The sequence below is a fragment of the Methylobacterium sp. 1A genome (assembly GCF_058072805.1).
In genome coordinates, this window is record NZ_JBYQVE010000001.1 from 4054373 (window position 1) to 4144668 (window position 90296).

The following is a 90296-nucleotide window of genomic DNA, read 5'->3' on the forward strand; positions in this document are numbered from 1 at the left end:
CTTGAAGGCCTGCTGCCTCGGCGAAATCGAGGCAAACCGCTTCGGCCCTGGGATTGTCGAACCTGTCGTCCCACGCGGAAAACTTGGCTATCCATTCTTTTTCTGAAATCCGAACACGCGCCTTTGGTCGAGCTCCCCCAATATCCGAACTGTGGATGAGTAGCTGCGCGAGTTGGCGCGCTGACACTTCGCCTTCCTCGTATTTCTCTGCTGCCATGAGCGCATCTTCGAGATCGTCCTCGCCTTGAGCGCGCTCAAGCGCTGGGTCCATCCTAGGTGTCCACCTCTCGGGAGCCTCTGGCGTTGAGCCGAAGGCCAGATCGCCAGTCCGCGACAGGCCGCCCAGAGCCAGAAATTCCGGCATGCCGAGTTCCAGTTCTGGAAATACCTGTGTCAGGATTCCTTTGCCCCAGCCGTCGGGGCCTGCATCGTGAAAGGCCAGATGGACCTCTCCCAAGGACGCAGGCCGCCACTTGTTTCCGAGCGGCAGGCCAATGGGGTCAATCGGCCTGCGTCCTTCCGAAGCTAGATAGTCGGAGCTATAGGCAAAACGACCGATCCGCCGTGAGGAGCCACCTTCGAAGACCAAGAGGCCGATGGGCACATAGCCGCTCGGCCCTGACCGGAACACGTGCATTTCCTCAATGCGGTTGTACTTAGAGGTTCGCCACATACCCGCTCACAATGATCCCGCGGCGATCCAGCATGGCATCCGCTGTGTCTCTGATGTGAGCACACAGGCAAATGTCGCCACGTTGATCTGTGCGGATCGGCGAGATCAGCGCACCGAGCAAGAATCTGCTGGCGACAACCGGCCACTTGGCGATCAGGCGATCATGCGATGTGAAGCGCTCACCCGCAACAAGGAAAAGGGTGCCAGGCTTCCGTTAACGATCGCGACAGGAAGGACTTCCTCAAGATCATATTGCCGCATCTGCGGCCTTCTCAAAGGTGCCGATCCACGCCAAGTTCGTCCCTGGCAGACCACACGCACACGCCGCGCCGCTCTTTAGCAGGGAGCGGCCGGCACCGGTGTTAGCAGCACCGAGCGCCGGCCTGACCACGATCCGTATCCCAAGGAGATACAGACTATGGCTGCGACCTTCACTACCGGCGTTATCACGCCGACGAAACTGGCCCGACGCATGAATTCCGGGCAGTCCCAACCCCCCGTCCCGGCAACCCGCCTGATCGCCTGAAGGTCCGCTGGCACGCGATACGCCGTGCCTCAGCGTCTCCTCGCTATCCCGCAATCCTGACGCCCTCGTCACCGCAGGCCTGAGGCTGCGAAAAACGAGCCCGTTCGTCGCCCTGCCATTCGGTGTGGGCACGCGGGTCGGCGTCGCCTGGACGGAAACCATCCATGACCATCGTCGTCCCCCACCCGGCCGCCCAGCGCGGCGGCCGACAGCGGTTATCTGCACGAGGGCAGCCGAGCTCCGCGCCGACCAGCCGTATCACCGTCCCGCTCGGGAGCGCCGCGGCCCTCGGCTGCGGCCACGTCCAGCCCGCGATCCCGCAGATCTGCGCACCCGAACTGATGGCCGCAGCCCAGGCCGCGCTCGACGGCGCGTTCCGGGCGACCTTCGTGCCCGATCCCCTGCTCGGACCAGGCTTGTCGCAACTCGGATCCGTGCTGGCCTCCATGGTCAAGAGGCACGGGTCCCTCATCGAGGCGGCCATCACTGACGTCCTGGAGCGAAGCGGGCGCTACATTGTGCTGCGCAACGTCGCGATGCCGATCACCGTGCCGACCCAGGAACTCGTCCGCGCCAGCAGCGTCGCTCAGCTCAACCAGACCTCAATCGAACTCGCGGGCGCCGTCGCGCAGTCGGTATTCCTCGACCTGATCGTCGTCGACCGGAAAGAGAGCCGAGCCATCATCGCCGAGGTCAAGAGAGGCTCCGGCAAAAATGAGGCTAGGAAAATACACCAAGTCGAATGGGTGCTGCGGTGTGCGCAGGTTCAGGGCCGCTCGTTTCTGGCCTCACTCGGCTATGAGGTCGCGCAAATCCGCGCGGTGCTGATCGACGTCTATGGACGGGCCGGGTACGGCGATGACCTTACGGTGAGCGGACCGGCCATAGATCAGCTGTTCGCGACCCCGGTCTTGGCAGCGCTCGAGACTGTGACGGCGGCGCTTCAAGCCCGATTGCGCGCGGCTGTGCCGGACCTTCTGACGATGGCGTTGGCGAGCCTCGCCGTTCCTGAGAACGTCAAACACCCGCACTCGCCCGGGCCGCTCGCACCCTGACCGCACCACGTTGGCATCAGGTCGCGGCCGCGACCTGATGCGTCCATCCCGCTCTCCATCAATCCCGCACCGCGCGCCTGCGCGCCGTCGCGCTCTCCAGGTTTGTCTGAATGACACTCGCTCGTGACCCTGATGCCCATCTCTCCGGCACAACTGACGCGGCCAAACTCTCGCTGCCGCTGTCCTGGTGGCGCGTCCTCGCCCCTGAGGCGCTCGATATGGCGGCGCAGTGCCGCCTGTCCGCTGCCCTGAATGCCGCGCAGCCCCTGCCGTCCCCCAACTGGTCCGCTGCTTGCTGGGGCGATTCGGCGGCTGCGATCCATATCGCCCTCAACGTCCTCGCCGAGGCCATCGCCTTTCCTGGGCGCCTCGATCCGGCGATGTCGGCGATCTGCCTCTGTGCCGTACGAGGTGACGGCTTCTGCATCGACCTGCTCGTGCACGTGCTCGGGCGGCGCGCTCGACGCCGGGCTGATCTCAAGGTGCTCTGCCTCGCCCATGCTTGGTGCTCCGTTCCGCGCCGCGGTTCCGACCGCGTCGGCGTCGCCCGCTGAGAGGGAGGAAGCCGATGGCATTCTCTTCGACCCCGCCTGCTCTGCAGATTGACTCCGAGGCGGCACGTCGCCTGCTCGAACCGATGCTTCCGCGCCGCCTGCGCTCCTGCCTCGCTCAGGATCTGCGCGTGGCTTCTGCTTGCTCTGAGCTCGCCCTCGAGATCACCACCCTCGTCCCGGATGCCGAGGCGCTCGTCTCCGCCTGGATCGGGGCGGCCTCTTCGGAAGGCGGCTTGTGGCGTGACCGTCGATGGATAGCCCGACGATCCGCTCTGATCCGGTTCCTCGACGTTTGGGCCGTGGAGCACGATCAGCCTGTGGCACGGGCGTTGGCCGATGTCGCGACGCTGCTTTCTTGCGCTGGCGATGATCGCAGAGCTGCGGCGCGCTTGGCCCAGCCCCTCTGGCTGGAACGCGAAGCTGTTCTCGACCTCAGGAAAGGGCTCGTGGCCCTAGCCGAGACGCAGACGCGCCTCACGATCGGACGCGTCGCCGAACAGGGCGCCGAGTCCGACGTTGCCGGGGCGACCGATTTCGCTGTCGCCCTGCAGGCGGCTTGGCACGACGCACTCACGGATGCGCTTCTGACACTCTCCGAAAAGACGAGCAGCGCAATTACTGCGGCTGCCGCCCTGGCCTGTGGCGCCGATGACGCCTTCGCCGGCGACGTGGCACTCGTCCACGCGCTCGTACCCGTTGGGGAGGTCTTGACACGGCCGGTGGCAGACAGCGCGGCGACGCGTGAGCGGCGCAGGTGGAAGAAGATCGAGGCTCAATTTGCCCAAAACGAGGCGCGCCGGCGCGAGAAGGCGGCAACCGTCGAGACGACGGCGCAGATGCCGGACGCCGATGTCCCACACGCGGAAGTGCCCAAGGGGCACGTTCTCGTCGTTACAGCGATCCAAGAGACGGGGAGTGACCGCGGCAAGTCCATCGCCCGCGGCTACGAGCACGTCATCGGCAAGGCGCTCCCGCTGGTCGCAGTGCCGGACCTCGCAGCCGTGCGCGCTCGGCTCGTCTTCGAATTCCCGTATGCGTCGGCTATGATCGACAGGCTTCTGGCCGATCTGATCGGACGTGAGCACGCTACGTTCCGGCCGACCCTGCTGATCGGCCCGCCGGGTGCCGGCAAGAGTCGCATAGTCGCGAGGATCGCCCATCATCTCGGTTTGGGGCTGTGGCGGGTCGATGCAACGCGAGATGCGGGCGCGTCATTGGGGGGCCTTGATCGGCGTTGGGCAACGTCGGAGCCAGCGCATCCGATCATGGCGGTGGCTCGATCTGGCACCGCCAATCCGCTGATGCTGATCGACGAGTTGGAGAAGGCCGCAACGCGCGCAGATCACGGTAGGCTCTGGGATGCCTTGCTTCCGATGCTCGAACCGGAGACCGCCCGGGCCTACCAAGATCCTTGTTTTCAGACGGAGACCGACATCAGCCGTGTCTCGTGGCTGGGCACGGCCAACGAGGTGGGCAACCTGCCCGCTCCGTTGCTCGATCGCCTGCGCGTGCTGGAGATGCCGGCACCGCGCCACGCTGATCTGGAGGCGTTGCTCGGACCGATCGTGACCAGGATTGCGGAGGATCGCGGGCTCAATCCCGCCTTCGTTGCGCCACTGGACGGAGAGGCGATAACATTACTTCGACGGTCGTGGCGTGGCGGCTCCGTGAGGCGGCTGATGCGATTAGTTGAAGCTTTCGTGACTGCGCGCGAAGCTCGCGCCGTTCGACAATAGCTAGACGGGACTCAATGGACACACCCTAACGCGTGGCCAGCGTACCGGAGCTCTCGTGCGAGCGGGAGATCTCGGCACGCGGCTGGGGTTGTGTGAGCTGGATAGGGATGGCGAGCATCAGCGCTCTCTACCGGAGAAGTGGCGGCGCAGACCTGCGAATCCCCATGCATTAGTTATGATCGTCCAGCACGTCGCATCCCGACGAAGATTCGTAGAGTAAAATCTAAAATCCTCCTTAGTTGCGTGGCTCAAACTTAGAGCGCGGGGGCGAGATCCGATTCGATGAGGTCGAGTCAGGGCGATCTGCGGCAAGCTTGTGCCAAATTCAGCATTGTGAAAATTATGAAGATTGCACGATCGTATATTCAATGAATTAAAATTTTGAAAAGTGATGCCATGAATGTGAGCTGCCGGCATGATTTGATTGTAAGATCCGGCCATGTTCAAGTGTCTATCTATTATAGTCAGTCAAGTCTACTGTGCGACAGCAGAGAAGTATTATTGGCGACTCGGCCGAGCGCCCCTGGGGCGGTGCGATGAGCGGATCTGCAGAATTTACAATCCCTTAACCATAAAGGAGGCATGTGACCTGTGAGAAATTTATCTTCGAACTCGTGACCGTGGCCGGCATGTGCGCACAGGATGCTGATATCTCGGGTGCGGTCAGGCTGAAGATTGCCGTGTCGGACCGTGTCGTAGTCGTCAGTGAGGCCGATCTGGTCGAAGCTGTGGCGTCGTTTTCGCTCAGGTCTTTCTCAGACTCGTCACGACTGAGCCGCGTGACCGGTGACGTTATCATTTGTTCACCGAAGGGCCGGAGCCAGTCCATCCTGCCAGTGGAGGAGCGATGGTATGATGCTATCGATCTGCCGCAGCCGAAAAAAGGCATTTCAAATCAGGCCACCTTCGTTGTTCAGCAGATTAATGGAATTTCACTTAGTCGGAACGATTGTATTGATAAAATTTATTTTGTCAATATTCCGGCTATTAACGAGTTTCGTGATATTTTCGATGCCGATTCAGTCGGTGCCGGTCATCATCATGATGACATAGCTGCGTTTGCGTATAAATTTAGCAATCGGAGTAGCGTCGTATATCAAAAATACTTGAATCAAGCAAATTCTGAGAATACAAACTCTGGAAAATTTGTATGCTGACAGTCACGCGAACGCCGCTGCGTATTAGCTTGTTCGGTGGCGGTACCGATTATCCAGAGTACTTCGAGCGCGCGCCCGGCGCCGTAGTCGGCGCGGCGATTGATAAATACATCATCATCGCGGCTCTCGATTTGATTGGCTGCCAAGATTACAACTATAGGTTAAGCTATTCTCGAGTTGAGCATTGCAATAATATTTCTGAAATCGAACATCCGGTCGTTCGAGAAGTGCTTAAGCATTTCGACGTGACTCGCAGGCTTGATATGAGCATTATCTCCGATTTGCCTGCGGCGGGCAGCGGATTGGGCTCTTCTTCGGCTTTCACAGTTGGCTTCCTGCGTACGATCTACGCGATATTGAATCAAAAGCCTACGAAGATCGAGTTGTCGAAGAAGGCCATCGAAGTCGAACGCGAAATTTTGCGCGAGAATGTTGGCGTCCAGGATCAGCTCCACGCGGCCTTCGGGGGGATCAACCGTTTCGATTTCAGCGGCTCCGCGATTCGGATCTCGCCCGTTCAGATGAGCTCTGCTGCCATACAGCAACTCAATGCGTCGATGGTGTTGGTCCATACAGGCATCGCGCGGCGCGCAACGACAACGGTCGCCGCGCAGATCGCGGTGACCCGCGCGCGCGCGATCGACAAGGAACTGTCCGAACTCTACCGCCTCGTCGAGGAATGTGTCTCGCTGCTCGAAGCGGGGACGAGCGGCTGGCTCGCGCAACTCGGAGAGATGCTCTCCGCCTCGTGGCGCATCAAGCGGACCCTGTCGCATGAGGTCTCGAACGCGGTGCTCGACGATCTGTTCGAAGCGATTATCGCATCGGGGGCTTACGGGGCGAAGCTGTGCGGCGCGGGCGGGGGCGGCTTCTTCCTCGCTCTAATCGATCCCGATCGGCTTCCGGCCCTGATCGAGCGGGTCGCGCCTCTGTCCGTCGTTCCAATCGGCATCGACGTCGACGGGTCCACCCTGATCTATCGGCAGACACGCTGAGCGGCGTCCTCACAGGCCCCAGCCCGGCCGCTGACCCATCGCGATGAGAGGCAACGATGCGAATTCTGATCACCGGCGGCGCGGGCTATATCGGGACGATCCTGGTGCCGATGCTGCTGGAGCGCGGGCACCACGTGACGGTGCTCGACACGTTCAAGTCCGGCGCCCCGGACCTGTTCTCGGCCTGCCAGTACGACACGTTCGAGCCGATCAAGGGTGATGCGCGCGACACGCGCATCCTGGACGAGCTGATCCCGAAGCACGACGTGCTCATCCCTCTCGCCGCCCTGGTCGGCGCTCCCCTGTGCAAGGAGGACGCGATCGGCGCCACGACGCTCAACCGCGACGCCGTGATGGCTCTAGTCGAGCGCGCGGGCGGCGACCAGAGGATCGTCTACCCGACGACCAACTCGGGCTACGGCGTCGGCGAGGCCGGCAAGTACTGCACCGAGGACTCGCCCCTGCGGCCGATCTCGCTCTACGGCACGACCAAGGTCGAGGCCGAGAAGGCCGTGCTCGACAGCGGCCGCGGCGTCAGCCTGCGGCTCGCGACGGTGTTCGGCATGGCGCCGCGCATGCGGCTCGACCTCCTCGTCAACGACTTCACGCATCGGGCCGTGACCGACCGGGCGCTCCTGGTGTTCGAGGGCCACTTCAAGCGCAACTACATCCACATCCGCGACGTCGCCAAAGGCTTCATCCACGCGATGGACAATTACGACCGGATGCGCGGCGAGGCGTACAATCTCGGCCTGTCGAGCGCCAACCTGTCGAAGCTGGAACTCTGCGAGCGCATCAAGGCGCACGTTCCGAACTTCGTCTACGTCGAGGCCCCGATCGGCGAGGATCCCGACAAGCGCGACTACATCGTGTCGAACGAGAAGCTGGAGGCGACCGGCTGGTTCCCCGATTTCGATCTCGACCGGGGCATCAAGGAACTGATCAAGGGCTTCCGGATGATCCGCAACTCGCGGTTCGCCAACGTCTGATCCGGGTGGCCGGAGCCTAGCAGCGAACGCCCCGCCAGTCGGCCCGAGAGATCGGCCGGTGCGGGAACGGATCGGGGTGATCATGAGCGCGATCGTCGATTTTCTCACGCAGACCCGCGACACCTTCCAGACCGCTCTCGACGATTCCCGCTTCCACGCGACCCTCGCCGAGATCGCCGATCTCGTGACCGCATCCCTGCGCGGCGGCGGCAAGCTCCTGACGATCGGCAACGGCGGCAGTGCCGCCGACGCGCAGCACATCGCGGGCGAGTTCGTCTCGCGGCTTAACTACGACCGGCCGCCGGCCGCGGCCCTGGCGCTGACCACCGACACCTCGGTGATTACCGCGATCGGCAACGATTACGGCTACGAGCACGTGTTCGAGCGGCAAGTGCTGGCCCTCGGGCGCCCGGGCGATGTCCTGCTCGCCCTCTCCACATCGGGGCGGTCGCCGAGCGTGCTGAAGGCGATGGACGCGGCCCGCGGCTTAGGCCTGCGGGTCGTCGCCTTCACGGGTGCGACGGGCGGGGCGATGCCCGAGTGGGCGGATGTCTGCCTGCACGCGCCGACGGACGCCACGCCCCTGATCCAGCAGATCCACATCACCGCCGCGCACATCGTCTGCGGCCTCGTTGAAGAAAGCCTGTTCCCGCGCGGGACGGCAGCGTGAGGGACGGCCTGTGACCGAGCCAGAGCGGAAGGGCGGAGGCTCTGTCCGGCAAGCCATGATCCTGTGCGGCGGCTTCGGCACGCGCCTGGGCGCGCTGACCTCGGCGATGCCCAAGCCGCTGCTGCCCGTGGGCAAGGAGCCGTTCCTGGACGTACTGCTGTTCGAGCTCGGCCGCCACGGCTTCACCGACATCGTGCTGCTGGCCTCCTTCCACAGCGAGAAGATCCGTGCCTATGCCGCCGACAATCCGGTCGCGCGACGCTTCGGCATGACGCTGCGGGTCTCGGTCGAGCCGGAGCAGGCCGGGACCGGGGGCGCCGTCGTGCATGCCCTTCCCGAGGCCGACGAGACCTTTCTCCTGCTGAACGGCGACTCGTGGTTCGATGTGAACCTGCTGTCCCTGCCCGCGATGGCGGCCCGTCATCCCGAAGCGGCGATGGTCCTGTCGCTCCGTCGGGTGCCGGACGCCGCGCGCTACGGCGTCGCGCTCCTCGACGGCGTCCGGATCACCGCCTTCCTCGAGCGGCCGCCTGAGCCAGGCCCCGGTCTCGTCAACGCCGGCGTCTACCTGGTGCGCCGCGATGCGCTGACCGGCCTGCCGCCGGCCTGCTCGCTGGAACGGGACGTCCTGCCCGCGCTGGTCGCCGAGGGCCGCGTGGTCGGCGAGGCCCACGACGGCTACTTCCTCGATATCGGCGTGCCCGAGAGCTACGCCCGGGCCCAGGAAGAGATCCCGGCCCGTCGGAGAAGACCGGCTACCTTCCTCGATCGCGACGGCGTTCTCAATCACGACCATGGGTATGTCGGTTCCGTGGACCGGTTCCAGTGGATGGCGGGCGCGCGCGACGCCGTCCGCGCGCTGAATGATGCCGGCTACTTCGTGTTCGTCGTCACGAACCAAGCGGGGGTCGCCCGCGGCTTCTACACCGAGGCTGACGTCGCCCGTCTGACCGCCTGGATGCGGGACGACCTGCGCGAGGCCGGCGCGCATATCGATGATCTACGCTACTGCCCCTATCATCCGGACGGGACGGTCGAGGCCTACAGGGCGGTCCACGGATGGCGGAAGCCCGAGCCCGGCATGATCCTCGATCTGATGGTCCATTGGGACATCGACCGCGCGCGCAGCTTCCTGGTCGGCGATCAGGAAACAGATCTCGCCGCCGGCCGTGCGGCGGGGCTCGCCGTGCACCACTTCAGGTCGGACGACCTGCTCGCCTTCCTGCGAGAGGTCGCACTGACGGGGTAGGAAGGGGCCCAGGAGGTGTGGGCCCTCGCCGGGGCGCGCTTCGCCGTCCGGTACTCTCAGTCGTGCGACTGGATCGAGAGTTCCGCTTCCGCGGCCTCGCGCATGGCGCGATCCCAGTCGAGCTTGCGCTTGGGCGGAGTCTCGCGCTCTGCGTCCGGAGCTTTCCGATCTCGCGGAGCGACGATCTTGATGTCGTACTCGGGCACGCTTCGATCCGCTCTTTAACCGACGATTAATCGTATTGGCGCAACGCGCGGGTCTTGTCAGCGGTTCGATCGCTCGATCCACAATCCGGTGACGGCCCTCATCCGGTGCTGGACAGGCCGATCAGGAGCATGGCGGCGTGCACGGCTCCGACGATGGCGCCCGATTGGGCGAGCTGTAAGGCCTCGGCCCGCGGTACGCGCACCACGGCGATGTCCTCGGCGGGATCCGGACGCGCCGGCTCGGCCGCGGTCACGCGCGCGCGGACGAGATGCATGCGGTTGGCGTAGCGGGCCGGATCTGCGTTCAGAGTGACCACGCGCTCGGCATCGGCGAAGATGTAGCCGGTTTCCTCGCGCATCTCGCGCTCGGCGGCCGCGAGGATATCGGGGTCGGCGGGGTCGATGGCCCCGCCCGGAAGCTCCAGGCTCGGGCCGCCATAGGCGTGACGGTACTGGCGTACGAGGATGACGTGATCGGCCAGGTCGATGCCCAGCACGAGGGCGATGTCCGCGGTCTCGAGCACGTAATAGGGATCGACGATGTGACCCGACGGCGTCATGCAGTCGTCGGCACGGAGCCCGAGCCAGCGATCCTTCATGACGTGGTGGGATTTGCGGACTGTCCAACTCGGTGTCGAGATCATTGTTCTCTGCGGGACCGGGGTTTGTGCTTTTGGATATCTGCCGCAGTCATTGTGGAACTTACCCACTGGAGGACATGCGCGATGGCAAAACAGTCTCACCTTTCGGCTCTGACTTCGATCGAGGTGCGACCGCGCGTTGCGCTGCCATGGCTCAGCCGATAAGCCTCGCGGGGTCGTAGAGCTTCGCGCCGCGGATGTCACAGGTCGTAGGATGACGGGAACGAAACTCGCCATGGCATGCCGCGTCTGCGACGGACGCGATGTCGAGCTGTTCCTCGACCTGACTGATCAGCCGCATTGCAACCGCCTGATCCCGCCGGAGCTCGCCGACCGGCGCGAGCCGCATTTCCCCCTGCGCGCCGGCTTCTGCCACGACTGCACGCTCGTCCAGATCGATCACACGATCCCGAAGGAGAGCATGTTCAGCGACTACCCCTACGTCTCGGGCACGACGAAGACGCTCGTGGAGCATTTCCGCCAGACGGCGGCCCGGCTCGTGGAGCGGTACGGCCTCGGGCCGCAGGATCTCGTCGTCGACATCGGCAGCAACGACGGCACGTGGCTGCGGCAGTACGAGCCCTTCGGCCTGCGCCGCTGCGGCGTCGAGCCCGCCTCCAACGTCGTGGAACTGGCCCGCGCCGCCGGCGTGCCGACGCTGAACCGCTTCTTCAATGAAGAGACTGCCGAGATCGTCCGCGCGCAGGACGGGCCGGCGAGCCTGATCACCGCCGCCGGCGTCTTCTTCCACCTGGAGGAACTGCACAGCGTCGTGAAAGGCATCGTCACGCTGCTCAAGCCGGACGGCGTCTTCGTCGTGCAGGCGATCTACCTGGGCGGCATGATCGAGAACACTGCCTTCGATCAGATCTACCACGAGCACCTGTGCTACTACACGCTCCGCTCTCTGGAGCAGCTGTTCGCGCGCCACGGCCTGGAGGTCTTCGACGTCAGCGTAGTGCCGGTCCACGGCGGCTCCCTCGAGGCGCATGTCGGCTTCCCCGGCGCCCACCCGGTCAGCGACGCGGTCAAGCGCATGCGCGCCGACGAGGAGGCCCGCGGCTACGGCAAGTTCGAGACCTATGTCGGCTTCGCCGAGAACGTCCGGCGCCTGCAGGCGGCGCTGCTCGATCTGCTGGAGCGCATGCACGCCGAGGGGAAGACGGTCCACGCCTACGGTGCCCCGGCCAAGGGCGCGACGCTGCTCAACGCCTTCGGCATCGGCCCGCGTCTGGTCCAGTACGCGGCCGAGAAGAATCCGCTGAAGTTTGGCCGCCTGATCCCCGGCGCTCGCATCCCAATCGTCGAGGAGGGCAGCGTGCCCGCGCCCGACGCCTATCTGGTGCTCGCCTGGAACTTCATCGACGAGTTCCTGGCGCGCGAGCGCCGCTACCTCGAGAACGGCGGCGCCTTCATCGTTCCGGTACCGGAACTCAAGGTGATCACCGCCGCCGATCTGCCGAAGGCTGTCTGAGCGTGGCTGCCGTCTTCCGATCCTCCTTGCCCGAGACCGTCGTCGTCGTCGGTGCGACCGGGTTCGTCGGCCGCAACCTCGTCGCGCATCTCGCCGACCGCGTGCCGCGGATGATCGCGGTCAGCCCCTCCGGCCGCGCGGTGCCGGGGGCGCATGAGGCCGCGCGCTTCGATGCCCTGGAGGCGCTGTCGGTCCCCGCCGACGCGATCGTCGTCAACGTCGCCGCGCAGCGCTACGACGCCGGCAAGTTCGAGACGGCGCAGAGCGACCTGCTGACCGGGAATGCCGAGATCGCCAACCGCCTCTACCGGTTCTGCCTGACGAAGGGCATCCGCGAAGTGCGCGCGGCCTCGAGCGTCGCGGTCTACCCGGCAGCCCTCGATCCCCTCGACGACGTGCAGGCTGTCGACCTCAACGCGCCGCCCAACCGGAACGAGGCCTTCTACGCGTGGTCGAAGCGCTGGTCGGAGGTGATCGCCGACCTCTACGCCGAGCGCTACGGGATCCACACGATCAGCTTCCGCCTGAGCAACCCCTACGGGCCCCACGACTCGACGGATCCGCGCAAGGCGCACGTCCTGCCGGCCTTCGTGATGCGCGCGCTCGCACCGGGGGAGCGCTTCGAGATCAAGGGCAACCCGCTGGTCGAGCGCGATTTCATCTACGTCGGCGACGTCGTCGACGTGTTCGCCCGCTCCCTGGAGATGCGGGAGACGAGCGACGCGCTCAACCTCTGCCGCGGCGAGACCACGACCCTGCTCGACCTCGCCCGCACCATCCTGGAGGTGGCGGGCGAGAAGCGGCCGGTGCACGCCCCCGACACGGCGACCCACGGCGTGCTCGCCCGCCGCTCGACCAACCAGCGGCTGCGCGAGCGATTCGAGATGTCGACCTTTACGGGACTCGCGGACGGGCTGCGGCCGACGATCGCGTGGTATCGCGAGGCCTATCGCGGGGGGGCTCAGCATGCCGGGGCCTGAGCGCGACGTCGTCATAGGGGCGGACGGCTTCCTCGGGCGCAACCTCGTCCCGCGGCTCCGGGCCGAGGGCCGCGAGGTCGTCGAGATCGGTCGGGCGGCGGGCGACCTCTCCGACTGGGCGAACGTCGAGCGGGCGCTGCGCGCTGCGCCCCCGGCCGGCCGGATCTTCCACGTGGTGACCCGCCAGCGCACCGGCGCGGTGCAGTACGACATCCAGGGCGAGCTCCTGGCGATCAACGCCCGGGTCCACCTGAACGTCCTTGAGGCGTGGCGTCTGTTCCAGCCGCAGGCCAAGCTCGTCTCCACGGGCTCGTCCTGCACCTATCCGGAATCGGCGGAGCCGCTTCCCGAGGCGCGGTTCGGGCAGGGACCCACGCACCCGTCGGTGATCGGCTACGGGCTCGCCAAGCAGGTCCTGGCGACGGGCTCGGCGGCCTACGCGCACCAGTACGGCCTGAGCTTCCTGCACTGCGTGCTGGCGACCCTGTACGGGCCGCACGACAACAAGGCCTCCGACCGCAGCCACTTCGTCGGCGCCCTGCTGGACCGGGCCGTGCGGGAGAAGGCGGCGGGCGCTTCGCAGTTCGAGGTCTGGGGCAACCCGCAGACCGTCCGCGAGGTGCTGTACGTCGACGACCAGATCGACGCTATCCTGGCGGCCGATCAGGCGTTCAACAACGAGATCCTCAACTGCGCCGCCAACACACCCCTCACCGTAGAGGCGGTGGCGCGGGCGGCCCTGGCCGCCCTCGCCTGGTCCGTCCCCCTGGTGAGCCCGCCCGGCTCGTTCCAGGGCGCGGCCTACAAGATGCTCGACTCAACGCGGTTCCTCGACCGGACCGGTTGGCGGCCGCGCATCGATCTCGAAGCGGGCCTGCGCAGGCTCGTCGCGGCGGAGTACGCCGAGCACTGACAAGCCTCATTCGGGACCGGACTTGCTGGCTGGAGCAAGTCCACTTCGCCGCGCGGTCGAGCTATGTGCCGATGGGCGGGAGTGCCCTCAACAACGAGGCGAATTTGGCAGTTTGATCCTCAGGCTCCGGCCGGTGATCGCGTAGGCTTCCTCGAAGCTACATCCCACCATAAGGCAACACGAGGGAGCGGTTCCGGATGTCGCTTGAGATTGGTGCCCGCCCGAGCGCTCCGTAGCAAGCGCACCGACACTCGGTGCAGCCATCGCTCTTGCGACGTTCGTTGCTAGCCTTCCGAGACCTGCAGGCAAGCGAGCACAGCCATGACGGTAGCGGCTTCGGTACGAGTTTGGTCGGCCAATGTCCGACGGGACCGGGAGATACGGCGCGCCGCCCGCTTTGTGGCCTGGGCCCTAGCGGATCGCCCCGAGTTTGGCCGAGCGGGTTGCCGGGCGACGGATGCGGAAATCGCCGCCGAACTGGGGGTGGCGGAGAACTCCGTCAAGAACGCGATATTACAACTGCGGTCGCGCGGTCACATCGATTGGACGTGGCGGACGAGCCCCGGACAGGACATTCGAACCCTTTGTCCGATCCTCGCCACGGACCAGCTATCGACACCGCATGTCACTATGGACCCAGCACCGAGTGTCGGTGCGGACACCGATCCGGAACATACCTCATGCGAGTCGCTGAATTGCGAACTCGAGGAGGTCGCAATGACGGCGCCAGCGACAGTCGAGATCGTCCAAGAAATTCGAATTCATGGCCCGAGCCTCACCAAAGAGCGGCTGTCGATACCGCATGCCGCTATAGACCTCGCACCGAGTGTCGGTGCGGACACCGATCCGGAACCTGCCTCATGCGAGCCGCTGAATGGCGAACTCGAGGGGGGCGCAATAACGGCGCCAGCGGCCGGCAAGGTCGGCCAAGACATTCGAACCCTTGATCCAACCCTATCCGAAATGCGGCTATCGCAACCGCATGCCGCTATAGGCCTAGCACCGAGTGTCGGTGCGGATTCCGATCTGAAACCCTTCTCATGCGAGGCTCCAAATCGCGAACTTGAGGATATTGCAGTGACGGAGCCAGCGACCATCAAGGTCGCCGGACGGCGTAAACGCTCGCGGGACGGTAACCGGCGTTCCGAGGCGTCTGTGCCCTTCTCAGAGTGGACGCGTGGCCGGCAACGTACCCGTGTCCAACGCCTGATCGACCGCTTGCCAAACTATGGGTGGTATGCCCGATGCAGTGAGAGCGGCTGCGAGGCGCGCGCGGCTTTCATCTGCGCGGACAAGGGCCGCACGTTCTGCCGCCCACATCGTCGATACGCGTTCGAGGCGGTGGCGCTTGCCGCCTTCGGACTCGGACCAGAGGACTGGGCGGGTAGGCCTGAGTGCGATGGCGATTTTCGTGGTTGGTGAGCAGTCTGTGAATGCGGCCGGCGGAGAAGGCCCTCGGCGCATGTAACAGGGGTGGTCAGTGGTGGATCCAGCCAATCGAGACCGGACACGAGCGCCGGCGACCGTCAAAGCCTATGTGAAGCGAGGTACCCTTCTCCTGGAAATGGCGACCAGAGAGACTGGGATCGATCCGCTCACGCCGATCCAGTTCGCCGAGTGGTTCCTGGGAGAAAAGGATCGCTGGTCCCGGTCCACGATCCGGACTTATCGAGCCTCAATCCGGGAATGCCTCGTCTACCTCGGCATATTGAAGCCGACCAGATCGAAGCACATAGACACAGCTCTCGATCTCCTGGCTAAGGTGGTGGACCCCGAAACCGGCCGTCTCGCCGCCCCAGGGGCCATCAAGACCCCTCAGCGCACAAGCGCGGGCAAGCGGAAGTCCCTGACCACGACCGAATTCAACGCGGTTGATGCGGCCCTCGTAGGCCTACGCCACCGGTACGCGTTCCTCGCGCGGCCCTACCTCTCCTACACGTCGCTTCTCGGGCTGCGTCCAAGTGAATGGCCAACGGCTCAAATCATTGGCACCAGCTTGGTCGTCCAAAACGGCAAAAATTCCAATGGCCGCGCGAACGGATCGACTCGGGCGATCGAGCTGGACGCGTATCCCGAGGGCTTCATCCAAGGGCTCAGCGAGTTCATCGCAGCGTTGGCACGGGCCACGGCCGATGGTGAATGGCGCCGGGTGCATGCCGGGATCCGCAGAGCTCTCCGGGCTGCCTGCATAGCGACGGGGATCCCCGGTTTGATCAGGAGGCCTGTCACTCCCTATACCTGTCGGCACGTCGCGGCGGCACGCCTGAAGGCTGCTAAGACCCGAACCGAGGTCGCGGCACTGCTCGGCCACGCGACCGACGAGACAGCCTTTCAACATTATGCGCCTCGTTCCGCAGCAAGGGGCTGGAAGCCGATCCACACCCGAGCTCCAGAGGGAGCGGAAGATCTGATACGCTTACGCTACGTGTCATTCACCGATCGAGCGAGCCTCGTCCAGAATGCAAAAAGGGACCTCCCTCCGCCAACCCCGGTCCCGTAGTGACTCGATGCAGGCTCGCCAGCAGTGGCACGAACCCAACGTAAGCCGTTGTCGAGCGACATGGCAAACTGGGGTTCTTCCGCGCTTCTGACGCAGGTGGGGCGTGCCCTGATCGGGAACGCCCCGTTTTCGATCCTGCCGGCTAACGCCTACGCGCCTATCGGCCAAGCCATCGGGCGCGGGAAGGTGGAGCGCGGGGATCTGGCGGCCGGCGTGTCGTCGATCCAGGCGCAGCGAGGCGATCGAGGTTGATAAGAGCGGTCGTAACCAAGTGCTGTAGTCACATCTGAGCCGTGCCGAATTGGCCAAGGCGAGATGGCGACTTCCGCGCAGCCACATCGCCCGCATCCCGCGCGACACGTGCCCTCGAATCCGACTCGCCTTCTCCGGTCGGCAGTGCGGCAGCTGGCTGACCCTCGCGCGCCCGTGCCGCCATGTGCCCCCTGTTCCTCTCACGAGTACGGTGTCCACAGGCGGCGCTCAGAGCGCGTGCAGCGCCACTGCAGGATGCGGGCATTGTGGTCCTCATCGCCAACCGAGTGTGCACCACCGTAGGTCCGAAGTTGCAGTCGGATCGCCGGATCCGACTGCTGTGGCCGGCCGGGTAGACAGCGACTTGGCGATACCGATCGAGCTGGAAAGCTTCGAGCGCGAATGCTCCCTCTATGCACGCCTCCAATGGGTTGTTCCCCGGCATCGGCCCGATGAGGGTGCCACCGTGATAAGCCATGGTCGACGCGAGGCCCCAGCGTCGATGGAGGCGGCGTCGACGGGATAGTGCGCTTGGAGCAGGTCCTCCGCCGCGAGCGCGACGTGACGCGGGCCGGGCACCGCGTGTTTCGGGACCGGGCCGGGATCGCTTTGTGGGCGATCACCGGCGGCCGCCGTCGTGGTACCGCTCCGTGATGTGGGCCTCGTGATCGATTCAGGGCATGCACTTCTTCGCGTTATGGACGTCTAGGTCGTAGGGCGAGGCGACCATCGTGCGGGCGGCCGGATTGCCGTCGGTCTCGGCGTGCCACCGGACCCCATCGTCTGCGTACAGTGCGTAATCGTCACGTTCGTTGAGGCGGAAGTTCTGCAACCAGAACTGGTGCAGGCACGTGACGACCGGCACCTGCGCACTCGACGCGCCGCACATCGATCTTGAAGCGGGCCTGCGCAGGCTCGTCGCGGCGGGGTACGCCCATCGGTAGCAGGCCGCGTGGGCCATTGGGCATGTCGCGCGAAGCCCGTCCGTTGGCCTTCCCCGAGCGGTCGCGCCAACAGCCGAAGGTCGTCAGCGCGCCTTGTAGAGAGCCCAGGCTTCTTGCGTTGTTCGGGCGTCGCTCCGAGGCTTCGTGAGGATTCAGGCGTTTGCCCGCATCGCGGTCGCGGCGGAGGCCAGTCCCCATCTGACGAGGTCCTGCGCCTCATGCGCCGTCTTGGCCTCCGCATAGCAGCGCAGCTCGGGCGCATTGCCCGAAGCCCGGAAATGGATCGTGCGCCCGCCGTTCAGTTCGATCCGGATCCCGTCCTGCTGATCGATAGACGCGGATGACCCAATCGGGTCGAGGAAGGCGGCCCGGAAGTCCGGATCCCGGAGGCGCTTGAGGAAGGCAGCGCTGGTCTCGGACGGGGTGTTGGGCAGCCGATCGCTGGCCATCTCTCCCGCATCCAGGGAGGCCACGAGGTCAGCGAGGGAAGTGCCGGCGGCGCGCACCGCTGCCAAGGTGGCCAGGATCGGCAGCATCGCGTCGCGCGTCGGAAGGGCGGCCAATGTCCTGCCGTGGAGCGTGACATCCGATCCGAGCAGGAATCCACCGTTTGCCTCGAAGCCGGCGACGATCCGCGCCCCGGCAGACGTCGCCTCCTCCATCCCGGCGATGACGAAAGGCGAGCCCACCTTCGTACGAACAACTTTCCGGAAGCCGCCGGAATGCTCGAGCGCCGAGCCGGCCGTGACCGGCACCACCACCGTGTCGGCACCCAGAAAGCGGGCGGTGATGAGCCCGAGCACGTCGCCCCGCAGGATCCGACCCGCGCTGTCGGCCACCAGCGGCCTGTCGGCGTCGCCGTCCGTGGTCACGAGCGCGTCGAAGGAGCCCGGTTCCATGACGTCGCGGATGAAGGCGATGTCCTCCGGGCGGTGGGCCTCGGTATCGATCGGCACGAAGACGTGCGACCGGCCGATCGGGGTCACCTGCGCGCCAAAGCCGGTGAGCAGGTCGGCCATCAGGTCGCGGGCCACCGAACTTTGCTGATACACCGCGATCCGCAGGCCTTGCAGGATGTCCGGCGCGAAGGCGGCAGCGTAGCGCTGCTGATAGCGCGCGATCGCGTCGAGTTCAGGCGCAGCGGGCGTCGAAGCTTGGCCCTGGCCGGACGCGCCCTCCCCCAAAGCGATCAGGATAGCGGCCTCGTCAGTCTTGGTGATCTCGCCCTCGGGCCGGTAGAATTTCAAGCCGTTGCGATCCTCAGGGATATGGCTGCCCGTCACCATGACCGCGTAGGCACCGCGCCGCATCGCTTCAAGGGCCAGGGCCGGGGTCGGCAGCGGGCCGCAATCGATCGCCGTGAAGCCGGCACCTGCCGCGGCGTCCGCCACCGTAGCGGCGATGCCGGGGCTGCTGTCACGCAGATCTCGCCCGATGACGACCGTGCGGCGGCCTTCGCGCGGGGCGACGGATCGGAAGAACGCGCTGGCATAGGCGTAGCTCGGGCCGCCGACGAGGTCGGTTACGAGACCGCGCAGGCCGCTCGTCCCGAATTTCAGACTGCTCACGGTACCTCCTTCGTCGCCGCACGGGCGCTCGCGCACAGGATCGATGCCTCAAACCGTACGCAGGCTCAATGCTTGGCGTTGAGCAGCGCGCTCGGGCGGGTGGACTATGGGCTGCGCTGGATTTCGACTGGTGTACTAGCGCGGCTGACCGGCGCGTCGTGCTGGCGTGCGGCGCATTCTAGGAGCACCCATTTGCACCGAGTCAATCATTACGGCGTCAGGAGGCCGGCAACTGCTGCTCCAGATGCGCGCGAAGGATCGAGTAATGTCGGACGACTTCGTCGAGCCTTTCGGCGTTCTTCTTTCTGATCGCCTCTGAGCCGAGGGGCTCGCAGTAGGTCGCGGCGTAATGGGCGGCGTGCGACTTGAGTTTGACAGCGACGAAGTCGAGATCGGCCGACCACACGGCTTCCGCGCGAACCTGCTGAAGGCGTCTGGCGATCGCGAACCAGTTGAGATCGAGGGCGATGCCGCTGCCCATTTCCTTGAAGAGATCGAACATCGAATCCAGAATGGCGATTGCGGACCGCGCCGACATAGCGAACCTTCCCCGTCAGGATCGTGCTGTCACGAGATCTGGGCGCACGTACCAGTCGTCGAACAGGGACAGCTGACGGAAGCGTCGTCGGTAACCGTGGCCGCTCAGCAGCGCGGCGATCTTCTCCCGGCTGCCGGAGAAATTATGCTCGACGCTGATCAGCGCGATGTCGTGACGGGTGAAATCGAAGCTCTGCAGCACGTCGAGCTCGCCGCCTTCCACATCGATGCTCATGTAGTCGATGCGCCGCGGCGCCCGGGCCTCCGAGAGAAACCGTTCCAGCGAGATGGTCGCCACCGGGTATTGCCGGCGCTCCTGGCGGAACTGGGCATGAAAATCGTCGTCGGCAAAATCCTCCATGCCGGAGAGCTCGCCGATGTCGACTTCGTTGAACAGAACCTCAATTCCGTCGGTCTTGTAGACGCACTTATCGGAGATGTAGCAGCTGCGATTGCGATGCAGCGCCTCGTGCCAAGCCCGAGCTGGCTCCGCCAGGGCTCCCTGCCAAGCGTAGGTCTTTTCCAGCAGGAGCGTGTTGCTCAGGCTGACGCCATCGCACGCACCGAATTCCACGAAGTAGCCGTTTCGCTTCTCTTGGAGCTCGTACAGCACCCACAGGTCCTGCATCAGCTGCGCATTTGAGTACGGGACCATCCGCGTGGCAAAGGACAAGAAGTCGAGATCCGAGCTGAGAATGTGCGGATGCGTATCCAGATTATCTCGTAGGTTGACCAGAGCATTGAACACCGTCAGGAGTTCGATATCCATAATATGGGCCCCGTCCGGCGGATTTAACTGATTGGCAATACGGTGAGCCTAGGCCATCACGCATTCAGCGCCGAGTGCGAGCGGGAATTGGTGTTCTTGATAACTCGGCTTGAGCCTTCGAACAGAACGGCGTGTTGGAGCGAGTCGGGTTCTTTATTTGGGATGGCTTTGGCTGCTTGGCGAACGGCGGATTGGAAGCGCCTTCGGCGGAAGCCAAACGGCCGGAGGCTTCCCAGAAGAGCGTCAAACAGCGTGTCCATGGCTTTCGATCGCGCCTGTGCCTGATCGCGATCACGCAGAGCGGCATCGCGCTCAGCCTTGAGAACAGCCAGTTCGATTTGCTGCTGTTGGATCAGTCGGATGTATTTGATGCCGACGTCGGGAATAGATTTTTTCGTCATGCGAGGCTTTGGATTGGCGCGAGATAGTTTGGGTATGCCACTGACTGAAAAGGCGGAGCATTTGCTGCAATTCTTCTGGCCCTTGCCGCATCGTAGTCGCTGTCGACAGCGATAATTAGACAATCAAAAGGGCATTCCACCGTAGCATGTGCCCGCTTGAGAGGACTGCGTTCTGATCTCCAACTTTATTGGCGACGTTGGTTGCGAGTCACGTGCAGCCCTCTGATAGCTTCCAGTTACATCTGTAGCTTGCTGACAATGTGCTTAACTAAGAGGAGTCCGATACTGATTGAAGTTAGGCCGAACATAATAACATATAAATAATCGACTTGTATGCCTGCGTAGGGATAATAGGCTGATCGCACCCACTCTCCAAGCTGCATGGCAGGATTGAATTTCATCCAATAATATACTTTATCTGGCAGATAGCTTGGCAAGAACATTACACCGCTGGAAACATACAGGATGATACTGAACAGTGCGTAGCCGATCATCCAGCCTGGAAAAAAGCCGATGATTGCTACATTAATTGTCCCAATGCCGATACCGAGTATGATCGCAGCTAGGTAGCCGCACAAGGCTGTGAATGGTTCTGCCGGGATTGGATTGACGCCAATGGCCACTAAAACAGACGTAACGACCAGCAAGGCAAGAAATCCGGTCACAATCTCTACCAAAATTCTGGAAAATATAAGGTCGAATAATTTAACTTGCGGATAATATGTAAGTGGCCTATTCATGATAACTGATTTCATCACTTCACGAGAAATGTATTGAAAGACTAGAACTGGAACCGCGCCCGTGGCAAAAAATAATGCTCTAGCGTCGCCAAGCGGTGCGGCAACTTTCTGAAAAGTATAAATTCCGATCAAGCAGAAGATGTGAACGCAAGGCCACAGCACGACAACCCCGTAGCCCCAGAGCGAAGCTCCGAAGCGCGTGCGCATGTCCCGCAGCATCAAGGCGTGCAGGACGTGCAGATAGGACTCGATCGGGCTCTTCTGCCCCTGGACCGGCGGGAGGGCGGGCATCGACGTGACCTCTGGTTGTCGAGCCTACTTTGACGAGAAAAGGGGCTAAAGTACGTTGACCGCTGCACCCCGGTCGGATGAGTGGCGGGTCGCGAGATCATAGTAGCCGCCCATCAAGTCGCCGTAGGTGGCGGCCCGGATCGGCACGGTGAGCCGGCCGGCGACCGAGACGTCGATGGCGAGCAGGCGGTCGTTGAAGGCGGCCGGATCGGTGGCCAGCGCGGCGGGGAACAGGTGCCCGTTCGGGTAGACGCGCAGCCGTTCGGCCGGTGCGCCGAGGTCGAAGGCCGCCACCGGCAGGCCGGTGCGCAGCGCCAGGGTCAGCGCGTACGCGTAGGTCTCGGGCCAGATCGACGGCAGCAGCACCAGATCGGCCGAGACCTGGGTGACGAGATCGAGGGTCTCGTCGTCCTCCCAGTGGCTGCCGGGGTCGGCGATTTGGAGGGCCGCCCGGGCGACCCGGTCGAGGGTCGGATCGTCCGTGGAGTAGCGCCCCGTCTCGGTGACGCCGGCGCGCGCGAGGCCGCCCGTCAGGTCCGGGTCCGAGTAGCCCACGATCGCGAAGTGCAGCGGGAGATCCCGCTCGCGCGCGTCGGTGGCCAGGGCCTGCAGGAACAGGGCGCCTTCGGGGAGGCTGATGCCGCCGAGCACGGCGACGCGGCGGACGCGGCCGGGCCGCTGGAGGCTAGTGTCACGCACCGACCGCTCCGGCTCGACGTGCGGCCGCACCGTGACGGCGAGGTCCGGGTACACCGTGCGGATCCGGGCCGCCGTGTCGGAGGACGGCGCGAACACCCGCGCAGCGCCGGCCAGGAACGCCCCGAACACCGCCCGCCGCTCGCCCGGGTCCGGCTCCTCGAACCCGTCCGCGTCCACCGCCAGGCACGACCGGCACTCCGCCACCGGCGCCAGGCCGCAGTAGCGCCCGTCCGGCTGCACCAGGTGGTTGCGGTGGCACACCGGCGAGTAGTCGTGCAGCGTCCACGCGTAGGGACGCCCCGACCCCGCCACCACCGCCATCAGCGCCCGCGCCGCGCCCCAGCGCAAGCCCGCCAGCGAGTGCACGTGGATCAGGACCGGCGCCAACTGCCCGACGAAGTCGGCGAGCTCGGCCGCGTCGCGCGGCAGGTACAGGCTGTCGAGGTTGGGCAGGTACAGGAACTCGGGGCCGCGATACGAGACGTGGACCTCGAGGTTGCGGGTCCGGTCGATCTGCAGCAGCACCACGCTCAGGCCCTCGGCCCGGGCCTGCGCGACCATGTCGTCGATGTGCCGCTGGATGCCCCCGCCCCAGCTGTGCGTCACGTAGAGCAGCGCCCGGCCGGCGAAGTGCCGGGCCAGCCGCGCCCGGTCGAGCCGCGCCCGCCCGCGCCGGCCGGGATCGGCCTGGACGAACTGGCCGACGCGCGCCGGGTAGTCGGGGTGCTTGGCGAGCAGCGCCGCCTGGCCCTGGTCGTACTCGCCGCCCGCGTCGAGCCCGAACGAGATCTGGCCGGCATGGTGGACGAACACGTCCTCGGCGAGCAGGTTGACGAAGCCGGCCTTGGTGGCGCGCAGGCACCAGTCGTTCTCCTCGCCGTAGCCCTTGCCGAAGGCCTCGGCGTCGAGGTCGCCGACGGCGTCGAGGGCGGCGGCGGTCATGTACATGCAGAAGCCGACGCCGGTGGGCACGGGCACGGCGCGGCCGCGATTGACCTGCGCGGCCACGCGGTCGAGGTCGGGCCGGGCGATCTCGAGCGGCATGGTGTTGTTGGCGTTGAAGCGCGGGTAGGAGCAGATCGTGGCGTTGTTGGACAGCGGCGTGACGCTGCCCACGGGAAGCCCCGCGCCCATCCCTGCCCCGGCCTCTACTCCTGCGCCTGCCTCCCCGCCGGACCCGGCCTGAGGGTCTGCCTGCGGTTCGGCGTGGGCGACGAGGCGGTCGAGCCAGTCGCCGAAGACTTCAGCGTCGGAGTTGAGCAGGACGACGGCGCGGCCCTGGCGCAGGCCGAGGGCGCGGTTGACCGAGCGGACGAAGCCGAGATTGCGCTCGTTCTCGACGAGGTGGAACAGGCCGCGGCCGGCGAGCGCGGCGAGCTCCGCGGTGAGCTGCGGGTCGGGGGAGCGGTCGTTGACGGCGAGCAGGGTGAAGGGGGTGGCCTGGGGCGCCGACAGGCAGGCGTGGAGGGCGCGCAGGGTCTCGCCGCGGCCCTTGTAGACGGGGACGATGACGACGACGCGGGCCTGCGCGATGGGCAGGGCCCGGGGCAGGCGGTCCCATTCGTCGGCCGCCGGAGCCTCCATGGGCGGGTAGGTGCCGAGATCCTCGGGGCAGCCCATCAGCCCGGCGGCCCGGCCGGTGCGCACGTAGTGCAGGAACGGCGCCTCCCCCGGGCCCAGGAGATGCCCGTAGGCCCGGCGGTAGAAGCGGGTCGAGAAGGCCTTGCTCGGGTCGCGGTCCTCCTCCTGCCCGTGGGACAGGAAGTGGATCGCCGGGCCGTTCTCGAAGCCGCGCGTGTCGGGGTAGCGCTTGACGTACCAGGGCGCGTCGAAGAGCGGCTCGATCAGGCGGGCCTGCTCGAACAGCTCCGCGTCCTCCTCGGCCGGCGGCGCGCCGTAGCGCGGATCGAAGGCCTCACCCGCGAGGTCGCCGCCGCGCAGCAGGACCCGGGCGAGGTGGTGGACGAAGGGCGCGATACCCGTCGCTTCCGCGGAGGGATGGTGCGCGCGGTAGGCCCAGCCGTTGAAATCGGGCCTGGGATTGCGGCCCTTGCGCCAGCCGGTGTCGCAGTAGTCGCGCACCGCGTCCTCCGCCTCCGACAGCCCGTAGCGCGCCCGGTAGAAGCCGTGGTCGAAATGCCCCGCCACCAGACGCACCTGCAGGTCCAGGAACGCGTCCCGGTCGAGGATCTCCTGCCCGATCGCCCCGAGCCAGCCCGTGTCCTCGACCGGCGCCCGCGCCGGCCGCAGCCCGCAGACCCGCAGCAGCGCCGCCAGCGTCGAGCGCCCCGGGCCGGGATCGCGCAGCTCCCGCCAGCCCGCCTCGGCAAAGTGCAGGAACGGCTCGCGCCCGCCCACGTCCGGATAGGTCGCCCGGTACCAGTCCGCGTCCACCGCCGGCAGGTTCAGCCGGTGCGGCCCCGCGAACGGCTCGGCCCCTGTCAGCCGGGTCTCGGCGACGTAGCGGAAGAACGGGTCGTCCGCGACCGCCCGGCTGCCGGCCCGCGCCTGCACGTAGCCGGCCGGGTCGAAGTCCGGCCGCGGGCCGATCCGCGCCCGCCAGCCCTCCGCCACGTAGTGGCGCAGCAACTCCGCGTCCGAGGCATCGGCCAGCGCCTCGGCCTGCGGTCCGGGCAGGCGCTGCCGGTAATGGGCGGCGTCGAAGTAGGGGGCGAGCGTCTCGACCCGCAGCGCGAGCGCGGCCTCCGGGTCGGGGCGGGCCGGTCCGCCGTGGAGGACGTAGTGGACCAGCGGGTTCCGGGTGGCGAAGGTGATCCCGCGGCTGAGGCAGTAGGCCAGGGTGTCGAAGTGCGGCGCCGGCTCGCGGCCCTCGCGCCAGCCGGAGGCCATGTAGTGGTCGACCGGGTCGACGCCGGCGGCGGCGAGGTCGGGGTTGCCGGCGAGATAGAAGGCGCCGTCGACGAGGCGGCGGGCGAGGCGGTGGGCCTCGGCCGTGTCGGGCTTCGGCAGGGCGGCCGCCTCCCCCGCCCCGCCGGCCCCGCCACGCCCGGCGCGGCGGCGCGCCAGGGCGTGCAGGAGCGGGTTGATGCCGGCGCGGGCGAGGTGGGGATGGGCGGCGAGGTAGGCGGCGGAGTCGAAGTCGGGGCGCGGGTCGCGGCCCGCGCGCCAGCCGTGGACGAGGTAGTCGCGCACCGGGTCGGCCGCGATCCCGTACCAGCTCGCGTAGAACGCCGTGTCAAAGTGCGGGGCCAGGACGGCGATCTGCGCGTCCGCGGTGATGAGATCGTGCGCCGCCGGCAGGCCGCGGCGGGCCGCTAGCCGGATCAGCGGGTTGCCGCTCGCGCGGACCGGGCCGGAGCGCGCCCAGCGATGGTACAGGCCGCGGATCCGCTTCAACGCGCGGCGCCCGCTCTGTCGCGCGACGGCCGCCGACCGCCGTCGGAGGGCGTGTCGGAATCGGCGCTGGGTTCGAGGCCTGGAGCTCGGGTGAGCATGTGTTCGCGCGGGCTGGATCGAAGGCATCTCGGCGCGCCGGGCAGGGTGCCGCGCCGACGGCCCATCGCCCTAACGGAACGCGCGCGCGGGGTAAACAACCGCACGCTCTGCCCCACGTCTCGCGCGACCCGCCGGCGCGGTCAGATCAGGTCGGACCGCCACGTCACGTTCTCCCGCACGATCCGCGCGGGGTTGCCGGCGGCCACGCAATGGGGCGGCACCGTCCCGGTGACGACGGCGTGCGCGCCGACGATCGCGTTGTCGCCGATGACCGTGCCCTTGAGGAGCGTGGCCTGATTGGCGATCCAGACGTGATTGCCGAGCCGGACGGGCTTGGCCGGGTTCAGCCGCGCGCCGGTGTCTCGGGTGACGATGGAGTGGAAGTCGCTCGTCGTCATCCACACGCCCGACGCGATCGAGCAGTCCGTACCGATCTCGATCGCCTTTCCCTCGACGGGGTTGAGATGGACGAGCCCGGTGAAGCCGGTCCGGTCGCCGATGCGCAGCACCGAGCCGGGGCCAATATAGATGTTGGCCATCGACAGCCGCACGTCCTCGCCGACATCAAACCGGCAGTTCGACTCGATGACGATGTGCATGTCCTTGTCGGACACGCAGCCCCTGCCTATGCGGATGTAGTTGTTGTCGCCGTTGACGTAGATTTTTCCCGCTTGGCTGTGCTGATCCCGCGAATCAATGTCGATGACATTATTCTCCCCTTTGTCGAAGATATTCAAAGACATAATTCGCTCTGCGGGATCTATGAACGCCCCTGGGTGCGGCGCGGCCGGCGTCCCGAAGCGGACGGCCGCACATCGAACCCGCGGAAGGAAGCTCGCCTTCTGACATGACGATTACGGTATCGGCGTGCCGAGATCGGGATCCGTCGACATTCGTCGGTCGCGCCGACGCCCCCGAGCCGGCAGCGGCGTTTCAGAAAGGTCTCTAAGCCATCGGGCGCCGTCCTCACAACTCGCGCGGCGGATCGGGCGCCCGTGGCCGGGCCACGGGGGCGGCTCTGCGCGGCTCTGCGCGGCTGTTGACGCCGGAAGGCGCCTGTGACGTATGCCGTCCACCAGAGAAATCATGGGATGAGGCCATCCGGTGGCTGAGGACAACACCCTAACGAAGGCCCTGGTGGACGTTCGGGCGCGCAGGGCCGCGCTGCAGAGCGATTACGATCGGATCGCGGCCGAGCTGACCAAGCTCCGGGCGGCGGAGGCGGCGCTGACCTCCATCGTCGAGGGGATCCCGCTGGAGGCCTCCGGTCTCCACGCGCCCGAGGGACCGCGGGCCGCCGCGGCCGACCGCGCCGCGCCCGCCTCCGGCGGACGGCGGGGCGCCCGCGGTCCCCGGGCCAACTCGGCCAAGGGGCGGCTGAAGGCGCTGCTCGGCTCGGCCGGCCCGCAGGGCCTGTCGCACGCCGAGATCGCGGAGCGGCTGCCCGACGTCGCGCCCAACACCCTCAACACCTATCTCAGCATGCTGGTGACCGGCGGCGAGGCGATCCGGAACGGCGACTTTTTCACCGCCGCCGCGGCGCCCGACGGGGCCGAGGACGGGGACGCCGAGGCCGATCCGGAGGCGGACGAAGAGGTCCGGCACGAAGCCGCCCCGGAGTGATTTCGGCGCCCGGTTCGGTCTGGGCCGTCCGATACGGTCCCGTGCCCGCCACGCCTCCGGGTCAGGCGGCCGCCGACATCCGCCGGATGATCGACAGCATCAGCGCGCTCGGCGCGGCGGCCGGCACGGGGAAGATCGTGGCGGTCTGGTCGGTCTTCACCCGGGGCAGCCGCTCGATCACCGTCCGCAGGTTCGGGAGCGTCCGCGCCAGGGTCGCGGCCAGCGTCTCGCCCGCGATCTTGGCCATGACGTATTCCAGGGTGTCGCGGGGCGCCTCGTCGATGGCGCTGGTCGACGGGTAGAAGGCCGCCACGGCGTCGCCGCGCTCCAGGCAGAACTGGCTCAGCTCGTAGAAGGCGGTGTTGTAGACGCGCATCATCTCGTCGAGGCAGGCGGGCTCGAACGGCGCGCGCTTCTGGCGGAAGATGCGGGGCGTCGCGAAGTGGTAGAGCTGCGACGGGCGCATCGCCAGCGCCGCGAGCTGCGCGGCGGCCGGCTCGGCGGCGTCGTAGCGCAGAACTTGGCAGCGGCCGCCGGCGTCGCGGATCTCCCGGGCGATCGCCTCCGCCTCGTCGGCGCCGGACGCGTAGGTGATGCAGACCGCCCCGCCACCGGCGGCGATCAGCTTGGCGGTCGCGGCGCCGAGCCCCCGCGACCCGCCGACGATCAGCGCCGATACCGCCGCGAAGGCGCCCGGCTCCACCAGCGCGGCGAGGTCCCGCAGGCTCTCCTGCTCCACCGGCCGCGGGCGGACGAAGCCTTCGACCCGGGCGACGAGGCCGGGGCCGACGACGTCCAGCGTCACGGATTGCAGCATCGGCTGGTATCGCTTCACCGCGTAGCCGAGGCGCGAGCCGGTGCCTCCCTCTGTGACGGTCACGTCGATCTTCGAGAGGATTGAGTGGAGGCCGGGCACGAACATACCGACGAGCGTCGAGAGGCCGCCCAAGGTGGAGACCCGGCCCGAACCGAGGGCGCGAGCGAGGCGCGGCGCCAGCGCGGCGATCGCCGCCGGGTCTGTCAGCGCGAAGGCACCGGTGAGCCCCGTCAGGGCCGCCGGATCGCGGGCGACCGGCTCGGCGGGGATCGCGACGGGCGCGACCTCGACCGCCTGACCAGGTGCCCGCTCGGCAGCGAAGGTCGCCTGGATCGTCAGGGTGCGGACGCCGTCCACCGCCACGGACAGGCGCAGCTGCCGCGCGTCCGCCTCGTGGACCGTCAGGACGGTGCGGTCCCCGACCAGCACGAACCGCTCGAACCGCATCTGCAGGGTCGCGAGCCGGTCCAGGGGATGGGCGTCGGCGCAGGCGTCGAGGGCCCAGAGGGCGGCGTGGACGCCGTGGACGGCGCGCTCGCCGGCCAGCGTCCGCCGGGCCATCCGCGCGTCCATGTGCATCGGGTTCACGTCGCCGGTCGCCCGTGCGAAGGCGGCCTGATGGGCCTCGGTCCAGGTCCGCGTCGTCGCGGCGGCGTCGTCCGAACCGGATCCGTTCATCGCGCAGCTCCTCCTCGGCCGGTCCCCGTCCCGACCGGACTGACCGGCCGCCGGATGCCCGGCCCCTTGCTTTATGACAACCGATCTCGCAAGAGGGCGGCGCTCGCACGCACGGAAAGGGGCCGGTCGATCGCCGGAGGGCAGGCATCCGCAGGGTGTCGCAGGGACCGGTATCGAGGATGATCACGGCTCGCGCCCTGTCGATCGGTTTCGTCGGAAACGTCGTTACTAACCCGTTCGGGAAGGTGGCGGGCCGCCTCGCGGATCTCGCCATGGTCTCATGCGAGCATCTCCCCATCGGACAGATCGAGCAGGTGCTGGCGGGTCCCGCCGCCGCCGACGTCCTGATCGTGCATCTCGACCACCGCTGGTTCTTCGACGTCGCCCCGGACGAGGCGGCCGTCGCCCGCGCGCGCGGCCTCGCCGACTTGGTCTCGGCGCGTCTCGCCCGCGCGCCGGGGACGATCATCCTCAACACCGTGCCGTTCGTGCCGGTCTCGTCCGTCGAGAGCGACCTCCACGACCAGCTTCAGGCGCTGGCGCGGGTGAACGCGGTGCTGTTCGACCTCGCCCGGGCGCAGGAGCGGGTCAGCGTCGTCGACGCCGCCGGCGCCCTGGCGCTGCTCGGATTCGCCAACGCCTTCCGCGAGCGCAACCGGTACATGTACCAGATGCCCTACGCCCCGGCCGCCGTGGACGCGCTGAGCGAGCGCTACGCCGACGCCGTCGCGGCGCGGCTGCGGGCGCGGCGCAAGGTGGTGGTGGTCGACGCCGACAACACCCTCTGGGGTGGCGTCGTCGGCGAGGACGGCGTCGAGAACCTGGAGGTCGACAGCGACTATCCAGGGATCGTCCACACCCAGCTCCAGCGCCAGCTCCTGCGCCTGAAGGGCCTCGGGATCCTGGTCTGCGCGGTGACGAAGAACAACGAGGAGGATTTCCGCGCGGTCTTCGCCCAGCGCGCGATGCCGCTCCGCCTCGACGATTTCGTGGCCTACCGCAGCAACTGGACGGAGAAGAGCGAGAACATCCGCGACCTCGCCGCGGCCCTGAACCTCGGCCTCGACAGCTTCGTCTTCCTCGACGACAACCCGTTCGAGATTGAGGAAGTCCGCGCCCGGCTGCCCGGGGTCGAGTGCCACCTGTTCGACCGGACGCGCCCCGAGCAGGCGCTCACCCTGCTCGACGGGATCGCGTCGCTGCGCGCCCGGAACGTCACCGCCGAGGACCTGGCCAAGACCGAGCAGTACCGCGGCGAGGCCCAGCGCCAGGAGCTGCAGCGCTCCGCCGCCTCGATGGACGAGTACCTCGCCTCCCTCGAGATCCGGGTGCACGTCGCCCGCAACAACCCCGGCTCCCTGCGGCGGGTCACGCAGCTGATCAACAAGACCAACCAGTTCAACCTGACGACCCGGCGCTACACCGAGGACGAGGTCGCCACCGCCATGCGGGAGGGTGGCGTCTACGCGGCCCGGGTGGTCGACCGGTTCGGCGACATGGGCATCGTCGGGGTCGCCATCGTCCGGGGCGGCGAGCTCGAGACGTTCCTGATGAGCTGCCGGGCCCTCGGACGCCGCATCGAGGCCCAAATTCTGCGCCACGTCTGCCAGCAGGAGGGCGATCGGGACCTGAAGGCCCGGTATCGCCCGAGCGCGAAGAACCGGATGGTCGAGAGCTTCCTCGACGACAACGGCTTCGAACCCTTGAGCGCTGGCCCCGAGGGCAAGACGTACCGACTGACACGAGGACCCGATGACACCCCCTACATCCACATCGTCGCGGAGTGACCGCGGCGCCGTCGAGGCGGCTGCCCGCGCGACCTTCGCGCGGCTCGTCGAGACCTGGGGGCGCCCGGACCTGGAGAATCCCGGGCCCGAGGACGACGTCTACGAGCGGCTTGATTCCTTTGCGGTGGTCGAGCTCCTCCTCGAGACAGAATCCGAGATCGAGCGGACGGTAGGCCGCTACGTGCCGCTCGCCAACGAGAGCATCCTCGACAGCACGAAGTCGCCGCTCCGCCGCTTCCAGGGCTGGATCGACTACGTCGCCGAGACGGTCGAGCATGGCTGACCTGCGGTTCTCGCGCGCGACCCTGGCGGGGCTCGTCACCACGGTCGGCGCGCGCGTCCAGGCCTTCGACGACGAGGCGGCCGGCCTCGGGCTCGCTCCCGAGGAGGCCGAGCGCCTCAAGCGGGCCATGGGCTTCGCGACCCGGCACGTCGTCGCCGATCCCGCCACCACGACGGCGGATCTCTGCCTGCACTCGGCGCGCCACCTCCTGCGCGGCCTCGACCTGCAGCCCGACGCCGTCGACGGGCTGATCCTGGTCACCCAGACGCCGGATTACAGCTCCCCGTCGACCGCGATCGGGATGCAGCACCGCCTCGGCATGCGGACCGACACCCTCTGCTTCGACATCCGCCTCGGCTGCAGCGGCTTCGTCTACGGGTTGTCGGTCGCCTACAGCCTGGTCGAATCCGGCCTCCAGCGCGTCCTCCTCTGCGTCGGCGACGTCGCGAGCCGCATGGTCGCGACCGGGGACCGGTCGATCACGCCGATCATGGGTGACGCCGGCGCCGCGGTGCTGATCGAGCGGCGCGAGAGCGAGAGCTTCTTCCAACTCCACAGCGATGGCTCGGGCGAGAAGGCCCTGTTCATCCCGCACAGCGGCCTCCGGGCCGACGCCGAGGATGCGGGCAAGCTCGGCACCATGCACATGGACGGGGCGCAGGTCTTCAACTTCACCCTCAAGCGCGTCCCGCCGCTAATCGAGGGCATCCTGGCCTTCTCGGACACGCGCGCCGAGGACGTCGACTTCCTGGTCCTGCACCAGCCGAACAAGTACATCCTCAAGAACCTCCAGCGCCGCCTGGGGCTCGACGACAGCAAGCTCCCGACCGGCACCCAGTCGATCTACGGCAACCAGAACTCGGCCTCGATCCCCGGCACGATCTCGGGCTTCCTCGCGGAAGCCTATGCGGGCCGGCGGGTGCGCTCGCTGCTCGCCGGCTTCGGGGTCGGGCTGAGCTGGGGAGCCTGCACGATCACCACCGACCGGATCTTCGCGCCCCCGGTCCTGACCTACGAGGAGACCACCCGATGACCGAGGGCGCATTCCTGGACGAACTCGGCACGATCCTCGACCAGCCGGGGCCGCTCGCCCGCGGGCAGAGCCTCGGGGAGATCGAGACCTTCGACTCGCTCGGCATCCTCAACATCATGGCGCTCTACGACACGCTGGGCCTTGAGGTGGATCCGCAGCGGATCGCCGGGGCGGCAACCACCGACGACCTGATCGCGCTGGCCGGCGCGAAGCTGCAGGCCTGAGCGCGATGTCGGAGCCGATGTCGGATCTGGGTGGGCACGTCCTCGTCGTCGGGGCCAGCAGCGGCATCGGCCGCGCCGTCGCCGAGCGCCTCCGCGCGGGCGGGGCCCGGATCACCGCCCTCGCCCGGCGGGCGGACCGGCTGGCCGAGCTGGAGGCTCTCGGCTGCGCCGCCGTCGCGGCCGACGTCACCGACCTTCCGGCGATCGGCGGAGTGCTGCCGGCGGCCGTGGCCGAGCGGGGGCTCCTGACCGGGCTCGTGTACTGCGCGGGCGTCCAGGTCATCAAGCCGATGCGCAGCCTCGGCGTGGAGGAGGTCGAGCGCCTCTACCGCACCAACCTCGTCGCGCCGACCCTGTTCGCCGCCGCCTTCGGCAGCGCCCGCGTCTCGACCCGGGACGCGGTGTTCTGCGCGGTCTCGTCCGTCGCGGCGCAGCGGCCCGAGCCGGCGATCGTGCCATACGCCGCCTCCAAGGCGGGCCTAGACGCCCTGATCAAGGGGATGGCACGGGAACTTGCTCCCCGACGCGCCGTCGCTGTCGCCCCCGGATGGCTCGACACAGAGATGACTCAGGCCCATGCCCGACTGTATGGCGCAGACTTTAAAGAAGCGCTGGAGAGACGCAGCCCCGCGGGCGCAGCGACGATCGAATCCGTTGTCGATGCTATTGAGTTCCTGATGTCGCCGCAGGCCCGGCACATCACCGGTGCGATCTTGCGCGTCGATGGTGGAGCCGTCCTGTGAGCCGTCCGGTGCAGCGGCTCGCGCTGATTGGCGGCGGCGGCTTCTCTAAGGAAATAGCCGAGGTGGCCCAGCTGTGCGGCTATACGGTTGAGGCGACCTATTCGAGCCAGCCGACTGCACAGGTTGGAACCTACCGCGGCTATCTCGATGAGTTGCTGGCCGATCGCGCCGAGTTCGAAGGGGTGGCCCTCGCCGTTGGGGGGGTAAGCCGCGCCGCTATCAAGGCGCGTGGCGAGATCATCATGTGGCTCGACCGCCACGCTTTACCCTGCCCGCCCCTAGTCTCGCCGCACGCGATCGTTAGCCAGGGCGTCGCGCTGGGCGCAGGCGCATTCGTAGCGCATGGCGTGATCGTCAATGTCGATGCGCGGTTGGGTCGTTTCAGCGTCGTGAATACCGGCGCCATCATTGGTCATGACGCGGAGATCGGTGACAATACGACGATCTCGCCGGCTGCCTTCATTGGCGGACGCTGCACGGTCGGTGCCGACGGTCTAGTTGGTCCGCTCGCGAAGGTGTTGCAGGGCCTTAAGATCGGCGAGCGTACGACGATTGGTATGGGCTGCACTGTGCTGCGTCCGGTGCCCGATGATGCGGCAGTTTGGCCCAGGCCCGATAATCCCGTCGTTGCATCGAACCGTAGTTGAATCGACCCGAAATTACCTGGATCAAATGACAACACGGAGTCTCAGCGAGGCGGTTGAACGGGCTACACTTGGCGTATAGTCGCGGAATGTGGTGTGACGGATCGAGCCTGAAGCGTTTGGGCTCTTTGGTCCAGACCTGAAGGACATGCTCGTAGGGCGTGAGGCCGCGCAGGGTCTTCAGCCGTCGATCGTGGTTTTAGGCGTCGACGATTGGCGATCCGACGCCATCTTCACGCTGGTCCCGGTCGGGGCGACAAGCCCTCGATCCCGACCCTTTGGCGGTCTTCGTCCGGGATCAGGTGAGCCAGACTGCCCGGTTCATGTTGTACGTGAGGTTGGCCAAGCCGATCTTCATCTGGGCTCTCGACAAGCCGATCGTGCGCACCACGAGCCCCATCAGCCCCTTCTGCTGAGCGAAGACGTGCTCGACGGCGGCGGGGACCTTCGACTTCACGCCGTTGGCCCGGGCGACGTTCCTCGCCATCGGCTTGCCCGGCGGCTTCTTGCGATGGATGCGGGAGCGGAAGCCGTTGCCCGCCAAGTGTGCCTCGTTGGCCTTCGAGCGGTAGGCCGTATTGGCCCACACATCGCTGGCGTATTGGTCTTCGAGAGAAGACCTGGCAGCTGCGCCCCGTCGTGGCGGACCGCGTCGGTGGCGGTCCAGGTTCGGATCAGCCTGTGGCGGCGATCGATGCCGACGTGGCTCTTATAGTCGAAGGGCGGCACCGCGAGGTCGATGCGCTTCGACCCATCTTCAGCCGGCTTGGCCTTCGACCCTTTGATCGTCCAGCGCGCATCCCGATCCTTCTGGGCGAGCTAGGCCGGTCTGGCCTTATCCGCGGTCGGCGATCCATCGCGGCTGGGCGAACATCTGTGCAGGGCGTGCTGTACTTGGCTGCCTTGACCGCGATCCGGCGAGACTCTCCGTTCCGTCCCTTCTACGAGCGGCTCACTGAGCGTGGCCGGCCGAGGAAGGTCGCCCGCGTGGCGGTGATGCGAAAGATCCTGGTGACGCTTAACGCCATCATCCGCCACCGCAAGCCCTGGCGGCCCCTCACGCCTTGACCTTCAACACAGCCGCTCCGTCGTCCGGGCGCTGCCGTAGAGAACTTGGCCCATAGCGCATCCCTCGCCGCAGGGTGATCAACCTTACCACCACATCGCAGGATCATACAGCACGGCTGCTGAGACCGGGGCGCCGTCTTTCCGAACCGTTGCAACACGATCGGGAGAGATCTAATGGCTCAAACACGCATCGCTTTGAAGGCTAATCGTGTTGATGGGACAGTTTTTCGACCGCCGCTACAACCTTACCGCCAATTGAGTTAATGCCAAATCTTGACATGGCTGCATATGAAAATGTTCGAAAGCGGCAAGTTAATATAGCAGTCGCCAGCTCCGATGAAGTTGGAACCCCTTGAATCGGAAACAAAAAATCACTCCAAAACTCAATAGCAGACGGAATGTTAGTTACTACTGGCCGTTTAAGCGATATGCAGTCCGCAACCGTAGCTGACGATTCGCCATTTGAATGTCGCCTCACCTGCACCACCATATCTAGTTTTTCCAACTCCGCTCGATAATGGAGATCCGAGTCAATATAGTCCGAGAAAGTGGCGCGGACTTTCAGATTCTTTGAAATGTCCTCAAGCTGCTTTCTGTAATCGGGATCACAATGTCCCAAAAATCTTATCTCAGCCTCAATTCCCTCTGTCCTTCTAAGTATCGCAACAGCTTCGAGAAGCACCTCTGGCATCCGAACTTTTCCGATAAATCCGACAGTGCCAATAACAAAATTGCGATCACTGGTGAATTTCGGCGGCAACTTATCCGAGAACCTATCAGCGCCTGAAATGGCCAGAGGTACTACGGCGATCGGCACTACTCTGTCGAGGCGTAGCAATTCTTTGCCAAGCATATCAGCAGCGTGCTCGGAGTGAACTATTACCCCTCTGGCATTAGCAATTATAGGTAACGTGCAGAGCAAGGAGCTATTAAGAAAGTCTTCCAGTCTTTTGCTTTCAAGCGCCGCATCCACCTCGTCAGGTTCGTAATGATTCTTCAACTCATTCTCAAGATATGCCCAAGGCTGGCGCACCGAGTTGAATCGAGCCAAATCCCACATCAATCCTGAGAGTCTTACATCATGCAACCACACTATTCCAGGCCGCATCTTCAAAAGTAGCGCCGCATGCAAGTGATGAAAGCTGTTGCCGATAATGTACAACGATACGTCGGAACAATCTGATTTAGCCAAGAAACTCGCGGCCGGATGAATCGACAGTTTGCCAGGATCTTGTTTCAGCGAAGGAGGAACAAAAGAACCTCGCGTACCGCAGAACGAGATATCTGCGTATTCCGCCATTGCCGGTACAATATTCATATTGTAGTCGGCGATCCCAGATTGATTGGGCGGAAGTGGACCAATCATTGCCAAGCGTAGCCGCTCCTTTGCAATCCCAGATTCGGCGAGTGCCGATCCCGGTTTTGCAACTTTAGAAAATACTTGAACTACTTTATCCGCTACTTCGGACCAACGAAATGCGTTGAATTGATCTGCCCTCGGTTTCAACAATCGAAATTCGTCATTTGTCAAGCTATTATAGAGGTAGGATGCAATCTGCATTCTATCGTTTGGATCAAAGCGCAATGCGGGCTCAAGCACGATGCTCGAGAGTGCTGGAATATCTGCGACAATCGTAAATGCACCAGCGGTCACCGCCTCTGCTGCTGGAAGACCGAAACCTTCATACTTAGACGGAAAAACAAATGTAGTGGCTCGCCGATATAGCTCAGCCAATGTCTCGTCATCAATGTTACGAACGAAATACACATCTGATTCAGAAAATTCGTCTCTTATGTCACCTAAGCCCCTGCCATATTTAACGATAGTTGCTTCACTATAAGATCCGACAAGTACTAAAGGGTATCGCCGACGCAAGGTATTCTTGAGAGATCTATAGGATAAAATCAGGTTTTCGGTATTCTTCGTAAAATTGTCCCCACCAACCGTCATCACAAAGCCGTCTTTCGCCCTTTCGCCAAGAAATTTTATTATTTTGTTTCGCGGTTTGCTGGCGGGATCTATTTTATTGTTTGATTCTCGAAAAATGGAGGAAACGCCAGCGCCAACGTTGTAGACTTTATCCGACAGCTCTGGAAAATACGCACAAAAATCTGATGCAGCGCTGCTGGAAATTGACAGGATAAAATCGGCTTTGCATAGCCGACTCAAGCCGACTTTATACCAAATTTGAGTCTTGGGGCTCTGAAGATATCGCTGGGGGTAAATGAGTGGGATCAAATCATATAGGATAGCAGCTTGAACAAGATTCGGGAATTTCGACTGCAGAACGGTGTCCACTTTGCCGTCCGGTATGGCTGTCGCTGCCGTTGCCAACAAGATGGTATCGTCGTTGAAAGTTCCGGTCTTTAATTCGCTGGCGCAGACCAAATCAACGTCAGGCAATTGCAATAGCCCTGGCTCAAGTGGATCTAAGTCAGAACTATACACCCCATAGATTTTCACACCTTTTTGACGAGAAAGTTCGGCCGCCAAGTGCCTCACATATCTTCCAATCCCTCGATCTCGAAAATCGCGATGCTGTAATGGTTCAAAATTCATTATAAGCTTCATCTTTAACGTCTCCGAAGCTCGTCAAGAATAAACTGGAGTATTTGATAAATGTCTTGCGCATCCAAGGACGTAGGGTCACTGAGCTGTATCAGAGGTGACATCCGGATCCATGACCGGCCTTCTGTTATGCCATGCGCAATATAATGCATTAATGGATTGCACCCAGCGGCCTTTACGTCTGGATGCAATTCTAAATAAGCATCTCCATCAAATCCCAAGCTCGGCCTTCGCCCCTCTTTCCAACCCTTTTCCATATAATGCTGCAGCGGCGAAATATCGTTGAACGATAGATCCTTGTTATGTTCTCTATAATATGCTTCGTCGAAACCTGGGATCATGGGATTTCCATCATCCATCGAACTTGATTCTATCTCAACCTTGCGCCATCCTCGGCCTTCACAAATTCCCCAGTTCAGAAAATGTATAAGAGGGTTATGACCTGCCTCGCGAACATCGGGGTTGATATCCAGATATGCGTTGCCGTCAAACCCGTCGCTTGGATTTCGTCCTTCTTTCCAGCCCACTGTCAGATAATGCTGAAGCGGAGAAACTTTCGCAAAATCCACATCGCTATTATTGGTGACGTAATAGTCGTTATCGAATCCTGGCAATATGCCGCCAAGTATGGGCGTGGCTTTATCCTCGGCATTGTTGTTCATTTCGAATGTACCGTTTTCTTTCATATGGACCGAGTCACCTTTATGTGGAGCCTGATGTGAAACATCGAGGTCAAGACGTGAGAACGATTCAATACATGGCGACACTAATTGAGAGAGAATACTCGATGCTGCCTTACCCGACTCGGAACTTGCCTTTGATCAAATCCTTAGTTCACCGTCCGTAGATGTCCTCGACGCGGATGATGTCGTCCTCGCCGGTGTAGGAGCCGACCTGGACCTCGATCAGCTCCAGCGGGATCTTGCCCGGGTTGGCCAGCCGGTGCATCGAGCCGATCGGCAGGTAGACCGCCTCGTTCTCGTGGACAAGCACCACCCGCTCGTCGATCGTGACCTCGGCGGTGCCGCGCACCACCACCCAGTGCTCCGCCCGGTGGTAGTGCTTCTGCAGCGACAGCCGCCCGCCCGGCACCACCTGGATCCGCTTCACCTGGAAGCGCTCGCCGAGGTCGATGCGCTGGTACCAGCCCCAGGGCCGATACATCCGCAGGTGCGCGTCCGCCTCCGGGGCGCCCTGCGCCCGCAGGGCGCCGACCAGCTCCTTCACCTTGCCCGAATGCGCCTTGGAGGCCACCAGCACCGCGTCCGGGGTGGAGACCACCACGACGTCCTCCAGCCCCACCACCGCCGTCAGGCCCTCGCCCTGGCTGTGCACGAGGCTGTTCCGCGTGCCGATCAGCGACACCCGGCCGCGCACGGCGTTGCCGGCCTCGTCGTGGTCCAGCACCTGCCAGACCGCGTCCCAGGTGCCGACATCCGACCACGCGAACGACACCGGCAGCACGCCGGCCCGGGCGGTCCGCTCCATCACCGCGTAGTCGATCGAGATCTTGGGCGCCTGGGCGAAGGCCGCCGCGTCGAGGCGCACGAAGTCGAGGTCGGTCACCGCCGCCTCCAGGGCCGCGCGCGCGGCCGCCAGCACCTCGGGGACGAACGCCTCCAGCTCGGCCAGCATCAGGTCGGCGCGGAACAGGAAGTAGCCCGAGTTCCACAGGGCGCCGTCGGTGATCAGCGCCTCGGCGCCGGCCCGGTCGGGCTTCTCGACGAAGCGGGCGACGCGGGCCGCGCCCGGGGCCTCGGCGATCGGCTCGCCGCGGCGGATGTAGCCGTAATCGGTGGCCGGCCGGTCGGGCTCGATGCCGAGCGTCATCGTGTAGCCGGCCTGGGCGCCGGCGGCCGCGCGCCGCACGGCGTCGACGAAGGCCGCCGTGTCGGGCACGACGTGGTCGGCGGCCATGATCAGCACCACGGCCTGCGGGTCGCTGGCGGCGGCGTGCAGCGCTGCGACCGCAACGGCGGCGGCGGAGTCGCGGCCCTGCGGCTCGAGCAGGATGTCGGCGGACAGGCCCAGCTGGTCGCGCTGCTCGGCGACGATGAAGCGGGCCTCGGCCGAGGCGATGACGGTGGGCGTGGCGAAGACGGTGGCGTCCGACACCCGCGCCAGCGTCGCCTGGAAGGTCGAGCGCTCGGCGTCGACCAGACGGGCGAACTGCTTGGGCATGCTCTCCCGCGAGGCCGGCCACAGCCGCGTCCCCGTCCCTCCGCAAAGGACTACGGGTAGAACTCGCTCGCTCCGATCGCGCACTTGTCTCTCGGCCTCATTTAAGATTCAGCGACGGAAACACGCATTCTGGCATCATTTAAGATCCGAGCCAGAGACGCCATCTTATCAGTTTTTGGCACCCAGCCCGTTGCTTGTTGAAGGTGACGGGCGTCCCCGAATGCCAACGGAACATCGGATTTGCGCGTCCGAGCAGGATCAAGGCGAGTCTCAAATGCAACCTTGGACAATTTGCGCAAGGCCATTAACATGTCTTCAATACTGCAGGGTTGGCCCGAGCAAATATTAAAGATTTGAGGGCCATCAAAAAATTTCGCACATTGGAAAATTTTGATGTAAGCGTCGACAACATCTGACACATCCAGAAAGTCCCGTTGTGCTGAGAGGTTGCCCACCTCGATGAAGGAGGGGCGCAATCCGACCTCGATCAGCGCGATTTGATGCGCGAATGAGGCGATGGCAAAGTCCAGATCTTGGCCAGGACCGATATGATTAAACGGGCGCAATATGATGGGATTGAGACATGTCCCATCGGTTGATCTTAGCAACAGCTGCTCACCAAGCCATTTGGAATGCGCATACGCATTCATCGGCTGTGGTTTTGTCTGCTCTGTAGCCGGACACTGGTCCAAAAATGAACGTCCGTAAACCTCACTTGAACTTGCAAACGCGAAAGTGCAGGGCTCACCGAGCCGATCGATTGCATCGATCAGATTGTACAATGCTCCGAAATTCAGGCGCCAAGTGTCGAACCGCGACTTGTCGGCTCGAACAATCGACGCTTCAGCAGCCAAATGAAGGACCTCGGTCGGTCGGAAAGTCTTTACTCGGTTCGATACCGCTAGTGGATCGATGAGATCTAAAGACTCATAACTTACACCCTCCGGTATGTTTGAACAGGCTCGGCGTCCAATGCCCAAGATCTCGGCCGACGCAAAAACTTGCCGGAATGCATGGAGAACGTGACCTCCTACGAAACCCGACGCGCCAGTGATGAGGATCCGCTTAAGCACGCTAGCTAAGATAGGCGCTTGATGTCGGCGTCGACCATCTCGGTGATCAGCGCCTCGAGGCTGGTCTCGGCCTCCCAGCCGAACGTCGCCTTGGCCTTGGCGGGGTTGCCCAGCAGCACCTCAACCTCCGCCGGCCGGAACAGCGCCGGGTCGACGATCAGGTGGTCGTCCACCTTCAGGCCGACATGCTTGAACGCGATCTCGCACATGTCCCGCACCGTCGTGGTCCGGCCGGTGGCGATCACGTAATCGTCCGGGCGGTCCTGCTGAAGCATCAGCCACATCGCCTGCACGTAGTCCCGGGCGTGGCCCCAGTCGCGCTTGGCGTCGATGTTGCCTAGCCGCAGCTCCCTCTGCTGGCCGAGCTTGATCCGCGCCACCGCGTCGGTGACCTTGCGGGTGACGAACTCGACGCCCCGCAGCGGGCTCTCGTGGTTGAACAGGATCCCGTTCGACGCGTGCAGCCCGAAGCTCTCGCGGTAGTTGATGGTCATCCAGTGCGCGTAGAGCTTGGCCACGCCGTAGGGCGAGCGCGGGTAGAACGGCGTCGACTCGCTCTGCTTGGCTTCCTGGATCAGGCCGAACATCTCCGAGGTCGAGGCCTGGTAGTAGCGCGCCTGGGGCGCCGCCGAGCGCAGGCACTCGAGCAGGTGGGCGGCGCCGAGGCCGGTCACCTGCCCGGTGAGCAGCGGCTGCTGCCAGGACGAGGTCACGAAGGACTGGGCGGCGAGATTGTAGATCTCGTCGGGCTTGGCCGCCTGGACGATGCGCAGCAGGGCGGACTGGTCGAGCAGGTTGCCGTCGACCAGCTCGACATCGTCGAGGATGCCGAGCCACTTCAACCGGTGATCGAAGACGCCGGCATGGCTGGAGCGCCGCACGATGCCGGTGACGGCGTAGCCCTTCTGCAGGAGCAGCTGCGCCAGATACGCGCCGTCCTGGCCCGTCACACCCGTGATCAGCGCTCGCTTAGCCGTCATGAACCCGTCCCGTCCCGAAGATGCCCGGCTGCTACGACCGACCTGACACCCAGGTCAAGTTTGAGTTGTACGAGGTACTGATCGAGCCGCGGGCTGATGCTCACATACGACACTATGTGGCCCTGAACCTCCCTTGGCTTCGCGGACACGGGGAGTTGAGCTATGCGGGAGATTGGGTGACGATGGCGAGCTCAAGGCGGCGTATCGAGGCGGGTGTCGCGCCTATCAGAACCTCTCAGCGAGAGCGATACGCCATGGAGACACCTACCAACGTCGTCCGACTTCGTCATCCCGAAGACCTCGACGATCCCCTGACCGAGGTGCTGCGCAGCGGCGCCTGCCGCCTGCTCGCCCAGGCTGTCGAGATGGAGGCGGACGCGTTCCTGAGCGCGATGCAGGACCTGCGGCTGCAGGATGGACGCGCCCGGCTGGTGCGGCACGGTCACGGGCCGGAGCGGGCGATCCAGACCGGCATCGGCCCGGTGCCGGTCGCGCGTGTTCGCGTGCGGGATCGCGGTGCCAGCGGGTCTGAGAACCGGGTCCGGTTCACCTCGACCATCCTGCCGAATTGGGCAGGACGCGCTGGCAGTCCTCTTGAGCCGTGACGCCCCGAACCTCTCGCCGGCCGTAATCGCCCGGCTGACCGCGGCCTGGGCGGACGAGTATGCCCGCTCGCGGTGGCGCTGGCGATAGAGCGCGATGGCACCGGGCTGCGGCATGGGCGGGACGGGGGTGGTCGTCGCGTCGGACGCTGCGATATTGCCCGGGGCGGCCAGGATGGCGGCCTTGTCGGCTTTGGTGATCTCGCCGTCGGGCCGATAGAATTTCAGACCGTTGCGGTCATCGGGGATGTGGCTGCCGGTGACCGTGACGGCGTAGGCGCCGCGCCTCATCGCTTCGAGGACGAAGTCGGGCTGGGGCGCGCCGCAATCGACCGCCGAGAAGCCGGCTGCCGCAGCAGCATGCGCCCCTGTCACCGCCAGGCCGGGGCTGCTCGCCCGCAGGTCCCGCCCGATCACGACTTCGCGCCTGCCGTTCCCCGCCAACCGATCGGAAGAAGGCGCTGGCACAGGCGTAGCACGGACTGCCCACGAGGTCCGTCACTACACCCCGCAGCCCGCTCGTCCCGGATTTCGGCTGCTCACGGCATTCCTATCGACGGTGACTGTATGACGCGCTCGCGAGGTCAAGGCCCTGAACCGCGCGATGTCAAAATAGCCGGCGGTCGGACACGAAGGCAGCCCTTTGCGACCTGCCCCTATCTCGTCCCGCCGCCTGTCTCAAAGAGATCCCGAACAGTCCTAATCCAGGTCTCGAAGGGCGCGGATCTCCTCGATCCTGCGTCGATAGCGATGGGCGATGGCCGGGATGCTGAAGCTCGTCTCCACAAGACGTGCGGCGCGAGCGCCCCGGCTCGTAGCCTCTTCGCGGTTCGCAACGACGTCCTGCATGGCGCGCGCGGCGCTCGCGATGCTCGGATCGGCCCAGACGCTGCCGCGCTCGACGCCCCGGTACTCGTCGTGCGCCACGCCGACCAATTTGTAATCGACGAGGTAGCAACTGTCTGGTGAGCAGAAATCCATGTTCCCGGAATACCCGGTCGCGATGACCGGGCGCCCGAGCTGCATGGCCTCCAGCATTCCGAAGCCGAAGCCCTCGGCCCGGTGGAGCGATACGTAGCAGTCACAGGCGCGTTTCAACGAGAGGATCTGTTTGTACGTGTAAGTTTCGTCGATGACCTGAATTCTCGAATCGTCGCGGATCAAGTCGTCGATCGCGCGCCAGAGGCCAACCTGGTAGCTATCCGAGACCCGGCTTCTGTTCCACGTCTTGATGATGAGGGCGACCGCCCGATTGTTTTGGCCGAAGGCCGACTGGAAGGCCCGGACCACCGCGAGCGGGTTCTTGCGCTCGGCGAACGAGAACGAGTCGAAGGTCGTCAGGAAGGTGAATACCCCGGCGCGCGGAAGGCCCAGATGCGGCGCGATCTCCGTCGGCAGATCTTCAACGGCCATGCCAACATTCACCACGGGCTTGTCCGTCCGAGAAGTGTAGATCGACCGGACGTACTCGGAGGAGACCCAGATCTCGTCGAGCAGTTCGAGCGCGAGGAAGTGCGCCTCCGGAGGTTTGTCCAATTCCCAGAAGAAGTATCCTATATTGTAACTGTTTTCGTATGTCGATTTTGGCAGGATCGCAAAAGCGAGGGGAACGGATTCGGCGTTGAGGTGAAATAGGTTGATGCCGTGCGGCCGGTCGTACGGACGGTAATCGACCTTGCTTGAGAACCCGACGAGCGCGGGGTTCTCGACGTTGAACGGCATCGCCGACAGGGACGGGGCGCCGACGTGCTCAAGGATCTGGTACGACAGGCGGGTCGCCTGCCCGAGGCCCGACGTCTTCTCGATCGGGCCGATGACGGCGACGCCGCCGCCCGCGCTCCGCTCGGTGCGCGCCGCCGACGCCGTGCCGCGTCCTGCGTCGTCGGAGGGCCGCGCATCGGGAGCGGCTGAGCCCACTTGTCGTACCTGCCGTGCGAGCTCGGCGGCGCCGGGGGCATCCCGGAGAAGGAACGACAGGTTGTCCTCGAAGGGAGTACGGCCATCCGGCTGCGTCGCCAGCAGGGCCTGAGTCCACGGGATCGGCAGGAAATCAGTGATGTGGGGATGCTTGCAGCTCAGCAGCAGGAAGTAGTGCAGCGCGGCTAGCCGCCCGCCGGCGCTGTGCAGGCGCAGGTCCTGCAGTTCCGGGTTTTTGGCGATGTGCAGCCGCATGAACGTGCTGAGCGGGAAGCGGCCTTCAGACGCCGGATCGACCCGGCGTAGCCCAGCGGCCTGCTCGGGCGTCACGAGCTTCCGCTCAAGGTTCAGCTGGGGCGTCTTCTGGACACACCACCAGTAGAGGGCCTCGTTCTCCACCTCCGGCTTCGTGACCTCGAGGAGATCCGGGCGCTCGCGCCGGAGCAGGTTCCAGAGGGCCACGCTGATGCTGGCCGGGATGCCGTCGACCGGCAGTGGTGCGTTGAGGAACCGCAGCTGATCCTCCGAGAGCGGGACGCTCATCGACCGGCCCCAGCGCAGGCTGTACTCGGCGATGTACCACAGCAGAACGTTCATGCGCTCCTTGGTCGTGCCGGAGAGCTTGGCCTTGAGATCCTTCCCGCCCGACCGGACGGCCTCGTACCGGAGGAATTTTGAGATGAGGCCCGCCGGATCGCTTCCGGGAAACGCCGTCTCCACGAGGATGTCTGACCGTGCTCTGCTCAGGGGACCGGATTTGACCTCTGGACCGATCTGGCCGGCGGCGCTCCGCGCCGCGGACGCGGCGGTGACGCGCAGGTCCGCCGCGGTCATCGTCATCAGGTCGATGAGAGCCTCGGGAATCGGCGGAACAGCCTCGCGGAGGTCCAGCGAATCGAGGCGGATCTCCTTGGCCAGGATGCCGTCGCCGCCGAGGATCGAGATCGCGATGGGCCCGTCCGCAGCCGAGAAGTTCTGCAGGTCCGCCACGAAACCGTGGCGGCCGTCACCGATGCCGTGATCCTTGAGATCCTGCCTGAAGATATCGGCCCTGACGATCTCCGTCTGGCCGCCGGCGGCGGCGATCTGGATGAGCAGAGGCAGGTTCGGGTTGCGCGCGTCGTAGGCCCAGCCGTTGACGAGAGGCTCATCGACGAAGTCGATGAAGCCGCGCCACCTATGATCGTCGGTCATGTGCACCCTCATGGATGGGCGTCGCGCTCCTGCCCGACGAGCCGGAAGCGGGACGACGGCCGCCGATCAGCCTCGGCCCGGACCGCGCTCGAGGCCCCGCAGAACGAGATCGGGGGCGACGTGGTAATTGGCGTGGAAGGCGTGCACCGCCTCGCCGGCGACGGTCTCGCCGCGGATAAACAGCAGGTCGGCACCGCTCGACCGGATCATGCTAGTATAGCCGCGGAAATTGAACGACCGGTTTTCGTGGATCAGCGCGATCACCCGGGCCCGTGGATTGCAAAAGATGCAATTGGTGAGCGCCGAACTCGCCGACCCGACGATCGTGTCGGCCGTGTGGTAGAGTGCGACCTGCTCGGCGAAGGTCAGCTTCTCCGGGTAGACGACCTCGAAGCCCTGCCGCATCAGCATCTCGATGATCTCGGCCTCGTTGAGCAGCTGGCGCTGCGCGAAGCCCTTGCGCGAGAGGACGATCTTGCGCCCTGAAGGCTGGAGATCAACGCCGCGCGCGGCGAGCCGGTCCAGCACCGCGCGCTGCATGGCGCCCAGCACGTCTGCCGGCCAGATTGCGTCGTAGACCGGCACGCCGGGCCGCGAGTCGAACGGGAAGAAGGTCGGCACCGGCGCGACGCCCAGTTCCCGGAAGCGCGCAGCCTTGGCCGGCAAAGGCAGGATCTGTCGTCCGCGCTCGTCCAGCAGCTCCACGATTTGCCGATGCGTTGCAGGCATGTGATCGTCGATGCAAATCGGGAGGTCCGAGGGACAGGCGCGGTCGTTGAACCACAGCATCCGGGGCACGAACTCGAGGAGCCAATGGCCGTAGTTCTTGCTCTGCAGCCCGAATAGCATCAGCCCGGCATCCAGGGTCTGTATCTCAGCGGGCTCTTCGACGAGGGCGCGCCCGGCACCGTAGACAGCCGTCATGATCTGGTCGGGGTTCACCCCGTCCTTGATGTCGGCGATGCCGTTCATTGGGTGGGCGGCCAGATCGTAGATCAGGCTGTTACCCTGCAGCACGAGGTTGCTGCGCGGGAACGTCAGGCAGTCCTTGAACCGGGCGACGTATTGCGGTGGCGCGTCGAGGGATCCGCACGCCGAGGTCAGAGCTACCGGACCTTCGAGGAAGGCGATCTCTGGCTCGGCGATCCGGCGGGCCCCGAGCAGCTCCCGGTATTCGCCTTGCCCGTCCGCGGCGGCTTGGCAGGCGGAGACGATGTCGTAGAGCCGTAGTGGCCCCAGACCTAGGACGTGTCGCGTCCGCTCGTGGAGTTCCTGCGCCTCCTCGTGTTGGCCCTCCTCGGCCAACGCGTTCATCTGCAAAATGCGCAGGTTCCGGATCTTGCGTTCGAGGGTGTCGCCGTCGATCGTCAGCGCCTGGCCGCCCAGCTTGTCCCGCGCGATCCGCGCGAGTAGGTAGCTGCGCACCGCACCTTCGGCGTCCCCGGCGAGTTCGTAGTCCCAGGCAATGTGGATGAGCGACGGATCGTTCTGTCCGTGATCCCCGGCGGCCGTCTTCGCCGCGCGCAAATCCTGAAGCAGCCCTTCCACCGGATCGAACGCCTTGCGGCGGCAGAGATCGAGGATGCGGGTTTGGATGGCGGCGAGCCGATACGACGCCCCGGGTGCAGGCGTCACCCGCGCCGCGAGGTCGTAGGCGCGCGCCGCAAGGTCGAGCCGGTTCTCGCCCTTGAACCGGAAAGCCAGCGTGGCGAGGTGCTGCGCAGCGACCGCCGGTCGGCTGTTCGTGAGTGCGGACAGGCTGTCCTCGATCGCGTCGAGCGCAGCGGCGCCGTTCGAGGGATTGGCCTGACTCAGGATACGCTGAAAATCGCCTTGCATCGTCCTCGAACGTTCCTCTCGGTCCGGGCTCACCGTTGCCGCTCAGCGGGCCGCCAGAGACCGCTCCACGCTGTCGCACACCGCGTTGATCTGCGCCGGCGTGATCGCCGGGAAGAACGGCACCCCGATGGCGGTCGCGGCCGCCGCGGCGGTCCCCGCCAGCCCGTCGTGCCGGCAGGTCGCGAAGGCTGGGTGCGCCTGACAGCCGGTCCCATACCAGCGCCGCCACTGGATCCCATCCGCGTCGAAGCCTGCCGTCACCACATCGGCTGTGCCGGGCTCGAACAGGGCGGTGATCGTCATGGTCAGCCAGTCCCGGCCGAAGCCCGGCTGCATGCGCACGCCAATCTTCTCGAAGCCCGCGACATAGGCGAGGGATGCGTCCCGCAATTGCTGGATGCGCGCCTCGAGCCCGTCGAACACCGCCAGTCCGACCGCGGCGGCGTATTCCGAAATCCGGTAATTGCCGCCCCGCACCTCCGAGACGCGGCTGCTGGCAGAGAAGCCGAAGCCCGTCATGGCGGTGGTCTGGGCCACCAGATCGGTGTCGGTGGTGAGGATCGCTCCGCCCTCCCCGATCCCGAGCGCCTTGGTGGCGTGCAGGCTGACGCAGATCGGCTGCGCGCCTACGCGGTGCAGGTTGAGCGTGGCGGCGGCGGCGTCGAACACCACCGGGATGCCGTGCGCCGCCTCAAACGCCTCCCAGGCGGCGACGTCGATCGGCGCGCCGTAGGGGCTGACTACCACCATGGCGGCGACATCGTCCCCGGCCGCCGCCAGGGCCCGGGCGGCAATGGCCGGCGTCAGCGACAGCGTCTCGGGATCGACATCCGCGAAGAATGGCTCCAGGCCGACATTGACCGCCGCATGCGCGGTAGCGACGAAGGTGTAGGCGGGCATCAGGCATAGCCGGCCCTTCCGGCCGGCGATCCGGTAGCGCAGGGCGAGCTCGATGGCCGTCGTCCCGCTGCCGGTGATCGTCGCCGCCACCAGCGCGCCGCCGGCGCGCTCCGAGATGAAGCGGCAGAGCGTATCGGTGAACGCTCGGGAGAGCGGACCGTAATTGCTGTAGATGTGCGACTGATCGATCCGGCGCAGATACGGGACGATGGCATCCGTCTCCGGCAGGCTTGGAATGAGCACGGGGATCATCGTCGAGACACGTCCTAACTGTCGGCCGCCACCATCCTCACGCGCATGCTAAGGTGACGCGCCCGCTATACATGGCCGGACAGGACCGCGGAAGGCGGCGATCCGGATGCCGGCCCCTCCCCGCCTAGGCGCGCCGTAGGGACCGCGCCGGATTGCCGAACACCGTCTGGCCCGGCGCCACGTTCCGGATCACGACGGCGCCGGCGCCGACCATGGCGTGCGCGCCGATCCGCATCCGCGGGATCACACAGGCCCCGGTGCCCAGGAACGCGCCCTCCTCGACGCGGACATGGCCGGCCAAGTGGACCCCCGGGCTCAGCGTGGCGAAATCCTCGAGCACGTCGTCATGGGCGACGGTACAGCCCGGGTTGACGAGGACGTGCTCCCCGAGGCGCGCATCCGTCGTGATGGAGGAATGGCCGAGTATCACGGCACCCGCTCCGATCCGGCTGCTCGCTCCGATCAGCACCCCCGGATCGATGATCGAGGTAAATTTAGCGCCGATCTCCGCCCGAAGATGCGCGACCGCCCGGGCCCGGGGCCCGGGCTCGCCGAGGGCGACGACGAAGCGCAGGCTCGCGTCGCCCGCTAGTTTGCGCACATCCCGAACCACGGGCCGGCCCCGAAACGACTCTGGCGCGTCGATCCCGGGATCGACGATGCTGGCTTGAAGCTCAATCGCGGTCCCGTGCGCGTTAAGGCGTTGCAGGACATCGACAATCTCGCGCGCGAGCGCGCCAGCTCCGTACAGGACGAGGCGGACGGTCATCGTGCCTGGATCCGGGATCGGATCCGTCCGCGGCCCGAATGCAGCGTGTCGTTCCGGTGGTCGTCCATGCGCGGGGATCCCTGCCTGCCCGGTGCCCTGCCCTACACGAGACCGCGTGCGCCCTCCAGCGCCGCGTCCGCCGGCCCTCCCCGGAGAGGGGCATTCGGATATCTCGTCACGGCACGCCGGTTCCAGTACACCGCCCGCGAGGGTGCGCCGTTCGACCGGCGCGCGGACGGGCAGGGTCGATCAGGCGCGCAACCGACATGAGGCCAACGCAGACCTTCATCGACCTGATCCGGATGGTCCATCGCGACAACGCGCCGGACGTCCTCGCGCAGATCCGCACCCTTGCCGCCGAGGAGCGCGAGCCGGTGCGGCGCGGCGCGCTGTGCCGGCACCTCGAAACCCTCGCGTTCCGGCTCGAGGGCGACGAACGGCTCGGCGCCGCCGCCGAGACCTATGACCTGATCGCCGCCCTGGTCCCCGGCCCCTCGGCGCGCTGGACGAGGGCCGCCGCCACGGCGCGACTGCGCGACCTATGCGAGGGCGGCCGGTTCGCCGAGGCCGAGGCTTACATCGCAGGCCTGCGCGCCGACGGTGAGGTGCCCGTGCTGATCCAGGACGGGCTTACGACCCTGCTGCGGCTCGGATGGGCGTACGAGTGCCGGAACCAGCCCGAGCCGTGCCTCCATTGTTACCGCCTCGCCTACGACCTCAATGGCGGCGACGCGGGCGTGACGACGGAGGACGGAGACCTGCTCAGCATCAAGGTGAAGAACCTGCGCCGCCTGAGGCTCGATGCCCTGCTGGAGGTTGGGCGCTTCGATGCAGCGATCGCACTCCACGCGCAGACGCGCCACGTCACCGGTTCCGGCCCTCTGTCCGCCTACGACCTAATTTCCGTGAAAGCCCTCGCGGCGGCGGGCGGCGCTCGATACACCGAAATCCGGCCCGCCCGCCGCATTGCGGCACTCGAACTGCGCTTCTTGGAACCACCGCCCGCCCTCCGCTCCGAAGCGGGCGGGCTCGACATGCCTGCGCAATATCTCGCTTTCCTCGATGGGTGCCGGGCATTCCCGCGCAGCAACGTCGTCGTCGCTGGCGACAGGCTCGTCTACGATCTGGCCGCACATCCGCGTCGCCCGGACATCCTGCTGCAGGATGGGCTCAATCCGGATCAGATCATGACGGCCGCGTTCGGCGCCACGCGTGCCCTCGTGGAGGTGCCTGAGTATTCGCAGTCGCTGGATGCCGGACTGATGATGTTCGGTTTCCAGAGCCGGAACTATGGCCATTGGCTGCTCGAGTTCGTGCCGCGGATGCTCTGCTACAACGATCCCCGCTGCCCGGACGGGATCCCGCTCTGCATCGATGACCACATGCCGGGCTCGCACGAGGAGATCCTTCGCCTGCTCGATACGCGTGACCGGCCGGTCATCAAACTGCCGCCCAGACCTGTCGAATTCGGGATGCTCGGCATGGCGCCGGCGCCGGCCTTCTTCCCATTCGACATGAAGCCCGGCCGCCCGTTCTACGACACGGTCTGGCCGGCCGATGTCTTCGCCGCCGTGCGCCAGCAGATCCTCGACCGCGCCCGCGAGCGCGGGATCCTGTCGGACCGGACGGACCGGCGCCTGTTCATCTCGCGCAAGGCCTTCACCCAGCGCGCCTTGATAAACGAGGCGGAGATCGCTGAGCGACTGCGCCCCTTGGGGTTCGAGGTGATTCACCCGGAGACGATGACGTTCCTCGAACAGGTCGAGGCGTTCCACTCGGCCGCCTTGGTCGTCGGTTCATCCAGCTCGGCGCTCTGCAATACCTTGTTCTGTAGACCCGGATGTCGGATCCTCGGTCTGATCCATGAGGAGCTATCCTTCAATTTCCGGGGCTATACCAGCTGCATAGAACCGGGAGGCGCACGGATCCTGTTCCTACGCGGTCGCACGCTCCCACGCCCCGGCGTACACGCCTTCCACGTGAGCTACACGGTCGACGCGGGGAAGGTCGTGGCCGCCGTCGCGGCGCTCGAGACTGAGATCGCCACCGGTGTGGCGGCCGGGTTCCCGGTTCCTTGGGCGGACGACCGGCCGATCGAGGCGCCGCGTCGCGACGCATCCGCGCCTCGGGATGGACAGACCATGGAATCTGCGCAGGTCGATCCGGACCGTCTCGCGCGCGTCACTGCGCTCGCGGCCGTCCCGCATGGAGACCCCGAGAGTGACCCCGGCGCCGTGGAGGCGGTGAAACACCTCGCGGGCGCCCCGCATTTGGATCCGCTAGCCTGCGCGTCGCCGAGCCTCGCAGTCTTCGTCCGCACGTGGAGTGATCGGTTGCCGCAGGAGGCGCGCGAGGCCCTGATCCAGCCACTCATCCCGCGCCTCGTCGACGCGCGCGGCTCAGCGGCACAGGAGCGCCGGCGGGTCGCCCTGGTGGCCGATTGGCTGATCCGCACCCACCTGCCGGCGTGGTTCCGCCTCGCCAAGCTGAACGTGGAGGGGGACGAACTGGCCGACCTGCCCGAGGTCGAGGACGTCGCCCAACTCGTCTCCCTGTGCGATCACCTCAAGCGCGCGCGCAAGCGGGCGGCCGTCGCCAACCTGACCCTGCGGCAGACCGGCTCGGCCGTTCGGGCCGCGGCCTGGGACGCGGCCCATCAAGCGGCTTGGGGCACCGTTCGGGACACATTGGAGGCCGCGGGCCCGTCAGTCCTCGCCGCCGGCTGGGACGCGGCCTACGCGGCCGCCTACGCGGCGGCCCGCGCCTGCGGGAAGGCGCCCCTCGAACCGACGCGGCAGGCGCTCCAGCGCTCAGCCCTGGTACTGGTCGAGCGCATGATCGAGGCCCGTGAGCCCGATCCCGCCGATCCGGGCCGGCGGCCAGGAGATGCCCTTCCGGCCCCCATGCCGATCCAAGACGGCGCTGAATTTCGGCCATGAGTGAGACCCGGAAGGGCCCGCAGCCGCTCGATCCCGCCGGATCCGGTCAGCCCGCGCCGTCCATGGCGGGGCTCCGCTGCCTCGTGCTGGGCGGCGGTGGCTTCCTCGGGCTGAACCTGTGCAACCGCCTCGCGGCGGTGGGGGCCGAAGTCACTTGCTTCAGCCGTAGCCACATCCAGTCCGAGGTGCTCGACCGACGTGTCGCCCGGGTCACCGGCCAGTTCGCCGACCGCCTCGCAATCGCCAACGCCGTCGAGCGTCAGGACGTCGTCTTCCACCTGATCGCCGGCTCGATCCCAGAAAGTTCGAACCGGGATCCGTCCGCGGAACTGGCCGCCGCGCCGATCGCCACCCTGCATCTGCTCGAGATCTGCCGCTCGGCCCGGATCAAGAAGCTCGTATTCTCGTCCTCCGGCGGCGCGATCTACGGTATTCCCCGAGCCATACCGATCCCCGAGCAGGCGCCGACCGACCCGATCTCGGCCTACGGCATCGGCAAGCTGATGATCGAGAAGTCGCTCCATCTGTACCGGCATCTCCACGGGATCGACTACCAGATCCTCCGAATTGCGAACCCATATGGCCGGTTCCAGCTCGGCACCAAGCACCAGGGCCTGATCGGAAGCTACATCCACCGTGTCCTCTTGGACCTGCCGCTGGAGGTCTGGGGGACCGGGGAGGTGGTGCGCGACTTCCTACACGTCGACGATGTCAGCGACGCGTTCCTCGCCGCGGTGTCCTATGACGGGCCGCACAAGGTGCTGAATGTCGGCAGCGGCAGGGGCCTAAGCGTCAACCAGATCATCGCCGAGCTGGAGGTGGCCTTCGGCCGGGATCGCCTGCCCTGCATCCACAAGCCGAGCCGCGCCGCCGACGTGCCTGCCAACGTCCTCGACACCGCGCTGATCCGGTCCGAGCTCGACTGGCAACCGCGCGTCGCCCTGCGCGAGGGCCTCATCAGCACCATCGCGTGGATGCGCGGCCATCTCGCTGAGATCGGAGCGGGCGCTGCGGCGGCGCACCCCGCCCATGAGGGATGAAGCGCCCGTGACCGCCGTCGCGGCCGACGGCGCGACGGAGCCTGTGCGGCAGGCTTGATCGTCATTCCGCCCCGGAGCGGCCACGTTTGTCGTCGACAGCGCGACCTGCGAGCCGCACGGAGACCGCATGTCCTTCCTGCACGATCTGCCGATCGCCGACCTAATCGCGCACTATGGCTACTTGGCGATCTTCGTCATCATCACGCTGGAGAGCGCCGGCCTGCCCCTGCCGGGCGAGACGGTCCTGCTGACCTCGGCGGCCTATGCCGGCAGCACCGGCAAAATCGACATCGCCGTGGTGGTGGCCATCGCGGCATCTGCGGCGATCCTGGGCGACAATGCCGGCTACTGGGTCGGCCGCCGCTGGGGTCTGCCCCTGCTCCTGCGCAAGGGGCACCTGATCGGCCTCGATCACGGCCGGCTCAAACTCGGTCAATACCTGTTCCGCCGGCACGGCGGGAAGATCGTGTTCTTCGGCCGCTTCACCGCGATGCTGCGCGCCTATGCGGCGGTGCTTGCCGGCGTGAACAAGCTCGACGCCCGCCGCTTCTTCGCTTTCAATGCGCTGGGCGGTGTCGCCTGGGCCTCGATCATGGGCTTCGGTGCGTATCTCTGCGGGCGCTCCATCGAGAACGTCATGGGGCCGGTCGGCCTCGGGCTGCTGGCCTTCGTCCTGATGGGCGCCGTCGCACTCTGGTTGTTCATGCGCCGGCACGAGGCGCGCTTGATGGTCGCCGCCGAGGCGGCGATCCCGGGTCCGCTGGAGGGGCCGGACGGGACCGCGCCGCAGGCGGCGCCGCTTGCGCGCGACGACGACGCCGCGCGGCGCGACCGGATACAGGCGGATTTCGCCGACCACGTCGAAGCACTCCTGACCCAGCGGGAAGCCGGCCGGAGCGAGACCGGCCTCGATGCGATCGTGCCGTCGCGCCGACGAGCCCTGCCCCTGTGGTTCAAGATCCCCGCCCTCGTCGTCGCGTCGGCCGTCGTGATGACGCTGGTCTCGTGGCATGATGGCGTCACCGGTGGCTTCTACGGACGCCTCGTCGGCCATGTCGGGATCCTCGGCGCCGCGCTGATCCTCGTCGTGCCGGTCGTTCTCCTGATCGTCATCGGCTGGCGTCTGACGGGCCCGGGCGCCGCGCCCGACACCGCAGAGCGGGCCAACGGCGCGTTGGCCTGAGGGAGCGAGCCCGCGCTCAAGCACCCCCTCCGCCGTCGGGCAGGGTAGGCACACGGGACCCGCTATGCGAGAAGCCCCCGCGCTACGGCTCGGCAGGACATGAGCGCGCCGGCCGGACGGCCAGACGTCCTTCCGTCCGGAGCCGGCTCGTGAGGGCGCGCCGAGAGAAACGGACGACGGCATGCATCCGGATCTGGCTGGATTGTTCGACGCGGATTCGGTGATCCGCCGCTACGGTCACCGCGGCGTCGCGACGCCGGTAGCCTACGCGGCCGAGGGCTGGTGCTCCGAACTGGACCCGAATCCCCTCTTCGATTCGGCCTTCTATCGGGCGCAAGTGTCGGCCGCGGAGGTATCCAGCCTCAGCCCGGCCGAGCATTACTGCGTTCATGGCGCCGCGATCGGGCTCGATCCCGGTCCGCTGTTCAGCACCCACACCTATCTGACCCTCTATCCCGATATCGCCGCAGCCGGGGTCAATCCCCTGGGCCATTACCTTAACTACGGGGCCGCGGAAGGGCGGCTGCCCAACCTCCTGGAAGGCCGCGCCCTCGCCGAGGCCAGTGCGGCGGCGCTGACCCACGATCCAGAAAACCCCTATGCACGGGTCCAGGCCGCGTCCGAGCGGCTGCACGCCAACGATCCCGCGGCGGCGCTCGCGCTGCTGGCGGGCGGCCCGGTCGCCGGCCTTCAAGCGCTCCTCGTGCGCGTCGGAGCGCTGCTCGCCCTAGGGCGGCGCGACGGGGCGCTCGAGGCTGCCCGCGCAGCCGCGGAGGTCGAGGGCGCCGGCCTGATCGCCCGATGCGGTCTGGCCGCTTACCAGGCCGAGACGCTGGGCCGGCTGGGGGCCGCAGCGGCGGCCTACGAGATCGCCCTAGCGGTGGGCTGCGAGGATCCGGCCCTGTTCCGATTCCGCCTCGCGGTCATCTTCCGGACCTGGGGCCGGCTCGTGGGATCCGAGGAGCAGGCGCGCCTCGCCCTCGAACTCGGCGATGCCAGCACCCATACCCGAGCCCTCCACGACCTCCTCGCCCGCGACCGGACCCAGGCCGAGCGGCTCCATGCCGAGAGCCGCGCCGTTCCGGATTTCGCGCCGCAAGCGTGGCAGGCGGCCAACCAGGCCTGGGCCGCCCACCCGCAGGTGACGGGGCCGATCCGGCCGGCCCCGCTCCGAGGAACCGGCCTCCTCCTCGTCGATTCGAGCTTCCCGTCCCGGTTCTCGGCGTTCCGCTACGGCGAACTCCTCACCTATCTGTCCGCCATCCCAGACAGCCGGGTTGCCTCGTCGCTGCGCGACATCGACCGCTACCGGCCGGACCGGACCTTCCTCGACGAAGTGCGGCAGTTCGAGGCGGAGCATCCGACCTTGGCCGGCCGGGTGCGCGCCCTGAACACCGGCCACGATCTCAGCGCCAAGGTCCTGCACACGACCTTCCTGCACAACGCCGCCGTGCTGCTGACCTCGAACCCGGACCTGCGCGCCGAGCGCTTCGTCTTCACCCTCTATCCTGGGGGCGGCTTCATGCCGAACGATCCCGTGTCGGATGCCAAGCTCCGGCGCGTGCTCGGCGATCGCCGCTTCGCCAAGGTGCTCACGACCCATACCCTGCAGCGCGACTACCTGCTCGACCGGGGCTGGTGCGATCCGGATCAGATCGCCTTCGTCTTCGGCGCCGTCTCGCCCGATTGCTGGAATGTCGCGGCGAGCGCGCGTTGCTCGCGGATCGGGCATCCGCTGCAGGACACGATCCGGATCTGCTTCGTGGCGCAGCGCTATACGGAGTTCGGCATCGAGAAGGGCTGCGACGTCTTCACCGACCTCGTCCGCCGCTACGCGGACGATCCGCGCTTCGAGTGGCACTATGTCGGCGACTGGACGCCGGACCTGCTCGGCCTCACGCGGATCGACCGTGTCCATTTCCACGGCGTGCAGCCGGCCTCGTTCTTCCAGGACTTCTATCCCGGCATGGACATCGTCATCTCGCCCAACCAATCGCCGATAGAGCGCGACGGCGGCCGCGGATCCTTCGACGGCTTCCCGACCACATCCTGCGTCGAGGCGGGCCTGCGCGGCGTGGCGATGTTCCTCTCCGATTCCCTTGCCCTGAACCGCCGGCTCGACGGGACCCCCGCCATGCTGCCCGGCGAAGAATTCGAGCTGATCACGCGCGACGCCGACAGGATCGCCGCCCGGATCGAGTTCTACGCCGGGGACCGCGAAGCGCTCCGGGGGCTCGGCGAGGCCGGCCGGCTCGCCATCCTGCGGGAATACAGCTTCGAGCGGCAGATGCGGCCGCGCCTCGACCTGCTTCGGGGACAGCTCGATGCCGCGTAGAGACGCGGCCCGGCGGATCGCGCGGAGATAGGTGCACGCGCCGATGTTGCGGTTCCTGACCAAGTCCGCGCGCCCGCGGCCCGAAGCCCGCCCGCCGACGGCGCGGCGGATCTCGGTCGTCATCCCATCCTACAACCACGCGGCCTACATCGCGCAGGCGATCCGCTCCGTCCTGGACCAGGACCGCCCGGTCGACGAGCTGATCATCGTCGACGATTGCTCGACCGACGAGTCGCGGGCCGTCATCGCCCGGACGATCGAGGGCTATGCCGGACCTGTCCGGATCCAGTGCGCGCTGCTCGACCGCAACGGTGGGGCGCATGCGGCGATCGCGCTCGGCCTGTCCAAGGCCAGCGGCGACGCGCTCACCATCCTGAACTCAGACGATGCCTATGCCCCCGACCGGTTCCGGGTGATCTGCGATGCGCTGCCGCCGGAGGGTGATTTCATCGCCTTTACGAGTGTCGACTTCATGGACGATTCGGGTGCCCGGCTCGCCGAGGACGACCCAGTCCGCACGTGGTACCGTGACGTCCTCGGCCAGGCGGGGGCCTGCCCGACCGTCGGCTTCGCGCTCCTCCGCCACAACATCGCGGTGACGAGCGGCAACCTCGTCTTCTCGCGCGGGCTCTACGAGACGGTCGGCCCCTTTGCGGCCTACCGCATGTGCCACGACTGGGACTTCCTCATCCGCTGCATGGTCCACGTGGAGCCGGTCTTCGTGCCGACCCCGCACCTCAGTTACCGGACCCATGCGACCAACACGCTCAAATCCACCGGCGACCTGATGCACGGCGAGGGATCGGCGGCGCTGAAGACCTATCTGTCACTGATCGCCCGGGGGGCGACGGACAACCGGCTGGCACCGACGCCCGAGAACTGGCCGGTCTACTTCCGGTTCTTCACCGCGACCTATGCGCCCTGGTTCACCGGCGTGCCGATCGAAACCGTCGCCCGGCAGCTCTTTCCGGACCCGGTGACGCAGCCCGCCTGGCTGTCGACGGAGGCCGGGGCGGCGGGCGGCTTCCGCACCGCCCCCTCCCCCGTGCAGGACGCCCTGGCGCTGCGCCGCGTCGTCGGACTGCTGATGCCGCGCTGACACGCGGCCGGGCGCGCCGATGCCTCAGGGTTGACCGCTCAGGGGGGCAATCGTATCACCCCGCCTCACCCGACAGGAGCGCGCTGTCGCGCCGGTCCCCGGCCGTTCACGCCGCGCCCATGCGCGCCAGCTCCTGAGAGCGTCGCGACTGAGACGGAGCCGACCGTGGGCGAGGACGTGGAAGCGCTGCGGGCCGAGCTCGCCGAGACCCAGGCACGGCTCAAGGAGGCCCAGGGCGAACTCGCCCGTCTGGTACGTCTGGCCGAGGCCGACCTCCAGCGCCGGCGCCCCGGTGAGCAGTCGAGCGTCGTCGCTTCCTCGGTCCGCAGGCCCGCTGCCAAGGAGGTGGCCGCCCGGATCGCCCGGTTCACGCATCTCTACCGCGAGGTTGCCGCTACCACGCCCGATCGTGCCCCCGTCGTGCCCGAGGCGACGATGCTCGGATGGCTCGAAACCTCCGGGTTGTTCGACCGCCAGTACTACCTCGCGTGCAACGACGACGTCGCGAATGCCGGCGCCGATCCGACGCAGCACTATTACAACCACGGCTCCGAGGAAGGGCGCCTCCCCAGCACCCTCTGAGGGTCCGGTCTGAGGAAGGGGCCCGCTGACGCGCGTTCGAGGGATCTGATCGATGCAGGACGGTGCAGGAGAGGCCGTGCCGGCGCTCGAGCCGTGGCAGGACGATTTCGCGACGATCTACGCCAGCGGCCTGTTCGACCATATCGGCTACGCGACGCGCTATCCCGACGTGGGTCTCACTGACCTGTCGCCCCTCGAACATTACGTGAAGTACGGCGCCCGGCTCGGGCGCCGGCCTCGGGCCGACTTCAACGCGCCGCCGGACGAGACCTTCGACGGCAGCTTCGTCAATCCCTTCGCGGCCTGGATACGGGGACGCGCCGAGACCCAGCCCGCGCCGGCCTGGAACCGGCCGGTCGTCTCGGTCCTGTGCATCAGCTACAACCAGGCGGCCTTCATCCGGCAGACGCTGGAGAGCATCCTCGGCCAGGCCACGGATTTCCCCTTCGAGCTGCTGGTCGGCGACGACCGCTCCACGGACGGGACCGCCGAGATCATCGCCGAGTACGCCGCGCGCCACCCCAACCTCGTGGCGGTCCTGCGCGGCGAGAATCTCGGGCCGAACCGGAACTTCGCCGACCTCACGTCCCGTGCCCGCGGCGAGTTCGTGGCGATCTGCGAGGGCGACGATTACTGGACCGACCCGCGCAAGCTCCAGCGGCAAGTCGATTTCCTGCGGGCGCGCCCGGAATTCACCCTCTGCTTCCACCGGGTGCGCGTCGTCTACGAGGACATGCCGGGGGTCGACGAGCTGTACCCGAAGCAGTGCAGCCCGCAGCCGTCGCTGTCCGACCTCGTGGCGCACAACTTCGTCCAGACCAACAGCGTGCTCTACCGCTGGCGCTACCACGGCGAGGAGGCGTTCGTGTTCGACGAGGGCATCGCCCCCGGCGACTGGTACGTCCACTTGATGCACGCCGAGGTCGGGCGCGTCGGCTTCCTGCCGGAGGTGATGGCGGTCTACCGCAAGCACGCCGCCGGGATGTGGGCGACCTACGCCACAGAGCTCGCCCGCCACAAGAAGCTCGGCAACTCCGAGATCGCGTTCTTCCGCAAGCTGCGCGGCCATTTCGGCGGCCGCTACGCGGCGGGCTACGAGGCCGCGCAAAAGTCGATCTTCCGGCGGCTGGCCGAGGCCTATCTCGACGAGGAGGACGTGCCGAGCCTTGGGCGCCTGATCGACGCCAACCCCGACATCGCCCGGACGGCCCTGCACGATATGGGCCTCGACGCCCCCGAGGTGCTCACTGGCGACCCCGACGCCCTGCGCGCGTGGCTCATGGAGCAGCTCACGGTCAGCGTCATCGTCACGGCCTACAACCACGCCGCCCATATCGGCCGCTGTCTCGACGCGGTGCTGGGCCAGCGCGGGCTGTTCCGGCTGCAGGTCGTGATCGGCGACGACAAGTCCACCGACGGCACCGCGGAGATCGTCGAGCGCTACCGGGCGCGCGACCCGGAGCGGATCGCGGTGCGGCCCCGGCCGCACAATCTCGGCATGCTGCGCAACATGCAGGACTGCCTCGCCGCCTGCACGGGCCGGTACATCGCCTTCTGCGAGGCGGACGATCACTGGCTGTCGGACCGCAAGATCGCGATGCAGATGCGGATGCTGCGCAACGACCGCAAGCTGGACATGTGCTTCAACTGGGTGCTGCTCCACTACCCGGCAACCGGCTCCTACGTCCCGCACGACGAGCAGGGCCGCTATCCGACCGGCACGATCAGCTTCCCGGTCCTGGCCAACTCGCCGCTCACCGCGAACTTCTCGTGCTGCTTCTACCGCGCCGAGGCTCTGCGCCGGGTGCCGGAAGCCTATTACGCGAACGCCTCGGCGGCCGACTGGCTGATGAACCTCTACGTCGCCGACAAGGGCCGGATCGCGTTCCTGCGGGAGCTGCTCTCGGTCTACACGGTCCAAGAGAAGGGCCAGTGGTCGGGCCTGCCGGAAGACATCAAGAACACCCGGATCGCACAGTACCAGAAGGAGTTCGCCGCCATCTTCGGCGAGGGGCGCGGCTTCGAGAAGTACGAGGTCGGTTGCACGGTGGCCGAGCTCGACGGCGAGCTGCCGGATTCCTTCGCCCGCGCGAACCTGGAGGCCCCCCAGGACCGGGTCTGGTCCGAGATCCAGGACGGGCAGGTGGTGCTGGCCGGCTGGGTCGTCTCGGCGAACCGCGCCAAGGCGACGCTGATCGTGGAGGCCGACGGCGAGGTCCAGCGCATCCCCGCGGACGTCCACCGGCCGGACGTGATCGCGGCGGTGCTGGGCGACATGCCGACCACGATGGAGGAGGCCCGCTGCGGCTTCCGCTTCACCCTGCCCTACGCGCTCCACCTCGAAGTGCTGCTCTCCATCGAGGTCGAGCACGAGGTCGTACCCTGGCTCTCGGTGATCTTCACCCACCGGGTGAAGCGGGCGGCCGAGCGGGGCTGATCCCGGGCGGGGCGTCGCGACACGCGGGGTGGCGCACTTCGAGCCGGCCCTATCGCCGCCGACCGCCGAGCAGGTGTCGCACCCGGGCCAGCGGCGTGCGGGTGCGGGCCCGGTTCAGGGCGCCGCGGATCTCGGCGGCCAAGCGGGCCGCGACGATCTCGCGGGCGGGATCGTCGTAGTGGACGATGTCGTAGAAGGTTCCCTCCTCCCGATCTCGGAAGATGCCGCTGAGGTCGAGGGCCGTGAAGGTGCGCCGGTACGGGCGCCGCGCCGCGAGCTGCGCGGTGAATGCCTCCAGCTTGGCGTATTGACGGTCGAGATAGGCCAGGAACGCCCCCGAGGCGACGCCGCTCTCCACCTCGGTGAGGTGGCGCTTGCGCAGGATCGTCGGTTGCAGGACGCTGACGATTGGCACCCCGTGGTCGTGGGACAGCTTGGTCAGCCGGTGCGCCGCCAGTTCGTAATGGTGGACGATCGCGTCCTCCCAGCCGGGGCTCTGCCAGCCCACCTCGGCCCGCAGCCGCTTCAGCTCCTCGTAGATCAGCGTGATCAGCGCCTCGTAGGACAGGCCGTCCTCGCGGGCGCGGGGATCGTGCGTGTCGAAGAAGTGGTCGTAGAGCCGCTGGGTGATGAAGGCGTTGTAGGGGTGGCCCGGCCGGGGATCGTAGGTCCAGGGCTGGAACAGGTCGGTGCTGCCGCTGAGCACGAGGATCACGTCGGGGCTGTAGGTCACCAGGCGCGACCAGATCAGGTGGGTCATCTGCGTGAGGCAGCTCGACATCACCCCGAAATTGTAGACCTTCGCGCTCTCCAAGCCGTCGGCCCGCAGGATCCGCTCGATGCGGCCCGGCAGGGTGTTGGCGATGTCGCCGCCGTCGATCGTGGTCGAGTCGCCGACGACTAGGATCCGGGTCTCGCCCTCCTGTTTGCGCTCGACGATCGGGGCGGCGTTCAGGAAGCCGTCGGCGTCGAACGGGACGCCGTAATGGCTCGCCCCCGGCTTGCCGGCGAACTGGATGAACGGGCTCGGATAGCGCGTGTTCGAGTCGAGATAGCCGAAATGGTGCAGGAACTTGCGCCGGCGCGCCGCGTCCTCGCTCTCCGGCGGGGCCCAGATCTGCTCGACTTCCGGCGCGGTCAGAGCCGCCATCATTGTGTCCCTGAGCGCCGCGTAGCCGACGGCGTTGAGCCGGACGCCGTCGTCGCTGAGATCGGGCCTGAGCGCACCCGCTTCGGTGGCCAGGACGGCGTCGTAATCGATGAACTGCGCCCCGTACGCCTGCACGTGAGCGCGCAGCCACGCGTTGACTTGCCCGATGAGCGGGATCGGCAAACCGGCCGCGGCCGGCGAGGCCGGATCCACTGGGGGAACCGAGCCGACCCAGGTCCGCACGTGGAGGTCGCGCGCGTCCTGCAGCATGGCGGCGAAGTCGGTCACGATGCTGTCCAGCGACGGTACGCCCCTGCCGCTGAGGATGTCGTCGCGGCCGCCGATGAGGTGGAGGCCGCGGGCACCGTAGAGGGCGATCTCGGAGCGAAGCCGGCGGCCCATGTCCCGGATCGACTGCCCGGCGATTCCGCGCGCGACCGTCTGCGGGCCGGAGAAGAGCACCGGTGTCTCGGCGACCAGCTCCGCCGTGACCGAATCGCCGAAGAACAGGATCGGCCCGAACGGGAACAGCGGCTTGTCCTGCATCGGCGTGCTCATGCCGTCGCGATCCGGGACGGCGTCAGCGCGCCGCGAAGATCTCGATCCCGTCGAGGTGCAGGTGCTGCTCCTCGTCGAGATCGATCTTGAGGTAGCGGAACCGCGCGTTATCGAACCGCAGGTGGAGGGGCAGGCCGGGATGGCAGTGGGCATCCACGGCGTCGAAGACGAGGCGGTAATCGCCGTCGGTCTCGCCCAGCCAGACCCGCATCAGCTGCGCCCGCTCGCTGAGCTGCCCCCAGCGATTGTAGATCCGGATCTCCGAGACCCGCTCGACCGCGCCGAGATCGAGGACGAACCAGGGATCCCGGTCGAGCCCGGTGTGGAAGAAGAAGGACGGGTCGCCGGTGGTGCGTTCGCCGTAGATTCCCGTGGTGCCCGACCAGGGGGAGGCGGAACTCGCCGTCCAGGTCTTGCCCAGCGCGATGTTCTTGGAGGGCCGCATCGCCACCAGCGTGTCCATCTCCAGCTCGTCGATCAGCGTCCGGATCTGCTTGGACGGCTGGCGCAGCGGCGGGATCTCTAGGTCTAGCTTGTAGATCAGGTTCGACAGGATGCTCTGGTCGAAGCGGTGGTCGATGAAGCCCTCGAGATCCGGCAGCCCCATCTGGTTCGGGATGTCGGTGACGACCCGCGGATCGCCCGCGTAGCGCAGCCACTCGGCCACGAGCCGGCGGGTGGCGGGGCTCACCATGAAGGCGATCCAGGAGGCCTGGATCTGGTCGGCGTCCCAGTAGCGCGCCGCGTCGCAGTCCATCAGCACGAAGCAGTCGCGCTTGGTCCAGGCCCGCTGGGGCTTCCCGTGCAGCACGCCCACCGCGACCCGGTGCTGCGAGCCGTCGAGCCAGGTGAGCAGCGGCGCCACCGGCGGCAGCGGGTCGTCGCCGACCGCCTGCATGCCGGTGTCGCTGAAGACGACGAAGTCGCCGTCGCGGCGCTTCTCCAGCGCCTCGGCGATGACGTAGGGCTTCCAGGCCCAGTTGCCGGCGCCCCGGGACCGGTCGAGGATCTCCCGGTGCTCCCGGTAGAACGGCGTCGCGCGCAGCCGGTCGGGGGACCAGCTCTCGATCGTGTCGAAATCGCCCGTGGCGGCGGCCGAGGCCACCAGCCGCCGCTGGCTCTCGACGTAGTGGTACTTGGCGGCGAAGCTGACCAGGGTGGTGTGGCGCGGCCGGAGCCGGCGCCGCAGCCGCATCAGCACCTCGGCCCGGTGCATGTCGAAGGCGTTGACCTGCAGGGCCTCGGGGGATGGGTCAGCGCTGGCCAAGTCTGTCCTCCGGCGGTGGCTCGAGGGCTTGTCACCGGTTTTGCCGGCTTCGGCAAGGCGGCCGCGGCGGGGCCGGGCTCAGGCGTCGTCGAACGCGAGGTTCTCAGCCGGATACGCGAGCATCAGCGCGCGGCGCTCGGGCGAGTTGTCCCACTCGCCGACCTTCGTGTAGCCGCCGGCGACGTCCAGCACCTCCACGACCCGTCCGATGGTCGGGATGCTCTTGAAATGCTGCGGCCAGCCTGAGGCGAAGTAGAAGACCTGCTCGACGTGCTCGGAGAGCTGGCACACCCCCGGCCCGAACGTGCCGAGCCCGAAGATGAGGTAGCGCCCGTTCATCAGCGCCGCGACGTCGTCGATGAGGGAGCCGCTCTGGGTCGTCAGCGGCACGCCGATCTCGGCGATCCACGCTTCCAGCGCCGGGATCACCGGGTTGAGCCGGTTCTCGAACACCATCTTGATCCGGGCGATGCGGCCCTCTGCCAGGAGCCGCCGGATCACCATCTGGTAGAAGGCGAGCGGCGGCTGCGGGTAGGTCGGCGCCACCCAGGTGCTGAAGATGTCCCCCGAGCGGATGTGGATCAGCAACTCGTCGTCGGGCTTGGCGGGGATCTCCGCCGGCAGACGGTTGAACAGCGGCCGGATGCAAGTCCGCACGATGTCCCGTGTCTCGTCGGGGCCTAGGGTGCCGGCGAGCTGCTGGATGCCGAGGTCGAAATACATCCCCGACAGGAAGGCGCCCGCCTCCGGCAGCGGCTCCGAGCCGGGGATGAAGGTGAGGCCGCCGCAGGTCAGCGGGCCGGTCAGGCCGATCACCTCGCTCCGGTCGGCGGCCGGGAGCTTGATGTATTTCAGGTTCAGGTTGCGGGCGATGCCGATGGCGAGCAGCAGCTGGATCAGGCAGTTGCCGAAGGCGCCGCATTCGTAGAGCGCGAGCCCGACCAGGGCGCGGGAGCGCGGCCGCTCGGCGCCGACGAGGCGGTAGGAGACGTAAACGTTCGCGCCGGGCCGCTCGTCGGCCATGTCGAAGGGCACGTCGAGCACGCGCCGCAGGGCGATGAGGTCGAAATCCGCCCGGTCGCACAGCACCCGCGCCTCCGGCGGCGCCCCTCCGGCGGGGCCGTCCGGGGTGACGCGGACGTGGCGCGCCCAGGCGCCCTCCCCGGTGGCGAGCACCAGGCTCGCGGGCCCGCTCCGGGCCGCGTCGAGGTCGGCCGTGCGCCAGGCCTGCCCGTCGTCGGAGAGGGCGAGGCGCGGCGGCGAAGCCGAGATGGTCGCGATCTCGACGCGGCGGATCGGGCAGCGGAAGCCGAGATCGACCTGGAAGCTCGGTGAGCCGGCCGGGTGATCGGTCGCGCCGGCCGCGGCGTCCGCGCGGTGCCAGGGCCGGCCGAACGCCGCATCGATCAGGTCGCCGTTCATCGCGTCTCGCGGTGCGAAGGGAGCGGTCCGAGGCCCGTGCCCCGAGCCCCACTCTGTCGAGGCGGGCGCCCGGGTCCCGTCACCCGGGCGTGCGCGGGCGGGCGCCGGCGCCCGTGGGCTAGCCGTCGAGCCCGAGCATCAGCCCCAGATTCTGCACGGCCGCCCCGGAGGCGCCCTTGCCCAGATTGTCGAGGCGCGCGACCAGCACCGCCTGCCCGTGCTCGGCCGAGCCGAACACGCGCAGCTCCAGCCGGTCGGTGTCGTTGAGATCCTCCGGCTCGATCTTCTCGCGGTGCGCGCCGGTGGCGGCACCCGGCACGACCTGCACCAGGGGCTGCCCGGCGTACCAGTCGCGCAGGGCCGCCTCGAGGTCGGAGGCGCTGGGCCGGCCCGGCAGGGTCTCGAGGTGGAGCGGCACGCTCACCAGCATGCCCTGCCGGAAGTTGCCCACCGACGGCACGAAGATCGGCCGCCGGGTGAGCCCGCTGTAGCACTGCAGCTCCGGCAGGTGCTTGTGGGCGAAGCCGAGACCGTAAAGCTGGAACGGCGGCGCCGTGCCCTGCTCGTAGGCCTCGATCATGCTCTTGCCGCCGCCGCTGTAGCCGCTGACCGCGTTCACGCTGATCGGGTGGTCGGCCGGGATCAGGCCGCCCTCCACCAGCGGGCGCAGGAGCGCGACGCCGCCGGTCGGGTAGCAGCCCGGATTGGCGACCCGCCGGGCGCGGGCCACCGCCGCGCCCTGCTCCCGGGTCAGCTCCGGGAAGCCGTAAGTCCAGCCCTCCGCGACCCGGTGGGCGGTGCTGGCATCGAGGACGCGCGGACCGCCGCCGGGCAGGCTGTCGGCCAGAGCCACGGTCTCCTTGGCGGCCTCGTCCGGCAGGCAGAGCACGACGAGGTCGACCTCGGCGAGCAGCGCGCGCTTGGCCGCCGGATCCTTGCGGTGCTCCGGGGCGATGCTGCGCAGGGCGACCCGCCCGTCGCGCTCCAGGCGCTCGCGGATGCCGAGACCGGTCGTGCCGGCCTCTCCGTCGATGAACACGGTGGGCTTCGTCGCGCCTGCGCCAGACATCGCTCGTCTCGCTCTCTAGAAAAATGCCTCGCCGCCCGAGTCGGGCACCGCGGCCGGGAATCAGGTGCGCGCGGTGCGACAGGCTGTCAACGACCGTGCAGCGGCCTGAAAACGCGAAAGGGCGGCTCCCGCAGGAACCGCCCTCTCCGTGACACCGGTGTGATCGGGTATCAGCGCTTGGAGAACTGGAAGCTGCGGCGGGCCTTCTTGCGGCCGTACTTCTTGCGCTCGACCACGCGGGCGTCGCGGGTGAGGAAGCCCTCACGCTTCAGCGGGGCGCGCAGCTCCGGCTCGTAGTAGGTCAGGGCCTTCGACAGGCCGTGGCGCACCGCGCCGGCCTGGCCGGAGAGGCCGCCGCCCGCCACCGTGACGGTGATGTCGTACTGGTCGACGCGGCCGGCGATCTCCAGCGGCTGGCGCAGGATCATGCGCAGCACCGGGCGGGCGAAGTAGGTCTCCACCGGGCGCTTGTTGATCGTCACCGTGCCGCTGCCGGGCTTGATCCAGACGCGGGCGACCGCGTCCTTGCGCTTGCCGGTGGCGTAGGCGCGGCCCTGCGCGTCCAGCTTCTGGACGTGGACGGGGGCCTCGTTGGCGGGGTCGACCGCGCCGGTGTTCGACCGGTTGAGGTCGGCGAGGGACTGCAGGGTCGCCATGATCAAGCGCTCACGTTCTTGCGGTTGAGGGCGCCGACGTCGAGCGCCTGCGGCTGCTGGGCCTCATGCGGGTGCTCGGTGCCCTTGTAGACGCGGAGATTGCCGAGGATCTGGCGGAAGAGCGGGCCGCGCGGCAGCATGCGCTCCACGGCCTTCTCCACCACGCGCTCGGGGAACCGGCCCTCGAGGATGAACTTGGCAGTCCGCTCCTTGATGCCGCCCGGATAGCCGGTGTGGTAGAAATAGCTCTTCTGATTGTACTTACGCCCGGTGAACTTCACCTTCTCGGCGTTGATGACGATGACGTTGTCGCCGCAATCGACGTGGGGCGTGTAGGCGGCCTTGTGCTTGCCGCGCAGGCGCATCGCCACGATCGACGCGAGGCGGCCGACGACGAGGCCCTCCGCGTCGATCACGATCCACTTCTTGTCGACCTCGGCGGGCTTCAGCGAGGTGGTCTTCATAGCCAAATCCCAGGGGTTCCGACGGACCGGACCCCGACGCGTCGGGATCCGCGGACATCGGGGTGCCGAAAAACGAGCCGCCGCGTGGGGCACACGCGGCGGCGGTGCCGGGTGCATAGACGGCCCCGGATGCTGGGTCAACAGAGAAATGCAGGATCTCAGAAAAGCTATTTCGTTCAATAGGTTGACGGTTGAGGTATCAGAATACCGCTAGCCGTCGGAGCGCCGGCCACGCTCCGCGATGGTCAGCTTCTGGACGCCCTTGGCCGCCAGCACCGGTTTCCGGGCGCTGAGGATCCGGGAATTCACGCCGGTCCAGCCGATCTCGCCGGAGAGCCGGCCGTACTCGATCTTGGGGCAGCGGTTCATGATCACCGTCAGGCCGCGCGCCTCGGCCCGGGCGGCGGCCGCGTCGTCGCGCACGCCGAGCTGCATCCAGATCATCTTCGGCGGCGGCGTCAGCGCCAGCGCCTCGTCGACCAGCGGCCCGGCGGCTGCGGAGTTGCGGAAGATCTCGACCATGTCGATCGGCTGGTCGCCGAGCGCGGCCTGGACCTCGGCGAGGGAGGCGACCACCCGGCGCCCGAGCAGGTCCTGGCCGGCGAGGCCGGGATTGACCGGCGTCACCGCGTAGCCCCGGTCGAGGAGGTATTTCAGGACGATCCAGCTCGGGCGTGCCGGATTCGCCGAGGCGCCCACCAGCGCGATCGTGCGCGTGCCGTTCAGGATCGTGCGGATCTGCGCGTCTGGGTAGCGGGCGTGCCGCTCCACGAGCGCTGCCGCGTCGCTGGGCGCGGGTGGCCGGTTCTCGTGGCCCGTCTCGTCCATGGCGTTTTCCCTCGTCGTCCGGATGATCGCGGGTCGTGTCGCGCTTCTCGCCGCGCTTCTGGCCGCGTGTCGCGCTGCTGTCCCGGCTTCGGCGCGGCCGCCGTCACAACCGCCAGACCTCGTAGCCCAGCCGAGCGAACGGCGCCTTCTCGAAGAACGCCTTCACGTCCACGATCAGGCCGCCGGGCTTCACCCGGGCGGCGATCGCCTCCGGACCAAGCCGGGCGTAGTCGCGATGCGGGACTGCGATCACGGCCGCGTCCGCGCCGGCGGCCAAGTCGGCCCAGTCGACGAGGTCGATGCCGTACTCGGCCCGGGCTTCCGCCTCGGAGGCGCGGGGATCGTGGACCGACACGGCGCAGCCGAATTCCTCGAGTTCCCGCACGAGGTCGGCGACCTTCGAGTTGCGCAGGTCCGCGCAGTTTTCCTTGAAGGTCAGGCCGAGGACGATCACCCGCGCCCGCCCGGTCCCGCCGCGCCGGACGATCCGCTTCACCGTGCTGCGGGCGACGTGGGCCGCCATGCTGTCGTTGATCCGCCGCCCGGCCAGGATCACCTGCGGGTGGTAGCCGATCATCGCGGCCTTGTGGGTCAGGTAATAGGGGTCGACGCCGATGCAGTGGCCGCCGACCAGCCCGGGGCGGAACGGCAGGAAGTTCCACTTGGTCCCCGCCGCCGCGAGGACCTCCTGCGTATCGAGGTCGAGCTTGTCGAAGATCAGCGACAGCTCGTTCATGAGCGCGATGTTCAGGTCGCGCTGGGTGTTCTCGATGACCTTGGCGGCCTCGGCCACCCGGATGGACGAGGCGGCGTGGAGCCCCGCCTCAATGATCGACCCGTAGAGGGCCTTGAGCCGCTCCAGGGTCTCGGGGGTGTCGCCGGCGACGATCTTCACCACCTGGGTGAGGCTGTGCTCCCGGTCGCCCGGGTTGATCCGCTCGGGCGAGTAGCCGACGAAGAAGTCCGTCTTCCAGCGCAGGCCCGAGGCCCGCTCCAAGACGGGGATGCAGATCTCCTCGGTGGCGCCGGGATAGACGGTCGACTCGAACACCACGGTCGCGCCCAGACGCATATGCCGGCCGACGAGGTCCGAGGCTCGGACCAGCAGGTCGAAATCGGGGCACTGGGCCGCGTCCACCGGGGTCGGGACCGTGACGACGATCACGTCCGCCGCGCCCAGCGTGGTCGGGTCGTCGGTGATCGCGAGGTGTGCGGCGGCCTGGAATGCCTCCGCGTCGATCTCCCCGGCCGGGTCGTACCCGGCCCGGTAGGCCGCCACCTTGTCGGCGGCGCGCTCGTAGCCGATCGTGGGCCGCCCCCGGCCGAACGCCAGGGCGAGCGGGAGTCCCACATAGCCCAGGCCGACGATCGCCACGCTGTCCGCCGGGCGGTCCGCCGGGTCGTCCACTGAGCTATCTGCCGCCCCTTCAGCCACGCCGGATCCTTCTGCGGGCTCGGAAGGCGCCGATGACGATCCGGCCGCCGGGCGCGTATAGGGGCGGTCCGCGCCGGCGTCGACCCGCCTCGGCCCGCGCGGAGCACGTCCCCGGACCGCTGACGGGGTGAGCACGGGGCGAGACCGTGGGGGGTGAGGATGCCCGATCTCCGCTGGACCGAGGGGCCTGTCCACTGCACCGACCTCGTCGACGGGACCGGCAAGGTCTTCGGCTACGTCGGCCCCTGCGCCGCGGGCACGCGCGGCTACGTCGTCCAGTCCGGGTCGGAATGGCCGCCGCGCCGCGCCGCCTTCGCGGATCACCCCGCGGCCGCGGCGGCCCGCGCCTGGGTCGAGGCCGCGGTGTCCGCGCGCGCCTTCCGGCCCATCCGTATCCTTAGGGACGATGGAGCGTCGACTTCCTGATCGCCCGGCGCGATTCAGGAACTCGTCAGGTTCGCTCGGCTTTGTTGTGGCGTGGAGTGGAGGCGCCCGATGGCCGAAATCTGCATCACGGAAGACCAGAACGGACGGTGGACCGTGTACACCGCCGGACTGGTGGTGACCGATCTGACGCGCGAGGCCGCCGAGGCCTTCGCGGCGAGCTACCGCCGCGTCACGGCCGGCTGAGCAACGGGCCTTTTCAACCCGCGGGGCGGCCTCGCGGAGCGCCGGCGCGTTCGGGCTCCGGGGCGCGCCGTGCTATGAGGTCCGCCGAGCCCCGATCGCCCATTCGCGGGCAATGAGGTCGATCATCATGCGCCTGTTCATGCTCGCCGCCGCCCTGCTGGCGCTGCCCGCTCCCGCCTCGGCGCTGTGCCGCTGCACCTGCATCCGGGGCGAGATGAAGGCGATCTGCCAGGAGACCGACCTCACGGTCCCGATCTGCCAGGGTCTCTGCGAGACCACGATCCGGCAGGACCGGGTCATCACGCCGCTGGCCGGCGGCCGGCAGGCCTTCGAGCCAGCCCAGTCGACCAACCCCGCGCCGGGCGGCCTCGTGTCCCCTGATCTCAGCCTGGACACCAACCCGAACGGCACTCAGCTCGGAACTCCGAGCCAGCTCTCCGGGAGCGTCGGGTCGAGCCTGTCCTCCGGTAGCGGGCGCTGAGTCACGAAAAAGCCCCGCGCGGCGGGTGCCGGCGGGGCTGAAGGTTGAGGACGCCCGGTGCGTTACGCCGAGCGACTGCGCCTAGAGTAGCATCATTCTGCGCGATGGGAAGTTATCGCGAAGAGAAACCAAGACTATTTTTTGCCGATGGCCCTCGAAACAACGAGAAATTCCCCGCTCGGCCAGGCCGGGCGGGGTCGATCGCAACGGATCCATGGCGAGAGGCCGCGCGGAACCTTGGTCCGGGGCCCGTCCGACTTAAGACTGGGTCTTCAGATAGGCGATGAGGTCGTTGATCTTCTTGTCGTCAGCGATGCCCTGGAAGATCATCTTGTTGCCGGGCACCTTCGCCTTCGGGTTCTTCAGCCACTCGTGCAGGTTGGCCTCGTCCCAGGTGATGCCGGAGTTCTTCAGGGCGGCGGAGTAGTTGTAGCCCTCGTAGGTGCCCGCCTTGCGGCCGACGACGCCCTTCAGGTCGGGACCCACGCCGTTCTTCTGGAAGTTGTGGCACGCCTTGCAGGGGGCGAACGCCTTCTCGCCGGCCGCGGCGTCGCCGGCGTCCTGGGCCTGCGCGGCGAAAGGCATGACAACGGCGAGAACTGCGCCGATTACAAGCATACGCATGTATTAACCCCAATCCTTGAAGTAAACCTTGCGGTTTTGACACAAAAAACGCGCGATGCAAGCGAAAAAATCTGTGACTAAGCGCAGATTATATTGGTCGCCGCCTCATATCATTTCGAAGTCCATGCCGGCCGCGGTGGCGAGCCTTCGCGGCCGGCGCGCCGCTCCGTGGCGCGCTGCCGCTCATGCGTGGCCCAGCACGCCCGCAGAGCGGGAGCCGGCGAACCTGAGAATGCTTCCAACCTTGGCATGTCGGGATGTTGACGTGCGCCGCGGCGCGATAATCCCTCCGGATCCAGAAAATCCGTCTGGTCTTGGGGGCCGAGGGCGGCGCGCACAAACAAGGGCCCGCCACGGCAGGTCGGGGTGGGTCCCGCGGGCGCGGTCGGGGCTAGGCGGTGAGCGGCAGTCGGATCGCCGGAGGGCGGGGCTCCGGCGCCTCGAATTGCGCGGCGAGGATCGTCGTCTTCAGGATGCGGAGTGTCGCCTTCATCGGGCGGAGCATCGTCGGTCGTTGGCTGGTCATGACGGCTCCGCGGCTTCCTCCGAGGGCCTATGCTCCCGAATGGTTACATCCGTTTCATAGGCGCCTAGTGGTGCGAGTCTAACGCTTGGTGCCCGCGTTTGGCGGCCTGGATGATGCGGTCCGGGTCTGCAGTCCAGACGAAGGGCTTTGGGTTGCCGTTGCTCTCGGCGATGAAGCATTTGATGGCTGTCTGAAGTTCGACGAGAGAGCCAAACACACCGCGTCGCAGCCGTCGTTTTGCGAGGTTGGCGAAGAAGCCCTCGATGGCGTTGAGCCAGGAGGCGGAAGTAGGCGTGAAGTGGAAGGTTCAGCGCGGGTGGCGGTCGAGCCAGGCGCGGACCTTCGGGTACTTGTGAACGGCATAGTTATCCAAGATTGCGTGGACGACCTTTCCGGTCGGGACTGTCGCCTCGACCGCGTTGAGAAAGCGGATGAACTCCTGATGCCGGTGGCGCTGCATGCAGCGGCCGATCACCTTGCCCTCCAGGGCGTCCAGAGCGGCCAACAAGGTCGTGGTGCCGTGGCGCTTGTAGTCGTGGGTGTGCGTCGTGGGCTGACCCGGCTTCATCGGCAACGGGTCCTGCGTTCGGGCCAGCGCCTGGAGCTGCGACTTCTCGTCGACGGAGAGCACCGCGGCATGAGCCGGTGGATCGACGTATAGGCCAACGACATCGCGCAGTTTGGCGGCGAAGACGGGGTCGGTGGGAAGCTTGAACTGCCGCATCCGACGCGGCTGCAGGCCGTGCCCGCGCCAGATCCGCTCACCGACGAGACGCTGATGGATGCGGCCTTAGCCATGGCCGCCGCCGTCCAATGCGGGGACTGCCAGGAATTCCGTGTGCGGGCGGCGGATTGAACATCACGCCGCCATGGCCCAGGCGAAGCGCTCGCCGAATATGACGGCAAACTGCGCCTTGGCCATGACCCACTCACGCAGGCCCATCTTCCACGCCTTCTCGGAGCGGTTCAAGACCAGCTAGAGCAGCTTCAGCGCGGCCTCGTCGGTCGGGAAGTGACCGCGGGCGCGCACAGCTCGGCGCAGCGTGGCGTTCAGGGCCTCGATGGCGTTCGTGGTGTACAGGATCCGGCGAACCTCGCTGGGGAAGGCATAGAACGGGATCACCTCGCCCCAGGCTCGTCGCCAGCTCTGGGCGATGGCCGGGTAGCGTCGACCCCATTCGCTCGTCTCGAAGGCCGCCAAAGCTGCCTCGCCAGCCGCGGCATCGAGCGCGCGGTAGATGTCCTTCAGCGCGCCGCCACGAGCTTGCGGTCCTTGTAGGACACGAAGTCGAGGCTGTGGCGCAGGAGGTGGACGATGCAGGTCTGGACCAGCGCCTCGGGGAACACCGCCCGGATCGCATCGGGGAAGCCCTTCAGGCCATCGACCACGGCCAGCAGCGCGTCCTCGACGGCGCGGTTCCTGAGTTCGTTCATGACCCGCAACCAGAACTTGGCGCCCTCGTTCTGCTCCAGCCACAGGCCGAGGATCTCTTTGGCGCCGTCGGCGCGCACGCCCAGCGCGATATGGACGGCCTTGTTGCGGACCACGCCCTTGTCGCGCACCTTGATCCGCAGGGCGTCGAAGAACACGATCGGATAGACCGGCTCGAGCGGCCGGGCTTGCCAGGCGGCGACCTCCTCCAGGACCGCGTCGGTCACCGCGCTGATCAGGTCGGGTGAGACCTCGATGCCGTAAAGCTCACGCAGGTGCGCGACCATCTCCCGGGTGCTCATGCCACGCGCGTACTGCGTCCGCCGGCGGCCGTGTTCTTCGCCTCGCCGGACCGGAAGGGCGAGCGTCCGCTCACGCATCTGGCGGCGTTCTCCGGCATATTGCAGGTGGATGGCTATGCCGGCTTCAACGGGCTCTACGAGGGCCGTCGTCCGGGCGGCGCGTTGATCGAGGCCGCCTGCTGGGCGCACACCCGTCGCAAGTTCTTCGATGTTCATGCCAGGACCGGCTCGGCGGTCGCCTTCGAGGCCCTGGAACGGATCGGCGCGATCTACGAGGTCGAGCGATCCGTCAGCGGCAAGCCTCCCGACGAGCGCCTGCGGCAGCGCCAAGCTCGATCCAAACCGCTCGCAGCGGCCCTGAAGGCCTGGGCGGCGACGATCCTGCCGCAGCTCTCCGGCGGCTCCGATCTCGCCAAGGCGTTCCGCTACATGCTGGTGCGCTGGACGGCACTGATCCGGGTCTTCGGCGACGGCCGGATCGTGCTTGACAACAAACCGGTCGAGCGGGCGCTGCGGTCCGTCGTGATCGGGCGCAAGAACTACCTGTTCGCCGGCTCGGAGCGCGGCGCCGAGCGAGCCGCGGCGTTCTACACGCTGATCGAGACGGCCAAGCTCAACGGGCTCGATCCGGAGGCCTACTTGCGCGACGTGCTCACCCGCCTCGCCGATCATCCAGCCAAACGCCTGGCCGAACTCCTGCCCTGGAACTGGTCGCCGGTCACCGCTGGTGCTCAGGCCACCTAATCAACACGGCCGCTCGCCGAGCGCTTACGGTGTACTGGCGATGCACGCCGCACGACGCTTTGCCCCGCTTGAGAAAGCCAGTCTCGCCGAGAACCAGAACAGCATCCGGGTCGGTCAGGGTTTCCAGGGCATAGTCCCGCACGACGTCGCGCAGGGCGTCGGCATCTCAGCGTCCGAGACCGAGCACGGCCTGCTGACGCCAGGGACCGGGATCGCCCGCAGCTTCCGCCCACATCCAACCGGTCTTGCGCCGCTCCGCGCCGAGCAGTCCGTCCAGGAATGCTCCCGCCAAGGCTGCCACCCGCTCCTGAGCAAACAGCGGGCGCATGCGTACCTTCACCTCTCGCAGCTAAGAGGCCCAGAGTTCCTGCACCCATAATGCGCGAAGCATGGTGCCGCAAGAAGTCAGAATCTCGCCAAAAACGCAACTGTAATGCTAGTGGGCAGTCCAAATACTGCCATCACAATACACCGGTGTGCGAACCGTGCCGCCGCCGGTCAGAGCACCGCGATAGGCCGGTGCGGCCGCATCGGAAACGACCGCAAGGCTGTCCCTGTTCATCGCATTGCACGCTGGCAGCGTCGAGACCGTGTACGCCTTCAGCTTGAATAAGCTGTCCATGTTCAAGCTGGCATCCGGCGCGACGTGGTAAGCGTTGAAGGCAGTGCCGCCGGGGCCGAAGGCGGCAGCCGAATTAGCGACTTGCCAGTAGTAGTTGCCGTTGCCTGCCGAGACGAACCGCTGATAACCGCCGTTGGCGCCACCGGTTACGGGGTCGGCGAAGGTGAGGCCGCCATGCTGCCCCGTAAACGTCGCCCCGCCACCATCTCGCACGACCCGCATCCGCTCGATTCCGCTGACTGCGTCAAGGAGCGTGTAGGCGTTGGCTGTCGCATCGAAGCCCCAGCTCATCCGCGCGGACGGGGGACCCGCTGTTGTGCGGCCAGAGTTGTCCACGAGGTAATTTAGGCTTGATGGATCTCGGGTCTGGGCTCCGGTGTAATAGTACATCCATCCCGCGCTTGAGGAGACGGCAGAAGCGTGGTGAGCTGACCAACCGGTCCCGATGCGAGCTTCTTGTACTTCGCCATAACCGCGACCACCGGACAGCCCTGTAGGACTTTCAATAAAGCCGAGCAGCGAGTGAAAACTCAGATACTCATTGCCGCTGGCATCAATCAAGCCCACGCCGCCTTCCAGAATGATGGGTGCGCCGCTTTCGTCTGATGCCACGGAAGTCAGATTGTCACGGCGCTTCAGCACGTCGCCGACATAAGCGGCGGTATCGCCCTTCTTGCCTTGGCGCGCGATGCTTATGAGTGTGTCAAGTTCGCCTTCCCCCGCCGCCGCCCCAGTTGCAGTCTGCCAGTTATCCTTTGTCGTGGATGTCAACGCGGCGAAGTCGGCTGAGCCTGGGCCGAAAGTTCCAGATCCAACTGTGTTCCGGACGAGGGTTGTCGTTCCGAGTAGTGTGCGCGCAGGTGCATTGCGGCGCGAGTAGAGGAAGTGCTTAGATCCAGTGTTGGCAAACGGGATCTTATCGGCAACCGAATTGTCTGGATTGGCCGTGACGTCGTTGCCGAGCAAAAGCAGCCGGTTTGCCATCGGATTGGACAGCGTGCTCGCGGGCGCGCTCGTGCTCGGGCTCGGTACGCTTGTCCCCGACACGTCGCCGGTTGAGCCTGGGCCCTGGATCTGGATGGCATCTGGCTGAGCGCTAAACTTGCCGTTCTGGTAGGTGCCTAGGGTGGGGCCGCCGGGAAGGGCGAGCTTGTTCGTGCCCGACTGTATCCGAGCGGCGCCAAGGTTCTGATCCGCGCGCGCAGGCAGGACGGCGATGCAGAGCGCGGCAACGGCAGCGAGAAAGCGGTCCAAGTGCATCAGACAATCTTCCAGATGTTGGTGTCACCGCGGTACGGGCTCAAGAGCTCGAAATGATAGGCCAGTATGATCGTGCTGACGCTCTGCAGAGAGAGTGTATATCTTTGTGCCTTCACTGATGAGGACCATGATTGAATTAGTGTAATGCTCTGGTAGAAACTGCGGTAGTCTATAAATGGCGTATTGTGCGACAATTTTATCCCTTTCGGCTGAAATAATTCACCATTATTATTTGCCAATTCGCGTCTATTGTTTCTTCCTCAAGGTTTTGACCATTGTCTGGCTGCTGATCGATGGCATCGAGCTCCTGCAAGGCGTTCTCTTCCCGCATCAGCAGCGAGCTGCCCTTAATGTTGCGTCCGAGGTCCAGTTCTGAGCCTGCCCCGGACTGGCAGCCGGTCCAATAGAAGATCATCTTCGGAACGATCGTATTGTTTTTGCGCTATCGCGATACCGATCGGCGCTCGTTTCTGAGCGGGCAATAGACCCCCTTCCCTGCCTGCGGTAACCTCGCGGCGTGCAAGATGATCAAGATCCGATTCGTGAAGCATTTGGGGCGCTGCGCGCCCGAACGAGGAACTATGGACCTGGGACCTAGCCTATTGGCCGTCGATGGAGAGACGCTGACGGACGGCGACATGAACGCCCTCGCGGTGCATCTCGCCCTTTTGGACTCGACGACCACCCGGCTGCAATAGGCCTGTACCATGGCCAAAAACCCCCGACTATCTCCGAGCTGCGCAAGGCTGCTTAGGCTACCGACCAAAAGATCGACGCCACGGGCATTTCGTTGCAGTAAGACGCCCGGATTTCGGAGACCAAGATGGCGGTTCTGGTGACGGGTGGTGCCGGCTACATCGGCAGCCACATGGTGCTGGCGCTCCTCGACGCCGGCCATGAGGAGGTCGTCGTCCTCGACGATCTGTCCACCGCTTTCGACTGGGCGGTCCCGGAGGGCGTGAATCTCGTCGTCGGCGACGTGGCCGACCAAGCCCTCGTGACGCAGACGATCCTCCACCACCGCATCGATGCCCTGGCCCACTTCGCCGCCAAGATCGTCGTGCCCGAATCCGTGGCCGATCCCCTGGGCTACTACCTCGCCAACACCGTGAAGACCCGCGCGCTGATCGAGGCGTCGGTGCGTGCCGGCGTCAAGAATGTCATCTTCTCCTCGACCGCGGCCGTCTACGGTGAGCCCGAGGCCTCGCCGGTTCCCGAGGACCTACCGCTGAACCCGATCAATCCCTACGGCCGCTCGAAGCTGATGAGCGAGTGGATGATCGCCGACGCCGCCGCGGCGCACGGCTTCTCCTACGTGGTCCTGCGCTACTTCAACGTCGCCGGCGCGGATCCGGAGGGACGGTCCGGCCAGTCGACGCCGAACGCCACGCACCTGATCAAGGTGGCCACGCAGGCGGCGCTCGGCCAGCGCGCCCGGCTCGACGTGTTCGGGACCGACTACCTGACCCCGGACGGGTCGTGCCTGCGCGACTACATCCAGGTCTCGAACCTCGCCGAGGCGCATCGCCTCGCCCTCGTCCACCTGCGCTCCGGTAGCGAGAGCCTGACGCTGAACTGCGGCTACGGGCGGGCGCGGCTACTCGGTCGTCGAGGTCGTCGAGGTCGTCGAGGTCGTGAAGCGGATCTCGGGGCGCGACTTCGAGGTGCGGCTGTGCCTGCGCCGGGCCGGCGATCCGGCCCGGATCGTCGCCGAGGCGGCGCGCATCCGCGATCGCCTGGGCTGAGAGCCTCGACCCGACGACCTCGCCGCCATCGTCACTTAAGCTTTGGCCTGGGAGCAACGCCTCGGCAATCGCAAGCGGGTCTGACGTTGTGCTCATTTTCTCCTTGGCCGAAGCCGCTGAGCAGCGGCAAGCCCGCACGGAAGCGCAATTTGGTCCGGACTGCGATCCTGCCGGTCCACCTAGTGAAGAATAGACGGTGAGCGAGACGGCCTGATCCAAGCGCCCGCCGCTGTCCGTTGGGCTCATCATCTGCAATAAATGTAGCGAGAATGCGCTGCACTTTTGCGATATGATCTTAAAAATCATGATCGTAGTTTGATCTTGATGCCTAACAGCTATTTTCGACTTGAAATCTGCGAATCATTAGAGGTTTTTATGATCTCAGGTGTATCTTACAGCGTCTTCAATTCTGAAGAGCACTTGCTACACTCTCTAAGGGCAATAAGATCATCAGTTGATTACATCAATATCGTAGCGCAGCTGGTTTCTAATCAGGGATATCGAGCTGAGGCCACATTAGAGATGACGCTTGATGCTGCGAAGGCAGAGTCCCTAGTAGACGAGATTGCTTATTTTGAACCAAACTTCAATGATCACCCATCACGTAATGAGTTCAAGAAACGGTCAATCGGGCTTAATCTCGCAAAAAAGGCTGGCGTCTCACACTTTATGACTATTGACGCAGATGAGTACTACGTAAAAGACGAATTCGATCGTGCCAAAGACTTTATCGCCGAACATGGAATAACTGCGTCAGCTGTCTCTACCTATTTTCATGTCAAGCGGCCGATTTGGCGCTCGCGTCTTCCAGACAATACCTGCTGTGCGTTTCTAACTAAGGTCGAAACAAACACGGAGCTTGATCACGGAGGTTATTATCCCGCTCTTGTCGACCCTACACGTAGGCTCAGGGGCTCAGCGAAGCCATTTCATAAATTCGAGACGCAGATGATTTCTATGCGACACATGAATTTGGTTCGCCTTCATGGGATAAGAAACAAATTGCGCAATTCTACTAATGCCTCAATGACGGAATTTATGAGCGGTGTGCAAAGTGCATATGATAATTGGAGATACGGAGATGTTTTTGAATTCCCGAATAAACAGCCTGCGGAGATAATTGAGGTGGAAGATATCTTTAACATCGATCATATTTTCAAATAAGACGATCATTTCACTGAAAAAACGACGTTAAAATGCGAAAATTACCAAACATCACGGGATGGGAATAAGTGAGGGTCCGCCGGATTTTGGTCTGGGCGGAAGGTGGGCTTCCGGATCTCATTCGGCGGCCTGCAGGGCCGCCGCCAGGGCGAGTTCCTGGGGCGTTCGCCACCCCAAGGCGGTGTGAGGACGGCCCTCGTTGTAGTGCCGCCGTCACGTCTCGATCTTGCTCCTCGCGTCGGCCAACGACAAGAACCAGTTCGCGTTCAGGCACTCGTCGCGCAGCCGGCCGTTGAACGACTCGACCAGCGCGCTGTCGGTCGGCTTGCCAGAGCGCGAGAAGTCCAGCGTGACACTGTTCTCGTAGGCCCAGCGGTCGAGGGCTTTCGAGACTAACTCAGGCCCGTTATCGACCTGAATCGCGCACGGTGCTCCGCGCAGCAGCGCCAAGCGGCCGACGATCGCCACGACCTGCTCGCCTTTGATGCCTTGGTCGACCTCGATCGCCAGAGCCTCGCGCGTGAACGCATCGACGACCGTCAGGGCCCTCAGCCGGCGGCCGTCGAACAGCGCGTCGGAGACGAAGTCCATCGACCAGCGTTCGTTCGGCCGGAGCGCAGCGGGCTGATGCTCACGGTGTGCCGCGCTGACGAGCCGGCGCGGCCGCTTGAGCCGCAGGCTCAGCCCCTCGTCCCGGTAGAGACGGTGAACCCGCTTATGGTTTACTCGCCAACCCTCCCGGCGCAGCAGGATGTAGATCCGGAAGTAACCCGTAGCGCACCCGGCTCTCGGCCAGATCGCAGATGTGCATTCGCAGCGGTGCCTGATCGGGCTTGATCGAGCGGTAGCGGACGCCCGACCGACCGACGCCGAGCGCGGCGCAGCCGCGCCGCTCGCTCACCCCGTGCGCCTCTTGAACCTGGTGCACGAGCTCGCGTCGCCGAGCAGGCGTCAGAGCTTTTTTGCGAGCACGTCCTGCAGGATGTGCTTGTCGAGGCTCAGATCGGCCACGAGCTGCTTGAGCTTGCGGTTCTCATCCTCGAGCTGCTTCAGCCGCCGCAACTCGCCTATGCCCAAGCCACCGTAGAGCTTCTTCCAGCGGTAAAACGTCTGCTCGGAGATGCCCATCCGACGCTGCACCTCTGCGACCGGTGTCCCGGTCTCAGCCTGCTTCACCGCGAAGGCGATCTGCTCTTCGGTAAACCTGCTCTTCTTCACGGCTGTGCTCCTCCCCTCAGGGACACACAAAACCGGAAAACTCGCACTCACGCCGGACCAAAGCGATGGGGGAACATCAACTGCCACTTCCACCTCTCGAGGAACTCTGCCCGTCGCAGCCTGTGAAACGCCCCGCGAGGGACTCTCTCGACTACTGTCGCACTAAACCATAATCAAGGATACGGATCTGGATGGTAAAGCGAGGCGTTTCATAGCAACTTCCTTATTTTACCCTGAGCTGCTGTCAGTTGATTCGGTAGACGGCAAGTGCGCCGGGCAACGCGGAATACATGCTGCCAAACCTCTATGGCTTACTTTCAGACAGCGGCGCACTCTCAATGTAATCGTTAGGTTGAGCTACTCGAACCAAATTCCTGACATTTCAGGAGAGACATATTTGCAAAAGACGGACCAGCCTGCGAAATAGCCAAAATACTCAGCATCGGATACACTATAAGCCGAGTATTGGTCGTATATAATCCGCAAAAATTGGCTGCACTCCCTTGCTGCACTCCTTTTGATGAACGAAGTCTATATAACTCGCCTCATTGCTGCTCAACCTAACCGTAAAGCGCTCCATTTGGAAGAAATAGACGAGCTCGGCTCCGAATTCGATGGCAAAGTTTATGTCAAAGTCAGGGCAGTGTATGAAAAGCACTTCTTTGAAAATTGACGCTAACCCGTCATAAATCCGGTGGATCGTGCTATCATGGAAAACTAGCACCTTCTTCCTTAAGGGTGCGCTCGCATTAATATAGTGCCTTATATACCCTTCGTTTGGAGTGTGATTTGAAAATCGAAGCATTGCCACTGGTTCATATATCGGTTTCCGACAAATTTCAGGCTCCTTGTCCGCGTGCAGCCCCAGATCCCCATGCAACTCGTGGTCGCCCCAACCTATAATTGCTTTATGCAGCAGGTTCGCTGCATTGTAGTCGCGAAACGCGTTGAATGCCGCTGCTGTATAGATCAATGCTCCTTCGAAATTCCAGTGAGAGTCAGTTTTGTGGAAAAATTTAGGCGACGAAATAATGGAATGGTTGTAAAATATGTGATCTTTGGCGAAAAAGTTACACTCAAGAAGCGAGAAGATAGGGCCCCTCGGACTTTTTACTAGCTCTCCCTCATATTCGTAGTCGGCGAGATCAAGTAGACACGTCTCTTTGTTTGGAACAATTATATGGAAATATTCCATGTTATTTTGAGTGCAGACAAGAGAACGTGCGACGTGTCTTGCAATCCATCGGTCAAAGAAATCCGCAAGTGGCGGCCGCCAGTTTCCGGAGACCTGCTGCCAAACCGCATTGGTATCGTTCTCTAGGAATAGGTACTGGTCTTTTCCGACGTGGAATTTTAACAACTGTTGCTCCTCTCAGTTGGTGCTCCGAGCCGTCGATGGGACGGTCGGTCGATCAACAAATGCCGATCATTCAAATCGATTGCTAGGCCGGAACGTAGCGAGAGTGCTATCCTTCTCCGAACATGCCGTGCAATCTGCTGCTTTCCGGTCACAGTGGTCGTATTTCTGCCGTGATCATTGACTCTGTCAGTTGTGGATCGTGGAGTTTCCACATCAAGCCGCGTACGGGGCTGGTTGCATCTGAGCACGGATAATCTCGCGCGGCGAGTGCTTGCCGAGCTCACGATGGGATGGTGTTCGTTGTAGTCGACGATCTAGGCGCTGATCCTCCCTCGGCATCGCGGTTCTCCCGCAATTTGATATTGATGGCGAATTCGGTGCGGGTCCTGCCATGTGAAAGCGGTTTGCGCGCCGCATCTTAGCAATTGCGCGCGATCCCAAACAGCCGGAGGTGAGTGACGTGGAGTTGACCCGTTTTGGTGGAGCGGTGGAACGCTTGCGGATCAAGGGTTGGGGAGCATCTCCTGTTCGTAGCGGATGGGTGAGCGATAACCGAGCGCGGAGTGCAGGCGCACGGGATTGTAGAAGCCCTCGATGAAGGTGAACACGGCCATGCGGGCCTGTGCCTGAGAGGCGAAGCGCCGGCGATCGAGCAACTCGCACTCCAGCGTCGCGAAGAAGCTCTCGCACATTGCGTTGTCGTAGGCGTCGCCCACCGAGCCCATGGAGGGGCGCACGCCCGCTTCGCGGCAGCGACCGCCGAAGGCCAGCGACGTGTATTGCGATCGTTGGACGCCCTTCTGTGTGTCAAGCCGCGATGCGGGTCTGGTTGATCGCCTGCCGGCTCCGGGTGATGAGCGTGAACACCTCACGGGCGATGTAGCGCTTCAGGCAGCGGATCGCTTCCAGCTTGGAGTGGCCTTCTGCGATGCGGCGGGCCACATACGTCTTGGTCCGCTCATCGGTTCGCAGTCGCCCGATGGCGATGATGTGCAGCGCGCTGTTGGCCGCGCGATCACCGCCTCGGTTGAGGCGATGGCGCACCGTCTTGCCCTATGAGGCCGGCACGGGGCTCACGCCACAAAGCGCCGCGAAGCCTGCCTCTGAGCGCAAGCGCTCGGGATTGTCGCCGGCCGTCAGGAGAAGCTGAGCGGCGCCATTGCTGCCGATGGAGTTGCGGGCCACGAGGTCCGGGGCAAGCTCGTCGACGATGGCGCCGATCATGGCATCGAGATCGGCGATCTCGTCGTGCAGTTCCAGATAGCGCCGCGCCAGGGACTTCAGGCCGATCCGGTAGGCGGCCTCGACGTCGCGGTAGGCGCTCAGATCAGGCCGCCACGCCGCCAGGGTCCGCACGAGCTGCATCCGGGTCATCCGGCGCAGCGTCTCGCGCAGGGCGTCGGGGGCGCACACGATGGTGTTGTGGATCATCTGCAGGGCGATGCGCCGGGCCGCGACCGCCGTCTTCCGGCACGCGCTCAGGACGCGCAGCGACTCGACCATGCCGTCGCGGGTGCGCGGCGTGACGGTACGGGTGCCGGCGAAGGCCGCGTGCGCCGCGCTCTGTGCGTCGAAGTCGTCGTTCTTGCCCCGCCGGCGACGGTCCTGGGTGTCGGGGGCGGTCACCTCCAGCACCTCGATCCCGGCCCGCTGGAGGAAGCGGAGCAAGCCGGCACCATAGCTGCCGGTCGATTCGACCCCGACGCGGCGCAGCGGGCCGAACGAACGCATCCAAGTCAGCATCTGCCGATAGCCCTGGCGGGTCGCGGCGAAGCTGGCGGTCGCCAGAACCCGATCCCGGTCATCGACGACCGCGGCGACATGCAGATCTTTGTGGGTGTCGACACCGCCGATGTCGTGACGTTCGTGAGCTTCCTCGGCACTCATCCCATCCTCCTGTCGATCGAGCCTGATGGCTTTGAATCGCCCCGGGATTTTCGGAGGCTCCAACTCTTGAGAGACTGGAGCCATGACGAAGCATACCCCACCCTTTTCCCCTGAGGTTCGCGAGCGGGCAGTCCGGCTGGCCCGGGAGCATGAGAGCGAGCACGGTTCGCAATGGGCCGCGATCCAGTCGATCGCGGCCAAAATCGGTTGCTCTGGCGAAACGCTGCGCAAGTGGGTCCGTCAGGCCGAGCGCGACCGGGGCGTGCGGGCCGGACCGACGACGGATGAGCGCGAGCGGATCAAGGCGCTGGAGCGGGAGAACCGCGAGCTCCGGCAGGCCAACGAGATCCTCAGGAAGGCGAGCGCGTATTTTGCCCAGGCGGAGCTCGACCGCCGGTTCCGGTCATGATCGCCTTCATCGACGATCATCGTGCGCTCTACGGGGTCGAGCCGATCTGCAAGGTTCTGCCGATCGCCCCGTCGACGTACCACGCCCATGCCGCGCGACGAGCCGATCCCGGGAGGCTGTCGGCTCGAGCCAAGCGGGACGCGGCACTCATGGTCGAGATCCGGCGCGTGTACGAGGCAAACTTCCGGGTCTACGGCGTGCGCAAGGTCTGGCGGCAGCTCGCCCGCGAAGGGATCATTGTGGCGCGCTGCACGGTGGTCCGGCTGATGCGAACGATGGGCTTGGCTGGCGTCGTCCGGGGGCGGAGGGTTCGCACCACCGTTCCCGATCCGGCGGCGGCCTGCCCGCTCGACCGGGTCAATCGACAGTTCAGGGCCGAATGCCCGAACCGGCTATGGGTGGCGGATTTTACCTACATCGCCACCTGGGGCGGCTTCGTCTATGCGGCCTTCGTGATCGACGTCTTCGCCCGCCGGATCGTGGGCTGGCGTGTGTCGCGCTCGGCCCGGGCCGACTTCGTGCTCGATGCCTTGGAGCAGGCCCTGCACGAGCGCCGCCCCTTCGCCGGCAGCGGCCTCGTCTGTCACTCGGATCGCGGATCGCAATATGTGAGCATCCGCTACACCGAGCGCTTGGCCGAGGCGGGCGTCGAACCCTCCGTCGGCAGTGTTGGCGACTCGTACGATAACGCTCTCGCCGAGACGGTGATCGGCCTGTTCAAGGCGGAGGTCATCCATCGACGCGGGCCGTGGCGGTCCTTTGAGGCGGTCGAGTACGCCACGCTGGAATGGGTGGACTGGTTCAACCACCGTCGGCTGCTCGAACCAATCGGCCACATCCCTCCCGCCGAGGCGGAGGCACGCTATTATGCCCAGGCCGAGGTCCAAGCCTTGGCCGCCTGAGCCAAACCAAACGGCCTCCGGAAAACCCGGGGCGATTCACTTCACCACGACCGGATGCGCGGACAGGACAGTCACGAGACCAGACGGTCAGGCCCTTCTCGGGTCACAAGCATCGGCGAGGCAAAACCTCACCGCAGGGTGTTCCCGGGCGGCCGACAGGTCCGGGGAAAGACACGACCGGTCGATCGGAGTGCGGGTCAGGCCACACCGGGACACCCTGCGGCGCCAGCTTAACTGACGGTCCATCGCTGTGCGGATCAGGCCGCCAGGAATCTGGCAACGATCTTCTGACTGACGGAGTGGTGGATCACATCGCGCGGTCGGCGCTGCATGATGGCCATCTCCAGTGCGTCGAGCACGAGGGCGGTCCGCAGGTGGCTGGCCATCGACCAGCCCACGAGGCGCCGGCTCCAGGCGTCGACCACCACGGCGAGGTAGAGGAAGCCCGCGGCGGTCGGCACGTGCCATGGCCGCAATGGGGAAGACGGCCTGGTTCGCGCTCATGAACTGGAAGAGCCCGACGGCACCGCGCCGCTCTCCCGTGCGAACCAGGCCGCGACTTTTGAGAGGATGTCGCGCTCCAACCGAAGCTGCCGCACCTCACGGCGTAGACGGGCCAGTTCCTCCCGCTCGGCGAGCGTGTCAACGCCGAGTGCAAATCGTGGTTCTTCCGCATTTCGTGTGGCGCGGAATTCCAGGTCAGGTCGCGGTGAGGGCGCGCTGGCGTAACAGAGCGAAGCCCGCGCGGCCGAACATCGTGCGCTTGAGCATCTTCAGCCTGCCGATCTGCCCCTCCACCAGACTCGTCGACCAGGGCGTCGTGATCGCACCGCGTAACGCGTCCCTGTCGCGCTCGAGACCGGCGGCGAACTTCGCCAGCGGCGTCGCGGCCGCCGCCGCGAACCAAGCCTCCAGGCTCTCGCTCGAGCGCCGTCGCACGAGGTCAGCAAAGCGCGTCGCGACGGCCACGCTCTTCGCCAGATCGGGTGCCTTCACCCGCAGGCGATCGAGGAAGTGGCGATCGTCCGCAACGCCTGTGCTCGGTTCCGCCTGCAGAAGCCACGCCGTTCGGTTGATCGACGGGGGCCGCCATCGCGGCGCGCTCATCGAGCCCGGCGTGGCGTCCATAACGTCCGCGCTCGCGCGACGCCGTCTCATCGCCCAATCCCGCACCACCCGCGGACCGCCGAACACCTCGCCCCATTCCGCAAAGCCGCGGTTCGAGGTCAGGATCATCGCACCCCGCTCGTAGCGCGCGTTGACAAGTTGGAAGAACAGGTTGCCCCCACCCAGTACCACCGGCAGATAGCCGATCTCGTCTACGATCAGGAGGGCGAAGGCCGCGAGGAAGCGGATGCGCTCGCGCAACGTACCCTCTCGCTCCGCCTTGGCCAGGGAAGCGATGATGTCGGCCAGCGTCGCAAAGTAGACTCCGCGCCCTGCCTTGATCGCCTCCACGCCCAAGGCCACAGCGAGGTGGCTCTTGCCCGTACCGGGTGGACCGAGCAGGTGAACGGCCTCGCGCCGGTCGATGAAGTCCAGGCCTGCCAGCGCCAGGAAGCGGTTGCGGTCCAGCGAGGGTTGGAAGGCGAAGTCGAAGCTGGCCAACGTCTTCACCGTCGTGATCCGCGCCGTCATCAGCGCCATCTTCACCCGCCGCGTCTGGCGCAGCGTCAGTTCCTCGGTCATGAGCACGTCGATGGCCTCGACCGCGCCGATCTGACCCTGCTCGATCTGGCACAGGGTCTGGTCGAGCACCTCCAATGCCCGAGCCATCTTGAGGCCGACGAGGTTGCGCCGGATGCTCTCCAGCGTCGCGGCAGGATCCAGCCGCCCCGTCATGGCCGGCCTCCCTCGGCCAAGCGGCGGCCGACGGCGGCGTAGACCTCCAACGAGCGCCGCGCGACGTGCTCGCCGGTGCGGCCGATCACGATGGGGCCGTCGCGTCCCGCTGCGGTGCGGCGCGTCAGTTCCGGCCGGCGGCGATGCCCGGGCGCTACCAGGATCTGCCGACGCCCCTCGACGACGGTGTGCGCCGCCACCAAACGGCCTGCGTCGAAGATCTGGATCTCGTCGGCGAACTGGTGGACCTCGACGACACGCCGTGTCCGGTCGGGCACGCTGTAGAGGTTGCCGCCGACGCTCACGAGGCCATCGTGGGTGACGCGCCGCTCCAGACGCAGCACGGCCCGGAACGGCACGACCGGCAGCGGCTGCAGGCTGGGCCGCTCTTCGGCGAAGGCTTCCGAGACGATGCGCAGCGTCGTGCCGTGCAGGCGCACGTTGGCGACGGTGGCGAGCCAATCGCCAAGCTGGACGTTCAGGTCCTCGAGATTGCGGAAGCTACGGGCGAGGAAGAAGTCCTCGCGCACGAAGCGGAACGGCCGCTCCACCTTTCCTTTGGTCTTCGCCCGGTAGGGCCGGCAGGCGCGCGGCAGGAAGCCGTAGTGGGCGGCCAGCGCCACGAGCGAGCGGTTGTAGACGATGTTGCCGTCCTCGCTTTCGCCGGTCACCGCGGTCTTCATGCGGTCGTAGAGGATCTCCAGCGGCACGCCGCCCAGGGCCGTGAAGGCGGCGATGTGGCAGCGCAGGACCGTCTGCAGATCCTGGTGCAGGACGAAGCGCGCCCAGACGTGGCGGGAGTGGCCCAGCACCATCGAGAACAGCCAGACGATGCGCGTCACGCCCGGCTCGTCCGCAAACGAGACGACGAAGCGGGCGAAGTCGGCCTGGGCCTGCTGGCCGGGCGGGGTCTCGAAGCGGACCTCGAACGGGGTGGGCACCGCCGGGCGTATCCCGCGCAGGTAGTCGGTGACCGCGGTGTAGCCGCCCGCGTAGCCGCGCTCCTTGAGCTCGCGCCAGAGACGCGATCCGGTCAGTGCGGGATAGGCGGCGACGCGCTCGCGCAGGTAGGCGGTGAAGGGGTCGAGGCGACGTTCGCGGGGCGGGCGTGGTGTGTAGGGCGGGGGTTCGAGGCCGCGGGCGATGTACCGACGTACCGCCTTGCGGTCGAGGCTGAGCTGGCGAGCGATGGCCGTGACGGACAGGCCCTGGCGGTGCAGGTCCAGGATCATGACGAGTTCTCCGAGCTGGATCACCGCCGACACTCCTCGTGCGCTCACGAGGTTCGATCATCGGCGACGTGACGACGCCCGGCCGCCCAGATCAGCGCCTCCGACCCTGCGGACGCGCGCAGAACTGGCGATTTTTCAGTCGGCGCCTTCGTCCATCATTCACCCGGCGTCGACACATGCCGCCTGCGCCCCAAAAAAAGATGGCCGATCCGGTGGCATGGGTCGCTCGCGCGGCGGCCTGACGAGCAAGATCCACGCGCTGGTGGATGCCGAGGGCCGTCACATCGCACTCAAGATCACGGAAGGCCAAGCCCATGACGGGCGTTCTGCCGCCGACATGCTGGGCGGGCTGGGCACGGGTCAGATCCTGCTGGGCGACCAAGCCTACGACGGCGACGTGTTACGCGCTCGGATGGCTGAGCAGGGCGCGTGGGCGAACGTCAGGCCGATGCCCAACCGCAAGAAGGTGTTGGCCTTCAGACCGTTCCTGTACATGTACCGCAACTTGGTCCAGCGCTTCTTTAGCAAAATCAAGCACTTCCGCACCGTCACCACGTGCTACGACAAGGATCCCGACAACTTCCTCGCCAGCGTCAAGCTCGCAGCCGTGCGGGCCTAGCTGCGAGCCTAATGAGTCCGCGACTTAAAGCTCGCCCACCACAGCCGCCAGCCAGCAGCATACATCGGCACCTATTTCAAGGCAGCTTTCCTGTACACGTCAGCGTGAGCGCGACGTAAACTGGCGAATGTCTTAAGATGATGAACAAACCTCCAATCCGAAAGACTTTCGGTAAAACGCACTTGCAAATTATAGCTGTAAACAGGATCGGAAGCTAAAGACAGTACGTTAACTAGATGAGTGTCAAGTTTAAATAAATCCGGGTTCTCGATCGAATAAAATCGCTCGGCTGCGATTGCTGCGTCCTGGAAGCCTTCTAAAATTTCGCTCACCAAATTAATCGGCTCTAACTTTCTGTACCGCGGTCTTCCCGAAAAATTGTAAGCAGCGCAATTTGAAATTCTGGTCCGACAACCAGCCATCCCCGCCAAAACGATCGTACATATAGACGGGACGGCCAAGAGCAATCCCATATGGAACAGTCTTACCAATAGAAACTATGGCATCCGCCGATTCCAGATCCGCCGGCGCGAGCCCGCTGAAAATTGTAGCTCATGCCATATACACGAATTTCTCGTCCAAGTAGCTTAAGCATCCAGAGCGCAATATGCAATTCTCTCGGGATATGATTGCTCACGACAGCAATTTTCGTTAAGTCGTATGTGCGGCAATACTTTCTGCCCCAATAACGCCCGTGGCGCGGCGTTTTGAAAAATTGTTGCTGCAATCGACTCACGGCGAGTGTCTAGAATCTTGTTAAAAGTTTCTTGCGAATTGAAATACAGAGGCAACTGAAGACGTTCCGAAAGGACCACGTCAGCCGATTCGATTGGCTCATAAGGCGAAAGCGAAACATTGATTAGCAGTGGAATTTTTCCCGATGACAATAATTGAGCGTAAAATAAGGCAGCAACATTGTGTTGTGACCACACTATATCGTAATCGTGAAAATTACAACACTGATAGAAATTGATAATAGGAAATCTATCTGACAAATAAAAGCGGAAAAAATCGGAAATGCTGACGCCACATAGAACAACTGAGTGGCCCAACGCTTTGAACCACTCAGCCACCTCGAGTGCAACAATTTCTGACCCGGTGAAATGACACCAGTCGTTTGTGCACACGAGCACCCTCTTCGTTGCGTCTTCAGTCATTCTATTTGCTCAGCTTGAAGTAACCTATGTCAAAATTGAGCGTGTGGTCCGGTTTCAGACAAAGCCGAGGTGCAAAACGAACAAATGTCAAACATTTTTTCTGCTGCCAAAGTAAAAATTGTGAACGCCGAATCAAATTTCACATTCCGAAAAAAGTGTGTCCTCGGAATTTTGGCTCGAGGGGGTAAAGTCTAATTCAGATAGCTGAACGCGAAATTGATGCGACTTTATGTAGACAAAGTTCGGTGCTTCAGTGTCGTTGAGACTATGAAATTATTGCCCATGCTTGCACACTGCATTTAAGCACTAACCGTGCCTGGCCTCAGCCGGGCACGGCGCATTGACTGTCTCAATCTTATCTCTCTGCCCGCGAGATATCAACCCAGACGAGCGATTATCATGTTTTGCGCATGAAGCGGCGCACGAAAAACGCGAAAGCGTTTCACGATAAATGCGAAAACTGGGTCGAAGTAGATCCTCACTGAGGTTAAACACCGGTTTGCATAACTGAACGAAGTAGGCTAA

67 protein-coding genes, 16 pseudogenes and 1 other annotated feature (1 of these 84 cut by a window edge) are annotated in these 90296 nt (G+C 65.6%); of the genes and pseudogenes, 36 read left to right on the plus strand and 47 right to left on the minus strand.

The features are described 5' to 3' along the window. Positions 1–604: the 5' portion of a type II toxin-antitoxin system HipA family toxin gene (locus ACX9MN_RS19605; RefSeq protein WP_489725138.1), read on the minus strand. 578 nt of this gene lie to the left of the window's left edge; 604 of the gene's 1182 nt are visible here — the first part of the coding sequence; it begins with the start codon at positions 602–604; its stop codon lies beyond the left edge, outside the window. Between the two features lie 759 nt (positions 605–1363). Between ACX9MN_RS19605 and ACX9MN_RS19610 the strand changes: the two genes are divergently transcribed. From ACX9MN_RS19610 to ACX9MN_RS19645, 8 genes are all read left to right on the plus strand, one after another. Then, the gene (locus tag ACX9MN_RS19610) at positions 1364–2254 is read left to right on the plus strand and encodes a hypothetical protein (protein WP_489725139.1); all 891 of its coding nucleotides are present in this window, start codon (positions 1364–1366) and stop codon (positions 2252–2254) included. Between the two features lie 110 nt (positions 2255–2364). After that, complete coding sequence (locus tag ACX9MN_RS19615; protein WP_489725140.1) at positions 2365–2808, plus strand: hypothetical protein; 444 nt, start codon at positions 2365–2367, stop codon at positions 2806–2808. A 14-nt stretch (positions 2809–2822) separates the two neighbouring features. Next, positions 2823–4544, plus strand: a complete 1722-nt coding sequence (locus ACX9MN_RS19620) for an AAA family ATPase (protein ID WP_489725141.1) — start codon at positions 2823–2825, stop codon at positions 4542–4544. 584 nt (positions 4545–5128) lie between these two features. After that, complete coding sequence (locus tag ACX9MN_RS19625) at positions 5129–5701, plus strand: hypothetical protein (protein WP_489725142.1); 573 nt, start codon at positions 5129–5131, stop codon at positions 5699–5701. Further along, complete coding sequence (locus ACX9MN_RS19630) at positions 5695–6696, plus strand: GHMP family kinase ATP-binding protein (RefSeq protein ID WP_489725143.1); 1002 nt, start codon at positions 5695–5697, stop codon at positions 6694–6696. Before ACX9MN_RS19625 ends, ACX9MN_RS19630 begins: the two co-directional genes overlap by 7 nt. Before the next feature lie 56 nt (positions 6697–6752). After that, positions 6753–7685: an NAD-dependent epimerase/dehydratase family protein gene (locus ACX9MN_RS19635; protein WP_489725144.1), complete on the plus strand. Its 933-nt coding sequence runs from the start codon at positions 6753–6755 to the stop codon at positions 7683–7685. 82 nt (positions 7686–7767) lie between these two features. Beyond that, positions 7768–8355: a D-sedoheptulose 7-phosphate isomerase gene (locus ACX9MN_RS19640; RefSeq protein WP_489725145.1), complete on the plus strand. Its 588-nt coding sequence runs from the start codon at positions 7768–7770 to the stop codon at positions 8353–8355. 10 nt (positions 8356–8365) lie between these two features. Continuing rightward, on the plus strand, positions 8366–9604 hold the full coding sequence (locus ACX9MN_RS19645) for an HAD-IIIA family hydrolase (RefSeq protein ID WP_489725146.1): 1239 nt from the start codon (positions 8366–8368) through the stop codon (positions 9602–9604). Between the two features lie 56 nt (positions 9605–9660). Here ACX9MN_RS19645 and ACX9MN_RS19650 read toward each other — a convergent pair whose 3' ends face one another. Both ACX9MN_RS19650 and ACX9MN_RS19655 read right to left on the minus strand, forming a co-directional pair. Next, on the minus strand, positions 9661–9810 hold the full coding sequence (locus tag ACX9MN_RS19650) for a hypothetical protein (RefSeq protein ID WP_165923221.1): 150 nt from the start codon (positions 9808–9810) through the stop codon (positions 9661–9663). A gap of 98 nt (positions 9811–9908) precedes the next feature. Beyond that, positions 9909–10454 carry an NUDIX hydrolase gene (locus ACX9MN_RS19655; protein WP_489725241.1) on the minus strand — a complete coding sequence of 182 codons (546 nt, stop codon included), beginning with the start codon at positions 10452–10454 and terminating at the stop codon, positions 9909–9911. Between the two features lie 211 nt (positions 10455–10665). On the opposite strand from ACX9MN_RS19655, the gene ACX9MN_RS19660 reads away from it, so the two are divergent. The 4 genes from ACX9MN_RS19660 to ACX9MN_RS19675 all read left to right on the plus strand — a co-directional run bounded on the left by ACX9MN_RS19660 (position 10666) and on the right by ACX9MN_RS19675 (position 16318). Beyond that, positions 10666–11925 (plus strand): class I SAM-dependent methyltransferase, encoded by a 1260-nt coding sequence (locus ACX9MN_RS19660; RefSeq protein ID WP_489725147.1) that lies wholly within the window; start codon positions 10666–10668, stop codon positions 11923–11925. Between the two features lie 26 nt (positions 11926–11951). Continuing rightward, complete coding sequence (locus ACX9MN_RS19665) at positions 11952–12905, plus strand: NAD-dependent epimerase/dehydratase family protein (protein ID WP_489725148.1); 954 nt, start codon at positions 11952–11954, stop codon at positions 12903–12905. Next, the gene (locus ACX9MN_RS19670) at positions 12892–13818 is read left to right on the plus strand and encodes an NAD-dependent epimerase/dehydratase family protein (RefSeq protein ID WP_489725149.1); all 927 of its coding nucleotides are present in this window, start codon (positions 12892–12894) and stop codon (positions 13816–13818) included. The genes ACX9MN_RS19665 and ACX9MN_RS19670 overlap by 14 nt, the downstream gene beginning before the upstream one ends. A 1483-nt stretch (positions 13819–15301) precedes the next feature. Next, on the plus strand, positions 15302–16318 hold the full coding sequence (locus ACX9MN_RS19675; RefSeq protein WP_489725150.1) for a hypothetical protein: 1017 nt from the start codon (positions 15302–15304) through the stop codon (positions 16316–16318). A gap of 925 nt (positions 16319–17243) precedes the next feature. On the opposite strand, the gene ACX9MN_RS19680 is transcribed toward ACX9MN_RS19675, so the two are convergent. The 8 genes from ACX9MN_RS19680 to ACX9MN_RS19715 all read right to left on the minus strand — a co-directional run bounded on the left by ACX9MN_RS19680 (position 17244) and on the right by ACX9MN_RS19715 (position 26718). Further along, on the minus strand, positions 17244–17531 hold the full coding sequence (locus tag ACX9MN_RS19680) for a hypothetical protein (RefSeq protein WP_489725151.1): 288 nt from the start codon (positions 17529–17531) through the stop codon (positions 17244–17246). A gap of 135 nt (positions 17532–17666) precedes the next feature. After that, positions 17667–19082, minus strand: coding sequence for a phosphomannomutase (locus ACX9MN_RS19685; RefSeq protein WP_489725152.1), 1416 nt, complete (start codon positions 19080–19082; stop codon positions 17667–17669). Positions 19083–19299: 217 nt separating this feature from the next. Beyond that, positions 19300–19584, minus strand: coding sequence for a hypothetical protein (locus ACX9MN_RS19690; RefSeq protein ID WP_489725153.1), 285 nt, complete (start codon positions 19582–19584; stop codon positions 19300–19302). Positions 19585–19635: 51 nt separating this feature from the next. Further along, entirely contained in the window at positions 19636–20388 is a 753-nt protein-coding gene (locus ACX9MN_RS19695) for an FkbM family methyltransferase (RefSeq protein WP_489725154.1), read from the minus strand. Positions 20389–20444: 56 nt separating this feature from the next. Then, a complete protein-coding gene (locus ACX9MN_RS19700) occupies positions 20445–20789 on the minus strand; it encodes a hypothetical protein (protein ID WP_489725155.1) in 345 nt (114 codons plus the stop codon). A 236-nt stretch (positions 20790–21025) separates the two neighbouring features. Further along, positions 21026–21820 (minus strand): ABC transporter permease, encoded by a 795-nt coding sequence (locus ACX9MN_RS19705; protein WP_489725156.1) that lies wholly within the window; start codon positions 21818–21820, stop codon positions 21026–21028. Between the two features lie 45 nt (positions 21821–21865). Then, on the minus strand, positions 21866–25876 hold the full coding sequence (locus ACX9MN_RS19710; RefSeq protein ID WP_489725157.1) for a glycosyltransferase: 4011 nt from the start codon (positions 25874–25876) through the stop codon (positions 21866–21868). 239 nt (positions 25877–26115) lie between these two features. After that, positions 26116–26718, minus strand: coding sequence for an acyltransferase (locus tag ACX9MN_RS19715; RefSeq protein WP_489725158.1), 603 nt, complete (start codon positions 26716–26718; stop codon positions 26116–26118). A gap of 361 nt (positions 26719–27079) precedes the next feature. On the opposite strand from ACX9MN_RS19715, the gene ACX9MN_RS19720 reads away from it, so the two are divergent. After that, positions 27080–27598: a hypothetical protein gene (locus tag ACX9MN_RS19720; protein WP_489725159.1), complete on the plus strand. Its 519-nt coding sequence runs from the start codon at positions 27080–27082 to the stop codon at positions 27596–27598. Between the two features lie 61 nt (positions 27599–27659). Here the strand turns inward: ACX9MN_RS19720 and ACX9MN_RS19725 are convergent, their stop codons facing one another. Further along, complete coding sequence (locus ACX9MN_RS19725) at positions 27660–29093, minus strand: SDR family NAD(P)-dependent oxidoreductase (RefSeq protein WP_489725160.1); 1434 nt, start codon at positions 29091–29093, stop codon at positions 27660–27662. Between the two features lie 179 nt (positions 29094–29272). Between ACX9MN_RS19725 and ACX9MN_RS19730 the strand changes: the two genes are divergently transcribed. The 6 genes from ACX9MN_RS19730 to ACX9MN_RS19755 are packed head-to-tail and all read left to right on the plus strand — an operon-like array spanning position 29273 to position 33810. After that, the gene (locus ACX9MN_RS19730) at positions 29273–30880 is read left to right on the plus strand and encodes an HAD-IIIC family phosphatase (RefSeq protein WP_489725161.1); all 1608 of its coding nucleotides are present in this window, start codon (positions 29273–29275) and stop codon (positions 30878–30880) included. Further along, positions 30846–31163, plus strand: coding sequence for a hypothetical protein (locus ACX9MN_RS19735; RefSeq protein WP_012318195.1), 318 nt, complete (start codon positions 30846–30848; stop codon positions 31161–31163). The genes ACX9MN_RS19730 and ACX9MN_RS19735 overlap by 35 nt, the downstream gene beginning before the upstream one ends. Continuing rightward, entirely contained in the window at positions 31156–32196 is a 1041-nt protein-coding gene (locus tag ACX9MN_RS19740; RefSeq protein ID WP_489725162.1) for a ketoacyl-ACP synthase III, read from the plus strand. Before ACX9MN_RS19735 ends, ACX9MN_RS19740 begins: the two co-directional genes overlap by 8 nt. Beyond that, complete coding sequence (locus ACX9MN_RS19745) at positions 32193–32420, plus strand: hypothetical protein (RefSeq protein ID WP_010685059.1); 228 nt, start codon at positions 32193–32195, stop codon at positions 32418–32420. Before ACX9MN_RS19740 ends, ACX9MN_RS19745 begins: the two co-directional genes overlap by 4 nt. A gap of 17 nt (positions 32421–32437) precedes the next feature. Further along, on the plus strand, positions 32438–33163 hold the full coding sequence (locus ACX9MN_RS19750) for an SDR family NAD(P)-dependent oxidoreductase (protein ID WP_489725163.1): 726 nt from the start codon (positions 32438–32440) through the stop codon (positions 33161–33163). After that, positions 33160–33810 (plus strand): LbetaH domain-containing protein, encoded by a 651-nt coding sequence (locus ACX9MN_RS19755; protein WP_489725164.1) that lies wholly within the window; start codon positions 33160–33162, stop codon positions 33808–33810. The genes ACX9MN_RS19750 and ACX9MN_RS19755 overlap by 4 nt, the downstream gene beginning before the upstream one ends. Before the next feature lie 76 nt (positions 33811–33886). On the opposite strand, the pseudogene ACX9MN_RS19760 reads toward ACX9MN_RS19755, so the two are convergent. Next, positions 33887–34006 (minus strand): annotated as a pseudogene (locus ACX9MN_RS19760) (IS481 family transposase); the annotation flags it as partial. Between the two features lie 99 nt (positions 34007–34105). Beyond that, positions 34106–34656 (minus strand): annotated as a pseudogene (locus tag ACX9MN_RS19765) (transposase); the annotation flags it as partial. On the opposite strand from ACX9MN_RS19765, the pseudogene ACX9MN_RS19770 reads away from it, so the two are divergent. Beyond that, a pseudogene (locus ACX9MN_RS19770) lies at positions 34636–34875 on the plus strand (IS110-like element ISMno7 family transposase); the annotation flags it as partial. The pseudogenes ACX9MN_RS19765 and ACX9MN_RS19770 overlap by 21 nt on opposite strands. Before the next feature lie 202 nt (positions 34876–35077). Here ACX9MN_RS19770 and ACX9MN_RS19775 read toward each other — a convergent pair. The 5 genes from ACX9MN_RS19775 to gmd all read right to left on the minus strand — a co-directional run bounded on the left by ACX9MN_RS19775 (position 35078) and on the right by gmd (position 41678). After that, entirely contained in the window at positions 35078–37369 is a 2292-nt protein-coding gene (locus ACX9MN_RS19775; protein ID WP_489725165.1) for a glycosyltransferase, read from the minus strand. 80 nt (positions 37370–37449) lie between these two features. Beyond that, the gene (locus tag ACX9MN_RS19780) at positions 37450–38130 is read right to left on the minus strand and encodes a hypothetical protein (protein WP_489725166.1); all 681 of its coding nucleotides are present in this window, start codon (positions 38128–38130) and stop codon (positions 37450–37452) included. A 148-nt stretch (positions 38131–38278) separates the two neighbouring features. After that, complete coding sequence (locus ACX9MN_RS19785; RefSeq protein WP_489725167.1) at positions 38279–39709, minus strand: mannose-1-phosphate guanylyltransferase/mannose-6-phosphate isomerase; 1431 nt, start codon at positions 39707–39709, stop codon at positions 38279–38281. Positions 39710–39726: 17 nt separating this feature from the next. Beyond that, a complete protein-coding gene (locus ACX9MN_RS19790; RefSeq protein WP_489725168.1) occupies positions 39727–40698 on the minus strand; it encodes an NAD-dependent epimerase/dehydratase family protein in 972 nt (323 codons plus the stop codon). 5 nt (positions 40699–40703) lie between these two features. Then, complete coding sequence (gene gmd / locus ACX9MN_RS19795) at positions 40704–41678, minus strand: GDP-mannose 4,6-dehydratase (RefSeq protein ID WP_489725169.1); 975 nt, start codon at positions 41676–41678, stop codon at positions 40704–40706. Positions 41679–41932: 254 nt separating this feature from the next. On the opposite strand from gmd, the pseudogene ACX9MN_RS19800 reads away from it, so the two are divergent. Then, positions 41933–42368: pseudogene (locus ACX9MN_RS19800) on the plus strand (IS256 family transposase); the annotation flags it as partial. 140 nt (positions 42369–42508) lie between these two features. Here ACX9MN_RS19800 and ACX9MN_RS19805 read toward each other — a convergent pair. From ACX9MN_RS19805 to ACX9MN_RS19825, 5 genes and pseudogenes are all read right to left on the minus strand, one after another. Continuing rightward, positions 42509–42748: pseudogene (locus ACX9MN_RS19805) on the minus strand (phosphomannomutase); the annotation flags it as partial. Positions 42749–42979: 231 nt separating this feature from the next. Then, a complete protein-coding gene (locus ACX9MN_RS19810; RefSeq protein ID WP_489725170.1) occupies positions 42980–45391 on the minus strand; it encodes a glycosyltransferase in 2412 nt (803 codons plus the stop codon). Positions 45392–45457: 66 nt separating this feature from the next. Further along, complete coding sequence (locus ACX9MN_RS19815; protein ID WP_489725171.1) at positions 45458–47230, minus strand: glycosyltransferase family 61 protein; 1773 nt, start codon at positions 47228–47230, stop codon at positions 45458–45460. Between the two features lie 42 nt (positions 47231–47272). Then, positions 47273–48382 (minus strand): DegT/DnrJ/EryC1/StrS family aminotransferase, encoded by a 1110-nt coding sequence (locus ACX9MN_RS19820; protein ID WP_489725172.1) that lies wholly within the window; start codon positions 48380–48382, stop codon positions 47273–47275. Between the two features lie 124 nt (positions 48383–48506). Beyond that, positions 48507–49151: a NeuD/PglB/VioB family sugar acetyltransferase gene (locus ACX9MN_RS19825; RefSeq protein WP_489725173.1), complete on the minus strand. Its 645-nt coding sequence runs from the start codon at positions 49149–49151 to the stop codon at positions 48507–48509. A gap of 266 nt (positions 49152–49417) precedes the next feature. On the opposite strand from ACX9MN_RS19825, the gene ACX9MN_RS19830 reads away from it, so the two are divergent. The 7 genes and pseudogenes from ACX9MN_RS19830 to ACX9MN_RS19860 all read left to right on the plus strand — a co-directional run bounded on the left by ACX9MN_RS19830 (position 49418) and on the right by ACX9MN_RS19860 (position 60766). Next, entirely contained in the window at positions 49418–52090 is a 2673-nt protein-coding gene (locus ACX9MN_RS19830) for a glycosyltransferase family 61 protein (protein WP_489725174.1), read from the plus strand. After that, complete coding sequence (locus tag ACX9MN_RS19835; protein ID WP_489725175.1) at positions 52087–53130, plus strand: NAD-dependent epimerase/dehydratase family protein; 1044 nt, start codon at positions 52087–52089, stop codon at positions 53128–53130. Before ACX9MN_RS19830 ends, ACX9MN_RS19835 begins: the two co-directional genes overlap by 4 nt. A 127-nt stretch (positions 53131–53257) precedes the next feature. Beyond that, positions 53258–53893, plus strand: a pseudogene (locus tag ACX9MN_RS19840) (DedA family protein); the annotation flags it as partial. 601 nt (positions 53894–54494) lie between these two features. Then, positions 54495–56648: a glycosyltransferase family protein gene (locus tag ACX9MN_RS19845; protein WP_489725176.1), complete on the plus strand. Its 2154-nt coding sequence runs from the start codon at positions 54495–54497 to the stop codon at positions 56646–56648. 43 nt (positions 56649–56691) lie between these two features. Next, positions 56692–57747 (plus strand): glycosyltransferase family 2 protein, encoded by a 1056-nt coding sequence (locus ACX9MN_RS19850; protein WP_489725177.1) that lies wholly within the window; start codon positions 56692–56694, stop codon positions 57745–57747. Between the two features lie 165 nt (positions 57748–57912). Beyond that, positions 57913–58329 carry a hypothetical protein gene (locus tag ACX9MN_RS19855; RefSeq protein ID WP_489725178.1) on the plus strand — a complete coding sequence of 139 codons (417 nt, stop codon included), beginning with the start codon at positions 57913–57915 and terminating at the stop codon, positions 58327–58329. 52 nt (positions 58330–58381) lie between these two features. Continuing rightward, complete coding sequence (locus tag ACX9MN_RS19860) at positions 58382–60766, plus strand: glycosyltransferase family 2 protein (RefSeq protein ID WP_489725179.1); 2385 nt, start codon at positions 58382–58384, stop codon at positions 60764–60766. Between the two features lie 49 nt (positions 60767–60815). Here the strand turns inward: ACX9MN_RS19860 and ACX9MN_RS19865 are convergent, their stop codons facing one another. The 8 genes from ACX9MN_RS19865 to ACX9MN_RS19900 all read right to left on the minus strand — a co-directional run bounded on the left by ACX9MN_RS19865 (position 60816) and on the right by ACX9MN_RS19900 (position 69588). Then, complete coding sequence (locus ACX9MN_RS19865; protein WP_489725180.1) at positions 60816–62474, minus strand: SGNH/GDSL hydrolase family protein; 1659 nt, start codon at positions 62472–62474, stop codon at positions 60816–60818. 22 nt (positions 62475–62496) lie between these two features. Next, entirely contained in the window at positions 62497–63741 is a 1245-nt protein-coding gene (locus ACX9MN_RS19870; protein ID WP_489725181.1) for a hypothetical protein, read from the minus strand. Between the two features lie 78 nt (positions 63742–63819). After that, positions 63820–65163: a coagulation factor 5 8 type domain-containing protein gene (locus tag ACX9MN_RS19875; RefSeq protein ID WP_489725182.1), complete on the minus strand. Its 1344-nt coding sequence runs from the start codon at positions 65161–65163 to the stop codon at positions 63820–63822. A 118-nt stretch (positions 65164–65281) separates the two neighbouring features. Further along, positions 65282–66232, minus strand: coding sequence for an N-acetyl-gamma-glutamyl-phosphate reductase (gene argC / locus ACX9MN_RS19880; protein ID WP_489725183.1), 951 nt, complete (start codon positions 66230–66232; stop codon positions 65282–65284). 170 nt (positions 66233–66402) lie between these two features. Then, positions 66403–66888, minus strand: coding sequence for a 30S ribosomal protein S9 (gene rpsI / locus ACX9MN_RS19885; RefSeq protein WP_042671562.1), 486 nt, complete (start codon positions 66886–66888; stop codon positions 66403–66405). A 2-nt stretch (positions 66889–66890) separates the two neighbouring features. Further along, positions 66891–67352, minus strand: a complete 462-nt coding sequence (gene rplM, locus ACX9MN_RS19890) for a 50S ribosomal protein L13 (RefSeq protein WP_012318175.1) — start codon at positions 67350–67352, stop codon at positions 66891–66893. Positions 67353–67562: 210 nt separating this feature from the next. Then, positions 67563–68180: a CoA-binding protein gene (locus tag ACX9MN_RS19895; protein ID WP_489725184.1), complete on the minus strand. Its 618-nt coding sequence runs from the start codon at positions 68178–68180 to the stop codon at positions 67563–67565. 103 nt (positions 68181–68283) lie between these two features. Beyond that, entirely contained in the window at positions 68284–69588 is a 1305-nt protein-coding gene (locus ACX9MN_RS19900; protein ID WP_489725185.1) for a nucleotide sugar dehydrogenase, read from the minus strand. 186 nt (positions 69589–69774) lie between these two features. Between ACX9MN_RS19900 and ACX9MN_RS19905 the strand changes: the two genes are divergently transcribed. From ACX9MN_RS19905 to ACX9MN_RS19915, 3 genes are all read left to right on the plus strand, one after another. Then, positions 69775–70041, plus strand: a complete 267-nt coding sequence (locus ACX9MN_RS19905; RefSeq protein WP_489725186.1) for a hypothetical protein — start codon at positions 69775–69777, stop codon at positions 70039–70041. Positions 70042–70110: 69 nt separating this feature from the next. Next, positions 70111–70245, plus strand: coding sequence for a hypothetical protein (locus ACX9MN_RS19910; protein WP_020096204.1), 135 nt, complete (start codon positions 70111–70113; stop codon positions 70243–70245). A 127-nt stretch (positions 70246–70372) separates the two neighbouring features. Beyond that, positions 70373–70726 (plus strand): hypothetical protein, encoded by a 354-nt coding sequence (locus ACX9MN_RS19915; protein WP_244435208.1) that lies wholly within the window; start codon positions 70373–70375, stop codon positions 70724–70726. Between the two features lie 258 nt (positions 70727–70984). Here the strand turns inward: ACX9MN_RS19915 and ACX9MN_RS19920 are convergent, their stop codons facing one another. From ACX9MN_RS19920 to ACX9MN_RS19935, 4 genes and pseudogenes are all read right to left on the minus strand, one after another. Then, the gene (locus ACX9MN_RS19920) at positions 70985–71350 is read right to left on the minus strand and encodes a c-type cytochrome (protein WP_489725187.1); all 366 of its coding nucleotides are present in this window, start codon (positions 71348–71350) and stop codon (positions 70985–70987) included. A gap of 391 nt (positions 71351–71741) precedes the next feature. Continuing rightward, on the minus strand, positions 71742–71876 hold the full coding sequence (locus ACX9MN_RS19925; protein ID WP_489725188.1) for a hypothetical protein: 135 nt from the start codon (positions 71874–71876) through the stop codon (positions 71742–71744). Positions 71877–71940: 64 nt separating this feature from the next. After that, a pseudogene (locus ACX9MN_RS19930) lies at positions 71941–72692 on the minus strand (IS630 family transposase); the annotation flags it as partial. A gap of 43 nt (positions 72693–72735) precedes the next feature. Beyond that, a pseudogene (locus ACX9MN_RS19935) lies at positions 72736–73628 on the minus strand (IS256 family transposase); the annotation flags it as partial. Between ACX9MN_RS19935 and tnpC the strand changes: the two are divergent. Further along, a pseudogene (gene tnpC, locus ACX9MN_RS19940) lies at positions 73629–74354 on the plus strand (IS66 family transposase); the annotation flags it as partial. 19 nt (positions 74355–74373) lie between these two features. On the opposite strand, the pseudogene ACX9MN_RS19945 reads toward tnpC, so the two are convergent. The 3 genes and pseudogenes from ACX9MN_RS19945 to ACX9MN_RS19955 form a co-directional block, all read right to left on the minus strand. Further along, positions 74374–74703 (minus strand): annotated as a pseudogene (locus ACX9MN_RS19945) (transposase); the annotation flags it as partial. An 87-nt stretch (positions 74704–74790) separates the two neighbouring features. After that, the gene (locus ACX9MN_RS19950; RefSeq protein WP_489725189.1) at positions 74791–76230 is read right to left on the minus strand and encodes a hypothetical protein; all 1440 of its coding nucleotides are present in this window, start codon (positions 76228–76230) and stop codon (positions 74791–74793) included. Between the two features lie 202 nt (positions 76231–76432). After that, complete coding sequence (locus tag ACX9MN_RS19955; RefSeq protein WP_489725190.1) at positions 76433–76651, minus strand: hypothetical protein; 219 nt, start codon at positions 76649–76651, stop codon at positions 76433–76435. 408 nt (positions 76652–77059) lie between these two features. Here ACX9MN_RS19955 and galE point away from each other — a divergent pair. Further along, a pseudogene (gene galE, locus ACX9MN_RS19960) lies at positions 77060–78020 on the plus strand (UDP-glucose 4-epimerase GalE). Between the two features lie 285 nt (positions 78021–78305). Continuing rightward, positions 78306–79145 (plus strand): hypothetical protein, encoded by an 840-nt coding sequence (locus tag ACX9MN_RS19965; protein WP_489725191.1) that lies wholly within the window; start codon positions 78306–78308, stop codon positions 79143–79145. A 117-nt stretch (positions 79146–79262) separates the two neighbouring features. Here ACX9MN_RS19965 and ACX9MN_RS19970 read toward each other — a convergent pair. From ACX9MN_RS19970 to ACX9MN_RS19990, 5 genes and pseudogenes are all read right to left on the minus strand, one after another. Then, a pseudogene (locus ACX9MN_RS19970) lies at positions 79263–79973 on the minus strand (IS3 family transposase). A 123-nt stretch (positions 79974–80096) separates the two neighbouring features. Then, positions 80097–80363, minus strand: coding sequence for a transposase (locus ACX9MN_RS19975; RefSeq protein WP_489725192.1), 267 nt, complete (start codon positions 80361–80363; stop codon positions 80097–80099). 451 nt (positions 80364–80814) lie between these two features. After that, positions 80815–81723 carry an alginate O-acetyltransferase AlgX-related protein gene (locus tag ACX9MN_RS19980; RefSeq protein WP_489725193.1) on the minus strand — a complete coding sequence of 303 codons (909 nt, stop codon included), beginning with the start codon at positions 81721–81723 and terminating at the stop codon, positions 80815–80817. A gap of 503 nt (positions 81724–82226) precedes the next feature. Beyond that, positions 82227–82514, minus strand: a pseudogene (locus ACX9MN_RS19985) (transposase); the annotation flags it as partial. Positions 82515–82530: 16 nt separating this feature from the next. Next, a pseudogene (locus ACX9MN_RS19990) lies at positions 82531–83610 on the minus strand (IS110 family RNA-guided transposase). 82 nt (positions 83611–83692) lie between these two features. On the opposite strand from ACX9MN_RS19990, the gene ACX9MN_RS19995 reads away from it, so the two are divergent. Next, a protein-coding gene (locus ACX9MN_RS19995; protein WP_091713013.1) for an IS3 family transposase occupies positions 83693–84921 on the plus strand; the annotation gives its coding sequence in 2 pieces (ribosomal slippage) (positions 83693–83981 and positions 83981–84921; 1230 coding nt in all). Next, positions 83974–84090, plus strand: a sequence feature (AL1L pseudoknot). Its footprint overlaps the gene before it by 117 nt. Before the next feature lie 296 nt (positions 84922–85217). Here the strand turns inward: ACX9MN_RS19995 and ACX9MN_RS20000 are convergent. The 3 genes and pseudogenes from ACX9MN_RS20000 to istA all read right to left on the minus strand — a co-directional run. Further along, positions 85218–85385, minus strand: a pseudogene (locus ACX9MN_RS20000) (DDE-type integrase/transposase/recombinase); the annotation flags it as partial. Between the two features lie 721 nt (positions 85386–86106). Next, positions 86107–86763 (minus strand): annotated as a pseudogene (gene istB / locus ACX9MN_RS20005) (IS21-like element helper ATPase IstB); the annotation flags it as partial. Then, on the minus strand, positions 86760–88019 hold the full coding sequence (gene istA / locus ACX9MN_RS20010) for an IS21 family transposase (RefSeq protein WP_489725194.1): 1260 nt from the start codon (positions 88017–88019) through the stop codon (positions 86760–86762). The gene istA and the pseudogene istB, both read right to left, overlap by 4 nt. Here istA and ACX9MN_RS20015 point away from each other — a divergent pair. Beyond that, complete coding sequence (locus ACX9MN_RS20015; protein ID WP_489725195.1) at positions 87994–88614, plus strand: IS5 family transposase; 621 nt, start codon at positions 87994–87996, stop codon at positions 88612–88614. The genes istA and ACX9MN_RS20015 overlap by 26 nt on opposite strands. Positions 88615–90296: the final 1682 nt, after the last annotated feature.

Excerpts from the sequence above, each read along its gene's own strand:
- ACX9MN_RS19610 (WP_489725139.1), top strand. The coding sequence starts at position 1,364 with ATGACCATCGTCGTCCCCCACCCGGCCGCCCAGCGCGGCGGCCGACAG.
- ACX9MN_RS19615 (WP_489725140.1), top strand. The coding sequence starts at position 2,365 with ATGACACTCGCTCGTGACCCTGATGCCCATCTCTCCGGCACAACTGAC.
- ACX9MN_RS19620 (WP_489725141.1), top strand. The coding sequence starts at position 2,823 with ATGGCATTCTCTTCGACCCCGCCTGCTCTGCAGATTGACTCCGAGGCG.
- ACX9MN_RS19630 (WP_489725143.1), top strand. The coding sequence starts at position 5,695 with ATGCTGACAGTCACGCGAACGCCGCTGCGTATTAGCTTGTTCGGTGGC.
- ACX9MN_RS19635 (WP_489725144.1), top strand. The coding sequence starts at position 6,753 with ATGCGAATTCTGATCACCGGCGGCGCGGGCTATATCGGGACGATCCTG.
- ACX9MN_RS19640 (WP_489725145.1), top strand. The coding sequence starts at position 7,768 with ATGAGCGCGATCGTCGATTTTCTCACGCAGACCCGCGACACCTTCCAG.
- ACX9MN_RS19655 (WP_489725241.1), bottom strand. The coding sequence starts at position 10,454 with ATGATCTCGACACCGAGTTGGACAGTCCGCAAATCCCACCACGTCATG.
- ACX9MN_RS19660 (WP_489725147.1), top strand. The coding sequence starts at position 10,666 with ATGACGGGAACGAAACTCGCCATGGCATGCCGCGTCTGCGACGGACGC.
- ACX9MN_RS19670 (WP_489725149.1), top strand. The coding sequence starts at position 12,892 with ATGCCGGGGCCTGAGCGCGACGTCGTCATAGGGGCGGACGGCTTCCTC.
- ACX9MN_RS19680 (WP_489725151.1), bottom strand. The coding sequence starts at position 17,531 with ATGGCCCACGCGGCCTGCTACCGATGGGCGTACCCCGCCGCGACGAGC.
- ACX9MN_RS19690 (WP_489725153.1), bottom strand. The coding sequence starts at position 19,584 with ATGTTCGATCTCTTCAAGGAAATGGGCAGCGGCATCGCCCTCGATCTC.
- ACX9MN_RS19695 (WP_489725154.1), bottom strand. The coding sequence starts at position 20,388 with ATGGATATCGAACTCCTGACGGTGTTCAATGCTCTGGTCAACCTACGA.
- ACX9MN_RS19700 (WP_489725155.1), bottom strand. The coding sequence starts at position 20,789 with ATGACGAAAAAATCTATTCCCGACGTCGGCATCAAATACATCCGACTG.
- ACX9MN_RS19705 (WP_489725156.1), bottom strand. The coding sequence starts at position 21,820 with ATGCCCGCCCTCCCGCCGGTCCAGGGGCAGAAGAGCCCGATCGAGTCC.
- ACX9MN_RS19715 (WP_489725158.1), bottom strand. The coding sequence starts at position 26,718 with ATGTCTTTGAATATCTTCGACAAAGGGGAGAATAATGTCATCGACATT.
- ACX9MN_RS19725 (WP_489725160.1), bottom strand. The coding sequence starts at position 29,093 with ATGAACGGATCCGGTTCGGACGACGCCGCCGCGACGACGCGGACCTGG.
- ACX9MN_RS19730 (WP_489725161.1), top strand. The coding sequence starts at position 29,273 with ATGATCACGGCTCGCGCCCTGTCGATCGGTTTCGTCGGAAACGTCGTT.
- ACX9MN_RS19735 (WP_012318195.1), top strand. The coding sequence starts at position 30,846 with ATGACACCCCCTACATCCACATCGTCGCGGAGTGACCGCGGCGCCGTC.
- ACX9MN_RS19740 (WP_489725162.1), top strand. The coding sequence starts at position 31,156 with ATGGCTGACCTGCGGTTCTCGCGCGCGACCCTGGCGGGGCTCGTCACC.
- ACX9MN_RS19745 (WP_010685059.1), top strand. The coding sequence starts at position 32,193 with ATGACCGAGGGCGCATTCCTGGACGAACTCGGCACGATCCTCGACCAG.
- ACX9MN_RS19750 (WP_489725163.1), top strand. The coding sequence starts at position 32,438 with ATGTCGGATCTGGGTGGGCACGTCCTCGTCGTCGGGGCCAGCAGCGGC.
- ACX9MN_RS19780 (WP_489725166.1), bottom strand. The coding sequence starts at position 38,130 with ATGAAAGAAAACGGTACATTCGAAATGAACAACAATGCCGAGGATAAA.
- gmd (WP_489725169.1), bottom strand. The coding sequence starts at position 41,678 with ATGACGGCTAAGCGAGCGCTGATCACGGGTGTGACGGGCCAGGACGGC.
- ACX9MN_RS19810 (WP_489725170.1), bottom strand. The coding sequence starts at position 45,391 with ATGACCGACGATCATAGGTGGCGCGGCTTCATCGACTTCGTCGATGAG.
- ACX9MN_RS19815 (WP_489725171.1), bottom strand. The coding sequence starts at position 47,230 with ATGCAAGGCGATTTTCAGCGTATCCTGAGTCAGGCCAATCCCTCGAAC.
- ACX9MN_RS19820 (WP_489725172.1), bottom strand. The coding sequence starts at position 48,382 with ATGATCCCCGTGCTCATTCCAAGCCTGCCGGAGACGGATGCCATCGTC.
- ACX9MN_RS19825 (WP_489725173.1), bottom strand. The coding sequence starts at position 49,151 with ATGACCGTCCGCCTCGTCCTGTACGGAGCTGGCGCGCTCGCGCGCGAG.
- ACX9MN_RS19830 (WP_489725174.1), top strand. The coding sequence starts at position 49,418 with ATGAGGCCAACGCAGACCTTCATCGACCTGATCCGGATGGTCCATCGC.
- ACX9MN_RS19835 (WP_489725175.1), top strand. The coding sequence starts at position 52,087 with ATGAGTGAGACCCGGAAGGGCCCGCAGCCGCTCGATCCCGCCGGATCC.
- ACX9MN_RS19845 (WP_489725176.1), top strand. The coding sequence starts at position 54,495 with ATGCATCCGGATCTGGCTGGATTGTTCGACGCGGATTCGGTGATCCGC.
- ACX9MN_RS19850 (WP_489725177.1), top strand. The coding sequence starts at position 56,692 with ATGTTGCGGTTCCTGACCAAGTCCGCGCGCCCGCGGCCCGAAGCCCGC.
- ACX9MN_RS19860 (WP_489725179.1), top strand. The coding sequence starts at position 58,382 with ATGCAGGACGGTGCAGGAGAGGCCGTGCCGGCGCTCGAGCCGTGGCAG.
- ACX9MN_RS19865 (WP_489725180.1), bottom strand. The coding sequence starts at position 62,474 with ATGAGCACGCCGATGCAGGACAAGCCGCTGTTCCCGTTCGGGCCGATC.
- ACX9MN_RS19875 (WP_489725182.1), bottom strand. The coding sequence starts at position 65,163 with ATGAACGGCGACCTGATCGATGCGGCGTTCGGCCGGCCCTGGCACCGC.
- argC (WP_489725183.1), bottom strand. The coding sequence starts at position 66,232 with ATGTCTGGCGCAGGCGCGACGAAGCCCACCGTGTTCATCGACGGAGAG.
- rpsI (WP_042671562.1), bottom strand. The coding sequence starts at position 66,888 with ATGGCGACCCTGCAGTCCCTCGCCGACCTCAACCGGTCGAACACCGGC.
- rplM (WP_012318175.1), bottom strand. The coding sequence starts at position 67,352 with ATGAAGACCACCTCGCTGAAGCCCGCCGAGGTCGACAAGAAGTGGATC.
- ACX9MN_RS19895 (WP_489725184.1), bottom strand. The coding sequence starts at position 68,180 with ATGGACGAGACGGGCCACGAGAACCGGCCACCCGCGCCCAGCGACGCG.
- ACX9MN_RS19905 (WP_489725186.1), top strand. The coding sequence starts at position 69,775 with ATGCCCGATCTCCGCTGGACCGAGGGGCCTGTCCACTGCACCGACCTC.
- ACX9MN_RS19910 (WP_020096204.1), top strand. The coding sequence starts at position 70,111 with ATGGCCGAAATCTGCATCACGGAAGACCAGAACGGACGGTGGACCGTG.
- ACX9MN_RS19915 (WP_244435208.1), top strand. The coding sequence starts at position 70,373 with ATGCGCCTGTTCATGCTCGCCGCCGCCCTGCTGGCGCTGCCCGCTCCC.
- ACX9MN_RS19920 (WP_489725187.1), bottom strand. The coding sequence starts at position 71,350 with ATGCGTATGCTTGTAATCGGCGCAGTTCTCGCCGTTGTCATGCCTTTC.
- ACX9MN_RS19925 (WP_489725188.1), bottom strand. The coding sequence starts at position 71,876 with ATGACCAGCCAACGACCGACGATGCTCCGCCCGATGAAGGCGACACTC.
- ACX9MN_RS19955 (WP_489725190.1), bottom strand. The coding sequence starts at position 76,651 with ATGATCTTCTATTGGACCGGCTGCCAGTCCGGGGCAGGCTCAGAACTG.
- ACX9MN_RS19965 (WP_489725191.1), top strand. The coding sequence starts at position 78,306 with ATGCCTAACAGCTATTTTCGACTTGAAATCTGCGAATCATTAGAGGTT.
- ACX9MN_RS20015 (WP_489725195.1), top strand. The coding sequence starts at position 87,994 with ATGACGAGTTCTCCGAGCTGGATCACCGCCGACACTCCTCGTGCGCTC.